Source organism: Nocardioides panzhihuensis (genome assembly GCF_013408335.1).
Taxonomy (GTDB): Bacteria; Actinomycetota; Actinomycetes; order Propionibacteriales; family Nocardioidaceae; genus Nocardioides; species Nocardioides panzhihuensis.
This window is the reverse complement of record NZ_JACBZR010000001.1, coordinates 3,052,207-3,164,376: the sequence shown is the minus strand read 5'-3', so window position 1 is coordinate 3,164,376 and position 112,170 is coordinate 3,052,207. Positions and strand designations below refer to the sequence as shown.

General features: G+C 69.4%; 104 protein-coding genes and 1 pseudogene (2 of these 105 cut by a window edge). 69 read left to right on the top strand and 36 right to left on the bottom strand.

Annotated elements, in window-relative coordinates; genetic code table 11:
- From BJ988_RS14980 to BJ988_RS14965, 4 genes are all read left to right on the top strand, one after another.
- Positions 1-40, top strand: the 3' portion of a protein-coding gene (locus BJ988_RS14980; protein ID WP_179658689.1) for an amidohydrolase family protein. It extends 1,136 nt beyond the left edge of the window; the window shows 40 of its 1,176 coding nt (coding positions 1,137-1,176); the start codon falls outside the window, past its left edge; its stop codon occupies positions 38-40.
- A gap of 140 nt (positions 41-180) precedes the next feature.
- Positions 181-1,092, top strand: coding sequence for a VOC family protein (locus BJ988_RS14975; protein ID WP_179658688.1), 912 nt, complete (start codon positions 181-183; stop codon positions 1,090-1,092).
- 101 nt (positions 1,093-1,193) lie between these two features.
- On the top strand, positions 1,194-1,646 hold the full coding sequence (locus BJ988_RS14970) for a Zn-ribbon domain-containing OB-fold protein (RefSeq protein ID WP_179658687.1): 453 nt from the start codon (positions 1,194-1,196) through the stop codon (positions 1,644-1,646).
- Entirely contained in the window at positions 1,639-2,787 is a 1,149-nt protein-coding gene (locus BJ988_RS14965) for a thiolase family protein (RefSeq protein ID WP_179658686.1), read from the top strand. Before BJ988_RS14970 ends, BJ988_RS14965 begins: the two co-directional genes overlap by 8 nt.
- A 27-nt stretch (positions 2,788-2,814) precedes the next feature.
- Here BJ988_RS14965 and BJ988_RS14960 read toward each other — a convergent pair whose 3' ends face one another.
- Positions 2,815-4,716, bottom strand: coding sequence for a CocE/NonD family hydrolase (locus tag BJ988_RS14960; RefSeq protein WP_179658685.1), 1,902 nt, complete (start codon positions 4,714-4,716; stop codon positions 2,815-2,817).
- A gap of 258 nt (positions 4,717-4,974) precedes the next feature.
- On the opposite strand from BJ988_RS14960, the gene BJ988_RS14955 reads away from it, so the two are divergent.
- Complete coding sequence (locus tag BJ988_RS14955; protein ID WP_179658684.1) at positions 4,975-6,213, top strand: amidohydrolase family protein; 1,239 nt, start codon at positions 4,975-4,977, stop codon at positions 6,211-6,213.
- A gap of 44 nt (positions 6,214-6,257) precedes the next feature.
- Here the strand turns inward: BJ988_RS14955 and BJ988_RS14950 are convergent, their stop codons facing one another.
- Positions 6,258-7,460: a CaiB/BaiF CoA transferase family protein gene (locus BJ988_RS14950; protein WP_179661525.1), complete on the bottom strand. Its 1,203-nt coding sequence runs from the start codon at positions 7,458-7,460 to the stop codon at positions 6,258-6,260.
- A gap of 203 nt (positions 7,461-7,663) precedes the next feature.
- Here BJ988_RS14950 and BJ988_RS14945 point away from each other — a divergent pair, with 203 nt between their 5' ends.
- Both BJ988_RS14945 and BJ988_RS14940 read left to right on the top strand, forming a co-directional pair.
- A complete protein-coding gene (locus BJ988_RS14945) occupies positions 7,664-8,077 on the top strand; it encodes a Zn-ribbon domain-containing OB-fold protein (protein ID WP_246321493.1) in 414 nt (137 codons plus the stop codon).
- Entirely contained in the window at positions 8,074-9,255 is a 1,182-nt protein-coding gene (locus BJ988_RS14940) for a thiolase family protein (protein ID WP_179658683.1), read from the top strand. The genes BJ988_RS14945 and BJ988_RS14940 overlap by 4 nt, the downstream gene beginning before the upstream one ends.
- A 53-nt stretch (positions 9,256-9,308) precedes the next feature.
- Here the strand turns inward: BJ988_RS14940 and BJ988_RS14935 are convergent, their stop codons facing one another.
- Positions 9,309-10,328, bottom strand: coding sequence for an NADPH:quinone oxidoreductase family protein (locus tag BJ988_RS14935; protein ID WP_343051621.1), 1,020 nt, complete (start codon positions 10,326-10,328; stop codon positions 9,309-9,311).
- Between the two features lie 71 nt (positions 10,329-10,399).
- Here BJ988_RS14935 and BJ988_RS14930 point away from each other — a divergent pair, with 71 nt between their 5' ends.
- Positions 10,400-11,413 carry a phosphotransferase family protein gene (locus BJ988_RS14930; protein WP_246321492.1) on the top strand — a complete coding sequence of 338 codons (1,014 nt, stop codon included), beginning with the start codon at positions 10,400-10,402 and terminating at the stop codon, positions 11,411-11,413.
- 15 nt (positions 11,414-11,428) lie between these two features.
- Entirely contained in the window at positions 11,429-12,709 is a 1,281-nt protein-coding gene (locus tag BJ988_RS14925; protein WP_179658682.1) for an acyl-CoA dehydrogenase family protein, read from the top strand.
- A 50-nt stretch (positions 12,710-12,759) separates the two neighbouring features.
- On the opposite strand, the gene BJ988_RS14920 is transcribed toward BJ988_RS14925, so the two are convergent.
- A complete protein-coding gene (locus tag BJ988_RS14920; protein ID WP_246321491.1) occupies positions 12,760-13,569 on the bottom strand; it encodes an SDR family NAD(P)-dependent oxidoreductase in 810 nt (269 codons plus the stop codon).
- A gap of 63 nt (positions 13,570-13,632) precedes the next feature.
- Between BJ988_RS14920 and BJ988_RS14915 the strand changes: the two genes are divergently transcribed.
- The 5 genes from BJ988_RS14915 (at position 13,633) to BJ988_RS14895 (ending at position 17,606) form a co-directional block, all read left to right on the top strand.
- On the top strand, positions 13,633-14,256 hold the full coding sequence (locus BJ988_RS14915; RefSeq protein ID WP_179658681.1) for a TetR/AcrR family transcriptional regulator: 624 nt from the start codon (positions 13,633-13,635) through the stop codon (positions 14,254-14,256).
- Positions 14,253-15,065 carry an SDR family NAD(P)-dependent oxidoreductase gene (locus BJ988_RS14910; RefSeq protein ID WP_179658680.1) on the top strand — a complete coding sequence of 271 codons (813 nt, stop codon included), beginning with the start codon at positions 14,253-14,255 and terminating at the stop codon, positions 15,063-15,065. Before BJ988_RS14915 ends, BJ988_RS14910 begins: the two co-directional genes overlap by 4 nt.
- A gap of 223 nt (positions 15,066-15,288) precedes the next feature.
- Positions 15,289-16,512, top strand: coding sequence for an amidohydrolase family protein (locus BJ988_RS14905; protein WP_179658679.1), 1,224 nt, complete (start codon positions 15,289-15,291; stop codon positions 16,510-16,512).
- Between the two features lie 11 nt (positions 16,513-16,523).
- Positions 16,524-16,763 carry a hypothetical protein gene (locus tag BJ988_RS14900; RefSeq protein ID WP_179658678.1) on the top strand — a complete coding sequence of 80 codons (240 nt, stop codon included), beginning with the start codon at positions 16,524-16,526 and terminating at the stop codon, positions 16,761-16,763.
- Between the two features lie 51 nt (positions 16,764-16,814).
- Complete coding sequence (locus BJ988_RS14895) at positions 16,815-17,606, top strand: SDR family oxidoreductase (RefSeq protein WP_179658677.1); 792 nt, start codon at positions 16,815-16,817, stop codon at positions 17,604-17,606.
- 22 nt (positions 17,607-17,628) lie between these two features.
- On the opposite strand, the gene BJ988_RS14890 is transcribed toward BJ988_RS14895, so the two are convergent.
- The gene (locus BJ988_RS14890) at positions 17,629-18,216 is read right to left on the bottom strand and encodes a TetR/AcrR family transcriptional regulator (RefSeq protein WP_179658676.1); all 588 of its coding nucleotides are present in this window, start codon (positions 18,214-18,216) and stop codon (positions 17,629-17,631) included.
- Positions 18,217-18,639: 423 nt separating this feature from the next.
- Between BJ988_RS14890 and BJ988_RS14885 the strand changes: the two genes are divergently transcribed.
- Complete coding sequence (locus BJ988_RS14885; protein WP_179658675.1) at positions 18,640-20,733, top strand: PKD domain-containing protein; 2,094 nt, start codon at positions 18,640-18,642, stop codon at positions 20,731-20,733.
- A gap of 64 nt (positions 20,734-20,797) precedes the next feature.
- Here BJ988_RS14885 and BJ988_RS14880 read toward each other — a convergent pair whose 3' ends face one another.
- From BJ988_RS14880 to BJ988_RS14870, 3 genes are all read right to left on the bottom strand, one after another.
- Positions 20,798-21,661: a mycofactocin-coupled SDR family oxidoreductase gene (locus BJ988_RS14880; RefSeq protein ID WP_179658674.1), complete on the bottom strand. Its 864-nt coding sequence runs from the start codon at positions 21,659-21,661 to the stop codon at positions 20,798-20,800.
- Between the two features lie 28 nt (positions 21,662-21,689).
- Positions 21,690-23,174 (bottom strand): aldehyde dehydrogenase family protein, encoded by a 1,485-nt coding sequence (locus tag BJ988_RS14875; protein WP_246321490.1) that lies wholly within the window; start codon positions 23,172-23,174, stop codon positions 21,690-21,692.
- Between the two features lie 227 nt (positions 23,175-23,401).
- Positions 23,402-24,073, bottom strand: coding sequence for a cysteine hydrolase family protein (locus tag BJ988_RS14870; RefSeq protein ID WP_246321489.1), 672 nt, complete (start codon positions 24,071-24,073; stop codon positions 23,402-23,404).
- Between the two features lie 152 nt (positions 24,074-24,225).
- Between BJ988_RS14870 and BJ988_RS14865 the strand changes: the two genes are divergently transcribed.
- The 5 genes from BJ988_RS14865 to BJ988_RS14845 are packed head-to-tail and all read left to right on the top strand — an operon-like array spanning position 24,226 to position 29,385.
- On the top strand, positions 24,226-25,473 hold the full coding sequence (locus BJ988_RS14865; RefSeq protein ID WP_179658673.1) for a cytochrome P450: 1,248 nt from the start codon (positions 24,226-24,228) through the stop codon (positions 25,471-25,473).
- Between the two features lie 9 nt (positions 25,474-25,482).
- Positions 25,483-26,313 (top strand): enoyl-CoA hydratase/isomerase family protein, encoded by an 831-nt coding sequence (locus tag BJ988_RS14860; RefSeq protein WP_179658672.1) that lies wholly within the window; start codon positions 25,483-25,485, stop codon positions 26,311-26,313.
- A gap of 10 nt (positions 26,314-26,323) precedes the next feature.
- Positions 26,324-26,743 carry a Zn-ribbon domain-containing OB-fold protein gene (locus tag BJ988_RS14855; RefSeq protein ID WP_179658671.1) on the top strand — a complete coding sequence of 140 codons (420 nt, stop codon included), beginning with the start codon at positions 26,324-26,326 and terminating at the stop codon, positions 26,741-26,743.
- A gap of 37 nt (positions 26,744-26,780) precedes the next feature.
- Entirely contained in the window at positions 26,781-27,704 is a 924-nt protein-coding gene (locus BJ988_RS14850) for an SDR family NAD(P)-dependent oxidoreductase (RefSeq protein ID WP_179658670.1), read from the top strand.
- A gap of 31 nt (positions 27,705-27,735) precedes the next feature.
- Positions 27,736-29,385: a bifunctional 3-(3-hydroxy-phenyl)propionate/3-hydroxycinnamic acid hydroxylase gene (locus BJ988_RS14845; protein ID WP_179658669.1), complete on the top strand. Its 1,650-nt coding sequence runs from the start codon at positions 27,736-27,738 to the stop codon at positions 29,383-29,385.
- On the opposite strand, the gene BJ988_RS14840 is transcribed toward BJ988_RS14845, so the two are convergent.
- The 9 genes from BJ988_RS14840 to BJ988_RS14800 all read right to left on the bottom strand — a co-directional run bounded on the left by BJ988_RS14840 (position 29,377) and on the right by BJ988_RS14800 (position 37,997).
- Positions 29,377-30,279 carry an LLM class flavin-dependent oxidoreductase gene (locus tag BJ988_RS14840; RefSeq protein WP_343051620.1) on the bottom strand — a complete coding sequence of 301 codons (903 nt, stop codon included), beginning with the start codon at positions 30,277-30,279 and terminating at the stop codon, positions 29,377-29,379. The two genes, BJ988_RS14845 and BJ988_RS14840, sit on opposite strands and share 9 nt — an antisense overlap.
- Before the next feature lie 12 nt (positions 30,280-30,291).
- A complete protein-coding gene (locus tag BJ988_RS14835) occupies positions 30,292-30,486 on the bottom strand; it encodes a ferredoxin (protein WP_179658668.1) in 195 nt (64 codons plus the stop codon).
- 5 nt (positions 30,487-30,491) lie between these two features.
- Positions 30,492-32,048, bottom strand: a complete 1,557-nt coding sequence (locus BJ988_RS14830) for a class I adenylate-forming enzyme family protein (protein WP_179658667.1) — start codon at positions 32,046-32,048, stop codon at positions 30,492-30,494.
- Positions 32,045-33,196 (bottom strand): acetyl-CoA acetyltransferase, encoded by a 1,152-nt coding sequence (locus BJ988_RS14825; protein WP_179658666.1) that lies wholly within the window; start codon positions 33,194-33,196, stop codon positions 32,045-32,047. The genes BJ988_RS14830 and BJ988_RS14825 overlap by 4 nt, the downstream gene beginning before the upstream one ends.
- The gene (locus tag BJ988_RS14820; protein ID WP_179658665.1) at positions 33,193-34,221 is read right to left on the bottom strand and encodes an acyl-CoA dehydrogenase family protein; all 1,029 of its coding nucleotides are present in this window, start codon (positions 34,219-34,221) and stop codon (positions 33,193-33,195) included. The genes BJ988_RS14825 and BJ988_RS14820 overlap by 4 nt, the downstream gene beginning before the upstream one ends.
- A 24-nt stretch (positions 34,222-34,245) precedes the next feature.
- Positions 34,246-35,418 carry an acyl-CoA dehydrogenase family protein gene (locus BJ988_RS14815; protein WP_179658664.1) on the bottom strand — a complete coding sequence of 391 codons (1,173 nt, stop codon included), beginning with the start codon at positions 35,416-35,418 and terminating at the stop codon, positions 34,246-34,248.
- Positions 35,419-35,506: 88 nt separating this feature from the next.
- Positions 35,507-36,262 carry an aldolase/citrate lyase family protein gene (locus BJ988_RS14810; protein ID WP_179658663.1) on the bottom strand — a complete coding sequence of 252 codons (756 nt, stop codon included), beginning with the start codon at positions 36,260-36,262 and terminating at the stop codon, positions 35,507-35,509.
- Entirely contained in the window at positions 36,259-37,086 is an 828-nt protein-coding gene (gene hpaH / locus BJ988_RS14805) for a 2-oxo-hept-4-ene-1,7-dioate hydratase (protein ID WP_343051618.1), read from the bottom strand. The genes BJ988_RS14810 and hpaH overlap by 4 nt, the downstream gene beginning before the upstream one ends.
- Positions 37,083-37,997 carry an alpha/beta fold hydrolase gene (locus BJ988_RS14800; protein WP_179658662.1) on the bottom strand — a complete coding sequence of 305 codons (915 nt, stop codon included), beginning with the start codon at positions 37,995-37,997 and terminating at the stop codon, positions 37,083-37,085. The genes hpaH and BJ988_RS14800 overlap by 4 nt, the downstream gene beginning before the upstream one ends.
- Positions 37,998-38,247: 250 nt before the next feature.
- On the opposite strand from BJ988_RS14800, the gene BJ988_RS14795 reads away from it, so the two are divergent.
- The 17 genes from BJ988_RS14795 (at position 38,248) to BJ988_RS14715 (ending at position 56,905) form a co-directional block, all read left to right on the top strand.
- Positions 38,248-38,532: a hypothetical protein gene (locus BJ988_RS14795; RefSeq protein ID WP_179658661.1), complete on the top strand. Its 285-nt coding sequence runs from the start codon at positions 38,248-38,250 to the stop codon at positions 38,530-38,532.
- Complete coding sequence (locus BJ988_RS14790; RefSeq protein ID WP_343051617.1) at positions 38,529-39,686, top strand: thiolase family protein; 1,158 nt, start codon at positions 38,529-38,531, stop codon at positions 39,684-39,686. Before BJ988_RS14795 ends, BJ988_RS14790 begins: the two co-directional genes overlap by 4 nt.
- Entirely contained in the window at positions 39,683-40,129 is a 447-nt protein-coding gene (locus tag BJ988_RS14785) for a Zn-ribbon domain-containing OB-fold protein (RefSeq protein ID WP_179658660.1), read from the top strand. The genes BJ988_RS14790 and BJ988_RS14785 overlap by 4 nt, the downstream gene beginning before the upstream one ends.
- The gene (locus BJ988_RS14780) at positions 40,126-41,427 is read left to right on the top strand and encodes an aromatic ring-hydroxylating oxygenase subunit alpha (protein ID WP_179658659.1); all 1,302 of its coding nucleotides are present in this window, start codon (positions 40,126-40,128) and stop codon (positions 41,425-41,427) included. The genes BJ988_RS14785 and BJ988_RS14780 overlap by 4 nt, the downstream gene beginning before the upstream one ends.
- The gene (locus tag BJ988_RS14775; RefSeq protein ID WP_179658658.1) at positions 41,424-41,957 is read left to right on the top strand and encodes an aromatic-ring-hydroxylating dioxygenase subunit beta; all 534 of its coding nucleotides are present in this window, start codon (positions 41,424-41,426) and stop codon (positions 41,955-41,957) included. The genes BJ988_RS14780 and BJ988_RS14775 overlap by 4 nt, the downstream gene beginning before the upstream one ends.
- Positions 41,958-41,987: 30 nt before the next feature.
- Complete coding sequence (locus BJ988_RS14770) at positions 41,988-43,541, top strand: class I adenylate-forming enzyme family protein (RefSeq protein ID WP_343051616.1); 1,554 nt, start codon at positions 41,988-41,990, stop codon at positions 43,539-43,541.
- A gap of 2 nt (positions 43,542-43,543) precedes the next feature.
- Positions 43,544-45,151: a class I adenylate-forming enzyme family protein gene (locus BJ988_RS14765; RefSeq protein ID WP_179658657.1), complete on the top strand. Its 1,608-nt coding sequence runs from the start codon at positions 43,544-43,546 to the stop codon at positions 45,149-45,151.
- Positions 45,148-45,930 carry an enoyl-CoA hydratase/isomerase family protein gene (locus BJ988_RS14760; protein ID WP_179658656.1) on the top strand — a complete coding sequence of 261 codons (783 nt, stop codon included), beginning with the start codon at positions 45,148-45,150 and terminating at the stop codon, positions 45,928-45,930. The genes BJ988_RS14765 and BJ988_RS14760 overlap by 4 nt, the downstream gene beginning before the upstream one ends.
- Positions 45,931-45,958: 28 nt before the next feature.
- Entirely contained in the window at positions 45,959-47,446 is a 1,488-nt protein-coding gene (locus tag BJ988_RS14755) for an aldehyde dehydrogenase (protein ID WP_179658655.1), read from the top strand.
- Positions 47,447-47,472: 26 nt separating this feature from the next.
- Positions 47,473-48,678, top strand: coding sequence for a thiolase family protein (locus tag BJ988_RS14750; RefSeq protein WP_179658654.1), 1,206 nt, complete (start codon positions 47,473-47,475; stop codon positions 48,676-48,678).
- A gap of 82 nt (positions 48,679-48,760) precedes the next feature.
- Complete coding sequence (locus tag BJ988_RS14745; RefSeq protein WP_179658653.1) at positions 48,761-49,678, top strand: alpha/beta fold hydrolase; 918 nt, start codon at positions 48,761-48,763, stop codon at positions 49,676-49,678.
- Between the two features lie 4 nt (positions 49,679-49,682).
- On the top strand, positions 49,683-50,267 hold the full coding sequence (locus tag BJ988_RS14740; protein ID WP_179658652.1) for a flavin reductase family protein: 585 nt from the start codon (positions 49,683-49,685) through the stop codon (positions 50,265-50,267).
- The gene (locus BJ988_RS14735) at positions 50,267-51,442 is read left to right on the top strand and encodes an acyl-CoA dehydrogenase family protein (protein ID WP_179658651.1); all 1,176 of its coding nucleotides are present in this window, start codon (positions 50,267-50,269) and stop codon (positions 51,440-51,442) included. The genes BJ988_RS14740 and BJ988_RS14735 overlap by 1 nt, the downstream gene beginning before the upstream one ends.
- Before the next feature lie 25 nt (positions 51,443-51,467).
- Positions 51,468-52,382 (top strand): LLM class F420-dependent oxidoreductase, encoded by a 915-nt coding sequence (locus tag BJ988_RS14730; protein WP_179658650.1) that lies wholly within the window; start codon positions 51,468-51,470, stop codon positions 52,380-52,382.
- Positions 52,383-52,597: 215 nt separating this feature from the next.
- Positions 52,598-55,360, top strand: coding sequence for a branched-chain amino acid ABC transporter permease/ATP-binding protein (locus tag BJ988_RS14725; protein ID WP_179658649.1), 2,763 nt, complete (start codon positions 52,598-52,600; stop codon positions 55,358-55,360).
- Positions 55,357-56,103 carry an ABC transporter ATP-binding protein gene (locus BJ988_RS14720; RefSeq protein ID WP_179658648.1) on the top strand — a complete coding sequence of 249 codons (747 nt, stop codon included), beginning with the start codon at positions 55,357-55,359 and terminating at the stop codon, positions 56,101-56,103. The genes BJ988_RS14725 and BJ988_RS14720 overlap by 4 nt, the downstream gene beginning before the upstream one ends.
- Before the next feature lie 46 nt (positions 56,104-56,149).
- On the top strand, positions 56,150-56,905 hold the full coding sequence (locus BJ988_RS14715; protein WP_179658647.1) for an SDR family NAD(P)-dependent oxidoreductase: 756 nt from the start codon (positions 56,150-56,152) through the stop codon (positions 56,903-56,905).
- A 63-nt stretch (positions 56,906-56,968) separates the two neighbouring features.
- Here the strand turns inward: BJ988_RS14715 and BJ988_RS14710 are convergent, their stop codons facing one another.
- The 4 genes from BJ988_RS14710 to BJ988_RS14695 form a co-directional block, all read right to left on the bottom strand.
- Positions 56,969-58,504: an FAD-dependent oxidoreductase gene (locus tag BJ988_RS14710; protein WP_179658646.1), complete on the bottom strand. Its 1,536-nt coding sequence runs from the start codon at positions 58,502-58,504 to the stop codon at positions 56,969-56,971.
- Entirely contained in the window at positions 58,501-59,421 is a 921-nt protein-coding gene (locus tag BJ988_RS14705; RefSeq protein ID WP_218860875.1) for a 3-carboxyethylcatechol 2,3-dioxygenase, read from the bottom strand. The genes BJ988_RS14710 and BJ988_RS14705 overlap by 4 nt, the downstream gene beginning before the upstream one ends.
- 176 nt (positions 59,422-59,597) lie before the next feature.
- The gene (locus BJ988_RS14700) at positions 59,598-60,863 is read right to left on the bottom strand and encodes an ABC transporter substrate-binding protein (protein WP_179658645.1); all 1,266 of its coding nucleotides are present in this window, start codon (positions 60,861-60,863) and stop codon (positions 59,598-59,600) included.
- 251 nt (positions 60,864-61,114) lie between these two features.
- A complete protein-coding gene (locus BJ988_RS14695; protein ID WP_179658644.1) occupies positions 61,115-62,110 on the bottom strand; it encodes a MaoC family dehydratase in 996 nt (331 codons plus the stop codon).
- 136 nt (positions 62,111-62,246) lie between these two features.
- Between BJ988_RS14695 and BJ988_RS14690 the strand changes: the two genes are divergently transcribed.
- Entirely contained in the window at positions 62,247-63,398 is a 1,152-nt protein-coding gene (locus tag BJ988_RS14690; protein WP_179658643.1) for an acyl-CoA dehydrogenase family protein, read from the top strand.
- Positions 63,399-63,458: 60 nt separating this feature from the next.
- Here BJ988_RS14690 and BJ988_RS14685 read toward each other — a convergent pair whose 3' ends face one another.
- A complete protein-coding gene (locus BJ988_RS14685) occupies positions 63,459-64,271 on the bottom strand; it encodes a crotonase/enoyl-CoA hydratase family protein (protein ID WP_179658642.1) in 813 nt (270 codons plus the stop codon).
- 17 nt (positions 64,272-64,288) lie between these two features.
- Complete coding sequence (locus BJ988_RS14680) at positions 64,289-64,594, bottom strand: hypothetical protein (RefSeq protein WP_179658641.1); 306 nt, start codon at positions 64,592-64,594, stop codon at positions 64,289-64,291.
- Positions 64,595-64,824: 230 nt separating this feature from the next.
- On the opposite strand from BJ988_RS14680, the gene BJ988_RS14675 reads away from it, so the two are divergent.
- The 3 genes from BJ988_RS14675 to BJ988_RS14665 all read left to right on the top strand — a co-directional run bounded on the left by BJ988_RS14675 (position 64,825) and on the right by BJ988_RS14665 (position 69,093).
- A complete protein-coding gene (locus BJ988_RS14675) occupies positions 64,825-65,688 on the top strand; it encodes an aldolase/citrate lyase family protein (protein WP_179658640.1) in 864 nt (287 codons plus the stop codon).
- 64 nt (positions 65,689-65,752) lie between these two features.
- Positions 65,753-67,903: an acyl-CoA dehydrogenase family protein gene (locus tag BJ988_RS14670; protein WP_179658639.1), complete on the top strand. Its 2,151-nt coding sequence runs from the start codon at positions 65,753-65,755 to the stop codon at positions 67,901-67,903.
- Positions 67,900-69,093: a CaiB/BaiF CoA transferase family protein gene (locus BJ988_RS14665; RefSeq protein ID WP_343051615.1), complete on the top strand. Its 1,194-nt coding sequence runs from the start codon at positions 67,900-67,902 to the stop codon at positions 69,091-69,093. The genes BJ988_RS14670 and BJ988_RS14665 overlap by 4 nt, the downstream gene beginning before the upstream one ends.
- Positions 69,094-69,167: 74 nt before the next feature.
- On the opposite strand, the gene BJ988_RS14660 is transcribed toward BJ988_RS14665, so the two are convergent.
- From BJ988_RS14660 to BJ988_RS14640, 5 genes are all read right to left on the bottom strand, one after another.
- Entirely contained in the window at positions 69,168-69,938 is a 771-nt protein-coding gene (locus BJ988_RS14660) for an SDR family NAD(P)-dependent oxidoreductase (protein ID WP_179658638.1), read from the bottom strand.
- Positions 69,939-70,082: 144 nt separating this feature from the next.
- Positions 70,083-71,411 (bottom strand): TetR/AcrR family transcriptional regulator, encoded by a 1,329-nt coding sequence (locus tag BJ988_RS14655; RefSeq protein WP_179658637.1) that lies wholly within the window; start codon positions 71,409-71,411, stop codon positions 70,083-70,085.
- Positions 71,412-71,510: 99 nt separating this feature from the next.
- Positions 71,511-71,945 (bottom strand): MaoC/PaaZ C-terminal domain-containing protein, encoded by a 435-nt coding sequence (locus BJ988_RS14650; RefSeq protein ID WP_179658636.1) that lies wholly within the window; start codon positions 71,943-71,945, stop codon positions 71,511-71,513.
- Complete coding sequence (locus tag BJ988_RS14645) at positions 71,942-72,391, bottom strand: FAS1-like dehydratase domain-containing protein (protein ID WP_179658635.1); 450 nt, start codon at positions 72,389-72,391, stop codon at positions 71,942-71,944. The genes BJ988_RS14650 and BJ988_RS14645 overlap by 4 nt, the downstream gene beginning before the upstream one ends.
- Complete coding sequence (locus BJ988_RS14640) at positions 72,391-73,515, bottom strand: phosphotransferase family protein (RefSeq protein WP_179658634.1); 1,125 nt, start codon at positions 73,513-73,515, stop codon at positions 72,391-72,393. The genes BJ988_RS14645 and BJ988_RS14640 overlap by 1 nt, the downstream gene beginning before the upstream one ends.
- An 87-nt stretch (positions 73,516-73,602) precedes the next feature.
- On the opposite strand from BJ988_RS14640, the gene BJ988_RS14635 reads away from it, so the two are divergent.
- The 6 genes from BJ988_RS14635 to BJ988_RS14610 all read left to right on the top strand — a co-directional run bounded on the left by BJ988_RS14635 (position 73,603) and on the right by BJ988_RS14610 (position 81,527).
- Entirely contained in the window at positions 73,603-74,685 is a 1,083-nt protein-coding gene (locus BJ988_RS14635; RefSeq protein WP_246321488.1) for a TIGR03857 family LLM class F420-dependent oxidoreductase, read from the top strand.
- An 82-nt stretch (positions 74,686-74,767) separates the two neighbouring features.
- A complete protein-coding gene (locus tag BJ988_RS14630; protein WP_179658633.1) occupies positions 74,768-76,198 on the top strand; it encodes an aldehyde dehydrogenase family protein in 1,431 nt (476 codons plus the stop codon).
- A 14-nt stretch (positions 76,199-76,212) separates the two neighbouring features.
- The gene (locus tag BJ988_RS14625; RefSeq protein ID WP_179658632.1) at positions 76,213-77,349 is read left to right on the top strand and encodes an NDMA-dependent alcohol dehydrogenase; all 1,137 of its coding nucleotides are present in this window, start codon (positions 76,213-76,215) and stop codon (positions 77,347-77,349) included.
- Between the two features lies 1 nt (position 77,350).
- Positions 77,351-78,529: a CaiB/BaiF CoA transferase family protein gene (locus BJ988_RS14620; RefSeq protein WP_179658631.1), complete on the top strand. Its 1,179-nt coding sequence runs from the start codon at positions 77,351-77,353 to the stop codon at positions 78,527-78,529.
- On the top strand, positions 78,526-80,016 hold the full coding sequence (locus BJ988_RS14615; protein WP_179658630.1) for a class I adenylate-forming enzyme family protein: 1,491 nt from the start codon (positions 78,526-78,528) through the stop codon (positions 80,014-80,016). Before BJ988_RS14620 ends, BJ988_RS14615 begins: the two co-directional genes overlap by 4 nt.
- A complete protein-coding gene (locus BJ988_RS14610) occupies positions 80,016-81,527 on the top strand; it encodes an AMP-binding protein (RefSeq protein ID WP_179658629.1) in 1,512 nt (503 codons plus the stop codon). The genes BJ988_RS14615 and BJ988_RS14610 overlap by 1 nt, the downstream gene beginning before the upstream one ends.
- 1 nt (position 81,528) lies before the next feature.
- On the opposite strand, the gene BJ988_RS14605 is transcribed toward BJ988_RS14610, so the two are convergent.
- The 8 genes and pseudogenes from BJ988_RS14605 to BJ988_RS14575 form a co-directional block, all read right to left on the bottom strand.
- The gene (locus BJ988_RS14605) at positions 81,529-82,554 is read right to left on the bottom strand and encodes an LLM class F420-dependent oxidoreductase (RefSeq protein ID WP_179658628.1); all 1,026 of its coding nucleotides are present in this window, start codon (positions 82,552-82,554) and stop codon (positions 81,529-81,531) included.
- A complete protein-coding gene (locus tag BJ988_RS14600) occupies positions 82,551-83,321 on the bottom strand; it encodes an enoyl-CoA hydratase-related protein (protein WP_179658627.1) in 771 nt (256 codons plus the stop codon). The genes BJ988_RS14605 and BJ988_RS14600 overlap by 4 nt, the downstream gene beginning before the upstream one ends.
- Positions 83,322-83,465: 144 nt before the next feature.
- A complete protein-coding gene (locus tag BJ988_RS14595) occupies positions 83,466-84,854 on the bottom strand; it encodes an amidohydrolase family protein (protein WP_179658626.1) in 1,389 nt (462 codons plus the stop codon).
- The gene (locus BJ988_RS14590) at positions 84,851-85,999 is read right to left on the bottom strand and encodes a CoA transferase (RefSeq protein ID WP_179658625.1); all 1,149 of its coding nucleotides are present in this window, start codon (positions 85,997-85,999) and stop codon (positions 84,851-84,853) included. The genes BJ988_RS14595 and BJ988_RS14590 overlap by 4 nt, the downstream gene beginning before the upstream one ends.
- Positions 85,986-87,023, bottom strand: coding sequence for an enoyl-CoA hydratase/isomerase family protein (locus BJ988_RS14585; RefSeq protein WP_343051614.1), 1,038 nt, complete (start codon positions 87,021-87,023; stop codon positions 85,986-85,988). The genes BJ988_RS14590 and BJ988_RS14585 overlap by 14 nt, the downstream gene beginning before the upstream one ends.
- Positions 87,024-87,076: 53 nt before the next feature.
- The gene (locus tag BJ988_RS31370) at positions 87,077-87,817 is read right to left on the bottom strand and encodes an acyl-CoA dehydrogenase family protein (protein ID WP_343051843.1); all 741 of its coding nucleotides are present in this window, start codon (positions 87,815-87,817) and stop codon (positions 87,077-87,079) included.
- A gap of 114 nt (positions 87,818-87,931) precedes the next feature.
- Positions 87,932-88,218 (bottom strand): annotated as a pseudogene (locus BJ988_RS31365) (acyl-CoA dehydrogenase family protein); the annotation flags it as partial.
- Between the two features lie 36 nt (positions 88,219-88,254).
- Positions 88,255-89,097: a 3-hydroxybutyryl-CoA dehydrogenase gene (locus tag BJ988_RS14575; protein ID WP_179658624.1), complete on the bottom strand. Its 843-nt coding sequence runs from the start codon at positions 89,095-89,097 to the stop codon at positions 88,255-88,257.
- A gap of 285 nt (positions 89,098-89,382) precedes the next feature.
- On the opposite strand from BJ988_RS14575, the gene BJ988_RS14570 reads away from it, so the two are divergent.
- The 22 genes from BJ988_RS14570 to BJ988_RS14465 all read left to right on the top strand — a co-directional run.
- Positions 89,383-90,210: a hypothetical protein gene (locus tag BJ988_RS14570; RefSeq protein ID WP_246321487.1), complete on the top strand. Its 828-nt coding sequence runs from the start codon at positions 89,383-89,385 to the stop codon at positions 90,208-90,210.
- A 167-nt stretch (positions 90,211-90,377) separates the two neighbouring features.
- The gene (locus BJ988_RS14565; RefSeq protein ID WP_179658622.1) at positions 90,378-90,791 is read left to right on the top strand and encodes an SCP2 sterol-binding domain-containing protein; all 414 of its coding nucleotides are present in this window, start codon (positions 90,378-90,380) and stop codon (positions 90,789-90,791) included.
- Positions 90,792-90,838: 47 nt separating this feature from the next.
- Positions 90,839-92,074 (top strand): acyl-CoA dehydrogenase family protein, encoded by a 1,236-nt coding sequence (locus tag BJ988_RS14560; RefSeq protein WP_179658621.1) that lies wholly within the window; start codon positions 90,839-90,841, stop codon positions 92,072-92,074.
- A 236-nt stretch (positions 92,075-92,310) separates the two neighbouring features.
- Positions 92,311-92,772, top strand: a complete 462-nt coding sequence (locus BJ988_RS14555) for a nuclear transport factor 2 family protein (RefSeq protein ID WP_179658620.1) — start codon at positions 92,311-92,313, stop codon at positions 92,770-92,772.
- Between the two features lie 15 nt (positions 92,773-92,787).
- The gene (locus tag BJ988_RS14550; protein WP_179658619.1) at positions 92,788-93,273 is read left to right on the top strand and encodes a nuclear transport factor 2 family protein; all 486 of its coding nucleotides are present in this window, start codon (positions 92,788-92,790) and stop codon (positions 93,271-93,273) included.
- A 245-nt stretch (positions 93,274-93,518) separates the two neighbouring features.
- A complete protein-coding gene (locus BJ988_RS14545) occupies positions 93,519-95,075 on the top strand; it encodes an AMP-binding protein (RefSeq protein ID WP_246321486.1) in 1,557 nt (518 codons plus the stop codon).
- A 27-nt stretch (positions 95,076-95,102) separates the two neighbouring features.
- Positions 95,103-96,608 carry an aldehyde dehydrogenase family protein gene (locus tag BJ988_RS14540; protein ID WP_179658618.1) on the top strand — a complete coding sequence of 502 codons (1,506 nt, stop codon included), beginning with the start codon at positions 95,103-95,105 and terminating at the stop codon, positions 96,606-96,608.
- A gap of 27 nt (positions 96,609-96,635) precedes the next feature.
- Complete coding sequence (ribB, locus tag BJ988_RS14535; protein ID WP_179658617.1) at positions 96,636-97,358, top strand: 3,4-dihydroxy-2-butanone-4-phosphate synthase; 723 nt, start codon at positions 96,636-96,638, stop codon at positions 97,356-97,358.
- Positions 97,355-97,873: a flavin reductase family protein gene (locus BJ988_RS14530; protein ID WP_179658616.1), complete on the top strand. Its 519-nt coding sequence runs from the start codon at positions 97,355-97,357 to the stop codon at positions 97,871-97,873. Before ribB ends, BJ988_RS14530 begins: the two co-directional genes overlap by 4 nt.
- Positions 97,873-98,736 (top strand): MlaE family ABC transporter permease, encoded by an 864-nt coding sequence (locus BJ988_RS14525; protein ID WP_246321485.1) that lies wholly within the window; start codon positions 97,873-97,875, stop codon positions 98,734-98,736. Before BJ988_RS14530 ends, BJ988_RS14525 begins: the two co-directional genes overlap by 1 nt.
- Positions 98,737-98,745: 9 nt before the next feature.
- Positions 98,746-99,609 carry an ABC transporter permease gene (locus BJ988_RS14520; RefSeq protein ID WP_179658615.1) on the top strand — a complete coding sequence of 288 codons (864 nt, stop codon included), beginning with the start codon at positions 98,746-98,748 and terminating at the stop codon, positions 99,607-99,609.
- A gap of 39 nt (positions 99,610-99,648) precedes the next feature.
- Complete coding sequence (locus tag BJ988_RS14515; protein WP_179658614.1) at positions 99,649-100,491, top strand: ABC transporter ATP-binding protein; 843 nt, start codon at positions 99,649-99,651, stop codon at positions 100,489-100,491.
- Positions 100,492-100,542: 51 nt separating this feature from the next.
- The gene (locus BJ988_RS14510; RefSeq protein ID WP_246321484.1) at positions 100,543-101,721 is read left to right on the top strand and encodes an MlaD family protein; all 1,179 of its coding nucleotides are present in this window, start codon (positions 100,543-100,545) and stop codon (positions 101,719-101,721) included.
- The gene (locus tag BJ988_RS14505) at positions 101,718-103,088 is read left to right on the top strand and encodes an MlaD family protein (protein WP_179658612.1); all 1,371 of its coding nucleotides are present in this window, start codon (positions 101,718-101,720) and stop codon (positions 103,086-103,088) included. Before BJ988_RS14510 ends, BJ988_RS14505 begins: the two co-directional genes overlap by 4 nt.
- Positions 103,085-104,386, top strand: coding sequence for an MlaD family protein (locus tag BJ988_RS14500; protein ID WP_179658611.1), 1,302 nt, complete (start codon positions 103,085-103,087; stop codon positions 104,384-104,386). Before BJ988_RS14505 ends, BJ988_RS14500 begins: the two co-directional genes overlap by 4 nt.
- The gene (locus BJ988_RS14495) at positions 104,386-105,834 is read left to right on the top strand and encodes an MlaD family protein (RefSeq protein WP_179658610.1); all 1,449 of its coding nucleotides are present in this window, start codon (positions 104,386-104,388) and stop codon (positions 105,832-105,834) included. Before BJ988_RS14500 ends, BJ988_RS14495 begins: the two co-directional genes overlap by 1 nt.
- Positions 105,831-107,084, top strand: coding sequence for an MlaD family protein (locus BJ988_RS14490; protein WP_179658609.1), 1,254 nt, complete (start codon positions 105,831-105,833; stop codon positions 107,082-107,084). Before BJ988_RS14495 ends, BJ988_RS14490 begins: the two co-directional genes overlap by 4 nt.
- Positions 107,084-108,379 carry an MlaD family protein gene (locus BJ988_RS14485; RefSeq protein ID WP_246321483.1) on the top strand — a complete coding sequence of 432 codons (1,296 nt, stop codon included), beginning with the start codon at positions 107,084-107,086 and terminating at the stop codon, positions 108,377-108,379. The genes BJ988_RS14490 and BJ988_RS14485 overlap by 1 nt, the downstream gene beginning before the upstream one ends.
- A 2-nt stretch (positions 108,380-108,381) precedes the next feature.
- Positions 108,382-110,670: an MMPL family transporter gene (locus BJ988_RS14480; RefSeq protein WP_179658607.1), complete on the top strand. Its 2,289-nt coding sequence runs from the start codon at positions 108,382-108,384 to the stop codon at positions 110,668-110,670.
- Positions 110,667-111,704, top strand: a complete 1,038-nt coding sequence (locus BJ988_RS14475) for a peptidylprolyl isomerase (RefSeq protein WP_179658606.1) — start codon at positions 110,667-110,669, stop codon at positions 111,702-111,704. Before BJ988_RS14480 ends, BJ988_RS14475 begins: the two co-directional genes overlap by 4 nt.
- A complete protein-coding gene (locus BJ988_RS14470) occupies positions 111,701-111,913 on the top strand; it encodes a hypothetical protein (protein ID WP_008357891.1) in 213 nt (70 codons plus the stop codon). The genes BJ988_RS14475 and BJ988_RS14470 overlap by 4 nt, the downstream gene beginning before the upstream one ends.
- Positions 111,913-112,170, top strand: the 5' end (the start) of a protein-coding gene (locus tag BJ988_RS14465; RefSeq protein ID WP_179658605.1) for an enoyl-CoA hydratase/isomerase family protein. 510 nt of this gene lie beyond the right edge of the window; the window shows 258 of its 768 coding nt (coding positions 1-258); it begins with the start codon at positions 111,913-111,915; its stop codon lies off the right edge, out of view. Before BJ988_RS14470 ends, BJ988_RS14465 begins: the two co-directional genes overlap by 1 nt.

The following is a 112,170-nucleotide window of genomic DNA, read 5'->3' as shown; positions in this document are numbered from 1 at the left end:
CAACGCTCGGGACCTGTTCCGGTTCCCGCGGACCAGCTGAACTGCATGCGCACGGAGGGCGTCGCCGACATCGGCGGCGCCCTCCGTGCGTCTTTCCATGGTCGATTCGCGCGCAAAGGGCGGCGCTCGGAGTAGTATCTTGACGAAAGTGTCAACTACTTCCGTCCGAATCGAGGAGCCATGAGCGATCGATCGCAGCCACCGCCCACAACGACCGGCGTGCACGCAGTCCTGCATTGCAACGTCAACACCCGTGACGCTGCCGGGTCCGCGGCCTTCTACGAGCGCTTCGGGTTCACGCTGCGGATGCGCTCGACCAGCGACGACACCGACGGGAGCGCGCTCGGCATCCCGGGACGGACCGTCTCCGACACCTGGTTCGAGTACGACGCCCGCGGCCCGCGCGCGGCGCCGGCCGTGGAGCTCGTCGAATGGCAGGAACCTGCGACCGCACCGCGTCCCGCGCTGTCCGACGGCCATGCGGCGGGCTTCGCCGGCCTCGGCATCCGGGTCGCAGACGTGGCTGACCTTCCGGCCGGGGTGGACGCCGACCCGATCGAGGTCTATGTCCGCGGGCGGTCGCGCAAGGGCGTACTGACCCAAGGTCCTGACGGGGTTCCGGTCGAGATCGTCGAGATCGACCCGGGTGCGGAGCCGCGCGAGGGACGGGATGGCGGCAGGCTCTCTCATGCTCGCCTCGTCAGCACCGACCTGGACCGGACGATCGCCTGGTTCGCGGAGCTCGGCTGGCGGGTGGTCGGTGACGTACGTCCTGACGGGGTCTCGCTCGGCGTGGCCGAGGATCCGACGTTCTCCCTCGAGTTCGATCTCGACGCCGACGCGGTTCCGCACGGCATGCGTGCGAACTCCGAGGGTCTGTATCGAATCGCCCTGGCCGTCGAGGACGTGTCCGGCGCGGTCGAGCGCCTGCGCGGGCTCGGGTGGAGCGTCGCCGAACCGGAGTTCATCCCCATGGTCGACACCCCGACCGGCGGCTTCACGGTGGTCGTGCTGACTGACCCCGACGGCGTGGTCGCCGAGCTGGTGTCCCGTCCCAGGTCAGAGGTGCGCCGTCCCGCCGAGCCGGCCTGACATGCTTGTTGACGAAAGTGTCAACTGCTGCTCTACTTGGTTGTCAGGACGATCCCGATTCCGTCACCGTCACGGGTCCGCGCCCGGGAAGGAAATGCCCCATGAGTCAGGTGCCCATCGCAGAGGACCTGTTCACCTGGCCGACCGACCAGCCCGCTCTGATCGCCGGCCGCTCCTCCGACGGGAAGCTCGTCTTCCCCTACCGCAGCCACCGCCTGATCGGGGGCGTGCGCGAGGAGCTGGAGAAGGTCGAGCTGCCTCGCAGCGGCACGCTGTGGGCCTTCACCACCCAGCGGTTCCGGCCGCCGGCCCCGCCGTATGCAGGTGATGACGACCCCCAGAGCTTCGAGCCGTTCTCGGTCGGATACGTCGAGCTGCCCGGTGCGCTGCGCATCGAGGCCCGGCTCACCGAGCCCGACCCTTCGATGCTGTCGATCGGGCAGCCGATGGAGCTTCGGATCGTGCCCTTCGGCACCGACGCCGCGGGCAACCAGACGATGATCTACGCGTTCGCGCCGGTGGCCGACGCGGGAACGGGAGCAACCGATGACTGAGCCCGAGGTCGCCATCATCGGCGTGGGGCTGCACCCCTTCGGCCGCTACGACGGCAAGTCCGCCCTAGAGATGGGCGAGGACGCCGTGATCGACGCTCTCGCCGACGCCGGCGTCGGCTGGAGCGACGTACAGGCGCTGTGGGCCTCGAGCATGGAGGTCAAGAACCCGGAGGCGATCACCGGCCTGCTCGGGATGACCGGCATCCCCGCTCGGGCGACGTTCACCGGCTGCGCCTCGGGCGCGACCGTGCTGGCCCAGGCGGCGAACGCGATCCGGCTCGGCGACCACGAGCTCACCGTGGCCGTCGGCCTCGACAAGCACCCGCGCGGCGCCTTCTCAGATCACCCCTCGGTCTCCGGCCTGCCCAACTGGTACGGCGAGGCCGGGCTCTTCCTGACCACGCACTTCTTCGGTCTGAAGATCAACCGCTACATGCACGACCACCAGATCAGCCACGAGACCCTGGCCAAGGTGGCGGCGAAGGCCTTCCGCAACGGCGAGCGCACCGCGCACGCCTGGCGGCGTAAACCGATCGCGGAGGAGGAGATCCTCGCCTCGCCGGTGCTCAACTGGCCGCTGCGGCAATACATGTACTGCGGCCCCGACGAGGGCGCGGCGGCCGTGGTGCTCTGCCGCGCCGACATCGCCCACAAGTACACCGACACTCCGATCTACCTGCGCGCCAGCACCCTGTTCTCCCGCCGGGAGGGCGCCTTCGAGCTGCTCAGCCCGTCGCTGCCGCTGGAGTCGGTCCCGAGCCCGACGGTGTACGCCTCGAACGCGGCCTACGAGCAGGCGGGCATCGGTCCCGAGGACGTCGACGTGATCCAGCTGCAGGACACCGACGCAGGCTCGGAGATCATCCACCTGGCCGAGAACGGCTTCTGTGCCGACGGTGAGCAGGAGCAGCTCATCGCTGAAGGTGCCACCGAGATCGGCGGCCGGCTCCCGGTCAACACCGACGGCGGCCTGCTCGCCAACGGCGAGCCGGTCGGTGCCTCCGGGTTGCGGCAGATCTACGAGCTGGCCAACCAGCTGCGTGGCCGTGCCGGTGGCCGCCAGGTCGCGGGCGCAAAGGTCGGCTACGCCCAGCTGTACGGCGCCCCCGGCACGGCCGCGGTCACGATCCTGTCGACCTGAGGATCGCGCCGCCGGCCGTACCAGCCTCTAGTCGACCTCGATCGGCGTGGTCAGGCCGGCCGGGATGACCGGCAGCTTGACCGAGCTCGGGTAGGACGGTCCGTGCATGATGGTCACCTTCGCCGGATGCGTGTTCGGCATGAGCCGGGGCGCGTTCGAGGAGCGGATGGTGAAGGCGATCCGGTGCCCCTTCTTGAACAGGTACGACGTCGGGTAGCCCTCGATGTCGTACCTGACCACCGCTCCCTTCGGGATCGGCGTCAGCTTCTGGTAGCCGGTGAAGGAGCTGCGGAACTGGCCACGGAGGTTTCCCGAGGTGACGAACTTCCAGAAGCCCGGCTGGGCCTCTTTCGCAGGGCTGCTCGGGAAGACATCTGCGATCCGGAACACGAAGTCGGTGTCGGGCGAGCTGGTCTTGGCGAAGAGGCTCGCCGAGATCGGCCCCGTGACCTCGACGTCGCGCGTCAGCGGTGGTGTCAGGTAGCTCACCGTGTCGCTGCCGAGTCCGAGTCGCTGATCGCCGTTGGTGAGATTGTTGAAGACCGCGTTGTCGTTCGTCGCGTTGTTGGGGTCGACCGGGTTCACCAGGTTGTCGGTGAGCTCGGTCGGTCCGGTGGCGAACTGCTTGAGGCCGTCGGCGAGCGTGTAGAGGTAGGTGTCCGAACCGTCTTCGGTCGGTGCCTTGCCGACACTCACGGCGCCGCTCCGGCGCGAGATCCCTGCGTCGCCGTCGAGGTAGTAGTTCGTGTAGTCGGTGCCTGGGATCGGATAGGTCGGTGCGCTCTGCCAGGTCCAGGCCCCGTTGAGGTAGTACTCGAAGCGTCCGCTCCTGACGCGCTCGACGATGCCGTTCTGCTTGCCCTTGAGGAAATGGTCGAACCACTCGATGGCCTGCTTGTGCTGGTCGAAGCCGTCGCCGCCCGCCGGGTCGGGGACCAAGAAGGAGCCTCCGGGCGCCTCGTGGGAGTTCAGCCCCATCGCCAGCATCTTCTGCTGGGAGCCGACGGTGCCGTACAGGTTGGGAATCGCACGGTTGAAGATGTCGTCCCAGCCGCTCCAGGCCCACACGGGGATGGTGACCTTGTCGACCTTCGCCAGGGGACCGCCCCGCCAGAAGGAGTCCCTGGTCCGGTGCTGGTACCAGCCCTGCGTCAGCGGGCAGAAGGGCTTGAGGTTGTTTCCTCTGCGGACCTTCTTCGCATTCGCCTCGAGCAGGTACTTGACCTCGTCGATGGAGACCGCTGGACGCGAGTTGTTGAGCACGGGCACCGGGAGCCCGTTGAGCAGGTTCGTCGCCGCACCCGGGATGCCGCAGGCGAACGCTGCGATCTGGAGGCTCACCATGCCACCGGGCATCAAGGTGTCATAGCTGTCCGCTCCGGATGCCGTCACGATCATCGTCGTCAGGTGTGGTGGCCTCAGCTGGGACGTGAAGATCTGGCTCATCCCGTTGCCCGACTCGCCGACGGTGCCGACCTTTCCGGTCGACCACGGCTGCGTGCCGAGCCACTCGATCGCGTCGTAGTTCTCCCGCTGCCACTTCGGGTCGGCCAGGTTCCACGGGCCTCCCTCGCTCGTGCCACTGCCTGAGACACGCACGGTGGCGGCGACATAGCCGGCTCTCACGAAGTCGGACATCTGACCGTTGGGAAGCGAGAGTCCCTCGGTGTCCACGTCGGTGATGTAGCAGAGGCATGCCACCACCGGGAACCTCCCGGGTGCGGCTCTGCCGTCGATCGCGGGCAGCTCGAGCTCGATGGTGACCCTGTTGCCGTAGCGGGTCGTGACGTGTTCGGTCCTCGTGATCGAGGAGGTGTAACCACCGTCGGTGGGTGTGGGCGATGCAGCACTCGTCGGGGGCGTCGCCAGGGCCGACAGCGCAAGACTGGTCACGGCCACTGCGGCGGCGAAGAGGCGTCGACTGTTCATGTTGGTTCTCCAGGTCCGGTCCGGATGGGAACGCCGCGGACCTCACCGGTGGAGTTCAACGGCAGCACGGAGGCCGGCGGAGCTCGGACCGGCGGTGGCGGTCGGCCTTGTCATTGAACTCCGTAGTTGACGAACAAGTCAACAATGTCGCCCGGCATGTCCAGATGTCGCTCGGGGAACGGGGCTGGACGCTAGTTGACACTTGTGTCAAGTACGCCTAGTCTCAGTCCTACCGGTGTTGACCTCGAAAGGATCGCCATGTCGCAACCCGTTCCCGTCGCGCCCGGCCAGGACGCCGACCAGTTCAAGGACGCGCCGATCTTCGACGCCGACTCGCACATGTACGAGACGCCCGACGCGCTGACCAGGTATCTGCCCGAGAAATACGCCTCGGCCGTCCAGTTCGTGCAGGTCGGCCGGCAGACCCGGATCTCGATCCTCGGTCAGATTCGCGACTACATCCCCAACCCCACCTTCGACCGGGTCGCGGCACCTGGTGCGTGGGAGAAGTTCTTCGCCGCGGAGAACCGCGAGGGCAAGACGCTCACGCAGATGGCCCGCGAGCAGATCATCGAGTCCGCGCCCTCCTTCCGGGCGCCTGCCCCGCGAATCGACGCGCTCGACCGGCAAGGGGTCGACCAGGCGATGGTCTACCCGACCCTGGCCAACCTCGTCGAGCACTCCGCGGCCGATGACCCCGAGCTGTGCGCGGCGATGATCCATGCCCTCAACCAGTGGATGCTGGAGACGTGGGGCTTCACCCACGAGGACCGGCTGTTCATGACGCCGGTGATCAACCTCGGCATCCTGTCCGAGGCGATGAAGGAGCTGGAGTACGTCCTCGCCAACGGCGCCAAGGTCATCTTGATCAAGCCGGCGCCGGTGCGGGACTGGAAGGGCTGGCGCTCGCCTGCGCTCCCGGAGTTCGACCCGTTCTGGCGCGCCGTCGAGGCCGCCGGGCTGCCGGTCGTACTGCACGCCAGCCAGCCACCGCTGGACTCCTACATCAACATGTGGGAGCCGCCGGAGAGCAAGGTCTTCACCGAGATGAGCTCGTTTCGGTGGATCGCTCTGGGCCACCGCGAGATCACCGACATGATCACCAGCCTGATCTGCCACGGAACCCTGACCCGGTTCCCGAAGCTGCGCATCGCCAGCGTGGAGAACGGCAGCGCCTGGCTGCACCCGCTCTTCCATGACTACGAGGACTTCTACAAGAAGATGCCGCAGGCGTTCCCCGAGCATCCCGTCGACGTCTTCCGCCGCAACATCTGGATCAGCCCGTTCTGGGAGGGCTCGGTCGCCGACGTCGTCGAGACGGTCGGCTGGGACCGCGTGATGTTCGGCTCCGACTTCCCGCACCCCGAGGGCCTGACCGAGCCGAAGGGCTTCTGGAAGTACGCCGAGGGCATGGACGTCAAGCGCACCTACGACTTCATGGGTGACAACGCCCGCCGCTTCCTCGGGCTGGAAGTCCGCAACCCCGACGCGGTGTGAGCAACGGCGGGAGGAGGCCAGTCTCCTCCCGCCGTTGATCCGGCTCAGAGGATCGCGCCGCTGACCTTCATCTCGATGATCTCCTCCATCGACAGGCCGATCTCGCCGAGCACCTCGTCGGTGTGCTCGCCGTGCTCGGGGGAGCGGCGGGTCTCGCCCGGCGCGTTGTCGAACTGCACCGGCGATGAGACCAGCTTGAACGGCGTGCCGTTGTAGTCCTCCAGGTCGGCGATGTAGCCGTTCGCGACGATCTGCGGGTCCTCGACCACCTCGATCGGGTGCTGGACCTTGGCCCAGGCGCCGTTGAGCTTCTCCAGGATCGGCTCCCATTCGGCGTACGTCTTCCTCCCGAACGCCGCCGAGAGCTCGGCGATCGCCTCCACGTGGTTCTTCCCGCGCTTGGCATGGGTGTCGAACCGCTCGTCGGTGATCAGCTCAGGCACCCCGAGGGCGGTGGTCAGCTCGGGCCAGAACCGGTCGGACTCCAGCATCACCAGGGTGACGTAGCGGTCGTCGGCGGTGCGGTAGGAGTTGACCAGGGGGTTGGGGGCGCGGTCGGGGGTGTGCTTGGGGTAGACCTTCTGGTTGAAGGCGTGTGCCCCGGCGATCGTGCCGCCCATCGCCCAGGCGCCGGTCGCGAGCAGCGAGCCGTCGACCTCGATGGCCTCCCCGGTTCGCTCACGGTGGAAGAGCGCGGTGCTGACGGCGCCCGCGAGTGCGAGGCCGCCGAGCACGTCACCGAATGCCGGGCCGGGCATGGTCACCGGGAAGCCGAGACTGTCGGGGCTGACGTTGGAGGCGATGCCGGTGCGCGCCCAGAATGAGGTCAGGTCGTAGCCGCCCCGCTCCGCCTCGGGGCCCTGCTGGCCTGCCGCCGAGCCGCGGGCATAGATGATGTTGGGGTTGACCGCGCGCACGTCGTCGACGTCGATGCGCAGCTTCTTGCGCCCCGAGGGGCGGAAGTTGGTCAGGAAGACATCTGCCGTGGCGACGAGCTTCATGAGCAGCTCGTGGCCCTCCTCGGTCTTCAGGTCCAGCGCCACGCTGCGCTTGCCGCGGTTGGGCAGCTCGAACATGTGCGAGACGCCGCCGGCCGGGACCAGGCCCGAGGTCACCAGGCCGCGCTGGGGGTCGCCGACCTCCGGGTGCTCGATCTTCAGTACGTCCGCGCCCCACTCGGTCATCAGGGCTCCGGCCACCGGCACATACGTCCATGCCGCGACCTCGACAACCCGGATTCCGTTCATCACACCGACCACGATGCTTACCTCTCAACGTCTTGGAAGGCGCGTGCCGCACCTCGATTTCTGACTGAGTGTACATATAGATGCTGGGATAGTGTGGCCGTGATCACAACTTTTACGACTGAATGTGTCGGAAGATCGTGGTGGTTCCGTGCTGCCGCGTGGAACATCTGACAGTCAGTACAAATACGACAGGCGGAGGACTCATGACAGAACCACAGGGGCGGATGCTCCCCGAGGTCACGCCCGACTCGCGAGAGTTCTGGACGGGAGGGCTCGAGAACGAGCTTCGCATCAACCGCTGCCAGGAGTGCCGCCAGTGGATCCACCCACCGGTCGGTGCCTGCTGGAAGTGCCGCAGCCGCGATGTGTCCCCCGAGGTCGCCTCCGGGCGCGCTCGGGTGGCGGCGTACTCCATCAACCACCACCCGTGGTTCCCGGCCTTCCCGCCGCCGTACGCCGTGGCGATGGTCGAGCTCGAGGAGCAGGAGGGCCTGCGCCTGACCACCTGTCTGGTGGACGTCGACGTCGATGCGGTCGAGGTCGGCATGCCGGTCGAGGTCGTGTTCGACCAGCAGGGTGACGTCGCCCTCCCGATGTTCCGGCCGGTGACGGCATGAGTTTCGTGGAGAACCGCGCGGTCATCACCGGCGTCGGACAGTCTCAGATCGGCCGCCGGATCGGTCGTACCGGCATCGACCTCGCCCTGGAGGCGGCCGAGCGAGCCGTCGCCCACGCCGGACTCACCTTCGACGACATCGACGGTGTGGCCAGCTACCCCGGTCCGGTCGCCGCCGAGGGCGGCTTCGTCGGCGCGACCACCCATGACGTACGCGACGCCTTCGGGCTCCGCACACGGTGGCACGTCAGCGGAGTGGAGACCTCCGGGCAGATCGGCACCCTGCTCGATGCGGCCGCGGCGGTCGCCTCGGGGCGGGCCACCCACGTGCTCTGCTTCCGCTCGGTCTGGGAGGCGACCGCGCAGGCCGGCGGCCGGGCCGCGGCGCTGACCACCAAGTCGGTGCGCGCCGGGGGCCACTCGGAGTTCCGGGTTCCGTTCGGCGCGGCATCACCGGCGAACTGGATCGGGATGTACGCCCAGCGCTACATGCACGAGTTCGGCCTCACCCGCGAGCAGATCGGCAAGCTCGTCATCAACTCGCGTGCCAACGCCGGGCTCAACCCTGACGCCATCTACCGCACGCCGATGACGATGGAGGACTATCTGGGCGCCCGGATGGTCTCGTGGCCCTTCGGGCTCTACGACTGCGACATCCCGGCCGACGGCGCGACAGCGGTCATCGTGTCGCGGCGCGAGGCGTCCGCGGGGCTCGCCAACCCGGCCATCTCCATCGCGGCGGCCGGTGCGGCGCTCGACGAGCGGCACAGCTGGGACCAGCGTGCGGACCTGACCACGATGGCCGCCCACGACGCCGCCGCTTCGATGTGGGAGACCACCGGGCTCACCCCGGCTGACGTCGACTTCGCGACCCTGTATGACGGTTTCAGCTACCTGTGCACCCAGTGGATCGAGGCGTTCGGCTTCACCGAGCACGGCAAGGTCGGGCCGTTCCTGGACGACGAGGAGAACTACCGCCTCGACGGCCGGCTACCGATCAACCCGCACGGTGGGCAGCTCTCCGCCGGGCGGCTCCACGGCTATGGGTTCGTCCACGAGGCCTGTGCCCAGCTCTGGCGACAGGCGGGGGAGCGGCAGATCGCCAAGGACGTCTCGCTCGCCGCCGTCGGGGTCGGGGGTGGTCCCGAGGCCGGCTGCATGCTCCTCCAGCTGGCCTGAGAGGAGCGGGCATCGTCGGGGTCGGTCCTGTGCGCGGGCCGACCCCGACGTGCTCATCCGGGGCGCACGGTGATGACGGTCTTGCCGACGGCCCGGCGGCCGGCGACGTACGCCAGGGCCTCGCCCGTCCGGTCGAGAGGGAAGGTTGCGCCGACCAGGGCGTGGAACCGTCCGGCGGCCCACAGGTCGGTCAGCTCCGCCCGGTCGCGGGCCGATGCCTCGGGGGCGTGCTCGGGGAACGTACGCACCTCCAGGCCCCTGATGCTCACACCCTTGAGCAGCACCAGGTTGAGCGGGATCCGTGGGATGTCCCCGCTCGCGAAGCCGAGCGTGACGAACCGGCCGCCCCATCGCATCTCGCGCAGCGCCTCCTCGGCGAGGCTGCCGCCGACGGGGTCGAGCACCACGTCGATCCTTCCCTTGCCGACCGCGCCGTGCAGCCCCGGCCGCAGCGCGTCCGCGGTGTAGTCGACGAGATGATCGGCTCCGCGGGAGCGCGCGGCGGCGAGCTTCTCCGGCGAGGAGGCGGCGGCAACCACGGTGGCGCCCAGTACCGAGGCCAGCTCGACCGCGGCGAGCCCCAGTCCGCCGCCCGCGCCGAGCACGAGCGCCGTCTCCCCGGCAGCGACCTCCGCCACCGACCGCAGCGCGTGGTACGCCGTCAGGTGGCAGACCCAGGTCGCGGCCGCCTCCGCGAAACCGACCGAGGTCGGCACCCGCACCGCCGCGGCCGCAGGGGCGGCGACGTACTCAGCGAAGGTGCCGGGGGCCAGGAACGCCACCCGGTCGCCGACCTCCCATCCCGTCACCCCGGCGCCGACCTCGGCGACGACGCCGGCGCACTCGTGACCCGGGGTGAAGGGGAAAGGTGTCTCGGTCTGGTAGCGGCCCTCGATCATGAGTGTGTCGGGGAAGTTCACCGCCGCCGCATGCACGGCGACCAGCAGTTCGCCGGGACCCGCCGCGGGTCGAGGGACGGTGTCCAGCTGCACCGCGTCGGGCGAACCGAGCCGGTGGATGCGAGCGGCGAGCATGGTCGCCGCCGTCGGGGGACTGGCCTGGCTGGGTGGCACGGAGGCTCCTTCGTCTCGTCACGCGGTCTGAGTAATTGTATTCTGCCATGAGGGTAACTACCTTTCCAGGCATGGACATCGAATCACTCAGCAGGTGGATGGATGCCGAGGGCCTGCCCGGCGCCGGCGAGCTGGCGGAGGTCTCGCCCCTCTCGGGCGGCTCCCAGAACGAGCTGTACGCAGTCACCCGAGGCGGCGCGAAGATGGCGCTGCGTCGCCCGTCGGGCCACAAGGTCGAGACCGGGACGAAGGTTCTCCTACGTGAGGCCCTCCTGCTCCAGGCGCTCAGCGGCACCGACGTCCCGCACGCCACCTTCCGCGGCGTCAGCTCCGACCTGGACGTCATCGGCGCGCCGTTCTACCTGATGGACCTGGTCGACGGGTGGAGCCCGATGGGCGGCGGCTGGGCCGCACCCTTCGACACCGACCTGGCGGCACGAGGCGAGCTTGCGATCCAGCTCGCCGACGGCGCCGCCAAGATGGCCAGGGTCGACTGGAAGGCCCAGGGGCTGGAGGGCTTCGGCAAGCCCGACGGCTTCCTGGAGCGGCAGGTCGACCGCTGGCTCTCACACCTGTCGGCGTACAAGTTCCGCGATCTGCCCGGACTGGACGAGGCCGCCGCCTGGCTGCGCGACCACACCCCGAGGACCTTCGAACCGGGCATCATGCACGGTGACTACCAGTTCGCCAACGTGATGTACCGCCACGGTGCCCCGGCCGAGCTGGCGGCGATCATCGACTGGGAGATGGCGACGATCGGCGACCCGCTGCTCGACCTGGGCTGGGTCCTGGTCGGCTGGCCGCCCGAGGGCGACGCGATGAAGTACGCCCGCTACCTCGACTACAGCGGCATGCCGTCTCGCGACGACATGCTCGAGCACTACGCGCGGGTCAGCGGACGCGACGTCTCGCAGATCGACTACTACGTCATCCTGGCCCGCTTCAAGCTCGCGATCGTCCTGGAGGCGAGCGTCGCGCGCCACGTCAACGGCGAGGCCGACGAGCGGGTCGCCCGCTTCGGCGACATCGTCCTGGAGCTCATGGAGTTCGCCGCCTCCCTTTCCCGCACCACCACCCTTCGCTGAAAGCAGGAGTACGTCATGACCTGGGACTTCGAGACCGATCCAGACTTCCAGAAGAAGCTGGACTGGGTCGCCGAGTTCGTGCGCGAGGAGGTCGAGCCGCTCGACCTGGTCTGGCCGCACGACAACTACAAGCCGCTCGACGACGAGCACCGCCGCGTCGTCGACCCGCTCAAACAACAGGTCCGCGACCAGGGCCTGTGGGCCTGCCACCTCGAGCCCGAGCTCGGCGGGCAGGGCTACGGCCAGCTCAGGCTCGCGCTGCTCAACGAGATCCTCGGACGCTCGACCTGGGCTCCGGTCGTCTTCGGCACTCAGGCCCCGGACACCGGCAACGCCGAGATCATCGCCCACTTCGGCACGCCCGAGCAGAAGGCGGCGTACCTGCAGCCGCTGCTGGACGGCGAGATCTTCTCCTGCTACTCGATGACCGAGCCCCAGGGAGGCGCCGACGTCTCCGGCTTCGAGACCACCGCCGTCCGCGACGGGGACGAGTGGGTGATCAACGGCTGGAAGTTCTTCTCCTCCAACGCACGCTACGCGACCTTCTTCATCGTGATGGCCTACACCGACAAGGACGCCGGCCCTCACGAGGGGATGTCGATGTTCCTGGTCCCGGCCGACAACCCTGGCATCACCATCGAGCGCAGCCTCGCGCTCATCCACGAGCCGGCCGCCGAGGGCTCGGAGGGCTACATCCACTATGACAACGTCCGGGTGCCGGCCACCGCGCTCCTGGGCGCGGAGGGCAAGGCCTTCCAGGTCGCCCAGGTGCGATTGGGCGGCGGGCGGGTGCATCACGCGATGCGTACCGTCGGGCTGGCCCAGCGTGCCCTCGACATGATGTGCGAGCGCGCCCTGAGCCGGGTGACCCGCGGCCGCCGGCTCGCCGAGCGCGAGACCGTCCAGACCTACATCGCCGAGTCGTACGCCCAGCTCACCCAGTTCCGGCTCTTCGTCCTGCGGACGGCCTGGCTGATCGACAAGACGCAGGACTACGCGCAGTGCCGCAAGGACATCAGTGCGATCAAGTTCCTCACCCCGAAGGTGCTCCACGACATCGTCCAGCGCGCCATCCAGGTGCACGGAGCCCTGGGGGTCACCCAGGACACGCCGCTGGCCAAGATGTGGGTCACCGCCCCGGTGATGGGCCTGGTCGACGGCCCGACCGAGGTGCACCTGCGCCAGGTCGCCCGTGCCGTCCTCAAGGAGTACGCCGCCGCCGACGGCCTGTGGCCGACCGACCACATCCCCTCGAAGCTGGCCGCCGCCCGCGAGAAGCTGGGCCAGGACGGCTGAGGACCAGAACGCCGAGTCGGCGCGTCATGACGCGCCGGCTCGGCAGGGGTCTACGGGATGCCGCCGTCCGAGCGGACGATCGTTCCTGAGGTGTAGCTGGAGGCGGCACTGGCCAGGAACAGCGCGGCCCCGATGATCTCCGGCGGGTTGCCGACCCGTTCCAGGTGCAACCGAGCGGCCATCTTGTTGGTGTGCTCCATGTCCCAGGCGGCGGCGACGTCGGTGAGGTACTGCCCCGGCATCAGCGTGTTGACCCGGACCTCGGGCCCGAGGAGGTCGGCGAAACCCTCGGTCATCGCGTTGAGGCCGTTCTTCGCCGCGGCGTACGGGATGATCGAGCCCATCGGGCGCAGCGACCCGGTGCTGCTCACGTTGATGATGCTGCCCGAGCCCTGCTCCTTCATCCGCGTCCCGACCAGCTGGGTCAGCCGGAAGGGTCCCTTGAGGTTGAGGTTGAGGACGCTGTCGTACATCCTCTCGGTCACGTCGGTGACCTTGTCGTAGACCGGTGACATGCCGGCGTTGTTGACCAGGACATCGACCCGGCCGAAGCGGTCGTACGCCGTGTCGACCAGCCCTTCGATCTCGTCCCAGCGGCCCAGGTGGCAGCCGTAGGCGAGACCGCGCCGGCCGGTGGTCGAGGTGATCTCGGCGACGACCTCCTCGCAGGCCTCGAGCTTCCGGCTGGTGACGATCACGTCGGCTCCGGCCCGGGCGAAGGCCAGACTCATCTGGCGGCCGAGGCCCCGGCTGCCGCCGGTGACCAGTGCGACCTTCCCCTCGAGGCTGAAGAGGTCGAAGGGCGAGCCCATGGTGGCCTCATGCCTCGGCTCTGTGGTCTCATGGCTTCCGGAAGTCATTGGTCTCCTCAGAACAGAATCGGATTACTCTCAGTGAAGAAAGATATACCACCAACGAGCGTCATGGGGTCGGGCGAGCGTGCTGCCCGGGCCACCGAGCGCCGCCTCGAGAGCCAGCGACGCTCGGCGGCCGAGGAGGTCGACCGGATCCTGGAGATCACGCTCGGGCTGATCGAGCGGTCCGCACCGGTGATGCCGTCGGTCTCGGACATCGTGGCAGCGGCAGGAATCTCCAACCAGACCCTCTACAAGACCTTCGGGAGCAAGGACGAGCTGGTTCTGGCCGTGCTCGAACGGGGGGTGCTCCGGGTCGCCGAGACCGCGCGTGCCCGGATGGGCGAGATCGATGACCCGCGTGACCAGATCCGGGTCTGGGTGCGCATGGTCCTGCGCCAGGTCAGCGCCGTCGATGCTGCCGAGACCAGCCGCTCGGTCCTCGGCTACCTCCACCAGGCGGGTGCTGTCGAGGGCGCGAACCAGGCCGAGCTGCTCGCTCCGATCAGTGCCCTCGTGCTCGACCCGGTCATCTCGCTCGGCGGTGATCAGGTGAGCGCCGACTGTGTCTCGGACCTGGTGCTGGGTGCCATGCGCCGCCAGCTGTGGACGAAGACGGTGCCGACGCGCGAGGAGATCGAGGAGGTGGCGGCGTTCGTGCTGCGCGGCCTCGGCGCGGAGGGGGCGAGATGAGCGGGGCCGAGGGGAGGGAGCCGGGATCCATGGACGGCAGGGTCGCCGTGGTCACCGGCGGCGCCTCAGGCATCGGGTATGCGCTCGCGCGGGCGATGAGTCGCGAGGGCGCTGCGGTGGTGATCGCCGATGTCGAGCAGCCCGCGCTCGATCGCGCCGCGGCCGAGCTCGGAGTCGTGGGCATACTCACCGACGTCAGTCGAGCCGCCGACGTGGAGCGGCTCGCCGGGGAGGTGATCGGTCGGCACGGGCGGGTGGATCTCGTGATCAACAATGCCGGCGTCGCGCGGATCGCGCCCTTCCATGAGCTGAGCGAGGACGACTTCGCCTGGGTGCTGGACGTCAACCTGTGGGGCGTCATCCATGGCATGCGCACCTTCGTCCCACTCCTCGAGAGCACGTCGGCGGACGGCTTCCTGCTCAACACCGCCTCGATCGCCGGCCTGCGCAACGGGCCTGGCCTGGCGGCATACACCGCATCGAAATTCGCGGTCGTGGCCCTCACGGAGACGCTCGACCAGGAACTACGGGCACGGGACTCGAGCCTTGGGGTGGGGGTTCTCCTTCCGGCGATGGTGCGGACCGGCATCACCGACAGCGAGCGCAACCGGCCCGGTGCGGAGGCGCGAGCGGCCGCGTCGACGAACGAGATGCCCGACCGTCCGGGCCTCCTGAGTGCGGAGGCCGTCGCCGAGATCGCCCTGGCCGGAATCGCCCGCCGTGACCTCTATGTGATCACGCATCCTGAGGCGCTCGATTCGGTCAAGGAACGGCACCGCCGCATCGAGGAGGCGTTCGGGCGCAGCTGACGAGATGGCCGCCGAGGAGGTTGAGAAAATTGCACAAGCCGTCAGAGTGGCGGGATCACGACGGTGGAGCGTTCGCGGAAGACGCCTCGATTTTCGGTGAATCAAGCGGCCACCATTGACCGATGTGATTGCGCTCACTAATGTACGAGGTGTCAGAAGCCCCGTGATCTGACGCGTGCGACAGCTGCGCCTGGGGCTGCCCCGACCCTATCGAGGAGGCTCCATGCCGCTCCAGGACCACATGCAACTCATCTCCGTGGACGATCACCTGATCGAGCCCAAGAACCTGTGGAGCGACCGCCTCCCCAAGAAGTTCCTCGATCAGGGCCCTCGCATCGTCGAGATGGACATGTCCAAGAGCGCCGGCGACGAGGGGCTCTCGAAGGCCCTGATCGACGCCTCGCGCAACGGCAAGGATGGAGCGGCGCCGAAGACGCCGCGCCTGGCCGAGGTGTGGAACTACGAGGGCCGCATCTACCCCAACATCGGTCTGAACGCGGTCGCCGGCAAGAAGCCGCAGGACTACGGCATGGAACCGACCCGCTACTCCGACATGCTGCCGGGCTGCTACGACATCAAGGCGCGCGTGGCCGACATGGACATCGACGGCGTCCAGGCCGCGATGTGCTTCCCGTCGTTTCCGCGCTTCGCCGGCACCGTCTTCCTCGAGCACGACGACAGCGAGCTCGCCCTGCTCTCGGTGCAGGCCTGGAACGACTTCCACCTCGACGAGTGGGCCGCGAGCGCGCCCGACCGGATCATCCCGATGATGATCCTGCCTCTGTGGGACCCGCAGCTGGCCGCCAAGGAGATCTACCGTTGCGCCGCGAAGGGCGTCAAGGCGATCACCTTCCCCGAGAACACCGTGAGCCTGGGTCTGCCCTCGTTCTACACCGACCACTGGGACCCTGTCTTCCGCGCGGCCGAGGAGTGCAACCTGCCCCTGTGCATGCACTTCGGCTCCTCGGGCAAGCCGCCGATCACCTCGCCTGAGGCGCCGATGGCGGTCATGATCGCGCTCTTCGGCACGAACTCGATGGACGCGACCGCCGACCTGCTCTTCTCGCCGGTGTTCTACAAGTTCCCCAACCTCAAGGTCGCGCTCTCCGAGGGTGGCATCGGCTGGATGCCCTACCTCCTCGAGCGCATCGACCTGACCTGGGAACGGCACCGCTGGTACCAGAACGTCAACAAGGAGGTCCGCCCCTCTGACCTCTTCCGCGAGCACATGTACGGCTGCTACATCGACGACTTCGAGGGCATCGCGCGCCGCCACCAGATCGGCATCGACAACATCCTGTGGGAGTGCGACTACCCGCACTCGGACTCCAACTGGCCCAACAGCCGGGAGTACGCCGCGAAGCTCCTGCAGGACGTACCCGACGACGAGGCGCACCAGATCGTCGAGCTCAATGCCCGCAAGCTGTACAACTTCCCGCGGGCCTGAGGCGGACCACGATGGCTGAGAAGGACATCGACGCTCCCGACTGGGTCGACCAGGACCTGCTGACGAAGGACGAAGCCGCCGAACGGCTCGACGAGGAGATCGTCCTCGTCCGGGAGCGGCTCGCGCGGCTGGAGGCCGGGTCGGCGGGGCCCGATCCCGAGTCGGCGATCGCGATGGTCCGGCGCCGGCTGGTTGCCATGGAGGAGCTGCGCACCTCCCTGCGCGAGGAGCTCGAGACCGCGGCGCCCTGAGATCGGGCGCCTGACATCACAGCGCACTGGCGATGTACGAGAGGATCTGCAGTGGGTAACAGATTGAATGGCAGGGTCGCGCTGGTCACCGGCTCGACGCGGGGGATCGGGCGTTCGATCGCGGAACACTTCGCCTCCGAGGGGGCGAAGGTCGCGGTCACCGGACGCACCCTCGACAGGGGCAAGAAGGTGGTCGACCGGATCCTGGAGGCGGGCGGCGACGCGGAGTTCTTCGAGCTCGACGTGACCTCCGAGGCCAGCGTGCGGGAGGTCGTCGAGGCGACCGTGGCCAGGTTCGGCGGGCTCAGCACCCTGGTCAACAACGCCGCGCCCACCGGCGCCGTCGCCACGAGCGTGAAGCCGCTGCACGAGTACTCCACCGAGGAATGGGAGGCGATCCTGTCCGGCACACTGACGGGCAACCTCTTCTGGGCCTGCAAGTACGCCTGGCCCCACCTGGCGCAGGCGGACGGCGCCTCGATCGTCAACATCTCCTCGGGCCAGTCGGTGGCCGGTTTCAAAGGCTTCAGCGCGTACGCGGCAGCCAAGGGTGGCGTCAACAGCCTGACCCGCTCGCTCGCCGCCGAGGGCAGCGAGGACGGCATCCGGGCCAACTGCATCCTGGTCGGCCGGGTCGTCGCACTCAAGGGTGACATCGGCGGACACAAGGGCGGTGGGCGGCTGACCAGGATCGGCAACCCGATGGACATCGCCTATACCGCCACCTGGCTCGCCTCGGACGAGGCGGCCTTCGCGACGGGCAGTATGGTCACCGTCGACGGCGGTTTCTCGATCAACGGGGACGCCGCCTCGGGGGCTGAGCAGGAGGCGGCGCTCGCCTGAGCGGCTTCTCGCTACGACCTTTCTACGCCTCCGACGGGCGGGCGCTGCCCGGCTCGTCGGAGGCGTAGCTGCGCAGGATGAAGTCGATCCCGGACACGATCAGCTCCCTCGTGTTGCTCGCTGGATGGGGCGACGTCGGTCGGTTGGCTGCCATCAGCGCACCTGCGGTGTAGAGCGTGAGGATCAGGCCGACCTTCTCGACGTTCGCCTCGCTGTGGCCCGCCTCCACCAGCGACGCCCGGACGGCCGCGGAGAGATCCGGGTCGACGTTGCCGGCGAAGAGCGTGTGGTCGGCCATGCCCGGGTGCGCCCGGAGCAGGTCGTAGAAGTGCATCACCTGGTCGCGTACCCAGGCCAGCGGATCGGATCCCGGAACGCGCTCGAGGAAGCTGCGGGCGCAGAGCCTGCGTCCGCAGAGCACGAGCAACTCGTCCTTGCTGTCGACGTGGCGGTAGGTCGCGCCGAGCGAGACGCCGAGCTCGGCGGAGAGCTGTCGCATCGAAAGGCTGTCGGCGCCATCGCGAGCGATGAGCCGAAGCGCCGTGTCGACGATGAGCTCGGTGCTCAGACCCGGGCGCGGGGCCGGGGCTGCGGTCACGGGATCTCCCATCGCAGCATGATGGACCACCACGCCTGGTCCTGCGCATCCGGGGAGCGATCGACCGACAGTGCTCCGCCGTCGCGGAAGTTATCAGAAGTGTCAGATCAGGTCATGCATGGCGCGGGTTCGGGTCCGAAGCGGCTTGGTGGCGAGTTGGTCGCGCCGAGGTGGTGCCTCCTCGCTCAAAGCTGATCGTAGCGGCGAGATCTTCCCGCAGACGCCGCATGAAGCGGGCGGATTGCATGTGAGCGTAGTCACATATTGGCCTGTGGTCAACAGTGTTCACACGTTTGCGTGATAGCTGGCGAAGGGCCGTTGACAACACCTGACGAAAGCGTCAGAGTCGGTCGGGCAAGCACGTGCTTCAGAGCCGACTCGTGCACCAATTGGCGCATCGCCGGCCGACTCTGCCCTCGCAGGGAAGGACCACCAATGACCACCACCCCCTCTTCGCTGGACATCGCGAGCTACCAGGTCACCGACGGGCACTTCGGTGCTCCGTACATCGACCTCGACGAAGAGCGCGACCTCCCGGTCCCGCACCGTCACATCCACGGCGGCTTCGCCGACTGTGACACCCGATTCACGTTCTACTTCCCGCCCGAGGAGCAGTGGCAGGGCCGCCTGGTCATGCCGATGGAGGGCGCCCACGCCGGCCACGAGGACTTCTTCGGCGGCGCGCTCGGCGAGGCGATGGGCGGCCTGCCGCTCACCACCCGCGTCGGCGGCTACATGGTCGAGACCAACATGGGCCACATCGGCGACGACATCGACCCCGTCGGAGGCGAGGACCCCACCCTCTACGGCTGGCGGGCGGCCGTAGAGGGCGCCCGCTTCTCCAAGTACGTCGCCAAGCAGGTCTACGGCGAGGAGCCGCACCACTCCTATGTGTGGGGTGGCAGCGGCGGCGGACGGCGCTCGCCGCTCGTGCTGGAGAACGCCCCCGACGTCTTCGACGGCGCGATGCCGTTCATGGGTGGTGGCGACGTACGTCCCTTCCCGGCGACCGAGCGGATCAAGGGCGCGCAGGTGATGAGCTTCGCCTGCATGTTCAACGTGCAGCGGCTGCTGCGCGACCCGGCGACCTCGGCCCGGCTGATCGACGCGATGCAGCCTGGTGGCAGCGGCAACCCGTTCGCGGGGCTCGACTCCCACCGGGCCGAGGAGCTGGCCAGCCTCTACCGGCAGGGCTTCCCGCACGGCAACGAGTTCATGATCTTCACCCCGATGGGCCAGATCTGGCTGTGGTCGTCGATCGCCGACCTCCTGGTCGAACAGGACCCGACGTACTTCGAGAACTTCTGGACCGAGCCCGGATACATCGGCCACGACCTGCCCTCCGCGGTCGAGCCCGACATCATCGACGTGGAGACCACGGTCACCCGGATCGTGACCGTCCGCGACCTGCTCACCGACCCCGCCTTCGAGGGGCCCGAGTACGCGATGACCAAGACCATGGCCGGGCTGATGGCCGGCGAGGCCGGCATGGACATGGCGTACGCCCTGGAGATCAAGGGGTTGCCGGACGGCTTCCGGCTCGGCGCCGGCATCAGGCTCACCAGCGGGAAGGCCGCCGGGCGCCAGCTCTACGCGATCAGCACCGTCGGCGACCTGTTCGCCTGCGACGGCCACGGTGACGCCAACCTGCTGCGGTTCGAGGGCGTGGAGGCTGGCGACGGCGTGCACGTCGACAACCGGAAGTTCCTCGCCTTCTGCTACTTCCACCGCCACCACCTGATGGAGGATGCGCAGTTCGACTCGTTGCGTCACGACGGTCAGCCGCTCTACGCCCAGCACCCGGTGCCGTTGATGTCACCGCTGATGGGCGTCTCCTACACCGGCCACTACTCGGGCAAGCTGCTGTGGATGCACCACACCCATGACTCCTCGTTGTGGCCGGGGCAGGGGCTCATCTACCGCGACGCCGTCCTGGCCACCGGGGGTGAGGAGTTCGCCGCGGACCACTACCGGCTGCAGTGGACCCAGAACGCGGAGCACATCCCGCCGTCCTACCTGCCGAACTCCTCGAGCCGGGCCACCGCGACCTGGCTGATCGACTACTTCCCGATCATCGAGCAGGGCCTCGCCGACCTGATCGCCTGGACCGAGGGTGGCGAGGCTCCGCCGAACACCGCCTTCGACTGGGTCGACGGGCAGATCAAGCTTCCCGCCTCGGCCGCCGAGCGCGGCGGGATCCAGCCGGTCATCGCGGTCACCGCGAACGGCGGCGCCCGTGCCGAGGTCGCCGCCGGTGAGGCGGTCGACCTCGTCGTCGAGACCGAGGTGCCCCCGGGCGCCGGCACGATCGTGTCGGTCGAGTGGGACTGGGACGGCTGGGGCTCCTTCCCGTACGCCCACGAGGTCAGCGGTCAGGACACTGCCCTCACCTTCAAGACCACCCACACCTACGACCAGCCCGGCACCTACTTCGTCACCGCCCGCGTACGCTCCCAGCGCGACGGCGACATCACCCAGGTCAACCGGCTGATCACCAACGTCGCCTCCGCTCGAGTCGTCGTCTCCTGAGCAACGATCTGCCGAGTCGGCGCATCATGACGCGCCGACTCGGCATCGGGCTTCGTACGGTCGATCAGGCCGGGCCGCCGGGGAATTTGAGCAGCGAGCCGGCGTCGACGCGGATCTGCTGACCGGTGATGTAACGGGCCTCGTCCGAGGCCAGGAAGAGCACCAGGTTGGAGATGTCGACCGGCTCGACGTAGGGGATCGGCATCGCCTGGAACATGTTGAAGGCCGGCTCGGCATCCTCGCGGGTCGGGTGCTCGAGGTCGGGGCGGAACTGCTGGTAGATGCCGTCGTTGTGGAGCAGGTGGGTGTTGACGTTGGTGGGGTGGACGCAGTTGACCCGGATGAGCTGCGATGCCAGGTGCAGCGCCATCTGCTCGGTGTAGCCGATGAGCGTCTTCTTCGACCAGCCGTAACCGGCGCTGCCCGGGCCCATCGCGGGGTTGTCCGTCGTGTTCGGCAGCATCGCGGCCGTCGATCCGGTGACCACGATCGAGGCGTACGCCTGCAGGTGCGGGATCGCGACGGCGACGGTGTTCATCACGCCGACCAGGTCGACGTCGGTGGCGTCGACGAAGTCGAGCGGGTCGGGGTCGCCCATCGCCATCGGCAGGATGCCGGCGTTGGCCACGACGATGTCGAGGCGGCCGAGCTCGGCGACGCCGGCGTCGAGCACGTCGCGGAGCTGGTCGCGCTCGCGTACGTCTGCCTTGCTGGCGACGATGTTGCGGCCGAGATCCTTGACCAGGCGTACGGTCTCCTCCAGGTCCTCGGCGGTGGCCAGCGGGTAGGGGTTGGACTCGATCTGCTCGCACAGGTCGACGGCGATGATGTCGGCGCCCTCCTCCGCGAGCCGCACCGCATGACTGCGGCCCTGCCCCCGCGCGGCGCCGGTGATGAATGCGACCTTGCCTTCGAGGCGACCGGTCATGGGGTGACTCCTTCTCTGGAGGTGGTGATCAGGGCTGGACGGGGAACGAGACGGCCTTGGTCTCGAGGTACTGCTCGAACCCCTCGATCCCGTTCTGTCGCCCGAGCCCGCTGGTCTTGTAGCCGCCGTAGGGAGAGTCGGCGCCGTACCAGAGGCTGTTGTTGACCGAGAGCGAACCCGTGCGGACCCGACGGGCGACCGACATCGCTCGCTCGGGGGAGCCATGGACCGCTCCGGAGAGGCCGTACCTGCTGTCGTTGGCGATCCGGACCGCGTCGTCGTCATCGTCGTAGGGGATCACCGCGAGCACGGGTCCGAAGATCTCCTCCTGGGCGATCGTCATCGCGTTGTCGACGTCCACGAAGAGGGTCGGCTCGACGAAGAACCCCTTGTCCTGGCCGGCGGGGCGGTCCGGGCCGCCCACGACGAGCTTCGCCCCTTCCTCGATCCCGGTACGGATCAGGCCGGTGACCCGCTCATGCTGGCGAGCGCTGATCAACGGGCCCATGAACATGCTCGGGTCGGTGGGGTCGCCCCACGGAACCTGTCGCATCGCAGCGGTGATCAGCTCCACACCCTCGTCATAGCGTGAGCGGGGGAGCAGCATCCGGGTCTGCATCGCGCATCCTTGGCCCGCGTGCATGCACACGCTCATCCCGGCTGGCACGGTGGAGGCGAAGTCCGCGTCGTCGAGGATGATCGCCGCTGACTTCCCGCCCAGCTCCAGGAACACCCGCTTGAGCGTGGCGGCGCCCTTCTCCATGATCCGCTTCCCGGTGACGGTGGAGCCGGTGAAGGAGATCAGGTCGACCCGCGGGTCGAGGGTGAGGAGCTCGCCGACCAGGTGGTCGGCGGAGGTCACGATGTTGACCACCCCCGGCGGTATGTCGGTCTTCTCCGCAATGAGCCGCCCCACCCTGGTCGCGTTCCACGGAGTGTCGGGGGCGGGCTTGACCACGACCGTGTTGCCCGTGGCCAGGATCGGGCCGAGCTTGCCGATGAGGACTTCGAACGGGTAGTTCCACGGCACGATCGCGCCGACGACGCCGATGGCCTCCTTCCAGACCAGCCGCCGGCTGTTCATCCCGGCCAGGCTGCTCGGCGGGAGCTCGCGTTCCCAGGCGAACTGCTCGATCTGCTTGGCGGGCCACAGCAGGCCGTCGGCCAGTGGCCAGTCGAGCTGGGCCATGTAGGTCACCACCACCGGCGTTCCCGCCTCGGCGACCAGCTCGGCCCGGAACTGCTCGCGCTCCGACTCCAGCGCCTCCTGCAGCTGCTCCAGGCAGCGCTTGCGGAAGGCATGGTTGGTCGACCAGTCGGTCTCGTCGAAGGCTCGCCGGGCAGCCGCGATCGCCCTGTCCATCTCGACCGCCGCCCCGTCGGCCACTTGGCCGATGGTCTCTTCGGTCGCTGGGTTGACGTTGGCGAACGTTCGGCCGGATGTCGCCTCGACAAGCTCTCCGTCGATCAGCATCCTAGTCTCGCCGAGCGTCACATCCTGGGTCACCGACATCGTCTGCTTCTTCGCGCACCGGCTCGGCTCACTGTCGCGAGAGGGTCGCTGCGGTGCTGAATCACGCGCTCATGATCTGCGCTGGTACCCGCAATGTAGTTGGGGTCATATCAGAATGGAAGAAGATGTGGCGTTTTTGTCAACTAGGCTGCTCGCGTTGGTCGACACGCCAAAGTGGGGCGACAGATGCCTTGATGGGCATGGATTCTGACGATATCGTCGGGAGCCTATGGAAGGCGGGCGGCGACGTCGGCGGCGGTGGTGATGCGGGCGAGAAGGGCGAGTTGGTTGCGTACGAAGAACTCGTGGGCCTCGGCCGAGGAGCCGGCGGTGCAGTCCTCGGCGAGGGCGACGTCGTAGCCGCGGTTGACGGCCTCCATCGCGAGTCCGGGCAGCGCGACGTTGGTCGAGACGCCGGTCAGGACCAGGGTGCGGACCCGGCAGTGGCGCAGCATGGCGTCCAGGTCGGTGCCGTAGAAGGCGGTCAGGCCGGTGGCACGGCTGCTGACGATGTCGGAGGGCTTCGGCCCGAGCGCGGCAGGCACGGCCACGTCGCGCGTGCCGGCGGTCATCGTCCTCGACCGAAGCGCCATCGCGCCGAGGTAGGAGTTGGGCAGCATGCCGATCTGGTCGGCGCGGTGCTCGATGAGGCAGTGCACGACCGGGAGGCCGCGTTCGCGGAACCGGTTCGCGAGCGTGCCGATGCGGTCGACGATGCCGCGGGTCTCGGCCTGCTCGGCCAGGCTGCCGGTCACGGATCGGCCCGACTCCAGGATGCCTACCTGGCACTCGCTGATCACCAGGGCAGGGGAGTGGTAGGGATCGGGATTCTGGTCGGTCATCGGGGTATCGGCCTCTCTGGGGCGGAGATCGTCGGCGACCTCCTCTGAAGGTGACATTAGCGCCAGTTTGGTGGCCCGTCGATCGTCGGCAAAAGGGCACATAAAGCCGATCCTGGGCCTTGTCAAAAAGTGACACAACTGCCAGAATCGGAAGTGGCGGCCGCTGATCGGCCGTCCGTCCAACCTCAACCCTGCAGGAGCGTTGCCACATGTCCGGAGCAGAGTCGCTCGCGTCGAGTCCACTCAACGATCTCAGCTGGTGGCACGCCGACGCGGAGGAGCGCGAGCGTACGTTCGCCCGCCACCGTCGCGAGGACCCCCGGCCGTTCGTCCGGGTCAGCGCTCAGAGCGAGTCGGGCTTCTGGGCCCTGACGCGCCACGAGGACATCCTCGAGGTCAGCCGCCGCCCGGAGGACTTCACCTCGGGGGAGGGCGGCACCCAGATCTTCGACCAGCCGGCCGAGCTGCGGGAGTACCGCGGCTCGATCATCGACATGGACAACCCCGAGCACGCTCGGCTGCGCAAGATCGTCTCCCGCGGCTTCACGGTGCGGTCGTTGCAGGCACTGCGCTCCGACATCGAGGACACGGTCCGCGAGATCATCTCCGAGCTGCCCACCGACGGGCGCTGTGACTTCGTCACCGACCTGGCCGCGCCTCTCCCGCTGCGGATCATCAGCAACATGCTCGGCATCCCGCGCGAGCACGAGCAGTTCATCTTCGAGGCCACCAACGTGATCCTCGGTGCCAGCGACGCCGAGTACATCCCCGACCAGACCGGCGCCGGGATCAACAAGGCGGTCACCGCGGCCAGCGTCGGCCTGATCGAGCTGCTCGAGGATCTCGCCAAGGACCGGATCGCGAACCCCACCGGTGACGTGATCAGCCAGCTGGTCGCGGCCGATGACGAGAACCTCACCCCGGCCGAGATGGCGAAGTTCTTCATCCTGCTGGTCGGCGCCGGCAACGAGACCACCCGCAACGCGATCACCCACGGTCTGATCGCGCTCACCGACCACCCCGAGCAGCGCGAGCTGTGGCGCGCCGACTACGACACGTACGCCGTCTCCGCGGTCGAGGAGATCTTCCGGTGGGCGACGCCGGTGATCCACTTCCGGCGCACGGTGGCGCGCGACGGGGTCATGCTCGGTGAACAGGAGCTCACGAAGGGGGAGAAGGTGGTGCTCTTCTACAACTCCGGCAATCGCGACGAGTCCGTCTTCGAGGACCCCTACACCTTCGACGTCACCCGCAACCCCAACCCGCACGTCGCCTTCGGGGCGGCCGGGCCACACTTCTGCCTCGGCGCGCACCTGGCCCGGCTCGAGCTCCAGGTGCTGTTCAAGATCCTCTTCGAGGAGCTGCCCGACCTGGCGGCCGCTGGTGAGCCCGACCTGCTGCGATCCAACTTCCTGCACGGGGTCAAGCACCTGCAGGCGACCTACACGCCCCGCTGAGGAACGCCGATGACCGACCCCGTGATCGACACCGCTGTCGAGCAGGAGGCTGCGGTGCTGCACAGCACCGAGGCAGGCGTGCTCACCATCACGATCAACCGTCCCGACCGGGCGAACGCACTGCGCCCCGAGGACCGCAACACGCTGATCCGGCTGTTCACCGAGGCGCATACCGACCACGACGTACGCGTCGTCGTGCTGCGCGCCAACGGCCGCCACTTCTGCTCCGGTGCGGACGTCGTACGCCTCGCCGACGGCCATGCCAAGAACGTCAAGCGGGCGACCGACCCGATGCGCACCATCATGGGCGGGGCGCAGACGCTGGTCGCCTCCGTCCTCGACTGCAGCAAGCCGGTCCTCGCCGTCGTGCAGGGCGGGGCGGCGGGGATCGGCGCCCACCTGGCGTACGCCGCTGACCTGGTCGTGGCCGCCGAGACGGCCTACTTCGCCGAGGCGTTCGTGAAGCGCGGTCTGGTCATGGACGGCGGCGGTGCGTACCTGCTGGCCCGGCGGATCGGGCCTGCCAAGGCCAAGGAGATGGCGTTCTTCGGGGAGAAGCTGCCCGCTGCGGAAGCGCTGAGTCTGGGCCTGGTCAACCGGGTGGTCCCGGCCGGCGAGCTCGATGCGACGGCCGACGAGCTCATCGCTCGCCTGGCCGGCGGGCCGACCACCGCGATCGGCCTGACCAAGCGGCTGATCAACGACGCCCCGGACACCGACCGGACCGGGGCGTTCGTCGCCGAGGCGATGGCCCAGGAGGTCCAGTCCTACTCGGAGGATGCCAAGGAGGGCGTACGCGCCTTCGTCGAGAAGCGGCCCGCCGACTTCGTCGGCTGGTGAGGAGTTCGCAATGAGTCAGAGTGCCAAACCGCGCGCCGACCTGCCCACCGTCGAGTCGGCGACCCGGCCCTACTGGGAGGCCGCCAAGGCCGGTCGCCTCCTGATCGCGCGGTGTCGTGCTTGCGAGAAGGTGCACCATTATCCGCGGCCGTTCTGCCCGTCGTGCTGGAGCGAGGACGTCGAGGCGATCGAGGCCTCCGGGCGCGGCACGCTCTACACCTACTCGACCGTCTACGTGAACGATCTGCCGCCGTTCAAGGAGAGGCTGCCGTACGTCGCGGCGATGGTCGAGCTCGAGGAGGGCCCTCGGCTGATGACGAACATCGAGGGCTGCGACCCGGAGGCTCTCAGTGTCGGGATGGCCGTCGAGGTCGACTTCCGGGCGCTGAGCGACGAGCTCGACGCGATCGTCTTCCGCCCTGCCAGCTGATCCACCGAACCGTTTCGACCCAAGGAGACATGCACACATGAGCGGACTGCTCGAAGGAAAGGTCGCGCTGGTCACCGGCGCCGGTCACGGCATCGGCCGGGGCCACGCGCTGGAGCTGGCCAAGCAGGGCGCCACGGTCATCGTCAACGACCTCGGCACCTCGCTGGACGGCGAAGGCACCGGCAAGGTCGCCGACGAGGTCGTGCAGATCATCAAGGACCGCGGCGGCAGCGCCGTCCCGGACTTCAGCGACATCGGCGACGAGGCGGCTGTCGAGGAGACGGTCGCGCGGGCGTACGAGCAGCTCGGTCGCCTCGACATCGTGGTCAACAACGCCGGCATCGTGCGCGACAAGGCGATCTGGAACATGAGTGTCGACGACTTCGACCTCGTCATGCGCGTCCACGTACGCGGCACCTGGCTGACCAGCCGCGCGGTCGCGAAGCGCTGGCGCGCGGAGTCGAAGGTCTCCGGCGGTCCCGTCTACGGACGGATCATCAACACCACTTCCGGCGCCGGCCTGCTCGGTCACTTCGGGCAGACCAACTACAGCGCAGCCAAGGCCGCGATCGTCGGTCTGACCCAGACCCTCAGCCTCGAGCTCGCCTCGATCGGCGTCACCGTCAACGCGATCAGCCCCGGCGGCCGCACCCGGATGTCGGCATCGATGCCCGGCTCCGCGCCCGCGATCGAGCCCGGCGAGCTGGCCGAGGACGAGTTCGATCCGAAGGACCCCTCCCTCGGCTCCCCGGTGGTCGCCTGGCTGGCCAGCCCCGAGGCCGGCCATGTCAGCGGCCAGGTCATTCGCGCGGTGGGCGAGAACATCTCCCTGCTCAAGGCCTGGTCCCCGGTCGCCACGGTCTCCAACGGCGGCAAGCGCTGGGACGCCGACAAGCTCGGGATCGTCCTGGGCACCGACATCTTCGGCTCCCGCGCGGCCGGCCTGCGACTCGGCAGCTAGTCGCGGCGCCCGACCGTAGGCGGAGCGGCACATGGAAGCAAGCGCGGTGCAGACGATCGAGCGGGACGTCGTGATCGTCGGCGCCGGGCCGTCCGGCGCGACCCTCGCCAACCTGCTAGCCGGCCATGGCCTCTCGGTGCTGGTGATCGACCGCGAGCCGGATGTGAGCGACGAGCCGCGGGCGGTCGGGATCGATGACGAGGCGATCCGGACCCTGCAGTCGTTCGGGATGGCCGAGGCCGTGCTCGACACCGCGGTACGCAACGCGCCGATCCGCTACTTCGACTCGCGCAAGCGGATCCTGGCTCACGTCGCTCCCAGCGCCCGGCCCTACGGGTGGCCGCGCCGCAACCTGTTCTTCCAGCCGACGCTCGAGACCCTGCTGCGGTGCGGCCTAGAGGCGTACGACAACGTGGAGCTGCGGACTGGCTGTACCGCCCTCGAGCTGCGGCAGGACGCCGAGGGCGTCACGGTCGTCGCCGCCGAGGGCGGTGAGCGGTTCGCGGCACGTGCCCAGTACGCCGTCGGCGCCGACGGCGGGAAGAGCTTCGTCCGGCAGGCCACCTCGGTGGCCCTGCGCGGCGAGACCGCGCCGATGAAGTGGCTGGTGGTCGACGTCGAGGAGGACACCTGGGACGCTCCGTACTCCGCCGTCTACACATCCCCCGAGCGGCCCTCCATGACGATCCCGCTGCCCTTCGGCCACCGCCGTTTCGAGTTCGAGATCCTCGACGGCGAGGACCCGGAGTCGATGGCGGAGGAGGAGGCCGTGGAGCGGCTGATGAAGCCGTTCTACCCGGACTCGCCCGTGCCCCGGATCCTGCGGCGACGGGTCTACTGGCACCACTCGCGTACGGCCGAGACGTTTCAGGCCGGCCGGGTCTTCCTGGTCGGGGACGCGGCCCACCTCCAGCCGCCGTTCTTCGGCCAGGGCATGAACTCCGGCATCCGTGACGTCACGAACCTGGCCTGGAAGCTCGGCTTCGTGCTCACGGGCAGGGCGGGCGCCGGGCTGCTCGCGTCGTACGACGCCGAGCGTCGTGAGGCGGCGCGGGAGATGGTGGACTTCGCGACCGGCATCGGACGCCTCTACCACCCGCGCAGCCGGGCGACGGAGGCGGTGCGCAACGTCCTCTTCCGCGGCGCTCAGCGACTGCCCGGGGCCAGGGACTACATCCTGCAGATGAAGCACAAGCCGGTGCCACGCTACCGCGACGGGTTCGTGGTCACGGCGCCCCGCAGCGACAAGGGCTCGCTCGTGGGTCGCGCGTTCCCGCAGCCCATGGTGCAGCGGCTGGATGGCGCTCGGGTGCGGCTCGACGACGTCCTGGGGAGCCGGCTCGCGCTGGTCGGTCTGGTGCCGGGTGTCGCGGAGGCGCTCGAGCCTCGGCTCGCCGCTCGGTTACGCGCCCACGGTGGCGCGGTCGTGCAGGGACACGTGCCGCCGGCCTATCGGCGGGCGGGGCAGCTCGACCCGGAGACAAGGAGCGGCTCGGCGCCCGGTGGGACGGACGTGATCGACGTGTACGACTTCGACGGCGGGCTCCGCGACCTCCATCTCGCCCGGCCGGCCGACGAGGTCTACGTCGTACGGCCCGACCGCTACGTCGCCGCCGCCTGCTCGCTCGGCGAGCTCGACGACGTCCTCGGCCGGTTGCTCGGCCTGCTCGGGTCAGGATGACCGCTCACGGAGCGGGGAGATGACCTCGGTGCCGAAGCGGCGCAGGGTGTCTGGCGAGCCGAAGTCGTCGAAGCGTACGACGGCGAGCTCGACGCCACGGGCCCGCTCGGTCTCGAAGAGGGAGACGAGCTCGGCGGGGGTGCCGACGAGCGGCTGGCCCCACGCGGCGACCGGCATCCGGCGGGCGATCCGTGCGGCGACAGCGTCACGGTCGGCCTCGTCGTGGACCAGGCCGACCGCGTACTGGGCTGAGATCCGGGCCGTTCCGCGCAGCGGCGCGAGCTCGTCGAGGCGGTCGCGGGCGCTGCCCACGCAGTTCCACCAGTCGGCGTACGCCCTGACCAGCGGCATCGTGAGCTGCTTTCCACCACCGCCGATGTGGACGGGGATGCGGGGCTGGACCGGGCGGGGGAGGCCGTAGGCGCCGGCGAGGGTGAAGTGCTTGCCCGCGAAGTCGAAGGGATCCCCTGCGAACATCAGGTCGAGGATCTGCAGGGTCTCGGCCAGTGCCTCGGAGCGCTCTCGGCGTGAGCCGGGCTCGAAGCCGAAGGCGGTCAGCTCGGACTCGACCGAGCCCCAGCCCAGGCCGAGCTCGAGCCGGCCGCCGCTGACCCGGTCGAACGTGGCCGCCATCTTCGCCAGCAGCGAAGGGTGCCGGAAGGGCGCGCAGCCGACGAGGTGGCCGAGCCGCAGGGTGGAGGTGGAGGTGGCGAGGGCGGTGAGCAGGGTCCAGCTCTCCAGGGTGTCGCAGGGTGGGGCGCCGGGGGCGAGCAGGTGGTCCATCACCCAGAACGAGTCGAAACCGTACGCCTCCGCGGCCTGCGCCGCGGAGATCATGGAGGCGACGTCGGTCTTGAGCTGAGGCTGGAAGAGGCCGAAGCCGAGACCCGTCACGACGTCAGTCCGTCAGTCCGTCAGGACGTCGATGGCGGCCATCGGGCAGCTGGCGGCGCCGCGCTCCGCAGCCTCCTCGGAGCCGCCGGGCACCTCGAAGTCCGCGCGAGCGGCGAAGCCGTCGTCGTCGATCAGGTACAGGTCGGCGGCCTGGAGGTTGCACTGTCCCTGACCGTCGCACTGGTCGATGTCGATGTGGATGCGCAAGGCTCTCACTCCTTCTTGGTGGGACGGGGGCCCGCGGGGTGGGCCTGGAGATGGGCGCGCAGCTGGCCGCGGTCGGTCTTCTGCATCGCGGTCGTGGGGAGCTCCTCGAGGAGCACGAGCCGGTCCGGTGCCTTGTAATCGGCCAGCCGCGCCTTGCTCCACACCCGCAGGTCGTCGAGCGTCGGCGGGGCGGCGGGATCGGCTGGGACGACGAAGGCGACTCCGGTCTCGCCGATCACGGGGGTCGGCTCGCCGACGACCGCCACCTGGCGTACTCGGGGGTGGTCGGCAAGGACGTTCTCGACCTCGAGCGGGTAGACGTTGAACCCGCCGCGGATGTAGAGGTCGCCGGTGCGCCCGACCAGCTGCAGGTTGCCCTCGGGGGTGAACCGGCCGAGGTCGCTGCTGATCAGGTAGTCGTCCTCGTCGAAGGCGGCGGCGGTCAGCTCCGGCTCTCGCCAGTAGCCGCGCATGACGCAGTCGCTGAGCACACGGACCCGGCCGACCTTCCCGACGGGCACGCTGTGTCCGGCCTCGTCGGTGACCCGGACCGCGACCCCGGCCTGGGGCCGGCCGACGGTGCGGAACAGCACGCCAGGTGGGTCGCCGGGCTCGGTGCCGCAGATGGTCGGCGACTCGGTCATCGCATAGCGCACCACCAGCGGTACGCCGATCCGGGCCGCGGTGCGCTCGACCAGCTCGGGTGGCGCCGGGGCGGTCGCGACGATGCCGACGCGCAGGTGGGGGAGGGTCTCGCGGCTCACGCCGGACTGGTCGAGGAGCTTGGACCACTGCGTGGGTACGCCGCCACCGACCGTGATCCGCTCGGCGCGGAGCACCTCGTACATTCGCGCGGCCGACCAGGGTATGGGGGAGGCGACCAGCGTGATGCCCCAGACGAGCTGGTCCCAGAGCTTGGCCATGTAGCCGGCGTGCGCGAACGGGGTCGCGGTCAGCCGCCGGTCGTACGGTGCGCTCATCACCCCCGCGGCGCGGGAGAAGGCGGCCATGTTGTCGCCGTCGAACCAGGCGCCCTTCGGCAGCCCCGTGGTGCCGCTGGTGAAGATGATCGCGACCGGGTCCTGGCGGGTGACCTCGACGTCAGGGACGTACGCCGCAGCATCCGCCCCCGGCAGCGCCGAGCGGGCCAGGACCTCGATGCCGTCGGGCACCGGCGGTAGCCGGGCCGCTTCGTCGCGGACCACGAGCGCGGGCGCGGCCCTGGTCAGGATGGCGGCGACCTCGCGCGGCCCGAGCCGGGGGTTGAGGCCGGTGGTGATCGCGCCGATCATCGCCGCCGCGGCGTAGCAGACGGCGTAGTCGATCCCGGCGGGGAGCATCAGGGCGACCACATCGCCCTTGCCGACGCCGCGGGCATCGAATGCCGCGGCGACGGCGCGTGCCCGACCCGCCCAGGACGCGAAGCTCATCCGCGAGCCGTCGGGCTCGACGTACGCGTCCTGCTCGCCGTAGGCCTTCGCAGCCGCTTCCAGCAGCGACCGGGTGCTGGCGAACTCCGCGACCTCCAGCGGCGCCGCGCTCCGAGCCGGGGCCGTGGTCATGGCCGCTCGGAGCCGAGCAGCACGGTGCCACTGGAGCAGAACCAGCCGCCCGTGCCGCTGACGCACGCGATCTTGGCGTCGGGGACCTGCCGTGGCCCGGACTGGCCGCGCAGCTGGCGGACGGCCTCGACGATCAGGAAGAGCCCGCGCTGACCGGGGTGGCAGGCGGAGAGGCCGCCGCCGTCGGTGTTGGTCGGCAGGCTGCCGCCGAGGCGGAGGTTGCCCTTCTCCACGAACGCGCCGCCCTCGCCCTTCTCGCAGAAACCGAGGTCCTCCATGGTCAGCAGGAGCATGTAGGTGAACGCGTCGTAGATCTCGGCGACGTCGACGTCGGCCGGGGTCAGGCCGGCCCGCTGGAAGGCGAGGGGCCCGGTGACCGAGGCGGGTCCGACGGTCATGTCCTCCCACTGGGAGGTCAGCATGTGCGACGTCGCCTCGCCCGCCCCCAGGAACCAGACCGGGTCCGAGCGCAGGTCGGCGACCCGGTCCTCGGCGACGAGCACGGCCGCGGCGCCGCCGTCGGAGCGGATGCAGCAGTGCAGCTTGGTGAACGGGTCGGCGATCATCGGACCGGAGAGCACGTCCTCGACCGTGATCGGGTCGCGGTACATCGCCTCGGGGTTGTCCTGGGCGTTGAACCGGGCCGAGACGGCGACCTCGGCGAGCTGCTCGATCGTGGTGCCGTACTCGTGCATGTGGCGACGGGCCGCCATCGCGTACTTGGAGATCAGCGTGTGCCCGTACGGCGCTTCCCACTGCAGCGGTCCGCGCGAGCCCCAGTTGATGTTGGCGGTGCGAAGCCCCTTGCGCAGGTCGGCGCGCGCCGTGGAGCCGTACGTCAGCAGCACCACGTCGGCGTGACCGGCCGCGATCGCGTCGGCCGCGTGGGCGAGCATGACCTCCCAGGAGGCGCCGCCGACCGAGGTCGAGTCGATCCAGCGTGGCCGGATGCCGAGGTACTCCGCGACGTCGGTCGGGGGCAGCGTGCCCTGGCTGGTCGAGCCGAGCCCGTCGACCTGGTCGGGGCGCAGCCCGGCCTCGGCCAGGGCCCGGCGGCTGGCCTGCCCCATCAGCTCGTAGGGGTTCTTGTCATCCACTCGGCCGACGTCGGACAGCGCGACACCGGCGATGGCGACTCTGCGGTTCACTGGGGTGCTCCCTGCTCGAGAAGCTCGGCGAGGACATGCGTCGGCTCGCCGAACAGATGGCTGATGACGTGGGCACGCTTGAGGAAGAGATGCGCGTCGTGCTCGTAGGTGTAGCCCATGCCGCCATGCACCTGGATCGTCGCAGCGGCGCTGTCGACGGCCGCTCTGGCGGCGACCGTCTTGGCGGCCAGGGCCTGGAAGAGCGCGTCGGGGCGTCCGGTCTGGACGCAGACGGCGGCGAAGAGGGTCTGCGACATGGCCGCGTCCGATGCCACCGCCATGTCCGCACAGGCGTGCTTGATCGCCTGGTGCACACCGATCGGGCGGCCGAACTGCACGCGCAGCTTCGCGTGCTCGGTGGCCATCGTGGTGACCGCGGAGGCGAGCCCCGACAGCCCGGCAGCGGTCAGCACGACCGCTCGCAGCCAGATCGGGTCGGCCTCGCTCGGCAGCCAGTGGCGTACGGGTGCCGCGGCCGCGTTCGCGGTGGCCAGCCGGATGCCCGGATCGGAGGGGATCAGCTCCTCGATCTCGCCGAGGTCGCCGGTCTCGACGATCGCGGCGCCCTGTTCGGTGACGAGCAGGACCTGGCCGACACCGACGCAGTCGATGAGGTCGAAGGTGCCCTTGATGCCCTCGGGCCCGATCTCGCCGTCTCCGCGGAGCTCGGCGAGCCCGACCATCGCAGAGCCGTCGGCGATCCGCGTGGCCAGCTCCGTGTCGCCGCACCCGGCCGCGACCCGGGCGGCGAGCGTGGAGGCCAGGAACGGTCCGGGCGCCAGATGCTCCGCGAGGGCGGCGAAGAGGAGCGCCTCGTCATCGAGGCCGAGGCCGGAGCCGCCGTGCGCCTCGGCGAGGCCGAGGGTGAGCAGGCCCATCTCGGCGCCTTCGCGCCAGGCCGCGGCGTCGACGGCGGACGGCTGCCCGTCGCGTGTCCGGATGGCCTCGATCGGCATCCGCGACTCCAGGAAGTCGGTGGCCGCGGCGATGAGCTCGCGCTGGTCAACTGATGGGAGGAGGTCCATGTCAGCTCTCTTTCCTAGTGCCGTTCATCGCGGCAGACCGAGGACGCGCTCCCCGATGATGTTGCGCTGGATCTCGGAGGTGCCTCCGCCGATGGACTGCGAGAAGGAGTAGAAGTAGTTGCCCACCCAGCCGTGCTGGTCCCACCGCGACGAGCCGCGCAGCGCGTCGGCCCCGACGATGTCCATCGCCAGCGCGGCGATCTCCTTGCACAGGTCGGCGTAGTAGAGCTTCAGCATCGAGCCGCGCGGGCCTGGGGTGTCGGCCTTCATGGTGTGGCAGATGCCGACGTACGTCATCGCGCGCAGCGACGCGACCGAGGCGCGTGCCCGGGCCAGTCGGCGGGCGATCTCGTCGTCGGCGATCGCCGGCCGGCGCCCGTCGGGTCCGGTGTGGTCGCGGGAGAAGTCGATGAGGTCCTCGACCACCTTCGCGAGCCTGACCTGGTTGGCGGTGAACGCGGTGCCGCGCTCGAAGGAGAGCGTGGACATGGCCACGCTCCACCCGTCGTCGACGTCGCCGACGACGTTGGCCAGCGGGATGCGTACGTCGTCGTAGAAGACCTCGCAGAACTCCGCGCCGCCCTCCATCGTCCTGATCGGGCGGACCTCGATCCCCGGGGTGTGCATGTCGCAGATGACCCAGGTGATGCCCTGGTGCTTCGACCCGGTGCTGTCGGTGCGTACGAGCAGCTCCTGATAGTCGGCGCAGGCGGCCGAGCTGGTCCAGATCTTCTGTCCGTTGACGACCAGGTGGTCGTTGTCGATGACCGCCTTCGTTCGCAGCGCGGCCAGGTCGGAGCCGGCCTCGGGCTCGGAGAAGCCCTGGCACCAGATCACCTCGCCCTTGAGGATGCGAGGGAGGTGGAAGGACTTCTGCTCCTCGTTGCCGCGCAGCATCAGGGTCGGGCCGGCGTGGCTGAGCCCGACGAAGCACGCGTCGATGCCGGGGAACCCCTGGGCGGCGTACTCCTCGTACCAGATCAGCTGCTGGAGCAGGGTGAGCCCGCCACCGCCGTACTCGGTGGGCCAGGCGATGCCCGCCCAGCCGCCCTCCCACTGCGTACGCTGCCAGGCGAGGTCGTACTCGCGTATTCCGGCGTCGTCGCGAGGTCGGGGCTCGCGGGGCTTGTTCTCGGTGAGCCAGGTGCGCACCCGTTCACGGAACTCCACCTGTTCTTTCGTGAAGTCCAAATCCATCGGCAGACCTTCCAGGCAACGGACCCTCTCGGTCCGGGGGACATAGGAACACTCTAAGTGACATTAGCGTCAGATAACAGTCCTGGGGTCAAAGAGATCCATACTGCTTCGCCAGTCCTTCGGCGCCGCGGGCCAGCAGGGTGACGTCAGCTCCGACGAGGACGAAGCGGGCGCCGGCGGCCAGGTAGCGACGGGCGATCGTCTCGTTGAACGCGTTGACCCCGGCAGCCTTGCCTGAGGCGGCGATCGTCGCGATCGTGCGCTCGATCGTGGCGACGACATCGGGATGCTCGGGCTGGCCGAGGCGGCCGAGGGATGCGGCCAGGTCGGCGGGCCCGATGAAGACCCCATCGATCCCGTCGACGTCGAGGATCTGGGGCAGGGCGTCGAGACCGGCGGCCGACTCCACCTGGACGGTGACGCTCAGTGTGGTGGACGCGGTCGTCAGATAGTCGGAGATCCGGTTCCATTGCGAGGCTCGTGCGAGCGCGCTGCCGACCCCGCGGATCCCCTCGGGTGGATAGCGCGTGGCCGCGACCACGGCCCTGGCCTCGTCGGCCGACTCGATCATCGGCACGATCAGGTTGGTCACCCCGAGGTCGAGGAGCTGCTTGATGGCGACCGGGTCGAAGACGGCCGGGCGCACCAGCACCTCGACCGGGTAGGCGGCCACCGCCTGGAGCTGGGCCAGCGTCGAGCGTAGGTCGTTGGGAACGTGCTCCTGGTCGAGCATCAGCCAGTCCAGGCCCGCACCGGCGCAGATCTCCGCGGTGTAGGCGCTTCCCGATGCGATCCACATCCCGGCCTGGGGTCGCTCGCCGAGTCGTTCGAGCCAGCGGTTCATGACAGCTCCTCACGGGCGAAGGCGCACGAGACGGTGCCGAGCGGGCCGTAGTCGGCAACGAACGTGTCGCCAGGCAGGGCGAAGACCGGCTTGGTGAACGAGCCGGCGAGGATCACCTCGCCCGCCTGCAGCGACACCCCGTGGGGCGCGAGCCGATTGGCCAGCCAGGCGACGCCGTTGGCGGGGTGGTTGAGCACCGCGGCGGCGACGCCCGACTCCTCGATGGAGGCGTTGCGCAGCAGCAGGGCGGAGACCCAGCGCAGGTCGACGTCGTGCGGGCGTACGACCCGGCCACCGAGCACGATGCCCGCATCGGCTGCGTTGTCGGCGATGGTGTCGACGATGGTACGCAGGTGGCCCGTCTCCGGGTCGCTCATCTGGACCCGGGCGTCGAGGATCTCCAGTGCCGGGGTGACGTACTCGCTGGCGCGCAGCACGTCGTAGAGCGTGACGCCGGGACCGGTCAGGTCCGCACCGAGCACGAAGGCCAGCTCGACCTCGACCCGCGGCTGGATGAACCGGCCGGCCGGGACCGTGCCGCCGTCGTCGAAGAACATGTCGTCGAAGATGGCCCCGTAGTCGGGCTCGTCGATGGAGACCGCCCGCTGCATGACCTTCGAGGTCAGCCCGATCTTGCGGCCCCGAACGGCCCGGCCGTCGGCGACCTTCAGGTCGACGAGCGCGCGCTGCACGGCGTACGCGTCCTCGATCGTCATCTCGGGGAAGTCCAGCGAGAGCTGACGGATCGGCTTGCGAGCCTGTTCGGCCTCGTAGAGCCGCTGCGCGCACTCGGCGATGGTCTCGGGAAGCATCGGGGCGCTCACTTGGACAGGAAGGCGATCGCGGCCGGGTTGAACGTGGCCGGGTCCTCGAAGTGCGGCCAGTGGGCCACGCCGGGCATCTCGAGCACGTCGGAATCGGGGATGAGCCGAGAGACGGTGCGCGCCGTGCTCATGTATTCGCTGTGGTCCTTGCCCGCCGCGACGACGAGCGTCGGGGTCTGGATCGTCTTCCACGCCTCCTCGGGGATGAGGTTGCGATCGCGAGCCTCGGCGTCCTGCAGGATCAGCAGGCGGTCGATGGTCTCGCGGGTGTCGTCGCGGCGGTAGATCGCCTGGCGCAGCGCGATCAGGTCGGGGAGGCGGTTGGCCTCCTCGGCGATCAGATGGGCGAAGACCTTGTGGATCGAGTCCCAGGTCGGGTTCTGCACCGCGGCGGTGCGCTCGGCCCGGATCCGGGCCATGTTGGAGGCCGTGGCGATCAGCCCGGCCGGCGACATCAGGATCATCCGATCCACTCGGTCCGGGTGGGATACGGCGGTGGCCGCGCAGACCCATGCGCCCAGCGACATTCCGATGAAGTGTGCCTTCTCGATGCCGAAGTGGTCGAGCACGCCGAGGGCCTGGCGGACGTAGACCGGGATCTCGTAGTCGTAGTCGGGCTTCTCGGAGAAGCCGTTGCCGACCATGTCGACGGCGATGCAGTGGAAGTGCTCGGAGAGCGCGGCCAGGTTGGGTGCGAACGTCTCCCAGTGGCCGCCGGTGCCGTGCAGCATGATCACCGCCGGCAGGTCGGGGGAGCCGGCCTCGGCGTACCGGGTGCGGACGCCGCCGACCTCGACGAAGCCCTGCCGGAAGTCGAGCTCACGCAGGAATCCCCAGATGCTGCGGTGGTCCGCGGGCTGATCGGTGGCGGTCTGAGTGGTCGTAGCGGTGCTCAACGTGGTCTCGCTCATCGGTGAACCTTCCGGTATCGGGTGCGTCACGGCCTGTGGCGCGAGTCTCAATCTGACGACTCCGTCTTAATAGTACGTCTCAGTCGTAGTCTGCCGTCGCTCCGCCTGTTTGGCCAGTCTTTGGCGGGCATTGGGACCTCGTCGCGGTCTGTCTCCATTGCTTCACTGGGGGTTGTTTCTGACAGTCGTATGCGATAAAACATGAGAGCCATCGATCCAATGAGTTCCAGTGAGTAGGTCAGCAGACGCAATGACGCAGGAAGAGCGCATCCGCCCGGTCATCCGGCAGGAGCTGGCGACGCTGGCCAACGAGTTCGCCGTCGTCCGCGTCTCGCTGGACACCACGGGCAACGGCCCGCGTCTGCTCGTCGAGGACGTCGAGACGGGCGAGCAGATCTTCCTGTCCCCGCTCGAGCTCGCCTGCCTGACCCAGGCCACCCCGGACGACCGGGTGGAGTGGATGCGCGTCGGCGCCTACCGTGACGAGCGCACCCCGCGTCCTGAACCCACCGGCGAACCCGAAGGCGTGCAGTGACCTCCGCCGATGTGGCCCTGGTCGGGCTCGGCATGACCGAGATGTCGCTGACCCCCGGGCGTACGCCGCAGGGGCTCGCCCGCGAGGCCGTCGGCCTGGCGCTCGCCGACGCCGGGCTGACCCGCGCCGACGTCGACGGGCTGCTGGTCGGCACCTCCCAGGGCGTGCGCCCCGACCGGCTCGGCGTCACCTTCGCCGCCCAGGGCGGCTTCGGCGACCTGCGCCTGCTCGAGCACGTCGAGATCAAGGGCGCCACGACCATCGCGATGATCCAGCGCGCCGCCCTGGCCATCGCGACCGGGGCGGCGAGCACCGTCGTCTGCGTCTTCGCCGACGCGCCGCTGGTGCAGGGCAAGGGCGCCGGCTCGACCTACGCCCACAGCGGCGGCCAGTCCGGCGTACGCGGCCTGGAACGTGCCTCCGGCGTGCTCGGCTCGGTGCCGACCTACGCCCTGCTCGCCCAGCGCTGGATGCACGTCAGCGGCGGCACTCCCGAGGACCTGTGTGCCGTCGCGGTGACCACCCGCGCCTGGGCGCTCGGCAATCCCGCGGCCGTGGTGCGCAAGCCGCTCGACGCCGAGGGCTACCTCGCCGCGCCGATGATCGCCGAGCCGCTGCGCCGGCTCGACTGCGCCCGCCCGGTCAACGGCGCGGTCGCTGTCGTGGTCACCGGCGACCCCGGCCTCGGCAACCCGATCCGGGTGAACGTACGCGGCACCGGCCGCGCGCACCCCGTACGCCACCGCCGAGCGGGCCGAGAGTCCTGGTTCGGCGGCGGTCGCCGGGCGGTCGACGATGCGCTCGACGCCGCCCGGATGACTCGCGGCGACCTCGACGTCGCTGAGCTCTACGACCCGTTCTCCGTGGTCACCCTGATGCTGCTGGAGGAGTACGCGCTCACCGGAGGCGTGCCCGCCGGCAAGTTCGTCGCGTCCGGCGAGACCAGTCGCGGGGGAGCGCTGCCGACCAACACCGGCGGCGGCCAGCTCTCCGGCTTCTACCTCCAGGGCATGACTCCGCTGGCCGAGGCGCTGGTCCAGCTCCGCGGCGAGGGCGGAGAGCGCCAGGTCGACGGCGCCGCCACCGCCCTGGTCGGCGGCATCGGCGGTCGCATCGACCATCACGCGGCCCTCATCCTGGAACGTGCGGCATGACGACCGACTGGCTCCTGAGCGAAACCCTCGCCCCGCAGGTCGAGGGCGACCTGCTCGCCCCGCTGTACGAGGCGGCCGCCCACGGCGTACTCGCCCTGCCGTTCTGCGGCGAGTGCGGCACGCCGCTCGACCTCGACCAGCAGGTCTGTGACGGCTGCGGTGCCGACGAGATCGCCTGGCGCCCGGTCGAGCCGGCCGGGACGGTCCACTCCGCGACCCGCGTCCACCGCCGCGAGCCGGGGCTGGTGGTCGCCGAGGAGCCCTACCCGGTGCTCGACGTCGAGCTCTCCAGCGGACACCGGCTGATCATGACGACCCGCACCGCACCGCCGGGTCTCCCACGCATCGGCGACCCGGTCGCCGTCGTCTTCCGCGAGCTGGGTGGGGTCTCCATCCCAGCAGCAGCACTCACCACCCCATCCACATCGGAGGTCACCCCATGACCACAACGGACCCAGAGGTCCCGACCACCGGGGCGTTCGACGTCTCGACGATCGTCAAGAACCATCGTGTGCACGGGTCGGTCTACACCTCCCCGGAGATCTTTCACCGGGAGATGGAGACGATCTTCCGCACCGGGTGGGTCTACGTCGCCCACGAGAGCGAGGTGGCGGAGGAGGGCGACTACCTGACTCGCCGGATCGGCCGCGACCCGGTGGTCGTCTCGCACGGCAAGGACGGCGTGATCCGGGTGCTGCTCAACCGCTGCAGCCACCGGGCCAACCGGCTGTGCAACGCCGAGTCGGGCAACGCGACCTCCTTCCGCTGCCCCTACCACGGCTGGACCTTCAGCAACGACGGCTCCCTGATGGCGGTGCCGATGCGCGGCGGCTACGGCGAGGAGTTCGCCAAGGTGCGCGAGCAGCTCGGCATGGCCGAGGCCCCCCGGGTCGACAGCTACGGCGGCTTCGTATTCGCGTCGCTCGCTCCCGAGGGCATCTCGCTCAAGGAGCACCTGGGTGCCGCGATGGGCGCGATCGACCGGGTTCTCGACCTCTCGCCCACCGGCAAGATCGACCTCAGCCGGGGCTGGATGAAGCACCACCACCACGCCAACTGGAAGATGGTCGTGGAGAACAACGTCGACGGCTACCACGCGCTCTTCACCCACGCCTCGGTCTACGACGCGATCCGCCCCGCGAAGGTCTCCCACGTCCCGGCGAAGGTCAAGACGGTCGTCCGTGACCTCGGCGGCGGCCACTCCGAGATCGACTACTCCGCGGAGTACCGCAAGCTCGACGAGGAGTTCGTCTGGTACGGCCGGATCCCGCGCGCCAAGCTCCCCGAGTACGTCGAGGCGCTGGAGGCGGCCCACGGTCCAGAGAAGACTCACGATGCTCTCGTCGTCGGCCCCGCGCACACCCTGATCTGGCCCAACCTGTTCCTCGCCGAGATGAACGTCATGTACGTCGAGCCGATCGCCACCGACGAGACGATCGCCTACACCGCCGCCGTCGTCATCCCGGGCCAGGAGAAGCTCAACCAGCGCACCATGCGCCGATCCGAGGGCGCGATGGGCCCGGCCGGCTTCCTCATCGCCGACGACGGCGAGATCGGCATGCGCAACCAGGCGGGCCTGGCAGCTCGCAACCCGGAGTGGCTCGAGCTCTCCCGAGGCCTCGAGACCGACGTCACCGACGAGACCGGGATCGTCAACAGCGACAAGAGCGCCGAGACCCCGCAGCGCGGCTTCTACCGCCAGTGGGCCAGCGTCGTAGGACAGGAGATCCCCGCGTCATGACGATGATCGCAGCTCAGGACCAGCCCGCCTACCCGCGGAATCAGGTGGCCGCCCCCGGGCCGCTGCCGGCACCCGATGCCGACGTCGCCGCATACCTCTTCTATGAGGCCCGGCTCGCCGACGAGGGCCGCTACTCGGAGTGGGAGGAGCTCTGGGAGGACGACGCCCTCTATTGGGTGCCGATGCACCCCGACGACGACCCGAAGATGAAGCTCTCCTACATCTACGACAACCGCAACCGGATCAAGAGCCGCGTCGCCCAACTCAACACCGGCAACCGGCACTCCCAGACGCCGCCCTCGGTGATGCGCCGGCTGCTCAGCAACATGGAGGTCCTCGACGCCGACGAGTCCACCGTCACCGTCGCCTCCAACTTCGCCCTCTTCGAATACCGCTACGAGCAGCGGGTCTGGGCCGGTCGGGTCGTCCACAAGGTCAGGCGTACGCCGGAGGGCCTGCGCCTGGTCAACAAGACGGTCCACCTGGTCAGCGCCGGTGGTCCCGTCAACACCCTGGCCTTCCTGATCTGACCAGCCGGCCAACCCCAAACGAACCAGAATGTGAGGCAGCCCGTGCTGATCGGTCAGATCTCGACCAACAATGCCCGCCGCGTCCCGGACAAGGATGCGATCGTCGTGGACGGTCGCACGCTGACGTGGGCCGATGTCGATGAGCGCGCCCGGCGCTTGGCCAACCACCTGGCCGGGGCCGGCCTCGGCCAGGGCGACCGGGTCCTGGTGATCGCCCGCAACACCGTCGAGTGGCCCGAGATCGTCTTCGCGCTCGCGAAGGCCGGGTTCATCGCGGTGCCGGTCAACATCCGGCTGGCGGCCGACGAGTTGGCCTACGCCCGCGACGACTCCGGCGCGCGGGCCGCGGTGATCCACAGCGATCAGGTGGAGCGGTTCGGCGCGGAGCTGAAGTCGCTCGACGCGGTCGTCCAGATCGGCGGCAGCGAGGTCGGCACCGATTACGAGTCGGCGCTGGCCGGGGCGCCCACGACGGACCCGACCCCTGCCGAGCTGGTGCCCGAGGACCCGCAGTTCATCCTCTACACCAGCGGCACGACCGGGCGCCCCAAGGGCGTGGTCAACACCCACAAGAACATGCTCGCCCAAGTCGTCGACACCACGATCGTCACCGAGGCGAACCGGTCCGACATCTACCTCGCGACCACGCCGTTCTTCACCGCCGGCGGCATGGTGCGCACGCTGTCATGGACCTATCTGGGGCAGACGATGGTGATCCACCACCGATTCGACCCGCAGGCCGTCATCGACGAGATCGAGCGCAGTCGGATCACCTTCACGACCTTCATTCCGACGATGCTCCAACGCACCCTCCGCATCCTGGAGGAGGGGCCAGAGCAGGACATGTCCAGCCTGCGCCGGATCAGCTACGGATCGGCGCCGGTGCCGCCGGGGCTGGCCGAGAAGGCGATGCGGCTGCTCGGTTGCGAGATGCAGCAGCGCTACGGCCTGACCGAGTGCGGGGGGCAGGCGACGATCCTCACCCCGCAGGACCACCACGACATGGTCGCCGGAAAGACGTCGATCCTGACCTCGTGCGGCCAGGAGACGCCGATGTGCTCGATCCGAATCGTCGACGAGGACGGCAACGACCTGCCCACCGGGGAGATCGGCGAGATCGTCATCGTCAGCGACGCCTCCGCGGTCGGCTACTGGAACCTGCCCGAGGCCACTGCGAGGACCTTCCGGCCCGAGGGCCTGTGGTCGGGCGACCTCGGCTTCCTCGACGAGGAGCGCTACGTGCACGTCACCGGACGCAAGACCGACATGATCATCTCCGGCGGCTTCAACGTCTACCCCGGCGAGATCGAGCGGGTCATCGGCCAGCACCCGGCCATCGACCTGGTCGCGGTCGTCGGCGTCCAGGACCCGGAGTGGGGCGAGACCCCGGTCGCGGTCATGGTGCCGCGCGGCGAGATCGACACCGAGGAGCTCGGCACCGAGATCCAGACGCTGTGCCGCGAGAAGCTGGCCGGCTACAAGCAGCCGCGGCGCTTCGAGTTCCGCACCGAGCTCCCGCTCGGCCCGGCAGGCAAGATCCTCAAGCGCGAGATCGCCGCCGAGCTCAGCGCGGTGGGACGGTGACCATGTCCGACAACCTCACCAAGGCGCTGTCCGAGAGCCCGGCGGGCCTCTCCAGCACGACCATCTGGCAGCTCACCCAGGACCGGGCCGAGCTCACCCCCGACGCCGAGTTCGCCGTCGACGAGCATGGCCGACACGTGACCTTCGCGGCGTTCCGAGACCTGGCCGCGGAGGTCGCGGCGGGCCTGATCGAGCGGGGCATACGCCACGGCGACGTCGTCTCCTGGCAGCTCCCGACCAGCGTGGAGTCGATGGCGCTCTCGGTCGCACTCACTCGGATCGGGGCGGTGCAGAACCCGATCATCCCGATGCTGCGCGCGACCGAGGTCGAGTTCATCACCCGTCAGGTGGGCGCCCGGCTGCTGATCGTGCCGAGCAGCTACCGCGGCTTCGACCACGCCGCCATGGCCAAGCAGGTGCAGGACCGTGTCGACAGCCTCGACGTGCTCGTCGTCGACGACGGCGACTGGCCGGTCGGCGACCCCGGGAGCATCCCCGAGCCGCGTACCGACCCCGACGCGGTCGGCTGGATCTTCTACACCTCCGGGTCGACCGCCGCGCCGAAGGGCGTCAAGCACAGCGACGCCGGGCTGATCGCCGCGGCGCGTACGTTCGTTGTCAACCTGGAGCTCACCGAGGCCGACCGGCTCGCGGAGTTCGTCCCCGTCGCTCACGTCGGCGGCATCGCGCACATGCTCGATGCGCTGCTGGTGGGCCACGCGCTGATCATGAGCGCGGTCTTCGACCCGGTGGCCTGCGCCGACCTGCTGATCGAGCACGAGGCCACCCTGATCGGTTCGGGGCTGCCCTTCACCAACGCCTACCTGCAGCTGTCGGCCGAGCGCGGGGTCGCGCCGCTCTTCCCGCACTCCCGGGCGACCCTCGGCGGCGGCTCCGGTCGCCCGCCGGGGCTGAGCGCGGCGACGGCCGAGCGCCTTGGCGGCGTCGGCATCATCTCCGGCTACGGGATGACCGAGTGCCCCTACATCACCTGGGGCACCCCGCACGACACCGCCGAGCAGCACGCGGTCTATGAGGGCATCCCGTCCAGTGGCGGCGAGGTGCGCATCGTCGGGCCCGACGGCCACGTTCTCGGGGTCGGCGAGACCGGCGAGATCCGGGTACGCGGCCCGCAGCTTTTCCACGGCTATGTCGATCCTGCTCTCGACGACGGGGCGCTGGACGAGGACGGGTTCTTCCGCACCGGCGACCTCGGCCACCTCGACGCCGACGGCCGCCTCGGCGTCACCGGGCGGCTCAAGGACGTCATCATCCGCAAGATGGAGAACATCTCGGCCCAGGAGGTCGAGGCCGTGCTCGTCGGCGACCCGGCCATCGCCGACGTCGTCGTGATCGGGCTCCCGGACGAGGTCTCGGGGGAGCGGGTGTGCGCGGTCGTGGTGCCGCAAGACCCGGCCGCGCCCCCGACGCTGGAGTCGGTGCGGGCCCACCTGCGCACGACGACCCTCAACGTACGCAAGTTCCCCGAGCAGATCGAGCTGGTCGACACGCTGGCCCGCAACTCGCTCGGCAAGATCGTCAAGTCGGACCTGCGACAGCGCTTCCTCGCTGCCGAGGGGCTCGACCCGAAGACATCGGAGAAGTCATGACGGATCCTCGCTTCAAGACCATCGAGTACGACGTGACCGACCACGTCGCCACGATCACCCTCGACCGTCCCGAGCGGCTCAACAGCTTCAACCAGACGATGACCGAGGAGATCGCGCAGGTGTGGGCCGAGGTCCGCGACGACGACGACATCCGGGTCGCCGTGCTGCAGGCGAACGGCGAACGGGCCTTCTGCAGCGGCATCGACGTGGAGGAGGGCGCCTGGTGGGCCCACCTGAGCCCGTGGAACCAGGAGGACCCGGGGATGTCGCTGGGCCCCCGCCACCACCGGGTGTGGAAACCGGTCATCTCTGCCGTGCACGGCATGGCGGCGGGCGGCGCGATGTACTTCCTCAACCAGTCCGACATCGTGATCTGCTCCGAGGACGCGACCTTCTTCGACCCGCACGCGAACGCCGGCATCGTCTCCTCGCTCGAGCCGATCGGCATGCTCGCCCGGGGCGTGAACCTCGGTGAGGTGTTGCGGTGGGCGCTGCTGGGCAGCGACGAGCGGATGACCGCGGCGACCGCGCTGCGGGCCGGGATCGTCAGCGAGGTCGTCCCGCCTGACGAGCTGCGCGACCGCGCCCAGCAGCTCGCCGGCGAGATCGCCGGCCGCCGCCCCGAAGGGATCCAGGGCACCGTACGCGCGATCTGGGAGTCGCTGGAGATGGTGCCGGCCACCGCGCTCCGCAACGGCCTGTCCTACACGCAGATCGGCAACGCCGGTAGCGGGCGCAGCGACTCCCGTACCAACAAGCGCCCGCCGCGCTTCCGCTGACCACCCGAGCTCGACGAGGAGACCTCTGATGACCACCGAGACCGAGACCGTGCCGGCGTTCAGCCTGCTGATCGGCGGGACCGAGACGCCTGCGAGCAAGGGGCGGACGTACGAGAGCATCGACCCGTACACCGGTCAGCCGTGGGCGGTCGTGCCCGACGGTGACACGACGGACGTCGACCGGGCGGTCGCTGCGGCGCGCGACGCGCTCAACGGGCCGTGGGGCCGGCTCAGCGCCACCGAGCGTGGCCGCCTGCTCCACCGCCTGGCCGACGTGATCGAACGTGAGGCCGACCAGCTCGCCGACTACGAGGTACGCGACGGCGGCAAGCTGCTGCGTGAGATGTCGGGCCAGATGCGTGGCCTGCCCGACTACTACCGCTACTTCGCCGGGATGGCCGACAAGCTGGAGGGGACGGTGATCCCGACCGGTAAGTCCAACTACCTCGTCTACACCACCCACGAGCCGGTCGGCGTGGTCGGCGCGATCACGCCGTGGAACTCGCCGCTCCTGCTGCTCACCTGGAAGCTCGCCGCCGGGCTGGCCGCAGGCTGTACGTTCGTGGTCAAGCCCAGCGACCACACCCCTGTCTCGACCCTGGCCTTCGCCCGGCTCTTCGAGGAAGCAGGGTTCCCGCCGGGCGTCATCAACGTCGTCACCGGATGGGGACCGGAGACGGGGGCGGCACTGGCCGCGCACCCCGGCGTCGACAAGATCGCCTTCACCGGATCCACCGGCACCGGCATCAAGGTCGGTCAGGCCGCGATCAGCAACATGACCCGCTTCACTCTCGAGCTCGGCGGCAAGTCGGCACAGGTCGTCTTCCCCGACGCCGACCTGGACGCGGCCGCCAACGGTGTCATCTCCGGCATCTTCGCGGCCACCGGCCAGACCTGCCTGGCCGGCTCGCGCCTGCTCGTGCACGAGGACGTCGCCGAGGAGCTGGTGGCCAAGGTCGTCGCCCGCGCCTCGACGATCAAGCTCGGTGACCCGCGCGACCCGGCCACCGAGATGGGCCCGGTCTCCAACGCACCTCAGTACGAGAAGGTGCTCTCCCACTTCGCCTCGGCGCGTGAGGAGGGTGCGACCATCGCGTACGGTGCCGAGCCCGCGGGCGAGCTCGGGGGCTACTTCGTACGCCCGACCGTGCTCACCGACGTCACCCCGCACATGCGTGCGGTCGCCGAGGAGATCTTCGGGCCGGTCCTGGCCGTCTCCACCTTCCATGACGAGGACGAGGCGATCGCCGCTGCCAACGGCACCGACTTCGGCCTGGCCGGCTCGGTTTGGACCAACGACGTCCACCGCGCCCACCGGGTCGCCGCCCGGCTGCGCGCCGGCACGGTCTGGGTCAACGCCTACCGCGCGGTGGCACCCAGCGTCCCCTTCGGCGGCATGGGAGCCAGCGGCGTCGGGCGCGAGAACGGCCTGGAGGCCGTCAAGGACTTCACCGAGACCAAAGCCGTCTGGATCGAGCTCAGCGGGGAGACCCGCGACCCGTTCACCCTCGGCTGACCCCACCACCACGAAGGACCATCACCATGTCAGAGAAGATCGAAGCCGTCATCGTCGCTGGTGCTCGCACAGCCATCGGCACCGCCTTCAAGGGCACCCTGCGCGACACCACCGCCATGGAACTGGCCGAGGTCGTCCTCCGCGAGGTGCAGGAGCGCTCAGGCCTCGACGTCGCCGACGTCGACGACGTCATCCTCGCCGAGTCGAACTACGGCGGCGGCGACATCGCCCGGCACGCCGCGGTCGTCACCGGCATGACCCAGGTGCCTGGCCAGGCGATCAACCGGCACTGCGCGGGCGGCCTGACCGCGATCGGCAACGCCGCGGCCCAGATCCGCTCCGGAGCCGAGCGCGCGATCATCGCCGGTGGCACCCAGTCGACCTCCACCTCGCCGTTGCAGCAGTTCCGTACGCCCGGCACGCTCGACCAGTTCACCGAGCGGTGGATGCCGCCCACGCACCCGGACACGCCCGAGGCCCCCAACATGGACATGTCGATCTCGGTCGGCTGGAACACCGCTAAGGAGGTCGGCCTGACCCGAGAGGAGATGGACGCCTGGGCGTTCCGCTCCCACCAGCGTGCCGTCGCGGCCATCGACGCAGGTGCGTTCAAGGACGAGATCGTGCCGGTCCAGGCCCGCCAAGCCGATGGCACCACCGTCACCTTCGACACCGACGAGCACCCGCGCCGCGGCACCACTCTGGAGAAGCTGGCCTCGCTCAACCCGCTCCACCCCGAGATCGAGGACTTCTCCATCACCGCCGGCAACGCCAGCGGCATGAACGACGCAGCCGCTGCGGTCATGGTGGTCTCCAGCGAGCTCGCCGCCGAGAGGAATCTGGAGGCGCTCGCCGTCGTCCGGGCCTGGGCCGCCACCGCGACCGAACCGGCCCGGATGGGCCTCGCGCCGCTCGACGTCATCCCGAAGGTCCTGGACCGGGCGGGCCTGGCCATCGCCGACATCGACCTGTGGGAGATCAACGAGGCGTTCGCGTCCGTACCGGTCGCGGCCTGCAAGAAGCTCGGCATCGACGAGGAGCGTGTCAACACCGCCAGCAGCGGCTGCAGCCTCGGTCATCCGGTCGCGGCCTCGGGCACCCGCATGGTCATCACCCTGATCAACGAGCTCCGCCGCCGCGGCGGCGGTCTGGCCGTTGCCGCGATGTGCGCGGGCGGCGGTCAGGCAGGAGCGGTCGTCATCGAGGTGCCCGCACCCGCCGAAGGCCAGTGATGAGTGAGCGTCAGCGAGCGACCAATGGATCCGTCAGCGGGCCGCGTCCGTACTCTGGCGCTCGCGCTACGGAGGCGGTCCGATGAGCGGGACGGTCGAGGCGCAGCGGGTCAGCCTTCCGGGGGCCGGGCTCCGGCTCGCGGCGGATCGCTGGGCCACCCGTGAGGCGGGGCCGGACCCCAAGGGGGTCGTCGTGCTGCTGCACGGCGGCGGGCAGACCCGGCATTCGTGGCGTCGTACGGGGGAGCGGCTGGCCGTCGACGGCTGGGTGGCGTACTCGGTCGACCTGCGCGGCCACGGGGACAGCGACTGGTCCGCGGACGGCGACTACGGCATGGAGGTCATGATCGCCGACCTGCGCGAGCTCGTCGCCCACATCCGGAGAGTCGAGCCGCAGGTTCCGTTGACGCTGGTGGGCGCGTCCCTCGGCGGCAAGGTCTCCCTGATCGCGGTCGGTGAGGATCCCGCGCTCGCCGAGGCGCTGGTGCTGGTCGACATCGCCGTCCGGGTCGAGCGGAAGGGCGCGGGCCGGGTCAAGGCCTTCATGCAGGGCGCGCCCGAGGGGTTCGGCTCGCTCGAGGAGGCGGCTGCGGCAGTCTCCGCCTACAACCCGCACCGGAGTCGCACCGGAAGCCTCGACGGGCTGCGGAAGAACCTCCGGCTGCGCGACGGCCGCTGGCACTGGCACTGGGACCCGGCGATGATGCGCCTGGACCGGCCCGCCGACGAGGACGTCGACTCCGCGATGAGCGAGGCGATCTACGCCCGCTCGCGGGCCGCATCCCGGCAGATCCGGCAGCCCGTGCTCCTGGTGCGCGGCGTCCAGTCCGACGTGATCTCGGACGCCGGCGTGGCCGAGATGCGCGAGCTGATCGGGCACATCAGCGTCGTCGACGTACGCGAGGCCGGGCACATGGTCGCCGGCGACGACAACGACATCTTCACCGCCAACCTCCTCACCTACCTCGATGAGGCCCTCCAACCATCCGCGAAGGAATGAGCACATGAGCATCGACACCGACGCCGCCAACAAGGTGCTGGGCGGGCTGCGGCCGTTCCCGGTCGCGGTCACGACCATCGACGGCGGCTTCGCCAACGGGCTGATGTCACTCTCGGCGGGTGCCGCCAGCATCGTCCCCGAGGCACCCCGGGCGACGATCAGCCTGACCAAGTACAACCTGACCCACGACCTGGTGGTGAACTCCGGCATCTTCGTGATGCACCTGCTCAGCGCCGAGGACGACCAGATCGAGGAGTCGCTCGAGATCCTGATGACGCTCGGCGGCAGCTCGGGCCGCGACGGCGACAAGCTGGGCAAGCTGCGTACCAAGACCGGGGTGACCGGCGCTCCGGTGCTGCTCGGTGCGCACAGCTACGTCGAGGCGAAGGTGGTCGGCACCCTCGACGTGCAGGAGAGCTCGATCTTCGTCGGTGACGTGGTCGCCGCGGAGATCCTCAACCCCGGCCACCGGCTCCAGATCGGCGAGGCGTGGGGGAAGCTGCCGAAGGAGTGGATCGAGCAGTACGAGACCAACCACGGCCCACAGCTCGACAACGCCCGCACGCGCCGTTTCGCCGAGGACGGCTGATGTCGACGGTGACCGAGCTGGGCCACACCGGCGCCTGGGAGCTGCCCGAGGAGCTGGTTGCTCTGCGCGACACTGTCCGTCGATTCATGAAGGCCGAGGTGCAGCCGCTGGAGTCGACCCTCCCGCACGACACAGCCGGCCTGCCCCGCGACCTGTTGGTCGACCTGCAGGCGAAGGCTCGCAAGATCGGTCTCTGGTCTCTGCAGACCCCCGAGGAGCACGGCGGAGCGGGGCTGAGCCTGCTGGGCCAGGTGGTCGTCGCCGAGGAGGCCGCCAAGTGCCGGATGGGCGCGTTCTTCCCGGCCCTGGGCGCCTTCGGCGGCAACCCGCCGATCGTCATGTACGGGGCCACGAAGGAGCAGTTCGCGCGCTTCGCGCAGCCGATCCTCGACGGCACCGCCACCAAGGCGTACACCGCGATCAGCGAGCCCGGCGGCGGCTCCGACCCGGCCCGGGCGATCCAGCTCAAGGCGGTGCGGGACGGTGACGCGTACGTCCTCAACGGGTCGAAGATGTGGACCAGCCATGCCGACGGCGCCGACTGGGGCGTCGTCTACGCGCGCACCGGCGATGGCCGCGGCGGCATCTCCTGCTTCATCGTCGAGAAGGACACCCCCGGCCTGAGCATCCGACGGATCGAGGTGATGGCCTCATTCGCACCGTACGAGCTCCACTTCGACGACGTCCGGATCCCGGTGGAGAACCTGATCGGCGAGGAGGGCAAGGGCTTCGCCCAGGCCAGCTCGACGCTGGTCAACGGCCGGATCCTGTACGCCGCCGGCCCGATCGGCATCGCCCAGGAGGCCCTCGACCTGGCCTGCGCCTGGGCCAAGGACCGCGACGTGTTCGGCGGCAAGCTCGCCGACAAGCAGGGCATCCAGTGGATGCTCGTCGACTGCGAGGTCGAGCTGCGCGCCGCGCGGCTGCTCACCTACCAGGCGGCCTGGAACGCCGACCTCGGCAAGGACGTACGCGTCGACGCCTCGGTCGCCAAGATGTACGGCACCGAGGCGGCCTACCGGATCCTCGACCGCTGCATCCAGATCCACGGCGCGCTCGGCCTCGCCGAGGAGCTGCCGCTGGAGCGGTGGTTCCGCGACCTGCGGGTCAAGCGGCTCGGCGAGGGGGCCACCGAGGTCCAGCGCGTCGTCATCGCCCGCGACCTGCTGCGCTGACCCTGGCAACACGACACGAGCGGAGATGGCTGTGAAGACGAACCTGATGTTCCCGATGCGGGCGGTGAAGCGCTTCCCGGAGTGGATCGGCGAGGGCAGCCTCGGTGAGCTGGCCCGTTTCGTGGAGGACGCCGGCTTCGACGGCTTCTCCGTCAGCGAGCACCCCTACCCCGACAAGGCGTGGCTGGCCAACGGCGGGCATCACGCCTTCGACCCGTTCGTCGCGCTCTCCATCGCCGCCGAGGCGACTCGGCGGCTCGAGCTGATCACGTACGTCATGGTCGCCGGCTACCGCAGCCCCTATCTCGCGGCGAAGTCGGCCGCCAGCCTCGACCTGCTCTCCGGCGGCAGACTCACCCTCGGTCTGGCGGCGGGCTACCTGGAGACCGAGTTCGCGGCCCTGGGCGCCGACTTCAAGCGGCGCGGAAAGCTTCTCGACGAGGGTATCGCCGCGATGCGCGCCACTTGGTCGGGGAAGGAGCACGACGGGCCCGAGTTCGGCATCGCCGGGCACGAGTCCCTGCCGTTGCCCGCCCAGCCGGGTGGCCCGCCGATCTGGATCGGGGGCAACAGCAAGGCCGCCCGCCGCCGCGTCGTGGAACTGGCCGACGGCTGGCTGCCGATGGCGCAGTCGGCGCAGACGGCGGCGATCACCCGAACCCCGCCGCTGGAGGACCTCACCACCCTGCGGGCGCTGATCGACGAGCAGAACAAGCGTCGCGCCGACCTCGGCCGAGGGCCGATGGAGGTGAGCTTCGTGCCGTTCGAGAAGGGCCTGCTGCGTACCGGCGCCGCGGAGTTCGCCGCCGCCGTCGCCCCCCGGCTCGAGGAGTATGCCGAGGCCGGGGTCACCTGGCTGACGATAGAGCCGGACAGCCGGTCCTACGCCGATTTCAGGCGCGACGTCGCGGTCATGAGCGAACGCCTGCTCCGCTGTTGACGGCCAAAAACTGACACCCGTGACCACATAGCCCGATGCGTCGACCACGCCTCGGGCCATGTGGTCGTACTGTCTTTTTGGGCGAGTAGGTGGCTCAGTTTTGTCCGCGACGTGATCGGCGACACATTTTTCCCTTCGATCCGTAGCGGTAGGCATCCTTCATGATCTAACGTCAGTGTCACTGATCACACTTCCATTCGAAGGGACTGCCGCCGATGACGCAGCATCTCGTGTTCCTCTTGCTCGGCCTCGGCAACGGAGCCGTCTTCGGGGCGCTGGCCCTCGCCATCGTGCTGACCTACCGAAGCTCCGGAGTGCTCAACTTCGGCAGCGGCGCGATCGCCCTCTATGTCGCCTACGTCTACGCCTTCCTGCGCCAGGGGCAGATCCTCCTGCCGATCCCCGGGCTGCCCAACACTGTCGACTTCGGCCAGCCGCTCGGACTCTGGCCGGCGCTGGTCATCTCGCTCGCCTTCGGGGCGCTGCTCGGCCTGCTGCTCTACGTCGCCGTCTTCCGGCCGCTCCGGACCGCGCCCCCGGTGGCCAAGGCGGTCGCCGCCCTCGGCCTCTCGCTGCTGGTCACCGGCCTGCTCGCCGAGAAGATCGGCACCGACGCGGTCGCCGTCGCGCCGATCTTCCCCGTCGAGCAGTGGCGCAGCGGTGACCTCTTCGTCTCCTCCGACCGCGTCTACTTCGCGCTCACCATGCTCGGGCTCGCGGTCCTTCTCGCACTCGCGTTCCGGTTCACGAAGTTCGGCCTCGCCACCCGAGCCGCGGCCGAGACCGAGCGCGGCGCCTACCTCAGCGGCATCTCGCCGGATCGGATCGCGGCCTACAACTGGATGCTCAGCTCGGCGGTCGCCGGCCTGGCCGGGATCCTGATCGCCCCCATCGTCCCGCTGGTCCCCGTCGCGTACACCCTCTTCATCGTCCCGGCCCTGGCAGCAGCGATCGTCGCGCGCTTCCAGTTCGTCATCTGGGCGGTCGTGGCGGGCATCGCGATCGGTGCGCTCCAGTCCGAGGCGCAATACCTGCAGACCGCCTACCCGTCGCTGCCCTCCTCCGGCCTGCCCGAGCTGATCCCGCTGGTCATCATCCTGCTCGTGCTCGTGGTGCGTGCCCGGTCGCTGCCGGCCCGCGGCGCGATCATCCTGCAGACGCTCGGACGTGCACCGCGCCCGCGTCACGTGCTCACGACCACCCTGATCATGACGGCGGTGTCCGTGCTGGCGCTCGTCCTGCTCCAGGACCGCTGGCGCAACGGCCTGATCACCACCTTCATCATGGCGATCATCGCGCTCTCGATCGTGATCGTGACCGGGTACGCCGGCCAGGTCTCCCTCGCCCAGCTGACCATTGCCGGCGCGAGCGGCTTCCTGATGGCGCCGATCGGCGAGCAGCTGCACATCCCGTTCCCCCTGGCCCCGATCGTCGGGGCGTTGGCGGCGATGGTCCTCGGGGTGGTGATCGGGCTGCCGGCGCTGCGCATCCGCGGGCTCACCGTCGCGGTGGTGACCTTGGCGCTCGCCTTCGCCGTCGAGGCGTTCTGGTTCCGGAACCTCGACTTCGTCGGCACCTCGGGCGTACGCGTCGACCCACCGACACTGTTTGGCTGGGACCTCGGCATCGGCGCCGGCGCCGACTATCCACGCATCCGCTTCGGGCTGCTGTGCCTGCTCGTCCTGGTCGCAGTCGCCGTCGGCGTCGCGCGGCTGCGACGCAGCCAGCTCGGTGCGCAGATGCTCGCCGTACGCGCCAACGAGCGCTCCGCGGCCGCGGCCGGTGTCAACGTGGTCCGGATCAAGATCCTGGCGTTCGCGATCGCCGCTTTCGTCGCGGGGCTCGGCGGGTCGCTCATGGCCTATCAGCAGCAGACGATCAGTGAGACGTCCTTCTCGGCGATGGCCGGGCTGTTCCTGTTCGCCACGGTCTACCTCGCCGGGATCACCTCGGTCTCGGGCGGTCTCCTGGCAGGCGTCACCGCGGCCAACGGCATCTTCTTCATCATGATCGACGAGGTCTTCTCGGCGGGCGGCTGGTACCCCGTCGTCGCCAGCGTGCTCCTGGTGTTCACCGTCATCCTCAACCCCGAGGGCATCGTCGGCCCCGCCCACGCCCTGATCGCAAAGCGTCGGCAGACGGTCGGGCGAGACGCCGTCGTCGGCTCGGGCGCCTCCTTCGACGATTCCGAGAAGACCGAGCACGTCGGCATGGACGCCGAGGCCTCCATCGAGCTGGAGCTGCGCGGCGTCGCGGTCCACTACGGCGGCGTCGTCGCGGTCAAGGATGTCTCGATGACCGCGCCGCGAGGCTCCATCGTCGGGCTGATCGGCCCCAACGGTGCGGGCAAGACGACCCTGATCGACGCGATCAGTGGCTTCGCCCCGCACACCGGCGAGATCGTCCTGGCCGGCGAGCCGCTCCAGGATCTCCTGCCCCATCAGCGGATCCGTGCCGGCTTGGGCCGTACATTCCAGGCGATCGAGCTCTACGAGGACCTGAGCGTGCTGGAGAACGTCAAGGTCGGCCTCACCGCCTCCGGTCATCGGCCGGAGGCCCCGGGAGCGCCGAGGAGCGGCGACACCGAGCGGATCGAGGCGGTCTTCCGGCTCCTCGGTCTCGACGCGGTCCGCGAGCGCCCGGCGGGTGAGCTCTCCCAGGGCCAGCGCCAGCTGGTCTCCATCGCGCGTGCCCTGGCCGGCCACCCCCGAGTGCTCCTGCTCGATGAGCCGGCCGGCGGTCTCGACACCGCCGAGAGCACCTGGCTCGCCGAACGCCTGCGGCGGATCCGCGACAGCGGCGTCACGATCATCGTGGTCGACCACGACATGGGCCTGATGCTGAGCCTGTGCGACCAGATCACGGTCCTCAACTTCGGCGAGGTGATCGCGTCCGGTACGCCGGCCGAGATCCGCGTCGACCCCCGCGTCGCCGAGGCGTACCTCGGCTCCCAAGCAGACAAGGTGGCCACGGCATGACGTCGAAGATCGAAGAGTCGGGCGAGCGCCCCACACCGGTGCTCGAGTGCCGGGGACTGGCTGCCGGGTACGGTGCGGTGACGGTCGTGCGAGATCTGGACGTGAGGCTCTCCGCCGGTCAGGTGCTCGCAGTCCTCGGCCCCAATGGCGCCGGGAAGACGACGGTGATGACGACGCTGGCCGGCCTCCTGCCCCGGATCGAGGGCGAGGTGGTGGTCAACGGCACGCCGTTGCCCAGCGCCCGTCCCGGCGCTGCCAACAAGGCGGGGCTCGTTCTCGTCGCCGACGACCGCGCGCTGTTCACCAGCCTCTCGGTCAGAGAGAACCTCCAGATCGCCCAGAAGAGCGGAGGCCCGAGCCTCGAGGCCACCATGGAGATGTTCCCGGCGCTGAAGAAGCGGCTCAAGGTCTCCGCCGGCTCCATCTCCGGAGGCGAGCAGCAGATGCTCGCCGTCGCGAGGGCACTCGTGCAGCAGCCCAAGGTGCTGCTCATCGACGAGATGAGCATGGGTCTGGCCCCCGTCATCGTCGAGGAGCTGCTTCCCGTCGTACGCCGCATCGCCGACGAGACCGGAGCCGTGGTCGTGCTCGTGGAGCAGCATGTCCACCTCGCCCTCGAGGTCGCCGACGAGGCGCTGGTGCTGGTGCACGGCGACGTACGCCTGCAGGGAAGCGCCGCGGAGCTGGCTGTTCACCCCGAGCGGCTCGAGGCGGCCTACCTGGGCGAGGCCGCCGCGGTCTGAAGCCGGGCCCGAGAACCGCTCGGGCACAGGGAAGGAAGGTAGCGCCATGACACGATCCCTCGAGGGCAAGGTGGCCCTCATCAGCGGGACGGGTGGCGGCATCGGTCGCGCCGGAGCGTTGCGCTTCGCCGAGGCCGGCGCCCGGGTGGTCGGCTGCGACGTCGACGCCGAGAGTGCGGCACAGACGCAGGCGCTGGTCACCGAGGCGGGCGGCACGATGATCGATGTCTCGCCGCTCGACCTCGGCGATCTCGAGGAGTGCCGGCGGTGGGTGGACCGGGCGGTGACCGGGTTCGGCCAGGTGGATGTGCTGTGGAACAACGCCTCCACGGGCGCCTTCGGCACCATCGAGTCGATGACGGCGCAGGAGTGGGACCGCTCGATCCGCAACGAGCTCACCCTGGTCTTCCTTGCCACGAAGGCGGCCTGGTCGCAGCTGGGCGCGGGCGGCGGACTGATCATCAACACCGCCTCGGTCGCCGGGCATGGCGGCAGTGTCGCCGGGATCGCTCACTCCGCGGCCAAGTGGGGCGTACGCGGCATGACCCACGTCATGGCCGCCGAGGGCGCCCCGCGCGGCATCCGGGCGGTCAGCATCAGCCCCGGCGTCGTCGAGACGCCCGGTTCTGCCGAGCAGCTCTCCCCGCCCGGGGTGCTCGACGGGCTGCTGGCGAAGTCGCTGGTGCCGCGACTGGGTCAGCCTGACGACATCGCCAAGCTCGCTGCCTACCTCGCCTCGGACGACGCCTCGTTCGCCACCGGCGCCGACTTCCGCGTCGACGGCGGCCTGGTCAACCACTGATCTCCCACACCACCGCCGAGTCGGCTCGTCCTGACGGACAGGACGAGCCGACTCGGCGGTTTGTCAGCTGCTCAGCAGGGTGCGCTGCTCATCGGGGTCGACGAGCTTGATCCGTGGCCGTCCGGACTCGCGGCCGAGCTGCTTCTCACGGCCGTCGATCTTGGCCCAGGCGTCCATGCCGACGCCGACGGAGGGGATCTCGCCGGTCGGGTCGGGCAGGAGACCGGCCTCGAAGTCGGCCACCAGGGCACCGACGGTCTCCTTCGCGCACCACTTGTTGGCGCCGATCCCGCCGGACGGACCGCGCTTGATCCAGCCGGAGACGTACAGACCGGGAGCGACGCGCCCGTCCTCGTTGGGTACGCGGCCGAGCGCCTCGTCGAACGGTAGACCGGGCACCGGTCGGCCGCGGTAGCCGATGGCGCTGAGCACCAGGCCGGCCTCCAGCTCGTCGCCGTCGTCGAAGCGGACCGCACGTACGGAGGTCTCGCCGAGCAGGTCGGTGGGGCGTAGACCGAAACGGAACTCGAGCCGGTGCTCGGCGTCGTCTCCGGTGAGGCCACGCAGGAGGTCGAGCTTGTGCGCGACGATCGGGTCCTCGCTGGCGACGTCGAGGTCCTCGGGACGTACGGACAGGCCGAGGCCGGCCACCTGGGTCAGGCCGATCAGCTCGCCCGCGGTGAATGCGGCGTGCTCGGGGCCGCGCCGACCGACCAGGACGACCTCGCGGATCTTGCTCTCAGCCAGAGCCTCGAGCGCGTGGGCGGCGATGTCGCTCCTGCGCAACACGTCCGGGGTGGCGAGCAGGATCCGGGCGACGTCGAGGGCGACGTTGCCGTTGCCGATGACGACGGCTCGCTCGGAGGTGAGGTCGAACTCCAACCCGGCCTGGGCCGGATGGCCGTTGTACCAGCCGACGAAGTCGACCGCGGAGTGGGAACCCGGCAGGTCCTCGCCGGGAATGGCGAGCTTGCGGCCCTCGGAGGCACCGGTCGCGACCACGACGGCGTGGTGGCTCGCGGCAAGCTCCTCCAGGGTCACGTCGACGCCGACGTCGACGCCGAGCCGCACTGACACCCCGGGTGCTTTGAGCACCTTCTCGATCGAGGTCCCGGCGTCCTTGGTGGCCAGATGGTCAGGGGCGACGCCGTACCTCACCAGGCCACCCGGGGTGAGAAGCCTGTCGATGACGGTCACCTCGGCCTTGACCCCGCGGACGCCCAGGAGAGACTCGGTGACGTAGCCGCCGGTCGGACCCGTGCCGACAACGGCCACCTTGAGCGGCCCGGGACGCGTGGCGGTGAGGACGGGCTCGCGCGGGGGAGGGGCGTACGAGGACCGCTCGGGAGCCGCGAACCAGGCGGAGTTCAGGGCGAGGAAGGGCTCGTCGATCGGGTCCAGGTCGTAGTCGGCGGTGATCGCGCTGACCGGACAGACGTCGACGCAGGCACCGCAGTCGATGCAGCTGGCGTCGTCGATGTAGAGCATCTCGGCGGTGCCGAAGTCGGGCTCGCCCGGGGCCGGGTGGATGCAGTTGACGGGGCAGACGGGTACGCAGGCCGCGTCGTTGCAGCAGCTTCCGGTGATCACGTGCGTCATGGCTGAACCTGTTCGATCTGGGACGGGGAGGGAAGGGGAGCGGAGGTGGCGCCGGTCGGGGTCGTGGCGACCCCCATCCCGGTGATCCACTCGGGGACCGGCTCGTAGGCGACGGTCTCCATGGGTGTCGCCCCGGCGGCGACGGCGGCGATCCAGGTACGCACCTCATGCGCGCCGACGCCGGCGGGGATGATGTCGGCGTCGGTGAATGTCGCCAGGCTCTCGGGGTCCTCCGCGATGCGGGCGAGGAACGCCTGGTCCCAGTCGGGCACGATCTTCTCCCGGGCCGCGGCGCGACCGGCCTCGTTGACCGCGAGGCGCTCCTCGTCGGAGAGTCCGGCCGCGGCCGCCTCCAGGCTGGGCGGTGAGTGCGAGAGACCCCCGGAGCCGACGTACAGCACGCGCTTGCCGAGACCGGAGAGCTCTTCGCCCACCTGCCGGCCCAGCGCGTAGGCGCGACCGGGCGAGGCCAGCGGGGGAGTGGCGCAGTTGAGGTAGATGGGGATGACCGGCACCGTCGGCAGGTCGCCGATCAGATGGCCGTACGTCTGCCCGAACCCGTGGTCGAGGGCGACCTTGCGCACGACGGTGACGTCGAAGCCCTGGGCGAGCAGCGAGGCGGCGAGCGGCTCGGCGATCTCGGCCGGCACGTCGTAGGAGCCCGTCGGCGAGCCGAGGTCGCCGAGGCCGTCGGCGGCCAGCATCAATGCGACCGCCGGGACGCTGTCCACGAACGCGCGCCGGTGGTCGCTGCCGAAGAAGACAACGAGATCGGGCTCGAAGGCCGTCACCCGGCGCCGGGCCTCGTCGATGCCGGCCCGGAAGTGCGCACCGTGCTCCTCGGTGGCGTCACGGAGCATCCCCGGGCTGTGGGAAGCGCAGACGACCATCGTGTCGCTGGCCGGTCTTCTAGGCATTGGTCGTACTCCTTCTGACGTTCGCGCCAAGTCATACAGTGCGTTGGGCGGGGTAGATGTGACCTACTCTACAGGAAATCTGACAGTAGAGTCACTATAGATCTACTCCCGGGTGGAATGCGGACCGCCCGCCGCCCGGTGGAGTGCGGGCGACGGGCGACGGGCGGTCGGCGGGGTCAGCTCGCGGGGCTGTAGAGCTCCGGGTCGGAGGGGACCAGCTGGTAGTCCTCGAGCTTCCCGTCAGCCGTCGCTGAGGCGATGATGCCGTCGGAGCTGCACACGTTCGGCGAGATCGGCATCTGCTTGCCGTCGCAGGTGAAGGTCGCGCCGGCACCCAGCGGGTAGTTCGTCGCGGGCGCCGACTTCATGGCGGCGGTGACGCCCTTGGCGCTCACGTCGGTGATCTTGGCGGCGTTGAGCGCATTGATCATTCCCAGCATCGGCGAGTAGCCCGAGCCGGTGATGACCGACTCCTTCGCGCCGTCGCCGTACTTGCCGACGACTGCCTGGAAGAGCTTGGTGTCCTCGGCTTCCGGGTCGAGGTCCGAGGTGGTCACCACGTGGACGCCCTCGTAGCCGCCGGGGATGGACTTGGCGCCCGCGGCCGAGAGGCACTGGGCGATCGCCGTGATGGCGGCGTCGGGGTCGACGGCCTTGATGGCCTGAATCGCCGGCGTGCAGAAGCTCTCGTTGCCGAAGACGTGGTAGAGGCCCGGCTCGTCGGCGCTGGCCGCGGTGATCTGCGGCGTCATGTCCGCGGTGCCGGGCGGGATCGCGGAGACCTCGAGGTCGATGCCGGCGTTCTTGTAGAGAAGCGTGCCGACGTCGCGGGCCGGACCCTCGGCGCCGGGGACGCCGACGACGACCATGACGGCCTTGGAGACGCCTTGCTCCTTGCCGTCGGCGGCCGGGACGCCGAAGTAGGAGAGGCTGTTGAACAACGAGAAGTAGCCCGGCGTGGTCAGCGCTGCCTTGGTGCTTCCGCTCGCGGCGATGATCGGGATCCCGGCAGGGGTGAGGACCTCGATCGTCTGGTCGACCTCCGCCAAGGTGCCCTCGACGACGGCGGAGACGCCCGCGGTCACCATCTGGTTGGCGCAGTCGGTGGCCATCGCGGGGTCCTGACGCACCTCGCACACCTTGACCTCGACCTTGTGACCGCCGATCCCGCCGAGATACTCATTGGCGTACGCCGCGGCTGCCTGGGCGCCGCGGAACTCGTCGCTCTGGTCGACGGCCTGGCCCTTGCCTTCGCTGATGACGCCGATGGTGACGGGGGAGCCGGTCGCCTTGTTGGGGGTCCCGAGGGCTGCTGTGTCGAAGGCTGCCGAGCTTGCTTCGCCGGTGCTGTCGCTCGACCCGCACGCGGTGATCGTCAGTGCGAGGGCGACCGGGAGCGTGAGGGCCAAGGATCGGCGGAGGCCGGATCTGGAAACGTGCATTGGAATCTCCTAGGGAGGACTCGACCCACGGATGAAACTGAACATACATGTCAGATCAAGGTCTGGAGTGATCTTGGCATGACGTATGTCACATCGCAAGAGGTGCTGGGCCACGGCCCCGAACTTTTCCATTTCTGGCAGGTCGACGCCCGTGCGCTCCTGCCGCGACCGAGGTGCGTAGCTCGTGGAGGCGATGGACGTGAGGTAGACGCGCCTGTCAGGTAAGCGCGAGCGGGCGTGCTCCTGCGTGGTCAGGCGACGAGGGCCGTGTAGCGCCAGTCGAGCACCTCGCGGGCATCGCCGCCGGGCGCGTGTGCCGTGACGACCGAGCGCAGTCCAACGGCTGTGCCCTGCGTGAGTGCCGTCGAGGAGAGCACCTCGATCCGGCTGGTCACGGTGTCGCCCTCGTGGACCGGGCCGGTGTGGTCGCAGGACTTCCAGCCGAGCACTGTGACCAGGTTTGGCAGCGCCCGGGTGAGCTGCGCGAGGGCGAGTCCGATGGTGTGCCCGCCGTACACAAGCCGTGACCCGCCGACCCGCTCGTCGTGGTGGACGGCGGCGATGTTCAGGGTCAGCCGGGCCAGCTCGGGTGCCGAGGAGACGACGTCGCCCGATGTCATGAACGACTCTCCGACGAGCTCGCCGGTGGTGCGGGGGCTGGGGACGCGTGCGCGGAACTCCCCCAGGTCCCAGCCGTCGGGGGCGAGCCATGCATCGGTCCCGTCGGCGACCCCGATATCGGCGAGGTCTTGGTCATGGATGCGCCTGCCCGCGGCGGGGGCGGGGCTCAGGGGCAGCATGGCGCAGCGGTGGAAGTCGAGCACCGTCGCGCCGCGCTGATCGGTCGTGGTCATGCGCAGCGCTGCGAGCCCGGTCGGCGCCCGGTCGGGCTTCGGCGTGTTCTCGCGCAGGCCGACCACCTCGGTCCGGGTCGCCAGGGTGTCGCCGAGGTGGGGGAAGCGGTGGAACCGCAGACCGCGGTAGAAAAGGTTCGCCTTGACGTGGTGCGTGGCCAGTGTCGACTGCCCGATCGCGACGTCCCAGACCAGGCTCGGGCTGGCGACCGGGCTGGTGGATCCGGTGACCGCACGGGAGAGCTCGTGGTCCAGGGGGAGGCGCAGCCGGTCGCCGAGGATCGCCCGGTGGCTGGTGGCGAGTCCGTCGGTCAGTGTCACCGCCGGCGCGGTCTCGAAGCTCATGCCCACGGCGAGCTCGTCGAAGTAGGGTCCGCCCACGGATCTCGACATCAGGTGCCTTTCGCGTGGCCCGCGTCGTCGTCAGGCCCCGGGTTGTGGTGACGTGAATGTCACATCTCTCTTGGAGTTGCCTATCGTGACGCGAGAAAGCCTTGACCACAAGTGTCAGATCATTCACGATCAAGCCATGAGCAATCTCAGTCCGGAAGAGTCCTATCTGGTGCAGACAGTGCGCGACTTCGTCAACCGCGAGGTGAAGCCGACGGTTCGCGAGGTCGAGCATGCCAACGAGTATCCAGAGAAGTGGATCGATCAGATGAAGCAGATCGGGATCTTCGGGCTGTCGATCGGCGAGGAGTACGGCGGCGGTCCGGTGTCGACGCCGTGCTACGTCCAGGTCACCGAGGAGCTCGCCCGGGGCTGGATGAGCCTGGCCGGCGCGATGGGCGGGCACACGGTCGTCGCCAAGCTGATCGGCCTGTTCGGCACCGAGGAGCAGAAGCGGCGCTACCTCCCGCCGATGGCGACCGGCGAACTGCGCGCCACGATGGCGCTGACCGAGCCGGGCGGGGGTTCCGACCTCCAGGCGATGACGACGACCGCCCGTCGTGACGGTGACGACCTGGTGATCAGCGGCGCCAAGACCTGGATCAGCAACGCGCGCCGTTCCGGGCTGATCGCGCTGCTGTGCAAGACCGACCCGCAGGCGACACCGCGTCACCGGGGCATCTCGATCGTCCTGGTCGAGCACGGGCCCGGGTTGGTCGTCTCGCGCGATCTCCCCAAGCTCGGCTACAAGGGCGTGGAGTCGTGCGAGCTCTCCTTCGACGGCTACCGGATCCCGGCCACCGCCGTGCTCGGCGGGACCGAGGGCAAGGGCTTCGGCCAGATGATGAAGGGCCTGGAGACCGGTCGTATCCAGGTCGCCTCCCGTGCACTCGGCGTCGCTGCGGCGGCCCTCGAGGACTCCTTGGCCTACGCCCAGCAGCGCCAGACTTTCGGCAAGCCGATCCACCAGCACCAGTCGATCGGCAACTACCTCGCCGACATGGCGACCAAGCTGACCGCCGCCCGCCAGCTCACCCGATACGCCGCGGAGCGCGCGGACGCGGGGGAGCGCTGCGACATGGAGGCCGGAATGGCGAAGCTGTTCGCCTCGGAGGTGGCGATGGAGATCGCCCTCACCGCGGTCAGGATCCACGGCGGCTACGGCTACTCGACCGAGTACGACGTCGAGCGCTACTTCCGCGACGCGCCGCTCATGATCGTGGGGGAGGGCACCAACGAGATCCAGCGCAACGTGATCGCCAGCCAGCTTGTGGCACGCGGCGGGCTCTGACGGGAAAGATACGCGGGGTGAGCCGACCATCCGGTCAGGCTCACCCCGCAGTGGGGGATCTCAGCGGCCCTGCCACACCGGCGGGCGCTTCTCGGCGAAGGCGCGTGGGCCCTCTTTGGCGTCCTCGGAGAAGGCGATCATCGGCAGCAGCCGGCTGGTGGCCTCCCAGCCCGCCTGTTCGCCGGGCCGCTCGCCCTCAGGCGTCTGCCGCAGGGCGATCTGCTTATGCGCCTGCACTGCCAGCGGAGCGTTGCCGGCGATGGTCGTGGCCAGCTCCAGCGCGGCGGCGAGGACCTGGTCGGCGGGGACGACCCGGTTGATCAGATGGAGATCGAGGGCCTGCTGGGCGCTGATCGGGTCGCCGGTCAGCAGCAGCTCCATCGCGACGGCCTGCGGCAGCTTCTCGATGAGCCGGAAGGCGCCGCCGGCGCCGGCGATCAGGCCGCGCTTGACCTCCGGCAGGCCGAAGGAGGCGGTCTCGGCCGAGACGGTGAGGTCGCTGGCCAGCACCAGCTCGGTGCCGCCGCCGAGGGCGGGACCGTTGACGGCTGCGATCGTCGGCTTGCTGATCGCGTGGCCGACATAGCCGGCCAGACCCCAGGCCTCGCGGCCCTCGGGGATGATCCGCTCGCCGCGGCTGAGCGCCTTGAGGTCGGCCCCGGCGCAGAACGCCTTGTCGCCCGCTCCGGTGAGCACAACGACCCGGACGGCCGGGTCGTGCTCGGCCTGCGTCAGGGCGTCACCGACCACGAGGCACATCTCCTCGTTGACGGCGTTGCGTGCCTCCGGCCGGTTGAGAGTGATGATCATGATGCCGTCGCGCACCTCGGTCAGGGCCGCGGGCGACGTGGTCTCGGGTGTGGTCGTCGTCATCGTCGAGTCCCTCCGGATCAGTCGCTGGAGGGGAGCGGCTTGGCGCTCTTGATCGTCAGGGCCTCGCCGTCGAGGGCGAGCGAGCCCGTGCCGGGCTTGGTCACCAGCACCTCGATCGTGCCGGCCCCGTCGACGTACCTCTTGCCGATCGCGGTGCCGTCGGCGGCGTCGGCCGCCAGCGTCAGGCCGGGATCGGGTGTCGAGGTGAGCTCGATCACCGGAGATCCCCCGCAGGTGAGCGTGCCGTCGGTGGCGTCGGCCCGTACGACGATCATCTGGGTATCGCAGACCTGGCTTCGCAGGCGTGCACCGGTCTTCAGCATCGGACGTCCTCCATGGCTGCTATTGCTTACGCGTGTGGCATTGAACTGGCTCGACTGTAATCGCATGTCTGACGCTCTGTCTATGTCTGCAGTGGTGGAATCGCGCGAAGATCCACCCCAGCTTAGGAGTAGAATCTGACAGCGATGGTCATATACGCTGTTATCGGCGTCACAACCGTAGCGCCTAGCTGAGGAGCCGAGCCTGTGCCAACCGACCTCGAGGGGGAGCCGTGAGTGCGACCAGCCATCTCTACGTGCCGGGGAGCAAGCCCGAGCGGTTCCACAAGGCCGAGCAGGCGGTGGGCTCCGGTGCGGTGATCTTCGATCTCGAGGACGCGGTGGCGCCGCGTGACAAGGCCGCCGCCCGACAGTACGTCGCAGAGCATCTCTCACGCCCGCGACCGTCGGGACCGGCCGCGCCGCTGGCCTGGGTACGCCTCAACGCCGACGAGCGTCTCGAAGCCGACCTCGAGGCCGTTGTCGGTGCCGGCCTCAGCGGCGTGATCCCGGCCAAGACCTGCTCCCGCGAGGAGCTGGACCGGCTCGACGAGCTGCTGACGGCCGCGGAGGCCGAGCGTGGCCTGGCCCGCGGCCGCACCGCCGTCGCGCCGCTGATCGAGTCCGGGCTCGGGCTGGCCAACGCCGTCGACATCGCTCACGGGCCGCGTGTGACGACCCTGCATCTGGGCGAGATCGACCTCGCCGCGGATCTCGGCCTCGAGCCCGGTCCGGACGAGACCGAACTGCTCTTCGCACGCAGCCAGGTCGTCGTCGCCTGCAGCGCTGCCGGGATCACCAGCCCGGTGGCGCCGGTATCGGCCAACTTCCGGGACCTCGCCGGGTTCACCGCCTCGACGCGCGCCCTGCGCCGCCTCGGGTTCTTCGGCCGAGCCTGTATCCACCCCGACCAGATTCCGCTCGTCGAGCAGGTCTTCAGCCCCAGCGCCGAGCAGGCCCGCGAGGCGGCCGACATCCTGCGCCGACTCGAGGACGCCGGTTCCGGGGTCGCACTCGACGCCGAGGGCCGCATGATCGACGAGGCCGTCGCCCGCCAGGCGCGCCGCGTCCTCGCCCGCCGCCCGTCGACCACCTGAACCGTTGCCCGACCCCAACCACTGCGGCGGCCTCCCGTCGCCCCATCGATGAAAGGTGAGTGCCATGGCTTTGGCGATCACTGAGGATCACGAAGCGCTCGCCGAGGTGGCGAGCTCCTACCTGCAGCGCTCCGAGGCACGCGCCGCCGCGCGGGCCACGCTCGAGTCGCCGGCAGCTCTGCCCGAGTCTTGGAAGGCGGTCGCGGACCTGGGGTGGCTCGGCCTGCATCTCGACGAGGCCCATGGCGGGTCCGGCTATGGCCTGGCCGAGCTGGCCGTCGTCCTGGAGTGCTTCGGTCACGAGCTGGCACCCGGTCCGTTCCTGCCGACCGTCGTGTGCTCGGCGATCATCGCGGCCTCGGCCGAGGAGGACGTACGCACCGACCTCCTGCCCGGCCTCGCCGACGGTAGCCAGGTCGGGGCCGTCGGTCTCGTCACCGGGCTCAGCCTGAGCGCCGACGGCACCCTGACGGGCGAGAGTCGCGCCGTACTCGGCGCACCCACTGCGGACCTGGTGGCGCTCGTCGTCGGTGACGACGTCGTCGTGCTCGACGTGTCCGCGCCGGGCCTGGAGGTCAGTCCCGACGACGCCTTGGACAGCACGCGCGGCATCGGCACGGTGACCGCCGGGTCGGTCGCGGTGCCGCGCGAACGGGTTCTGATCGGCGCAGCCCGCCGTGCGGTGACCGCATTCCGGATCCTCGCCTCCGCCGAGGCCGTCGGCAGCATCAACGCCTGTGTCGAGGAGGCCACCGCCTATGCCAAGGTGCGCGAGCAGTTCGGCCGCCCGATCGGCACCTTCCAGGCGGTCAAGCACCACCTCGCCAACATGCTGGTCGACGCCGAGCAGGCCGTCGCAGCGGCCTGGGACGCGGCCCGCTCCACCGACCTGGACGACGCCTGGTTCGCAGCCGCGGTCGCCGCGGCGCACGCCGCCCGTGCCCAGGTGCAGACCGCGCGGCTGAACATCCAGCTTCACGGCGGCATCGGGTTCACCTGGGAGCACGACTCCCACCTCTACCTGCGTCGCGCCGAGACCGTCGCCGCGCTGCTGCGCGACGGCCGCGACCCGCTGCGCGACGTCGTCGAGGGCTACCGCGGGGGCACCGCCCATGGCGCCTCGTTCGAGCTTCCCGAGGAGTCCGAGACCTACCGCGCCGAGGCCCGGGAGGCGGTCGCCCGGCTACAGAGCCTGCCGGAGTCCGAGCGTCGTGACTTCCTCGTCGACAGCGGTTACCTGGTGCCGCACTGGCGCGCGCCGTGGGGACGCGGCGCTGGCGTGGTCGAGCAGCTCGTCATCGAGGAGGAGTTCACCGGCGTCGAGCTCCCCGACACCGGAATCTCGGGCTGGATCAGCCTGACCATCTCCCAGGAGGGCACCGAGGACCAGCAGTCGCGCTGGATCGACGACGTGCTTCGGGGACGCTCGGACTGGTGCCAGCTCTTCAGCGAGCCCGACGCCGGCTCGGACGCGGCCGCGGTGCGCACCGTCGGCAAGCGGGTCGAGGGTGGTTGGCTGGTCACCGGGCAGAAGGTCTGGACCAGCACCGCGGCATCGTGCCAGTGGGGCCTGGCCACGGTGCGTACCGACTCCAGCGCCGGCAAGCATGCCGGCGTCACGATGATGGCGATCGACATGGGCCACCCCGGTGTGGAGATCCGACCGCTGCGCGAGCTGACCGGCGACGCGCTCTTCAACGAGGTCTTCTTCGACGACGTCTTCGTGCCCGACGCCGACGTCGTCGGCGGGGAGGGGCAGGGCTGGAAGGTGGCCCGCGCCACCCTGGGCAACGAGCGCGTCTCCATCGGCGGCGGCAGCGGATCGATCTCCTTCGGGCCCACCCAGCTGCTCGAGCTGCTCGACGAGGGTCCCGGCCTGCCGGCGTACGCCGAGCACGAGGTCGGTGCGGTGCTGCTGGAGGCGTACACGCTGAAGCTGCTCAACATGCGCCTCGCGAGCCGGGCTCTGGCCGGTGGCCGTCCGGGGCCGGAGGCCAACATCACCAAGCTGCTCAAGGCCGAGCACTCCCAGCGGATCACCAACCTCGGCATGGTGCTCGCCGGCACCGCGGCGGTCACCGGGCGCCGGCCGGAGGTGAGCGACCCTTACCTGTTCGCGCGCTGTTTGACCATCGCCGGCGGCACGTCGGAGATCATGCGCAACACGATCGCGGAGCGGCTGCTCGGCCTGCCGCGCGATCCGCTGGCGCGGTGAGCACCGTGTCGGACCTTCCCCTCGACGGCATCACCGTGGTCAGCCTGGAGCAGGCGGTGGCGGCGCCGTACGCCAGTCGGCAGCTCGCCGACCTGGGCGCCCGGGTGATCAAGATCGAGCGGCCCGGCACCGGCGACTTCGCGCGCGGCTACGACGACACGGTGCACGGTGAGTCCAGCTACTTCGTCTGGTTGAACCGCTCCAAGGAGTCGCTCACGCTCGACCTGAAGACTCCCCAGGGGATGCAGATCCTGTGGGAGCTGCTGACCGAGGCCGACGTCCTGGTGCAGAACCTCGGTCCCGGCGCCAGCGCCCGGATGGGCCTCGGCGCGGCCGCGCTCGCCGAGTCCCACCCGCGTCTGATCGTGTGCGACATCTCCGGCTACGGCGCCGACGGCCCGTGGCAGGACCGGAAGGCGTACGACCTCCTCGTGCAGGCCGAGGCCGGGCTGCTGTCGGTCACCGGCTCGGAGGACGAGGTCGCCAAGGCGGGGATCTCGGTGGCCGACATCGCCGCCGGCTCGTTCGCCTACTCCGGAATCCTGGCCGCGCTCTTCACCCGGGCGACCACCGGCCGGGTCCGCCCGGTCTCGGTCTCGCTGTTCGAGGCGCTTGCCGAGTGGATGGGCTCACCGGCCTACTACACCCGCTACGGCGGTACGAGTCCGCTGCGGACCGGCGCCCGGCACGCCACCATCGCGCCGTACGGTCCGTTCGTCGCCGGTGACGGTGAGGCCGTCCTGCTCGCCGTGCAGAACCACCGCGAGTGGGTACGACTGTGCGAGGAGGTGCTCGAACGGCCCGACCTGGTCGCCGACCCGCGCTTCGCTCGCAACCCCGACCGGGTCGCGCACCGCGACGAGCTGGAGCCGATCATCGCCGAAGGGGTCACCGGGTTCACCAGCGCCGAGCTCGCCGCCCGGCTGGAAGCCGCCGGCATCGCCAACGCTCGGATGAACACCATGGCCGAGCTCTGGGCGCACCCCGTGCTCGCCGAGCGGAAGCGCTGGCGTGAGGTGGCCACTCCGGGGGGACCCGCCGAGGCGCTGGTGCCGCCCGCGTCCCTGGCCGGGATCGAGCCGCGGATGGACCCGGTGCCTGCGGTCGGGGAGCACAGCGAGGCCATCTTGGCCGCCCTGGGTCGTACGCCGGCCGAGGTCGAGGCGCTCCGAGCCGCTGCGATCATCTGAGCGGCGTCGAAAGAGCGGGCGCCCGGCCGGTCGGCCGGGCGCCCGCTCGTTGTCGTACGGGTTTGTGCTCCTGCCTACTTGGGCTGGAAGCGCAGCGCTCCGTCGATGCGGATGACTTCGCCGTTGAGGTAGTCGTTCTCGGCGATGTGCGCGACCAGGGCGGCGTACTCCGACGGGCTGCCCATCCGATTCGGGAACGGCACGGCGGAGCCCCAGAACTTCTCGGCCTCGTCGCGCTCCATCTTGAAGGCGGGCGTGAAGAACGTGCCCGGCGCGATCGCCATCACCCGGATGCCGAGCTTGGACAGGTCGCGTGCCGCGGGGACGGTGAGGCCGACGACGCCGCCCTTGGCGGCGGAGTAGGCGGTCTGGCCGATCTGCCCCTCGAAGGCGGCGATGCTGGCGGTGTTCACCACGACCCCGCGGCAGCCGCCCTCGTCGGGCTCGTTCTTGGCCATCGCGGCCGCGCCCAGGCGCAGCACGTTGAAGGTGCCGTTGAGGAACAGGTTGATGTACCACTGGAACTGGTCCATCGGCGCGGGCGAGCCGTCGCGTCCGACGACGCGTGAGGCGCCGGCTCCGCCGCCGTGGGCATTGACGACGACGCGCAAGGGGGCGAGATCGGCCGCCGCGGCCAGGGCCTCGTTGACGCTCGCCTCGTCGAGCACGTCGGTGCGGACGTACGTCACGTTGCCGCCGACCTCGGCGGCGAGCGACTTGCCGGCCTCATCGTTGAGATCGGCGATCACGACCGCCGTCCCGAGGCTGGCGAGCTTGCGCACCGTGGCCTCTCCCAGGCCACCTGCGCCTCCAGTGACGATGGCCGATGCCTGACTGATGTCCATTGTCCAACTTCCTCTCGAGAGCGTGCGTCGGTCAGGAAACCACCGACCTCGCAAAGATGACACAAACGTCAGATCGAATCAAGAGGTAGCGAGAACTCCAACGGAAGACGGGGCCTTTCCGCGGCGGTGTGGCGAATCGGGGTGTCAGATCGTGTGGCTGAAGAAGCCGCGTCTGATGCACGCGACCAGCAGTTCGATGATCTGGTCGTCGGTGGCGTCGGGCGCCATCTCCCGGAGTGCCTCAGGCAGCCGGGTGATCAGTGCGCGCAGGATCAGCGCGCCGGCCACCGGATCGAACGGATAGGTCCGCTGTGCCGAGGTCAGCGCGGCTTCGAGGGCAAGATCCATCGAAGCCTGGGCGTGTGCGCCGATAGCCGCGATCAGCTCGTCGTCGGTGGTCTGCTCGGTCCAGACGTCGATGGAGCCGCTGTACTTGCCCAGGTAGGCCATGAAGTCGCTCAACCACGTGCGAAGCTCGGTGTCATCGTCTGCGCCGAGGTCGAGGCCGCGCATGCGGTCCGCCAGCTCGAGCGCTCGGCCGGCGGATTCGACGGTCACGGCGAGCAACAGGTCCTGCTTCTCGCTGAAGTACTTGTAGAACGTGCCGCGGGCGAATCCGGCGTCGGCGACGATGTCGTCCACGCTCGTGCGGAAGTACCCCTTGCTCGTGAACTGCGCCGCACCTGCGTCGACAAGGCTGCGTACGGTCGCCGCTGCGCGCTTGCTCAGTGCTTCGGTGCGCTCCTCGACGGAGATCCCAGCGGTCTTGGGCGCGGGAGGGGACTCGATGGGCTCCGACCCGACGATGCGATGGGCCAGACTCCCGAGGACCGTGTCAGACGACTGTGGGAAGACCAGCAGCTGGAGGAACAGCGATAGGTTCGAGATCAGGAGATCGGGATCGGCGTCATAGACCCGATCGGTGTGGATGTAGAGATTGAGTCGGTGGACCAGAGCGCTCACGACAGTTGCGGCGGTCACCGGATCGATGCCGTCGACCTCGGCGTCCTCGAGTCGCTCTGCGAGTCGCTTGTTGTACTTGGTGATGAAGCCCATGACTTCGGGACCGACCTCGGTGTCGACGGAGGCCACCACCGCCCACTGCACGAACATCGTCCGGTACTTCTCGAAGACCCAGCTCCACTCGCCGAGCCACCAGTGCAGGTTGTCGAGACCGATCTCGGTCGGGCCGAGCTGGCCGATCCGGCGGGCGACGCGGATCAACGCGGCGCCGCACTCGTTGAGGAGCTCGACGAAGATCTCGTCCTTGCCCGGGAAGTACTGGTAGAGCGTCGCACGCGAGACACCGGCACCCTTGGCGATCGCGTCGACCGAGGTGTTGAAGAACCCCTGTTCCGCGAAGAGGCGCAACGAGACATCGACGATCTTTCGGCGTGTGTCAGCACCGCGTCGGCCCACCTCGGGGCTGGACGGGCCATAGCTGGACCGGCGGACGATCGTGTTATCTGACATAGGTGACCAGTGTAGGGCCTGGGCGCTTCCGTATGGTGGCACGCCGTGCTTCGGCTGTGTCATGACGTGTGTCCGCCTCCGTTCGTAGTCGTCGGGCGGTCAGGATGCCTGCGGCGCGGGAACCAGGAAGTCGGCGGACCCGCTGATCGCCACCGCACCGGTCTGACGGGTGCAGCTGAGCGACACGGTGACCAGCCGGCTCCCGTCCTCCTGCTCGCTGACCTGGTCGATCCGGCCGGAGCAGGTCAGCACGTCGTCGGGCCACACCTGCTCCCGGAAGCGCACCTGGAAGCGGCGTACGTTCGCGGGGCCCAGCCAGTCGGTGGCGAAGGTCGCGAGCAGGGCTGATTGATGCATGCCCTGGGAGAAGACCGACGGGTTGCCGGCCGCGCGGGCCATGGTGTCGTCGTAGTGCATCGGGTTGAGGTCGCCCGAAGCGCCGGAGTAGCGGACGAACATCTGACGGGTCAGCGGCCCGAACTCGCGCGGTGTCGCGGTGGTGCCGGGGACGAGGGCGATGGTCTGCTCGGTCACGAGGGGTCTCCCTTGGGGGCGGTCTGGATGAAGGTGGCGCGTGCCTCGGCGACCAGGTCGCCGGCCGGCGTACGGAACTCGGTGACCACCACGGCGAAGCTCATCTCCCCACCCCGCTTTCCGGGCTTGGTGTAGCGGTCGGCGACCCGCTCCTGGGCGACCAGGGTGTCGCCGGCGCGGGGGAGCGGTCCGTGGTAGAGGTACTCCTGCTCGCCGTGGAGCAGGCGGCGACGGTCGAACCCGACCACGACCCGGCTTCCCGGCGGCGCCCAGGTGGTCGCGGTGGTGAGGAACGTGGGCGGCACGATCGCGTCCGGTCCCTGGTAGGCGGCGCTGTCGGACTGCATCGCGGCGGCGAACTCGCGGATCTTGCCGCGCTCGACATGCACCTCGAACGGGGTTCCGACTGCGCCGACCGGCGAGGCCTCGGGGGTGGCTGTCGTCATCAGGTGGTGCTCCTTGTGGTGGTGTGCTCGGTGCTGGTGCGCTCGGTGAGGTAGTCCTCGACGAGCGCCAGGGCGGTTGCGGGGTAGCTGCGCGCGGTGGCCTCGTCGAGGCCGTCTGCGATGAGCAGGGTGGCGAGCCGATTGGTGATCAGACTCATCACCACCGCGGCGAGGAGGCGGTAGTAGCCGATGTCGCCGGTGAACTTCCCGCCGAGCTCCTTGTAGCGTCGCAGGATCTCGGCGTCATCGGGCGTGCCGGGCTGGCGGGCGAAGCCGAGGGACTCGCACAGGTAGCGCTCGAACATCAGCCACCAGCCGACGTCGATGTCCGGCGGTCCGGTGGTGGCACCCTCCCAGTCGAAGAGCGCGGCGACGGAGAGATCCTCGGCGAAGCAGATGTTGCCGACGCGGGCATCACCCCAGACGACGCCCTCGGCGCTCGTGGTCGGGCAGGTCGTCACCAGGACGTCGAGGGCGCGTTGGATCAGGTCGGCCCCGACGGCGAGGTCGTCGGCGCACCAGGCGTGCCAGGCGAGCAGGTCGTCGAGGTAGCGCTGGAGGGCCGTCCTGTCGGCGGGGGCCTCGGGTCCCCGCAGGAATGAGAGGTCCTCGGCCGCGTTGACGGCGTGCACCGCGACCAGCGACCTCAGGGCGTTGTCGTAGAACAGCGCCCGCTCGGCCTCGGTGAGCTCGGTCGTCCAGCCACGCTTGTGCCAGCTGGGTACGTCGGAAGGGACCCGGCCGTCGACGCGGCGCATCAGGTAGAACGGCGCCCCCAGTACGGCCGGGTCCGGCTCGGTGAGTACCACCTCGGGGGTCGTCACACCCGGATGGCGGCCGAGCCGGCGCATCACCTCGGCCTGCCTGATCGCGTCGGGCGCCACGAAGACCTGGTGGACCTGGCTCTGCATCCGCAGCACCAGATCGTGCCGGGCCTCGTGCCCGTCGGCGGTCCAGGACGCGGTGAAGAACGCCGTCATGCCCGAGTATCCGGCATCGGGCGCGGTGAGGGAGGAGAGCATGAAGTCCTCGTGCCCAGCCGGCGCCAGGCGCTCGGGCAGCCAGGCGAGCAGGCGCTCGTGAAGGTCGCTCTCCCGTGTCTCTCGGTCGCTCGGACCGGCCATCTCGACTCCTCCTCGCAGGCGCTGCGCCGGTCTCGATCTGGACCGACCTCAGTGGTCATAATTGACCATCACTGTCAGAATAGCGTCATGACAGAGCAAATGAACAGGGCGTCGAGGGCCCATGCACGCGACGTCGGCAGCGCTCCGGCCACGGTGCCTCTGGGTGCGTACGCCCTACCGGGCCGCGTCTCCGACCCGACCCTCGGCATCGAACAGGCACAGGCGGCCGAGCGCCTCGGGTTGGAGACGCTGTGGCTCAGCGAGCGCTGGGGCACCAAGGACTTCGGCGTGCTGGCCGGCGCATTCAGTCAGGCCACCGACCGCATCCGCATCGCGGCCGGGGTCACCCACCTGCAGTCCCGGCACCCGGCGATGCTCGCCTCGATGGCGATGACGGCCCAGGCGCTCTCGGGCGGTCGGCTCGTCCTCGGTGTGGGACGCTCGGTCGACGCGATGTGGTCGGCGGTCGGACTGCCGAAGGCGACCAACGCCTCGATCGTGGACTCGCTCGACATCTTCCGGCGGCTGTGCCGTGGCGAGAAGGTGAAGTACGACGGTCCGGCGGGAACCTTTCCCTCGCTCCGCCTCAACGACCTCCCTGACCAGCCGGTTCCGCCAGTGGTCTTCGCCGCGATCGGCCCGAAGGGGCTCGCCTTGGCGGGCCGGCACTTCGATGGCGTACTCCTGCATCCGTTCCTGACGCCGGAAGCGGTCGGTCGCTCGGTCGCCACGGTGCGGGAGGCCGCCGACCAGGCGGGGCGTGACCCCGACGCGGTGCGCGTCTACGCCACCGTGGTGGCGGCCTCGGGCCTGCCGCCCGAGGAGGAGGCGGCGGTCGTCGGCGCCCGGGCGGTCACCTACTACCAGATCCCCGGCTTCGGAGAGCAGCTCGCGCGGGTCAACGGCTGGGACGTCCGCGACCTGGAACGGCTGCGCGCGCACCCGACCCTGGCGGGCATCAGGGGCGCCGCCGACTCGGTGCGTACGCGGGCTGAGCTGACCGGGGTCGCGCAGGCACTCCCGGCCCCGTGGGTCGAGGACGCCGCGGCCCTCGGGTCGCGGGACGAGTGCCTGGCGACCTTCGAGCGCTATCGCGCGGCTGGTGCCGACGAGCTGGTGCTCCACGGCAGCACACCCGACCAGCTCGGCTGGCTTCGGAGGGATCTCTGACAGGCCTTGCGCAGAAGTGACATTACTGCCAGAATCACGCAGTGTGGGCGGCGTCACATGCCGTCTTTCGGAGAGGAATCGCATGTACGACTACCTGGGCAGCTACATCGCCGGGTCCTGGGTCCCCAGTGCAGGAGACCCGCTCGCGGTGACGTCGCCGGCGAGCCTCGAGACGATCGGTCATGTCAGCGTCGCCACTCGTGACGACGTTGACGCCGCCGTGCGAGCCGCCCGGGCCGCGCTGGCCGACGAGAAGTGGGCGAGCACCACACCGGTCGAGCGCGGTGCGCTGATCGGCCGGCTCGCGGACGCGCTGGAGAAACGCGCCGCCGACTTCGGCAACCTGGTCTCCGCTGAGGTGGGGTCACCGCGCAAGTGGGCGACCATGGGCCAGATCGGCACCGCCCTCGGCGTGCTGCGCACCTACGAGAAGCTCACGGGCGAGCACACCTTCGAGGAGACCCGCCGCTCGATGCTGGGTGGCGAGGTGGTTGTCCGTCAGCTGCCCGTCGGCGTGGTCGGCGCGATCGTGCCGTGGAACGCTCCGTTGTTCACCGCCCTGCTCAAGCTCGCCCCCGCCCTGGCCGCCGGCTGCACCGTCGTGCTCAAGCCGTCGCCGGAGGCGCCGCTGACGGTCTGCAAGCTCACCGAGCTCTTCGACGAGATCGGCCTCCCGCCCGGCGTGGTCAACATCGTCCCCGGTGACGTCGCGACGGGGGAGGCCCTGGTGGCCAACCCCGGCGTCGACAAGATCAGCTTCACCGGCTCCACCGCCGCGGGCAAGCGGATCGGTGCGGCCTGTGCGGCAGACGTACGCCGGGTCTCGCTCGAGCTCGGCGGCAAGTCGGCCGCGATCCTGCTCGACGACCTCGACCTCGACCGCCGCACCGTCACCGGCATCGTGAACGGCGTGATGGGCAACGCCGGGCAGATCTGCGTCGCCCAGACCCGCATCCTCGCGCCCCGTTCGCGCTACGACGAGGTGGTCACGGCGCTCGCCGAGGCCACCGACGCACTCGTGCTCGGCGACCCCGCCGACCCGGCCACGCAGATCGGCCCGGTGATCTCCGAGGACGCGCGCGACCGGGTCCGGCGCCACGTACGGGAGGCCGCCGAGGCGGGCGCCCGGGTCGCGACCGCGGTCGGCGACGAGCCCGGCCCGGGATGGTATCTCCGTCCGGTCGTGCTCGCCGACGTCACCAACGACATGGCCGTCGCCCGCCAGGAGATCTTCGGCCCGGTCGCGGTCGTCATCGGCTACGACACCGTCGAGGAGGCCGTCGCCGTGGCGAACGACTCCGACTACGGGCTCGCGGGCGCGGTCTGGTCGGGCGACCGCGAGCGTGCCTATGAGGTCGCCGCCCAGCTGAGGGTCGGCTCCGTCTCGGTCAACGCCGCGTCGCCGATGGACCTCGGCAGCCCGTTCGGCGGCTTCAAGCAGTCCGGCATCGGCCGGGAGGGCGGCCCGGAGGCGATCAGCGCCTTCCTCGAGCCCCAGACCATCATCCGCTGAGAGGAACCAGACACGTGGAGACCCAGGCCGCAGTCCTGTGGGAGCGCAACGCTCCCTGGTCCATCGAGACCATCGAGCTCGACCCGCCCAAGGCCGAGGAGGTGCTGGTCGAGCTGCACGCCTCGGGCATGTGCCACTCGGACGAGCACATCGTCACCGGCGACATGCCGTTCAGCCTGCCCTGCATCGGTGGGCACGAGGGCGCCGGTGTCGTCCTCGAGGTCGGCGAGCACGTCTCCTGGCTCAAGCCCGGTGACCACGTCGTCTTCGGCTTCATGCCCTCGTGCGGCCGCTGCCCCTCGTGCGCGAGCGGCCACCAGAGCCTGTGCGACCTCGGCGCCAAGATCTACAGCGGACGCCAGATCTTCGATGACACCGCCCGCCACCACGTACGCGGCCAGGACCTGGCGCTGGCCTGTGGCGTCGGCTCGTTCTCCCACCACACCGTGGTCCACGAGGCCAGCTGCATCAAGATCGAGCCGCATCATGCGCTCGACCGGGCCTGCCTGCTCGGCTGTGGTTTCGTGACCGGCTGGGGCTCGGCGGTCTACGCCGCGGACGTACGTCCCGGGGACACGGTCGTCGTCGCCGGCGTCGGCGGCATCGGTGCCGCCGCCGTCCAGGGCGCCCGGCTCGCCGGCGCCCGCACGATCACCGCGATCGACCCCTCGGAGTTCAAGCGCGAGCAGGCGGTCAAGATGGGGGCGACCCATGTGGCGGCCTCCTGGGAGGAGGCCCGCGAGGTCGTCGCCGAGGCGACCTGGCACCGTGGGGCCGACAAGTTCATCTGCGCGATGGGCGTCGGGCAGGGCGACCTGATCGGGCAGGCACTGGCGATGACGGCCAAGCGTGGCCGAGTCGTCGTCACCAACATCCACCCGATGACCGAGCGGTCGATCTCCGCGAACCTGATGGATCTCACCCTGATGGAGAAGCAGATCGTCGGCACCCTCTACGGCTCCGCCAACCCGCGCTACGACATCCCGCGCCTGCTCGAGCTCACCAGCGCGGGCGACGTCGACCTGGACGCGATGGTCACCCGCACCTACCCGCTGGCCGGCATCAACGACGGCTACGACGACATGCGGGCAGGCCGCAACGTACGGGGCGTGCTGCGCTACCCGGCCGCCGACCGTCAGCCGAGCGCCTGAGATGAGCTCGCCGACCCCCGCCGGCCCGCTCGCCGGACTGCGCGTGCTCGAGCTCGCCGGCATCGGCCCGGCGCCGTACGCCTGCCTGCTCCTGGCCGAGCTGGGGGCCGAGGTCATCCGGATCGACCGGGCTTCGAGCGTGGGCAAGCGGCCGACACCGCTGCAGCGCAGCCGTGCGAACCTTGCCGTCGACCTCAAGACCGAGGCGGGCCGAGGCCTCGTGCTGCGGATGGTGCGCGACGCCGATGTCCTCGTCGAGGGGTTGCGGCCGGGCGCGACCGAGCGGCTCGGCCTGGGCCCCGATGACTGTCTCGCCGTCAATCCGAGCCTGGTCTACGGCCGGATGACCGGCTGGGGACAGGACGGGCCGCTGGCCCGGACCGCGGGCCACGACATCACCTACGCAGCACTCACCGGTGCGCTCCACGTCACCGGTGGCGCCGACAAGCCGCGGCAGGCGGCCAACCTGGTTGCCGACTTCGGCGGCGGCGCGATGTTCCTGGTGACCGGCATCCTGGCGGCGCTGCACGAGCGCACCACCAGCGGGCGTGGCCAGGTCGTCGACGCGGCGATGGTCGACGGGGTCAGCTCGCTGATGACCGTCATCTACGGCCAGCACGCGCTCGGGCAGTGGCGCGACGAGCGCGAGGCCAACCTGCTCGACGGCGGGCGGCCCTACTACGACACCTACCGGTGCGCCGACGGCCGTTTCGTCGCGGTCGGCGCGATCGAGCCGGACTTCTTCGCCGCATTGATGAAGGGCACCGGTCTCGACTTCGACCAGCACGACCGCGACGCGTGGCCGGCGATGCGGGCCGCGCTCGAGGAGACGTTCGCGAGCCGCACCCGCGACGAGTGGGCGGAGGTCTTCGGCGACACCGACGCCTGCGTGGCGCCGGTGCTCAGTCTCGCCGAGGCGCCCGAGCACCCGCACCTGCGCGCCCGCGGCGTCTTCGAGCCCGACGCCGACGGCTCCCGGCCTCGGGTCGCGCCGCGCTTCTCGCGCACGCCCGGCCTTCCTCCCGGCGATCCGCACGTCGCCGGCCAGGACAGCCGGACCGTCCTGACAGCCTCCGGCCTCGCCGAGCACGAGATCGATGACCTGGTCGCCGCAGGCGTGGTCCGTCAGGCGAGCGATCGCCCCACCCCAACGTACGAACTGATGGAGACCCGGCAATGAACCTGACCATGCTGCTGGAGATGGCCGCCGACGGATTCGGCGACCGCGTCGTGATCGGACGCCGCGAGGACGGCCTGACGGCCACCGGCCTTCGTGAGGCGGCCCTGCGCGGCGCCGCGGAGATCGAGGCCCACGGCGCCGACGCCGTCGTCTACCTGGCCGCCAACGGACCTGCCTTCCCCGTCGCGATGTTCGCGGCCGCGTATGCCGGAGTGCCGCTGGTGCCGCTCAACTTCCGGCTGGGCGTCGAACAGCTCGAAGGGCTGCTCGAGAAGCACCCCGGCGCGCTCGGCATCGGCGACACCACGGCGCTCCCGATCCTGGCGCGTAGCGGCATCGTCGCGCTCGGGGTCGAGGAGTGGCTCGTCCGGACCACCTTCGGTGGGGAGGTGGACGAGCGGTTCGTCGACAACGACGTCCCGGCGGTGGTCATCTACACCTCCGGCACCACCTCGGCGCCCAAGGGCGTGCTGCTGCGGCACGGCAACCTCACCTCATACGTCCTCAGCACCGTGGAGTACGCAGGGGCCGGGGATGACGAGGCGGCGCTGGTCAGCGTTCCGCCTTACCACATCGCCGCGGTGGCGAACGTGATCACGAACCTGTACGCCGGTCGCCGGGCGATCGTGCTCGAGCGGTTCACCCCTGAGGAGTGGCTCGACCTCGTTCGCGACCAGGGCATCACCAACGCGCTCGTCGTGCCGACGATGCTCAGCCGGATCGTGGACTGCACCGCCGACAAGTCGGTGCCCACGCTGCGTACGCTCGCCTACGGCGGTGCCCCGATGCCGGGCGCGGTGATCAACCGGGCGCTGGCGCTGTGGCCGCACATCGACTTCGTCAACGCCTACGGCCTGACCGAGACCAGCTCGACCGTCGCCGTCCTCACCCCCGAGGACCACCGCGAGGCACAGGCCGCCGACACCCCCGACGGCCGGGCTCGGCTCTCCTCGGTCGGTCGCCCCGTCCCCGGCGTCGAGATCCAGATTCGCGGCATCGACGACGACGTTCTGCTCCCCGGCCAGCCGGGCCGGATCTGCGTACGCGGCGAGCAGGTCTCTGCCGAGTACGCCGGCATCGGCCGTCTCGTCGACGACGACGGCTGGTTCGACACCCGCGACGAGGGCTACCTCGACGAGGAGGGCTACCTCTTCATCGGCGGGCGCAGCGACGACACCATCATCCGCGGTGCGGAGAACATCGCCCCGGCCGAGATCGAGGACGTCCTCTTCCGGCACCCGGCAGTTGCCGACGCCGCCGTGGTCGGCATCCCCGACGAGGAGTGGGGTCACCGGATCACCGCGGTGGTCGTGCTGCGCGTGGGGGCCGAGGCCGACGCCGAGGAGCTGCGCGAATTCGTCCGCGAGCGGCTGCGGTCGAGCAAGACCCCCGACGAGATCGCCTTCTGGAGCGAGATGCCGCGCACCGAGACCGGCAAGCTGGTACGCCGCCACGTCGTCGCGCAGTTCTCGGCGGAGCGTGTCTGATGGACCTATCCGTGTGGGCGGGCGAGCAGCCCGACAAGGCGGCGGTGATCGACGCCGCCGGTGCAGTGATCGCGTACGCCGAGCTCGAAGCGGCCTCCAACCGGATCGCCCACCTCTTCCGTGAGCTCGGGCTGAGCCGCGGTGACCACATCGCGATCCTCTCCGAGAACCGGCTCGACCTGTTCCCGGTGCTGTGGGCCGCACAGCGCACCGGCCTCTACTACACGCCGGTGAACTGGCACCTGACCGCAGGGGAGGCTGCCTACGTCGTCGAGAACTGCGGCGCCCGGCTGGTCGTCGCGAGCGCGACGCTGGCCGACCTGGCCGCCGAGCTGCCCGAGGTCGAGCACCGGTTCTCGCTCGGCGGTGCGGTGCCCGGCCACGAGCCGCTGGAGCCGCGGGTCGAGTTGCTGCCCGCGACGCCGGTCGAGGACCAGTCCGAGGGCTGCTACATGCTCTACAGCTCGGGCACCACCGGGCGTCCCAAGGGCATCCTGCCGATGATGCCGGATGCGCCCTTCGGCACCGGCATGCCGTTCGACCACCTGATGCAGTCCGCCTTCGGCTTCTCGCCGGAGACCATCTATCTCAGCCCGGGACCGCTCTACCACGCTGCACCGCTGGGCTGGAGCCTCGGCGCGATCCGCGCCGGCGGCACGACGGTGATCATGGACCGCTTCGACCCTGAGATCGTGCTCCGGCTGATCGAGCGCGACAAGGTCACGCATGCGCAGTTCGTGCCGACCATGTTCGTCCGGATGCTCAAGCTGCCCGACGACGTACGCTCCACGTACGCCTTGGACTCCCTGCGCCTGGTCATCCACGCGGCCGCGCCATGCCCGGTCGAGGTCAAGCGGGCGATGATCGAGTGGCTCGGCCCGATCCTGGTCGAGTTCTACGCCGGCAGCGAGGGCAACTGCTTCTTCAGCATCGACAGTCCCACCTGGTTGGACCACCCCGGCTCGGTGGGCCGCTCGGTGCTGGGCGTCGTGCACGTCTGCGACGAGAGCGGCCGCGAGCTGCCGACGGGCGAGGTCGGCCAGCTCTGGTTCAGCGACGCGTCCCCGTTCGAGTACCACGGTGACCCGGAGAAGACGGCGGCAGCGTTCGACGCGCGCGGTTGGTCGACGCTCGGGGACCTGGGCCGGGTCGACGAGGACGGCTTCCTCTACCTGGCCGACCGGCGCACCGACCTGATCATCTCCGGCGGCGTGAACATCTACCCCCGCGAGATCGAGGAGGCGCTGATCCTGCACCCCTCGGTCGCCGACGTCGCGGTCCTCGGCGTGCCGGACGAGGAGTTCGGCCACCGTGTCCACGCCGTCGTATCGCCCGCCGACGGGATCGTGCCCGGTCCCGAGCTCGAGGCCGAGCTCACCGCGTACGTCCGCCAGCAGGTCGCCGGCTTCAAGATCCCGCGCTCGTGGGCCTTCGAGGACGTGCCGAGGCTGCCGAGCGGGAAGATCCTGCGCCGGGTGCTGCTGGAGCGCTTCCGCTCGGAGGCGGTCTGACCTACAGCACCAGCTCGGCCATCGTCCTCAGCAGCGGCAGGTCGCCGGACACCAGCAGAGTGGTGGCCGGAGACTCCTGCCAGGCCGCGAGGTCGTCGCGGATCTTCTCCTTCGGTCCGACCAGGCACATCTCCTCGACCATCGCGGTGGTGACCGCAGCGACCGCCTCGCCCTTGCTGCCGGCCAGGAAGAGGTCCTGGATGCGGGTGGCCTCGCGCTCGTAGCCGAGCCGGCAGAACTTCTCGAAGTGGAAGTTGGCGCTCTTGGCGCCCATCCCACCGACGTACAGGGCGATGGCTGGGCGCAGCCGGTCGGCGGCGGCCTCGACGTCGTCGTCGATGGCCACGCTGACCATCGGCAGAATCTCGAAGTCCTCGGGCTTGCGTCGCGCGCCCGGCCTCGACCACCCCCGGCGCAGCTGGTCGAGCGCGTCGTCGACCTGCGTGGGGGAGAACAGGATCGGCAGCCAGCCGTCGGCGATCTCCGCAGCCAGCTCGACGTTGCGGGGCCCCTCGGCGGCGAGCAGGATCGGCGGCCCCGGCTTGCGCGGGTGGGTGATCAGCCGCAGCGGCTTGCCGAGACCGGTTCCGCCGGGGTGCGGCAGCGGGTAGTGAGGGCCGGCGCTGGCGACCGGGTCCTCGCGGGCCAGGGTCTGCCGGACGACGTCGACGTACTCACGGGTCCGGGCGAGGGGGCGCGGGAACGGGGCGCCGTACCAGCCCTCGACGATCTGCGGGCCGGAGACTCCCAGGCCGAGGGCGAAGCGGCCTTCGCTGAGGTGGTCGAGGGTCATCGCCGCCATCGCGGTTGCCGTCGGCGTACGCGCCGAGAGCTGGGCGATGCTGGTGCCCAGGCGCAGCCGGGTCGTGACGCTGCCGAACCACGCCAGCGGCGTCAGCGCGTCGGACCCGTACGCCTCCGAGGTCCACGCCGAGTCGTAGCCCATCGCCTCCACGGCGGCGAGAGTGGCGGGTATGTCGTGGGGCGGCGTCGCGCCCCAGTAGCCCAGGTGCCAGCCCAGCTTCATCGCATGTGCCGGTCATCGGCGTGGGCGCGCCGGAGGACCTGGTCGCGGCGCTCGGTGATCGTGGATGCGACGGCGCCGTGGAATCCGCCGCGGGCGGCATGCTCGTAGTGCTGCTCCAGGGCCTCGTCGGCGGGCAGGCCATCGTTTTCGCGCCAGTCCTGGCGTAGGGCCGCGACCATCGCCGGGTCCTGGTCTGCGATGGCGACAGCGAGGCTTCCGGCGACATCGAGCAGCTCGGCGGACGACACCACATGGTTGACCAGGCCGATCCGGAGAGCGGTCGCGGCGTCGACGAAGTTGCCGGTCAAGGACATCTCGCGGGCCCAGGCCGAGCCGACCCGCCGGGGCAGCTGCACCGCGACAGGGCCGGGGTAGACGCCCACGCGAAGGTGGGTGTCGGCGAAGCGGGCGCGCTCGGAGGCGACGATGAAGTCACATGCCAGCGCAAGCTCGAGCCCGCCGGCCACGGCGGGGCCGTTGACCGCGGCGACGACCGGCACCCGTGAGGCGGCCGTGGTGGCGATGAACGGCGGGATGTCGGTGATCCGCTCGACCCCTGGGTCGCGCAGGTCGAGACCTGCGCAGAAGGCCGGGCCGGCGCCGGTCAGCACGATCGCCCGGGCATCCTGGGCGGCCTCGATCGCCGCACAGGTCGCGGAGGCAAGGGCGGCGTTCATCGCGTTGCGACGTGTGGGCCGGTCGAGGGTGATGACCACGACGTCGGCGTCGCGCTCGATCCGGACCAGATGGTCCTCGCTGACAGTCATGGCGACTCCTTGATTTGGCTACTTCTGACACTAGCGCCATATGCGATCGGTGTCAGCAGAGGCATTACGAGGGGAGCGAGTGGTCGCGGAGGCGTCCGTCAGATTGTCGAATCTGACACTGGCCTCCACTCCGCGCGCATAGGCCTACGCGGCTGGCTCTCCGGCGATCCACACCGCCCGGACGTGGTCGCGGGTCGGGTCGGCGAGTGCGGTGGCGAGCGGTCTGTCGAGAAGCACGAGGTCGGCGGGCAGGCCGGGTGCGATCCGGCGTGGTGCGCCGCCGGGGTCGTCGGCCGGGCTGAGGTAGCCGGCGAGCGCCGTCGCGGCGCTGACCCTCTCGGCGGCGCCGACGGTCCGGCCCAGGGAGGTGGCGCGGCTGGTTGCCGACCGGATGACGCGCCACGGGTCGGGGTCGCCGTACGGGGCGTCGCTGGAGCAGGCGACCCGGACACCGTCGGAGAGCAGCCCGGCGTACGGATAGAGATGAGGTAGGTCGGCGGGGTCGACGTCACGGAGGTAGTCCTCCCCGCGGGTGCGCAGGAAGTCCGGCTGGGTCACGACCGCCACGCCGAGCCGCGCCAGGCCGGCACCGAGGCCGTCGGGAACCACGGCGGCGTGTTCCACCCGGTCGCCTGCGAGCGCTCCGACCTCCTCGAGCGCGACCACGGTGAGCACCAGCGACTCGCGGGTGACACAGTGCACGGCGACCGGGCGTCCTGCTCGGTGGCTGTGGGCGATCTCCGCGGCCAGGTCGTCGAAGTCGGGCAGGTCGTGATCGCGCAGCAGCAGCTTGCGCGGGCCGCCGGTGAGGCCGGCGGGCAGCGCGGCGCCGGTGGGCGCGCCGAGCAGGGTGAGCCGCTGCGGGACCGCGCCGCTGTCGGCGGCGACGGCGAGCAGGTCGACCGCCGCGGGGTCGAGATCGGGGGTGGCGTCGGTGAGCCCGGTGATGCCGTAGGACGCCAGCCGCCGGGCCGTGGCGGCCAGGTCCGGGGGTGAGTGGGGGAGAGCCGGCCGGAGCCGGTCGTCGTAGCGCCACAGGCGTCCGGTGGGGTTCCCGTCGCCGTCGCGCTCGACATCGGCGGTGTCGTCCAGTACGTGCTGGACCCGATCGAGCGCGGCGCTGTTGAGCATCCACAGTGCGCCGCTGCGGTGCTGGACCCGCACCGGTACGTCGCTCCTGATCCGGTCCAGCGTGTGCCGGTCGAGCGGGCCGGAGATCGACTCGTGGTAGCCCACCCCGCGCACCCAGCCGGCCTGTGCGGGCGCTCGGCGGAGTGCGTACACGAGGCCGGACGTGTCGTGCGCGGCGGCGGGGGAGCAGTCGACGGATTCGGCGGCCCGGGCCAGGGCGAACAGGTGGATGTGGTGGTCGTGCAGGCCCGGCAGCAGCGCGCCGCCGTCTCCGCCGACCACCTGGGCGATGCTCTTGCGGTGGATCTGTGGGGGCTGCAACCCGGTGACTCGCCCGTGGGCCAGGTGGACGTCGCAGCGCCTGCCATCCACCTCGACGTCGGCTATGACGAGGGGCGTCATCCGTCCGCCTGCCGGGGCATCGGCGGTGCGACCGGGACCGCACCCTCCGCGTACTCGACCCACCAGCCATCCCGCCGCCGGACGACCTGATGCTCGGGTGTGCCGCCCGTGGCGGCCTCGCTGGCCACATGGAGCATGGAGACGTCGATCAGCATGGCCTCCTCCCCGGTCAGGGCCGCCTGTGCCGCGACGGCGGCGGCCACGCCGGCGAGCGGGTCGGCGAGCGCGTCGCCTGCTGGAAGCAGGTCGCCGCCGTCGGGAACCACGAGGCCGGCCGCGGCGGCCACGTCATCACCGAAGCCGACGGCGTCGGAGTCCCGCCCGCGAGCGGTGATGCTGATCCAGCACGTGCCGCCCGCGACGATGTCGGCGGCGTCGAGGCCGAGCTGGCGCAGCGCACGTGGCCGGGAGGCCTCGAGGACCAGGTCCGCGGAGGCGACGAGGTCACGCAATTGGTCGCGCTCGGTGGTGAAGTCGAGCCGGACCGCCTCATGGCCGGCATGGAGGAGCTCGAAGAACGCGGGTGGGCCCGAGCGGGCGCCGTCGGGGCGGGCCGTGCTCTCCACCTTGATGACCCGAGCGCCGAGGCGACCGAGGAGATGGGCGCACAGCGGCCCGGCCCACAGACTGGTGAGGTCGACCACGAGCGGCTGCTCGCGCACCGCCCGGTCGCCGATCGTCGTGACGACGACGCCAGGCCGGTCGGCCGGAGGGTTCGTGGGTACGACGCCCCCGGGCAGGCCGAGCAGCTGGATCCGTTCCTCGGCTTCCGCCGCCGTCGTAGCGCGCAGCCAGCCTGCCACGGCAGACCAGGGGTCCTCCGCCGGTCGGCTGTCGCTCTCGGCGACCAAGGCGGGGACCAGGTCGACATCAGATTCCCGTGCCAGCGACAACCCGACGTACCCATCCTCCGCCGGCAGCACTCGAAACGCTCCGCCGCACGACCACGGCCCGTTGCGGCCCAGCCCGGCGTACGCCGCCCGCTCGCCGAGCAATCCGGGGATCTCGAACCCCAGCCCGGCGAGCTGCTCGCGGACCTGCAGGGCCGCGCGACCGGGGGCAAGCAGCGGAGGGCCACTCGGGCGGCCGGTCAGCGCCATTGCGCCGGAGGCCGCCCACGCTGCCACCGGGTCAGAGCCGGCCATCGACCAGCCCCCACTCCAGTGCCGTCCCCACCCCGATCCAGTCCCCGGTCAGGGCCAGGAACGCCGTACGCCACGGTCCGATCCGCTGCGTCAACGAGACCGTCCCACCCGCGCCCGGGATGAGGCCCATCGCGAGCTCGGGCAGCTGGAAGAACGCATCGTCGCGCGCCACCACCTCGGCTGCGAACGACGGCACCTCCACCCCCGCACCGATGCACGCCCCATGGACCTCGACCCGGACCCGGTCTCCCAGTTCGTGCATCAGTCGTCCAGCGCTGCGTCCGAGGCGTACGAGATGGGCGGCGGCGGGATCCGCGGCGGTCCCGAACTCGGCGAGGTCGCCGCCGGAGCAGAAGGAGCGGCCTGCCCCGCGGAGCACGACGCTGCTCAGGCTGTCGTCGGCCAGGGCCAGCTCCAGACCCTCGATGAGCCCGTCGCGGACCGCCCGGCCGAACGCGTTATGACGCTCGGGTCGGTTGAGGGTGATGGTGAGAATGTCGCCGTCTCGGTCGAGCAGGACCGGCCGGCTGTCGTCGGGCACGGGGGCGGTCGGTGTACGGGCTCGCCAGGCCCGGAACTCGGATCCGGCGAGAAGGGTCGAGTAGGCCAGAGACTCCAACTGGAGGTGATCGGCCACCGTTCCTCGAGGGGCCATGCGCAGGAGATTCGCAAGGGTCAGCGCCGCGGTAGGCGCTGTCCGAACGGTTGCGCTGATGCGCTCGAGTGCGTCAGTGTCGGCAGGCACCCAGGCGTGACCCGGGCCAGCCGGGGCCAGAGTTGTCGTGAGGGCCTCGAGCAGCGGCGCGAGGCTCGGCGAGACTGGTTCCGTGGCGATGCCGACCGTCACTACGGTGGGCTTGGACTGCTCGCTGCAGGCGCGGGAGACCAGCTCGGGAGGCGCGTCGCGGGCGGCGTCGAGATCGACGACGGCGAGCGGACTCTGGTCAGGGTCACCGGTCAGCACCGCCGCACCGTGTGCCAGCGCGCCCAGGTCGGTGACTCCGCTCGTGTTCGTGATGCCCACGACGACGGATCTTGCCACCGTTCACCCGGTTCCGTGTAGGGCAGGCCGGAATCTCAGCGTGCGAGCAACGCGCGTGCCATGACCAGTCGCTGAATCTGATTGGTGCCCTCGTAGATCTGTGTGATCTTGGCGTCACGCATCATGCGCTCGAGGGGGAAGTCGCGCGTGTAGCCGCATCCTCCGAGGAGCTGAACGGCATCGGTGGTGACCTGCATCGCGACGTCGGAGGCGAAGCACTTCGCAGCCGCTCCGAAGAACGACAGGTCGGGGTCGCTGCGCTCCGACTTCGCCGCGGCGACGTACACCATGATGCGTGCCGCCTCGAGCTTCATCCCCATGTCGGCGAGCATGAACTGCAGGCCCTGGAAGTCGCCGATCCTCTTGCCGAACTGCTTGCGTTCGCGCACGTAGTCGAGCGCATGGTCAAGGGCACCCTGGGCGATGCCGACGGCCTGTGCGCCGATGGTCACGCGCGTGTGGTCCAGGGTCTGCAGGGCAAGCTTCAGTCCCTCACCCTCCCGGCCGACCATCCGATCCTCCGGGATCCGTACGTCGTCGAATCGGAGCTCTCGGGTCGGGGACCCCTTGATGCCCAGCTTCCGCTCCGGAGCGCCGAACGTGAAGCCCTCGTCGTTGCGTTCCACCACGAACGCGGTGACGTTCGCGCCTCGGCGCCCGTCGGGGTCGGTGACGGCGAGGACGGTGTAGTACTCGGCCGCGCCGGCGTTCGTGATCCACGACTTCTGGCCGTTGAGGACCCAGTCGTCGCCTGCCCGGGTGGCGCGGCACTTCATGGACGCCGTGTCGCTGCCGGCTTCGCGTTCGGAGAGCCCGTAGGCGAACAGCGCATCGCCGCGCGCGACGGGAGGGAGGTAGGTGGCCTTCAGTTCCTCCGACGCCCCCAGCAGCAGCGGCATCGTCCCCAGCTTGTTCACCGCGGGGATCAGCGAGGAGGAGGCACACGCGCGGGCCACCTCCTCGATGACGATGCAGGTCGCGAGCGCGTCGGCGCCGGCGCCTCCGTACTGCTCAGGAATATGGGGGCGTGGAAGTCCCCGGCACGTAGCGCGTCGTACGCGGCCTGGGGGAAGGTGCTGTTCTCGTCGACCTGAGCCGCCTCGGGCGCGATCTTGCTCTCGGCAAGCGCACGCACCGCCTCCCGGAGATAGCCGTGCTCCTCGCTGATCCGGAACATGTCGAAATCGGACGTACTCGTCATGGTCTGCCTGCCTCAGTAGTTGTAGAAGCCGCGGCCGGCCTTGCGGCCGAGGAGACCGGCGTCGACCATGCGGAGCAGCAGCGGAGGAGCGGCGTACAGGGGCTCCTTGAACTCCTCGTAGAGGGAGTCCGCGACTGCCTTGGTGGTGTCGAGCCCGATCAGGTCCGCCAGGGCCAGCGGGCCCTGCGGGTGGGCCGCCCCGAGCACGAGTCCGCGGTCGATGTCCTCAGCATCTGCGAACCCCGACTCGAGCATGCGGATCGCCGAGAGGACGAACGGGATCAGCAGTGCGTTGACCACGAAGCCGGCGCGGTCGGGGCAGTCGATCGCCTCCTTGCCGAGGACATCCTGGACGAACCTACGCGACCTCTCGGTGACGTCGGGCGAGGTGATCAGGGACGGGACGAGCTCGACGAGCTTGAGCACCGGGACAGGGTTGAAGAAGTGGATGCCGATCACGTTCTCAGGACGCGTGGTGGCGACGCCGAGCTTCATGATCGGGATCGATGAGGTGTTGGAGGCGAGGATCGCGTCTGGCGACTCGACGATCTTGTCGAGCTGAGTGAACAGGTCGGTCTTGGCCTGCTCGTCCTCGACGATCGCCTCGACCACGACCTCGCGGTCGGCCAGCGCGTCGAGCGAGATCTCGAGCCGGATCCGTTCCAGCACCGCGGCGGCCGAGCCGATCTTGCCCTTGTCCTCTGCGCGCTTCAGCGACTTCGTCAGACGTGCCTGTCCGGCCTCGGCCGCCGGCGCGCTCGACTCCACGACGACCACCTCCATCCCGGCTCGTGCCGAGACCTCCGCGATGCCCGCGCCCATCAGGCCGCAACCGACTACGCCGATCCTGTTCACTGTTCTGCTCTCTGTTGATCGAAGCGGGGATGGTCACACACGGGCAGCGGATCAGGACTTGCAGTGACTCACTTGCCTCTTGGACATCTCCCAGGACGTCCGACCAATAGAGCGGACCTGTCTGACGAGGTCAATGAAGTCCGCCATGACTCCACTCCGAGGGATGGCGAGTTCACCCCTGTGGAGGGAAGGTCACGCCCAGGCAACACATCTAGCGTCAGGACGCGTGACGCGGCCCGTCCGGTCGCGTCGACAGCCTGTGACAGGAGCGAAACGATGGGTCGAATGCCAGATGATGTCATCAACCACGAGCTGAGCCTGGTGTGGCAACAGATCTTCACCTGGGCGAGCTGGGCGATCGTGGCGGTGATGCTCGCCATCGCCGTGACGATGTGGGTGCGACAGCGCACGCCGTTCTACCTGATCGCGTGTCTCGCTGCGGGCGTTGCCGCCTACGCCGAGCCCCTCTACGACGTGGCCTTCGACCTCTGGTTCTACGACGCCCACAACGGGGAGCCCGGCGCGATGTGGTCGCACTTCACGGCGTTCGGTGTGGTGCAGCCGAACTGGTCGCACAGCGGCTACGTCATCCTCTACGCCAGCGCCTGCCTCTATGCCGGCCGTCGGATCTACCAAGGCAGGCTGGGTGGCAAGGGGCTGTTCGTCATCTGGGCCGCCGAGATCGCCGCCTCGTGCGTCTTCGAGGTCATCGGCACCGGCACCGACGTCTACACCTACTACGGCCCGTACGAGCTTCGGATCTGGAACTACCCCCTGGTGATCGGCGTCCTCGAGGGCACCCAGGTCGTGCTCTTCACGATCGTCGCGGTGCACATCTGGCGCCGGGTCGAGTCCGCGTGGGGGCTCACCAGCCTGTTCATCGTCTTCCCGATGACCTTCTTCGCGGCCAACTTCGGGATCGGTGCGCCGATCATCATCGCGCTGCACCTCGATGGGGCCGAGTTCTCGCGCGGCCTCGTCTGGGCCGCCACGTTCCTGACCATCGCGATGTGCGCGGCGGTCGTGAACGGCCTGACGAGGTTCCTGCCCGACCCGATCGGCTCCGGCGAGCCGGAGGTCGCTCCGGAGCCGGCATCGTCGGTGCGGGCCTGACCCGGGCCTGACGCACGATTCTGCAGGTCACGGCGAGCAAGAACACCCCGTCGGACGGTCAACCCCCCACTACGGGAGGACGCCCCGGAGGGCGGCGGAACCTACGTTTGAACGAGGCCGGTATCCGGCCCCCGTCCGCCCAGTGGGCCCGATCAGGAGGTACACAGTTGAGTACGTTCAAGGATGCTGACGAGGTCTACGCCTTCATCGGCAAGGCCATGGAGGCTTGCGTCGTCGAGCCGAAGTTCGTCGAAGCCACCAAGGACGGCAATCTCGTCGTCCTGATCCAGCAGACCGACCCCGAGGCCCATGTCCTGGTCGACTTCCCGGGGCAGAAGGTCCTGACCGGGGATGCGGCGAAGGCGGCAGCCTCCACGGTCCAGCTCCGGATGAGCTCCGACAACGCCAACAAGTTCTGGCAGGGCAGGCTCAACTTCACCCTCGCCATGGCGCAGCGCAAGGTCAGGCTCGAGGGCAAACGGACCACGGCGCTCGCGCTGCTTCCGCTGACCGACCCGATCTTCGAGACGTACAAGGCCATCCTCGCCGAGGCCGGCCGCACCGACCTGCTCGTCGACTGACGGCCGGTCCTTCCACCCTCCCGGCAATGACACGAGCAGGAGCCAACATGACTGACAAGATGACCGAGGACGAGTTCGAGGGCGCCTTCGCCAAGGCGCAGGAGCTCTCGCAGTTCTTCCGTGAGATCGGCCCGAAGTACGACGAGGAGAACACGTTCGCATTCCCCTCGATCGCGGCCTTCAAGAAGAGCGGGCTAGGAGCGCTGTCCGTTCCGAAGGAGTACGGCGGCCTGGGCGGCGACCTGCTCGACACGTCGCGCGTGGTGAGCGAGCTCTCCCGGGGCGACTCGGCCATCACCCTCTCCTACAACATGCACTACATCATGGTCGGCATCACCATGAGCCTGATGAGCGAGACCCAGAAGAAGCACTGGCTGGGACGCGTGGTCGACGGCGACATCATGTTCGGCCCGTTCTCCGAGCAGCGCGCCGGCTTCAGCGGCCTCGCTGACATGAAGGCTGTCCCGCAGCCCGAGGGTGGCTGGAAGCTCTACGGCAAGAAGGTGTGGGGCACGCTCTGCGAAGCCTCCGACATCGTGACGACCAACGCGACGATCACCGACGCCGAGGGCAACCTGCCCGAGGACTTCGAGGAGCGGGTCAACGCCGAGTCGTTCTTCATCGGCGACTTCAAGGTCGACGAGAACGGCCAGGGCGATGGCGTCCGTATCGAGAAGACCTGGAACGCGCTGGGCATGCATGCCACCGGCACCCAGACCATCGTCTTCGACGGCTACTACGTGCCCGAGGACGGTTTCATCTGCGAATGGCGTTCGGGTGCCTTCGGCGTCCTCGAGTGGGCGTCGCTGATGTTCGCCAGCATCTACCTGGGCATGCAGGCGCGCATCCTCGAGGAGTCGCGTGCGGTCCTCTCCAAGAAGACCCTGGGCGCCGTGTTCGGCGCGGTCGTCGCATCGGACGTCAAGGTCTCCGGTGTGGGACACATCATCGACGGCATCGGCGACATGGCCTCACGCTACGAACTCTCCCGTCGTGTGCTCTACCGCACCTGCACCGAGGTCTCGGAGGGTTATGACGACAACTGGCCGATCGAGCTACGCTTCCCGTACATCGGTCTGGCCAAGACGTTCATCGCCGAGAATGTCATGCACATGAGCAAGCACGCGATGAGTATGGTCGGCGGGTCGTCGTTCAAGAAGGGTGCCATCTTCGAGCGCCTCTACCGCGACTCGGCCGCCTCGATGTTCCAGCCGCTGAACGCAGACCAGTCCCGCACCTACATCGGGGAGAACCTGCTCGCCCCGGAGGAGCTCGACGACTGATCTCACCGCACAGCCGACGTCGGCCTGCCCCTGTCCGGGGGCGGGCCGACGTCGATTTCGGGTCTCCGAAGCAGCTTTCAGATCGGCACCGTGACCCCAGCTGTCCACTCCTACGGGCAGTGCTGATCATCCCGTGGTGTGAGGCGTACGTCACTCCCTGCTCATACCTTCATAAGTGGGGTTGCGGCGCGCAGAATGTCGAACCTCTTCGAGAAGTCCCAATGGAGGAGAGATCAATGAACTACGCGTTCGCCATCAAGTGGCTGAAGGCATTCCGCGAGAGCTCTGAGGTGATCACCGCGCTGTACGCGGACGACTTCGTCTTCGAGGACCCGATCCTCGACCAGTTCGGGATCACTGACAAGGGCGACCTCGGGCGGATCTTCGACCTGTACGCCAACAAGGACCGCACCAACGGCCTGGGCGTGCACAACTTCCGGATCCGCGGCTACTGGGGTGACCACAAGAGCGGTCTCATCCGTTGGGAGTGGGGCCCGGAGGACTGCACGAACTTCATCGGCCTTGACGTCGCCAACAAGCCGTTCGTGTGCCAGGGCCACACCTTCCACCAGTACAACGATGACGGTCTGATCGTCCGCGAGTCGTCCTGGTGGGAGATCTCGACAATCCTCGAGCAGATCGGGTACCCCGGCGCCGACAACCCCCGCCCGCTCGGTAAGACCGCCGTCCCGGCCTGATTTAGGAGAACAGACATGACCGACATCGAATACGCGAAGCGCTGGGCGGAGACCCGCACCACCGACCTGGACGCGCACCGCGAGCTGTACGCCGCCTCGAGGCACTTCGCCATCGACAGCCGTAAGGTCGAGGACCACGAGCTCGACACCATCACGACCGACGCTGAGTTCGCGGAGGGCATGGCGCGATACGTGAACAGCGACGAGACGAGTGGTGCCGGGGTCCACAAGTTCACGGTCACGGACGTACTCCCGGGCAACGGCCACATGCTCATCCACTTCGACTGGGAACTCAAGGGCGCCGACAGCTACTGCGGCCTGCCGACCAACGGCAAGACGCTCCGGACCAAGGGATCGGCGTTCCTCGACTTCGACGCGAACGGGAAGATCGAGATGGAGTCCAGTTTCGTCGCTGAGGTGCCCGTCTTCCAGGAGCTCGGCGTCGCGCTGATCACGCCGCACTACTGGGAGGAAGGGTTCGACCCGGCTTCGCTGGGCTGACCTACGCGCGACCCCCACGTGGCCGGAGACCGACAGGTCTCCGGCCACGAGTCATTTTTCCGCTCTGTGAAGTGGGTCACCCCATGGGAGGGGCCTGTTCCTCCCCTGAGGTGTCGCCCACGTCACACCGCCAGATCTAGGTTCGGAGGACCGCGGTGGTGGCCGGCAAAGAGCACCTGGTCACCACCGCGCGACCAACACCAGTAGCGACAATGCAGCAGAGAGCAGGGGCCATGTGGGGCACGATGCCAGACGTCCTGGACAGGGCATGCGGGTACTACACGAACTCCGTCGCCGTCGTCGACGGAGACCGGCGGATCACCTACGGCGAGCTGCGCGACTGGTCCAACCAGATCGCCAACGCACTGGTCTCCCTCGGCGTGCGGAAGGGTGAGCGCGTCGGGCTGCTGCTCCCCAACACGTTGGAGTTCATCCCGAGCCAGCACGGCATCTGGAAGGCCGGCGCGGTCCTCGTGCAGATGCCCGGTCGGGCGGCAGCCGCCGTCCACCGCGCCAACCTCGACCAGACCGAGGCCACCACGCTGATCTACCACTCCTCGTTCGACGCCGTGGTCGAGGAGATGCGGGCCGAGCTGCCGAAGCTTGGTCGCTTCATCCGCGTCGGCGGCGACGTCGAATCCTCCGCTGACCACGCGTTCGAGGCCCTGGTCTCCGGCCAGCCGACCGAGCGGCCTGACGTCGCGCTGGACGAGCACGACGAGGCGTACGTGCTCTTCACCTCCGGCAGCACCGGCGAGCCCAAGGGCGTCGTCCAGTCCCACTTCACCTGGTGTCACTACAGCATCACCGCCGGCCTCGAGATCGGTGACATCCAGCAGGGGGAGGTCTTCGCGCACGGCGCCCCGCTGACCCACTTCACCCAGATCTTCGTCCACCCGACGTTCCTGCGGGGAGGCACCAACGTGATGCTGCCGGGGCTCGAGGTCGAGACGCTCCTCTCCGCCGTCGAGCGCGAGAAGGTCACGGCGACCGCGGTCGTTCCGACGATCATCTACATGCTGGTGGACCACCCGAAGCGTGACTCCTACGACCTCTCCTCGCTGCAGACGATGATCTACGCGGGTTCGCCCATCGCCCCCGACCGCCTCAAGGACGCGCTCGAGGTCTTCGGCCCGATCTTCATCCAGACCTACGCCGGCACCGAGCCCGGATACGTGTCCTGCCTGCGCAAGACCGACCACCGGGTCGACACCGACGAGGACGTCAGGCGACTGGCATCCGGCGGCCGTCCGCTGCCGTTCACCCAGGTCACCATCCAGGACGAGGAGGACAACGTCCTCCCGGTCGGCGAGATCGGCGAGATCTGCTCCAAGCAGCTCGGCCAGATGCTCGGGTACGTCGACGCGTCGCGCAACGCCGAGGCGCTCCGTGGCGGCTGGGTGCACACAGGCGACATCGGCCGGCTCGACGACGACGGCTTCCTCTACCTGGTCGACCGCAAGAAGGACATGGTCGTCAGCGGCGGGTTCAACGTCTTCCCGCGCCAGGTCGAGGACGTGCTCCTCGAGGACGCCGACGTCGCACAGGTCGCCGTCGTCGGCATCCCGCACGAAAAGTGGGGCGAGGCGGTGCACGCCTTCGTCGTCGTCAAGGACCGCAGCACCGCCGGCGACGAGCTGGTGGCGCGGCTGAAGGCTCGGGTGAAGGCGGCCCTGGGGCCGGTCTCGGCGCCCAAGACCGTCGACTTCCTCGACGAGCTGCCCGTCAACCCCGCCGGCAAGGTCGACAAGAAGACCCTGCGGGCTCCCTTCTGGCAGGGCCGCGACCGCCAGGTCGGCTGAGACAACCACCACCAACAGGAGTATCCGATGAGCGTTCCGCACTACCCCCTCCAGATCAACGGCGACATCGTCGAGACCGACGAGACCCTCGAGGTGCGCAGCCCCGCGACGGGCGAGCTCGTGGCCACCGTGGCGAAGGGTGGCGCTGCCGAGATCGACGCGGCGGTCGCCGCGGCGAAGGCCGCCGACAAGAGCGGTGTCTGGCGCAACACGCCGCCGGCCGAGCGTGCCGCGATCATCAACACGGTCGCCGCAAGCCTGGCCGGTCGCATCGAGGAGCTGGCCGCCCTGCAGAGCAGAGAGAACGGCGCGACCATCCGCGTCACCGGCGCGCTGCATGTCGGCCTCTCGATCGCCAACATGCAGTCCGTCGCCGCCCAGACCCTCGAGTACGAGTTCGAGAAGGCCGGCCCGGAGATCGGCCCGGTCCCGGCTGAGGGCATCCTCCGCCGCGAGCCGCTCGGCGTCGTCGGCGCGATCGTGCCCTGGAACATCCCGCTGCTGACGATCGTCTGGAAGGTCACCCCAGCGCTGGCCGCCGGCAACACCGTGGTCCTCAAACCGGACGAGCACGCGCCGTTGCTCGCGCTCGAGCTCATGAAGGAGTTCGAGGTCGCAGGCCTGCCGAAGGGCGTCCTCACCGTGGTGGTCGGCGACGGCCACGACGCCGGCGCCCGCCTCAGCCAGCACCCCGACGTCCGCAAGGTCGGCTTCACCGGCTCCACCGAGGTCGGCAAGAGCATCCTCGGCGCCTCCGCCGACAACATGAAGCGGGTCACCCTCGAGCTCGGTGGCAAGGGCCCGAACATCCTGCTCGACGACGCCGACCTCGATGTTGCCATCGACGGCGCCATCTACGCCTGCATGGCGAACAACGGTGAAGCCTGCGAGGCCGGCACCCGACTGCTCGTCCCGAGCGAGCGCAAGGACGAGATCGTCGAGCGGCTGGTCGCCCGGGTGGCCACGATGAAGATCGGCGACCCGCTCGAGCTCGCCACCGACATCGGTCCGCTGATCACCGCCGAGCAGCGTGACCGGGTGCTCGCACACATCGCCAAGGCCCAGACGCAGGGCGCCAAGGTCGCCATCGGCGGGTCCGCCCCGGCTGGCGACGAGTTCGCCAACGGCTACTTCGTCGAGCCGACCATCCTCACCGACGTCACTCCCGAGATGACGGTCGCCTGCGAGGAGGTCTTCGGACCGGTCCTCAGTGTTCTCAGCTACGAGACCGTCGAGGAGGCCGTGGCGATCGCCAACGACACCGAGTACGGCCTGTCCGCGGGTGTCTGGGGCACCGACGAGGCGCGCGTCCTCGACGTTGCCCGCCAGCTGGAGGCCGGCATGGTCTACGTCAACGACTGGCATGTCCTCCACCCGGCGTACCCCTTCGGCGGCTACAAGCAGAGCGGCCTCGGTCGCGAGGGTGGCCCCAACGCCCTGGACCAGTACACGGAGCAGAAGTACATCTCCGTCGACCGCTCGGGCGGCGTCGAGAACAAGGCGTACGGCCTCGTCCTCGGCACCCCCGCCTGACCGCGCAACTCTGACCGAGGAGCAGTCATGCGCCAGCACGTGTCAGCGAGCAGCAAAGACCTCGTCGAGGCGGCTTGCCGTGAGCTGCTTCTCGGTCGGGGGGTCGTCGTCTTCGATGACGAGGACCGCGAGAACGAGGGCGACCTGATCTTCGCCGCCGAGCACATGACGGCGGAGTCGATGGCCTTCGTGATCCGTCACACCAGTGGCCTGGTGTGCGTCGGCATGGCCGGCAGCCGGCTCGATCAGCTCGGCCTGCCGGCCATGGTCGAGGCCGCGAGCGACCCACGCGGGACCGCGTTCACGGTATCCGTGGACCTTGCGAACCCGGCCTCGACGGGCATCTCCGCCCTGGACCGGGCGGCCACCGCGCGCGCCCTTGCCGACTCCCGGTTCGGGGGCGATCTGTTCACCAGGCCGGGACATGTGTTCCCGCTTCGGGCGCGTCCCGGGGGAGTCCTCCAGCGGGCAGGGCACACGGAGGCCGCGGTCGACCTGTGCCGGCTCGCAGACCTGCAGCCGGCCGGAGTCCTCGCCGAGATCACCAACGACGACGGCACCATGGCGCGGATGCCGGACCTGGTGCGCTTCGCGGGCGACCACGGCCTGGTGCTTCTCTCGGTCGCCGACGTCGTGCGGGTTCGCATGTCGACCCTGCACGGCGAGTTCCACGCCGTGACCAACCGCTCAGGATCCCGACTCGACCATGACCTCGGCGCCAACTGCGCGCCGGAACGGAGAGCATCATGACCAGCACCGTGACCCCCCCGACGAACGTCGATCAGAAGTTCCGTGCGGCCATGTCGGCCTTTCCCAGCGGCGTCACCATGATGACGACGGCCGGCCCGGACGGCGAGCCGCGCGGATTCGCGGCGAGCTCGTTCTGCTCCGTCTCGCTCGACCCGCCCTTGGTGCTGGTCTGCCTCGCCAAGACCGCGCAGTGCCACGACGCCTTCATCGACAACGACCAGTGGTCGATCCAGGTCGCGGGTGCTGTCCACGTCGACCTCGTGACCCGGTTCGCGACCAAGGGGGTGGACAAGTTCGCCGGCGGCGAGTTCGTGCCCGACCACCGCGGTGTTCCCGTACTGGTCGATGCAGCCGTGCTCATCGAGTGCGAGGCACACCAGCGGTACGACGGAGGTGACCACACCATCCTCGTCGCCAAGGTGCTCGACATCGATGTGGATGACCGGCCGGCCCTCCTCTACTTCCAGCGTGAGTTCCGGCACCTGGACCACTTTCCGATGCAGGGGGCCTTCTGATGGCCCTCGACACCCAGCCGCCCCCGGCGGCTGAGCAACCACAGCGGCCGCTGACGCCATCGGGCCGGATGATGCACCGAGCCCCGGCGGGCGTGCAACGCATCCTCGTCGACATGGGCGAGGCGGGCAGGCTGCTCGGCTATCTCGTGAAGACCGCGGTCAAGGAGCCCCGGGGCTACTGGACCGCGACCCGCGACGAGATGTTCTACATGCTGCAGTTCTGCTGGCTCCCGGTCACGCTGGCCGTGGGCGGATTCTCGTTCCTGATCGCCAACTACGCCTACGACCTGGTCGGCCTCCTCGGCGCCGGCAACCGGCTCGGGACCTACTTCGTCTTCGCCAGCCTCCGTGAGATCTCGCCCTTCGCGACCGGCATGGCCGTCGCGGGCGTCATGGGCACTGCGATGACGGCCGACCTCGGCGCCCGGAAGATCCGCGAAGAGCTCGACGCCTTCACCGTCCTCGGCATCGACGCCATCCGCACCCTGGTGCTGCCGCGCGTCATCGCGATCACCGTGATGATGGTCGCCTTCAACATCGTCGGCAGCCTCCTCGGCATGAGCATGGCGATGATCTCCGCGACCTGGCTCGGCACCACGTCTCCCGGCGCCTTCCTGGGCAACCTGCTGGGCTCCATGACGGTGCCCGAGCTCGTCGGCACCACGGTCAAGTGCACGCTGATCGGCCTCTTCATCGGCGTGGTCTCCGCGCAGAAGGGGCTCAACGCCAAGGGTGGGGCCGAGGGCGTCGGCCGAGCGGTCAACGAGGCGGTCGTCCTCTCGTTCGCCGCCGTCTGGGTCGTCAACTTCATCGTCAACGCCACCATGCTCGGGCTCAACCCCGAGATGCTGATCAGCAGGTAGGGGAAGAACATGACCACGACGCACGTCACGAACCCCACCACCGATGAGGACGAGGGCCCAGAGCTCAGCGTCAACAGCTCGGGTGGCATGGGTGGCTACAGCGACGGAAGCTCGCTGATCGCCGATCTCGGTGGCATCGCGCTGTTCGGCATCCAGATCGTCAAGTCGATGCCGGACGTCCGGCACTACGGCACGGAGGTGCTGCGCCAGGCCGGGATCATCATCCTCAAGAGCACGTTCATCATCTGGTTCATGATGTGCATGCTCGCCGCGGAGATCGCCTTGGAGGCGCACTACCTGCTCGCCCAGCTCGGCGCTGGCGGCTACACCGCCGTGTTCAGTTCGACCGGCGACTACACCGTCGCTCCGGAGATGTGGGGGTGGATCCTCTCGGCCAAGGTCGCGTGCGGCCTGGTCGCGGAGCTCGGCTCCATGCGGATCAGCGAAGAGATCGACGCCCTCGACGTCATGGGACTCGACTCCCGGGCGTATCTCGTCAACACTCGGGTGCTCGCGATGATCATCGTCACGCCGTTCATGTTCGTCACCGGCACCGGCCTGATGTACATCCTGGGCTACTACATGAACGTCTACCTGTTCCACAGCGTTTCTGGTGGCGGCTATCTGTCGGTGTTCTGGTCGTTCACGACCCAGCAGGACCTCCTGCTCTCACTGCTTCAGGGCACGATCATGGGCCTCCTCATCGTCCTGGTCGGTTGCTACTACGGCTTCAACGCGAGCGGCGGCCCCGTGGGGGTCGGCAAGGCCACCGCAAAGTCGATGGTGATCAACCTCGTCATCGTCAGCGTGCTCGGCGCGGTCTTCCAACAGCTCTTCTTCGGCGCCTTGACACGAGCACCGATCAGCTTCTGACGGCACGTCTGGTTCGGACTCCACCGAAAGGAAACCCGCATGTCCTCTCACACCGCCAGCCTCGACGAGGACCGCTCGTACGAGGAGATCTACTCTCAGGGCGTCATCGTCGACCACGACCCCAACCTGGACCACAGCGTCCGGATCAAGGAGGTCAAGAAGTCGTTCGGCTCCTTCGACGTCCTCACCGGGCTCAACCTGAACTTCGTCGACGACGCGATCACCACGGTTCTGGGTCCCTCGGGCACGGGCAAGAGCGTGCTGCTCAAGCACATCGTCGGCCTGCTCGAGCCTGACTCCGGGGTGGTGGAGGTGCTGGGGCAGGACATGTGGAGCATCAACGCGAAGGAGCGGCAGGAGATCCGCAAGCGGATGGGAATCCTGTTCCAGGACGGCGCGCTCTTCGGCTCCATGAACATCTACGACAACGTCGCGTTCCCGCTGCGCAAGCACACCACCAAGCGCGAGTCGGAGATCCGCAAGATCGTGATGGGTCACCTGGACGAGGTGGGACTCGCCCGGGCAGTCACGAAGTTCCCCGGCGAGGTGTCTGGCGGAATGAAGAAGCGTGCCGGCTTCGCACGCGCCCTGGTCCTCAACCCGAGTGTCGTGATGTTCGACGAGCCCGACTCCGGCCTCGACCCGGTGCGCACCAGCCTGCTCAACGACCTGATCCTCAAGATGCACGCCGAGCACGGTGGAACCTACGTGCTCGTGACCCACGACATCCGGACCGCCCGCAAGGTCAGTGACTACGTGGGCGTGGTCTGGCAAGGAAAGCTCATTCACTACGGCGAGACGGAGGAGGCCTTCAACTCGGACATGCCCTTCGTGCGGCAGTTCCTGTCCGGAGACTCCGTCGGCCCCCTCGGAATGGACTGAACGACGATGCGACGAATGCGATGGCTGGCCCTGGCAGGTGTAGGGGCAGTCTTGGTTGGCGGCCTGGCCACGATGGGTGGGGACGACTACGAGGTCGACCTGGTGATGCCCTCGGCGGCTCAGCTGTCCGAGCGGAGCTCCGTGTGGATCAACGGGCATGACGCCGGGAAGATCACCGCCCTGGACGTCAAGAACGGGAAGGCGATCGTCACGGTGTCCGTCGACGAGGACTTCGCGCCGCTCCATGACGGGAGCACCACTCGGGTCGAGTGGGTCTCGGCGGTGGGCGAGCGAGTCCTGACGATCTATCCCGGACCGACGAAGAATGCCGCGCTCCCGGAAGGAGCTCTCGTCGAGGGCACCTCGCGACAGGTCGAGGTCGACCAGGTGCTGCAGGCGCTCGACGAACCGACCAGGAAGCGCCTCACGACGCTCATCGGTCAGCTTAACGACACCGCGGGCGGTCGAGAGGACGAGACGCGTGACACGATCCGGGGCGCCTCGGCAGCCGTCGGCGCGCTCGGGGAGGTGCTCCAGGCAGTCGGCCAGGACGGCCCCGCCATCCGGGCCCTCGTCACACAGCTCAGCGAGCTCACCGGCGCGGCCGCCTCACGCAAGGACGGCATCGCGAACACGGTGCAGCAGCTCAACGAGATCTCCGAGGCGACCGCGCGCGAGGAGAAGGAGCTCAACGAGACCCTGGGGCGCCTTCCACGAGTCCTCCAGACTGCGCAGGGCACCCTCCGCAAGGTGCCCGGCGCGACCGAGCCGACCGTGGACCTGCTCGAGGACCTGCGTCCCTCCACGCAGCTGCTTCCGAGCGTCAGCGCAAACCTGGCACCGACGCTGGTCGACCTGCGGCCGACGGTGGCCGAGCTGCGCCCGTTGCTCTCGGATGCAGACGAGCTTCTCGCGCAGACCCCAGGGTTGCTCGATACGAGTCACCAGGTCGTGCCCACCCTCAACAACTTCGTGGACGACGTCGGACCTGCGATCGCGTTCCTGCGTCCCTACACCCCAGAAGGCGTCGGTGGCGTCGGCAACTGGGGCCAGGCATTCGCCCCGTACGACGGGGCGGGGCACACATGGGCAGGCCTGCTCGGCCCAGGCACCAACTTGGTCAACGAGAGCCCCGTGCCCTTGCCGACGGCCCGCCAGAACCCCGCCCCGCCGCCGGGGCAGCCCGAGGGCCAGCCCTGGACCGACGCGAATGGGAGTGAGATCAAATGACGAAGAAGACCTTGATCGCCGTGATCACGGCGCTGGGCCTGGTCGCCGTTCTCGGGTTCGTACTGATGGGCCGAGGCGGAAATGATGACCAGGCCGAGCTGGTCGCCGTGTTCGACGATGCCAGTCCGCTTGTGCCGGGCAACGTCGTCAAGGCCTCCGGCGTGGACGTCGGAAAGATCACCGATGTCGAGCTCCGCGACGGGAAGGCTCAGGTCAAGATGCGCATCGACCGCAGCGTCCTGCCGCTCCACGAGGACGCCAAGGCGACCATCACCACCCAGGACCTGCTTGGAGAGCGGTTCATCCGGCTCCACCGAGGCAGCCCGGACGCACCGTTGATGTCGGCGATGACGATCCCCACGAAGAACACGGACCGGGTGGTCGATCTCCAGGATGTGCTCAACGCCGTGGACACGCCGACATCGGTGGCCCTCTCGGCGCTGCTCACCGAAACGGGCGAAGGTCTGCAGGGTCGTGGGAAGCAGGCAGACGAGGCGCTTGCGGCCCTCGCCCCCGCGATGAAGCAGACGAGCGACCTGGCGGAGATCCTCGAGGACCAGAATGACCTGCTGACCCGACTGGTGGACAACACCCAGCCGGTCGCGTCCTCCGTGGCTGCCGACGAAGGCCGTCAGCTGGACCAGCTCGTCGACTCGGCCACCCAGTCCCTCGAGATCGTCGCCTCGGAACGGGCCGCCCTCCAGGCTGCGCTGGCCCGGTTGCCGCAGACCTTGCGCAGCGCCCGAGCGGCCCTCGCCGAGCTCGCCGGCACAGCCGAGCCGACACGTCGCACCCTGAAGTCCCTGCGGCCGATCACCGACGACCTCGATGACGTCAGCGGCGAGCTGCAGAAGTTCGCCGACGCAGCAGACCCGGCACTCGGATCGCTTCCGCCCGTGCTGGAGCGCGCCGACCAGCTGCTTGCCGAGGCAGCACCCGTCGTGTCCGCACTGCGCCCCGCCGGCAAGGACCTCGTCCCGACCTCACGATCGGGAGCCCAGCTCATGGGCACCGCGCTGAGCGGTAAGAGCCTGACCGACCTCATGGAGTTTGCCGAGGGCTGGTCGCTGGCAACGAGCGACTACGACGCGATCAGTCACTACTTCAAGGCGATGGTGCCGCTCTCGCCCAACTCGATCGGTGACACGGCTGCGGGGATCGCGCCGGTCGTCCCCGATGACACCGCGCACGGCCTGCCGGTGCCGACGGCGCCGGAGATCGAGCAGAAACCGCGCGAGGGCGCGGCCGAGGACGATGCGATCGGCGGGCTGCTCGGCGGTGCCGCAACCGATGACGACAGTGCCACCGGCCTCTCCTCGAAACAGGAGAGCAGCCTCGTGGAGCAGTTCCTGGGAGGTCTGCAGTGAGCATCAAGGTGACTCCGGAGTTCCGGACACGTGCCCTCGCCTTCAAGGCCGGACTGATTGTCCTGGTCGTGCTGGCCGGCATCCTGTTCGTGACGTTCAAGGCTCAGACTGGGATGCCATTCGCCAAGACCACCGAGGTCCAGGCACTGGTCTCCAACGTGCACTCGCTTCGTGCCAATGACGCTGTGCGTCAGTTCAGCAAGCGGATCGGCCGGGTGAGCTCGATCGACTACCAGGACGGCGCCGCCCTGGTGACCATGGAACTCGACGGCGACGTCGACGTATACCGCGACGCCCACGTCGAGCTGTGGGACCTGTCCGCGCTGGCCACCAAGTTCGTCGCGCTCGATCCGGGCACGCCCGAGGCGGGAGAGATCGGTGACGAGCCGATCCCGGCCAGCCAGACGGATGACTCCGCAGACGTCTATCAGCTGCTCGATGTGCTCGATCCGAAGACGCGGAGCGCGGCGACCTCGACCCTGCGTGCGCTCGGCGGCGGAGTCGCCGGGCATGCCAAGGACATCCAGCATCTCCTCGCGGCTGCCCCCGATCTCCTGGGCGACCTCGGCGCCGTATCTGCCGCCCTCGCTGCCCCCGAGACAGATCTGGTCGGGCTCCTGGACAACGTGGAAACCGTCTCCGGTCGGCTTCGTGGCCGGGAGTCGGAGATGCGCCAGCTGATGGACCGCAGCCAGGAGACACTCGCCGCCGTGAGCGTCGACTCGGGAGAGCCGCTCCGCCGCACGGTGGACCAGCTGCCGCAGACGCTCGAGCACACCGAGCGTGCGATGAGCAGCCTCCAGACCCCGCTGGCGGACACGGGGCACGCGATGAGGTCCCTGCGTCCCGGAGCCGACGCACTAGGCCGCTCGGAACGCGACCTCCGCGGCTTCCTGCGTGAGTCGGTGCCCGTGGCGAAACAGGTCCCACCGGTCGCGAAGACGGCGATCCCGGCGGTCGAGGACCTCACCCAGACGGTCGCGGATGCGCGCCCGCTGGCCCCGATGGTGCGCCAGGCTTTGGCCGACCTCAAGGTGCCGCTGGGTGTGCTTGCCCCGTACGCCCCCGAGATGGCCACGCTGTTCCTCCGTGGCCGGAGCTTCGTCTCACAAGGACCGCAGCCCGGTGTCCGCTACGCACGGCTCGGACTGACGCCAGGGGTCAACACCGTCACCGGCGGACTGATCGCATCCGGCGACGCCAGCCTGCCGCAGAACATGTACCCGCGCCCGGGCGAGGCGCAGAACGACCGTGCCGAAGGCCTCACGCCTCCCGGCCTGCCCTTGGGAGTGAACTGATGACAACGTCTCGTCCGAAGTTGGTCCTGTCATCGCCGAAGACTGTCGGCGTGATCGTCATGGCGGTGCTCCTGGCCTTCTCGCTGTTCGCCTTCAACCGGGCGAAGGTGCAGACGACGCTCGCCTCGGGGGAGCCGCTCAGCGCGGAGTTCCGGCAGGACTACAAGCTGGTTCCGCATGAGAGTGTGGTCAAGCTCGCCGGCGTCGAGGTCGGCAAGGTGACCGGCGTCGAGCAGGCCGACGGTAATGCCGCGAAGGTCGTCATGAAGCTCGACGACGGCACCCTCGACAAGCTGGGCACGCAGCCGAAGGCCAACATCCGGCCCACGCTGGTGCTCGGCGGCAAGTACTACGTCGAGCTGGTCCAGGGTGGCAAGGACGGAGCTGCCGCGGAAGGCGCCACCATCCCGGCGAAGCGGACCACCGTCCCCGTAGAGCTCGACAAGGTCCTCTCGGCCGTGACTCCGGAGGCCACAGAGTCGGTGCGAGGCACGGTCGGCAGCCTGGAGAAGACCCTCGACCGCGGCGGCCAACGCGAGGTCGGGGAGCTGCTCGACAGCGCTCCTGCCGCCTTGGAACCCACCTCCCAGGTTCTCGGAGCGCTGCGAGGCAACCAGCCCTCAACGGATCTGACGCGTCTGGTCACTGGGCTCAACGCCACCGCGACGGAGTTGACCCGCGAGCGAGGTCAGCTCGTCACGATCATCGACGACCTCTCGGTGACGACAACTGCGCTCGCAGACCACCGCAAGGCGATCTCCGGCACCCTGGACCAGGCGCCTGAGACGCTACGCGTGACCGAGACCGGCCTTGCCGATCTCGACGGGACGCTCGACCGGTTGCGGACCACGGCAGAGGACTTCAGGCCCGCCGCGCGCGAGCTCGAGCCGACCCTCCGCGAGCTGGACGGCGTGCTGGTCACGGCTCGGCCGGTGATCGCGGACGCGCGCGTCGTGGCCCACGACGCTCGCCCCCTCGTCGAGGACCTGCGGCCCGGAGTCAGTCGCGCCACCTCCGTCCTCGAAGACATCGAGGGACCGGTGGTCGAGCGTCTCGACGGGCCGCTGAAGAAGGCCGTCCTGTCTCCATGGCACGGGACCGGCGTCTACGAGGGGGGTGGCAACGACCACCCGCTCTACAAGGAGGTCGGCTACCTCCTCTCCGACACCGCCGACGTGTTCAAGTACCACGACAAGAACGGTGCTCACGGTCGCCTGATGGCCGGCGTCGGACTGAGCACTCCTGGCGGCATCATCGGCCACTCGATCGAGCAGTATCTCGAGCTGCTGGGGTACCAGCTCCCCGCCGGCCCGCAGGAGGGCGCCAACCAGGGAGAGCCGGCGCCTCCGCTCGGTTCCTCGCCGTCACACAGCGACGGTGCCTTGGGGTCAGCGCCCGAAGGCCCGTCCGAACTGACCCTTCCACTGGTTCCCAGGAGTGAGCGATGAACGAGCAAGGCAGGCTGGCCGCGTACTGGGAGCGGATCAAGACCGTTCCCGGCCTCGGCCGAGACGTGACGGCCCTGGCTGTCCTGATGGTGCTGGGCGTGGTGGCAGCCGCGATCATCAAGTCGTATCTGGGCGGCACCACGCCGTGGAGCGACAGCACGCTCGTCAAGGCCGAGTTCGCCGAGGTCCCTGGGCTGAACCCGAGCGCTCAGACCTCCGTCACCATGGCGGGCGTGCGGGTCGGCAAGGTGACCACAGCGAAGGCCAGCGACGACGGATCTGCCGTGGTCACGATGAAGCTGGAGGGCGAGTACGACGTCTACCGTGACGCCCGTGCTGTGCTGCGGCCCAACAACCCGCTCAACGAGATGCAGGTCGAGATCAACCCGGGTTCGCCCTCGGCCGGCAGGCTCCAGGACGGCGAGGCCATCCCGGTCAGCCAGACCGCGCGTCCGGTGCAGGCCGACGAGATCCTCGAGCACCTCGACGAGCGGTCACAGCTGGCGCTGACCGATCTGCTGGTGGAATCCGATGTGGCGCTGGCCCGGGCGCCCCAGAACCTGCCGCAGGGCCTCGGCGCCACCAACGACACCCTTCAGGCCGTGCAGCCGGTCGCCGAGGCGCTGCGGACCCGCCGCGAGAAGATCGCGGCGTTGGTCAGCGCGCTCTCGGACATCTCCGCGGCGGTCGGCCGCAACGATGAGCGGATCGGACGCCTCGCCGACGCGACGCAGGCGACGCTCGCGGTGCTCGCTGACAGCGATCAAGCCCTGCGGGCAAGCCTCAAGGAGTTGCCTGGCCTCACAGGCGACCTCCGCGCGGCGTTGAACAGCACCCAGGCTCTGACGGAGGAGCTCGACCCGACGCTCGACAACCTGCGCAGCGCTTCGGACACGCTTCCGGGCTCGCTGAAGCGCTTCCGATCGACGGTGGGGAACCTCGGCAAGACGCTCGACGCCGCCAAGCCGGTGCTCGAGAAGGCACGTCCGGTCGTGGCCGATCTTCGGCCGCTGGTGGCAGACGTGACCACGTCGCTGGACGACATCGAGAAGATCACCTCGCCGCTGCGTCACGACACCCGCACAGTGATGAGCTACCTGACCGCGCTGAAGGCATTCGTCTACAACACCTCCTCGGTCTTCGGCGCAGGCGATGCCAACGGCGGCCTCATCCGTGGCCACCTGATCGTGCCGCTGCCGGGTGCCGGCGTACTGCCCAATTCACCTGACCAGGGAAGAGGAGAAGGATGATGAAGACCCTCCTGCTTCAGCGCACGGGCCGCATGGTGACGCTCGCGGTGTTCTTCGGTGTCTGCGCGATCATCATGTTCATCCTGTACAGCGGTACGGGCGCCAAGCGACCGGTCATCGACAGTGAGGAGTACACCGCCACGGTCGTGATCCCCGACGTCGACAACCTCGTCCAGGCCTCACAGGTGCAGGTCGCCGGTGTGAAGGTCGGCCAGGTGCGTTCGGTGGAGGTGAGCGACAAGGGGGCCGAGGTCGTCTTCGCGCTCGACGACGAGTACGCCCCCTTGCACGAGGGAGCCGAGCTCCGGGTCGCCGAACGCTCGCTCGTGGGCGAGTCCTACCTCGCCCTGACCCCCGGCAAGGGCACCGAGATCCCGTCCGGCGCCGAGCTCCCCGCCGGCATGGTGAGGCCCAGCGTGCAGCTGCGTGACGTCCTCGCCAGCCTGGACGAGGAATCGCGCGGCGACATGAGGGAGCTGCTCCGCTCGCTGGGCGCTGGAACGTCCGGCGCGGAGGGTGACCTCGACACGCTGATGACCGGACTGGGCGATCTCGGCCGTGAGGGCCACACCGCTCTGGACGCGATCGCTGCCCAGTCCGAGGACCTCGACAAGCTCGCGCGGCAGACCTCGCAGGTGTTGCAGGCACTCGACACCGGCGAGGGCCAGATCGCCGACCTCGTCGACAACGCCAACCAGGTCACGGGTGCGACTGCGGGTCAGCGCGGGGCGATCGAGGCCACCCTCCGCGAGGCGCCGGAGACGCTGGCTGCCACGCAGACCGCGAGCGACTCGCTCGTGAGCCTGTCGGTCGCGCTCGGTCCGGTCGCGAAGGACCTGCGTGCCGCAGGACCAGGCCTCACCACAGCACTGGGCGAGCTCCCCGCCACCACCAAGGACCTGCGCGGGATGCTGGAACCCCTTTCGGGCGTCCTCGACCAGGCGCCCGCGACGCTCGACCGGGTGCCCACGTTCTCCAACGACGTCCGGGCGACCATCCCGACCGCACAGGCGACGCTGGCGGACGTCAACCCGATGCTCTCCTACATCAAGCCCTACGGACCGGAGTTGGCCGCGTACTTCGCCAACTTCAACGCGGTGCTCAACTATCGCGACGAGAACGGTTCCTACTACCTGCGGCTGACCCCGCTGGTGAACACCCACTCGCCGCAGCTGCCGCTCTCGACCAACAACCTGCTGGGCAACTACACCAACGCCTACCCGGCGCCGGGTTCCGGCGCGAGGCCCGGGCCCTTCAAGGGTGATTACCCGCGCGTCGAGAGGCAGGTTCGGTAACCATGGGGAAGGTGCGGCTCCTGGGTGGGGGCATCCTGATGGCCGTCGTGGTAGCGGTGGTGGTGGCGGGCCTCGCCCAGGTCCGCACCGACACGACCACGCAGTCGCTGCTGCCTGTGGAAGACCCGGGTCTGGAGGCTTCCCTGGAGGCTGCCCGCTCGTTCGGTGGCGACCCCGTCGTCATCCTGGCCGAGACCGACGAACCGCGGTCGTTGCTGCAGGGCGACCAGATCGAGCGCCTCGTCGGCCTCGAGGGCCGATTGGCGCAACTTCCCGACGTGGCCGTCGTCTACGGCCCCGGCACGGTGCTCAACCAGGTGGCGGGCCAAGCGCAGAACATGATGGCCGCGATCGCCGGCCGGCGGAACGCGTTGCGCGCGGGTGCCGAGCAGCGCGCCGAGAAGGCTGGGCTGTCGCCCGCGAAGGTCAAGCAGGCCGGGGAGCAGGCCATCAAGGCGTACGACGTTCGCTACGGCAGCCTTCTGGTCAAGGCCCTTCCGGCGGGGCTGCCGACCCTTCGCAACCCACGGTTCGTCCAGGCAGTCGTGTTCGACGAGGACGGTCGTTCACGGCAGCAGTGGCGGTTCGTCGTGCCCAGCGCGGACGCCGTCGCGATCATCGTCCGCCCCCGCGAAAGCCTGGACCAGGCCGCGACCGAGCGCCTCGTCGAAGAGGTCGAAGAGTCGGTCGACAAGGCCGGGCTCGAGACGAGTCGGGTGACCGTGACCGGCATGCCGGTTGTCGCGGCAGGACTCGGCGACGTGCTGACGCGGGAGATACCGCTGCTCGGAGGCATCGGCCTGGTCCTGATCCTCGCCTGCTACCTGCTCCTGCCGTGGCTGTCGCCTCGACGTGCGCGACTTCTGCCCCTGGTAGCTACCACAGTGGCGGTTGCCGGCGTCCTGGCTGCCTTCGGCTGGCTCGACCACCCACTGTCCCTCGGTGTCGTGGCGTTCCTGCCGATCGTGCTGGGCACAGGCAGCGACTTCCCCGCATACTTGGTCCGAGGGGCCAACCGCCGTCAGGTGGTGGTCACTGCTCTGGCGGCCGCCGCGGGGTTCGGCGCCCTGGCCGTCTCCTCTGTGCCCTTCGTACGCGACCTCGGCCTCGCGCTGGCCTCGGGGGTCGTGGCAGCCACAGGTGTCGGCCTGATCCTGGCCCGCAGGGCCAAACCTCTGTCTCCGGACGACGCCCCGTCGCCGGGGGGCGATGCTGGCGAACCCGTGAGGAAACCCTCCGGTCGCAACGGCTTTGCGACCAGGGTCGGGATCGTCGGTGCAGCCATCGCGTGTGCCCTCGGAGGCTGGATCGCGCTGCCCGGTCTCGACGTGGAGTCGCAGCCCGACCAGTTGGCTGCGGGCCTTCCCGCACTCGAGGACGTACGCCATGCCGAGGAGCTCGTGGGGTCGGCCGGCGAGGTGCAGGTGCTGGTCCGGGGCAGTGACGTGACGTCCCCGGAGTCGCTGGCATGGATGCGGGAGGTGCAGGAGGTGGTCGTACGCCGGTTCAGTGACAGGCTGCACCCGATCGTGAGCCTCCCGAGCCTGCTGAGCTTCCTGGGTGACGATCCGACCCCCGCGCAGATCCGGGCGGGGCTCGAGCAGCTGCCGCCGTACCTGCGTGGTTCGGTGATGCGCAGCGACGGCCGGCAGGCGGTGCTCAGCTTCGGGATCGAGCTGGAGGACGTCGAGGCCCAACGTACGCTGCTCGCCGACCTCCGCTCGGCCATCCCCGACCCTCCTTCGGGAGTCGAGGCAGACCTCGCGGGACTGCCCGTGGTGACGTCTCGCAGCTACGAGCTGGTGTCCGGGAACCGTTACCTCGACGCGCTGGCGGGGATCGCCGCCGCCGGGCTCGTCCTCCTGGTGGGGCTGCGGCGGCGTTCCGACGCTCTCCGCGCGGTCGTGGCCGCCGGTCTCGCCACGGGCTGGGGCTTTGCTGGTGCATGGCTGCTGGGCGTCCCACTGACTCCGCTCACCGTGGCGCTCGGGTCCTTGGCCACGGCCACGGCGTGCGAGTTTACCATTCTCCTCGGCGCCGCGAAGGCGTCGCGCACCGTCCTGCTCGGGCGGTCCGTCATGGTGGCAGCGGTCGCGGCCGCCTGCGGATACCTCGCGCTGGCGTTCTCGGGACTTGCGGTCATCCGTGACTTCGGTCTGTTCCTCGCAGCGACCGTTGCCCTGTCCTTCGTCGCGGCCCACGTCGTCCGAATGCTCCCCTCAGCCCCGGGGCCGGAACAGAGCCTGCCCGCCAACGAACCCACGAAATCCCCTGAAGAGGTGCTCGTATGAAACTGCCCGTATTCCTCACCCAGCGGCCACTCGGCACCAAGACCGTCGGAGTCGTACTCGTCCTGGCCGTGCTGGTCGCGGGAGCCGTTCTCGGCGTGCGCGAGCTCCGCGACCTCCCGGACGACGCGGCCTTCGAGTACGACGGCACCGTCGTCACCAAGGATGACCTCGATGAGCGTGTGGAGGTGCTCGGAGCGCTCTACGGCATCAAGGAACCCGGTAAGAAGGACGGCCGAGCTGCCTTCCGGCGCGACACCGCCAAGGCAGTCGCGGTCAGCATGGTGCTCGACGACGCGGCGCGTGACAAGGGCGTCGCGGTCTCTGACAAGCGTGCCCGCGACACCCTCGACCAGATGGTGGCGTCGCAACTGGGCGCGGATCCGCGTGAGGCGTTCACCGAGCTGCTCGCGGACTTCGGGGTGACCGAGGCGGCGGTGCTCGACGAGGTGAAGCGCCAGCAGGCCGTCGCGCTGCTGTTCGAGAAGATCACCAAGGATGCGGCCGCGGACGTGACGGCCGCCGACGCCCGCGACTACTACGAGGCACACCCGGACCGGTTCATGACCCCCGAAGGCAGGGAGTTGCGCAACATCGTGGTCCGGACCGACAAGGACGCGCAGGCGGTGGTGCAGCGGGCTCGGAAGGGCGAGGACTTCGCGGCCTTGGCCCGTGCCAACAGCCTGGACGACGCCACCAGGGACCAGGGTGGAGCACTGGGCGTGGTCCCCGCGAGGTCGCTGGCCGGAGACTACGCGAAGGCGGCCTTCGGAGCCCGGAGCGGAGCGGTCTTCGGTCCGGTACGTACGCAGTTCGGGTGGAATGTCGGCCAGGTCGTCCGCATCGTGCCCGGCAAGGAGCCGACGTTCGACCAGGTCGAGGACCAAGCCCTCGATGTCGTGCGGTCCGAGCGCGCCCTCGAGGCCTGGCGCGACTGGCTCGAGGGCCGCATCAAGAAGGCCGACGTCGAGTACGCCGACTCCTACCGCCCCGAGGACCCGAACGAGCCACCGGCAGTGGCCACGGAGCAGCCATGAGCACGACGCTCGTGAGTGGAGCCATCGCCCTGATCTCCCTCGCGCTCGGGCTGTGGGGATCCAACAACCCGGCCCGCCTGGTCCCCCCAGGACTCTCAGAGGAGCGCCGTGCGCGCGATGAGCGCCGGATCCGCCGGGGTGCGAGGTCGATGCTGGTGATGGCTGGGGTGTTCGCGGTCCTCGCTGTCGTCCCTCTGGCGGCACGCTGATGGCGACGACCGTCGACGTGGTGGACGACGGCTGCGTGCGGACCCTCGTGATGAACGGGCCGATGTCCCTCAACTCACTGGCAGAGTCGACGGCTAACGCACTGCACGACCAGATCCAGATGGCGGAGCGCGACGAGAACATCCATGCCATCGTCCTGACCGGGGCGGGGGAGCACTTCTCCGCGGGAGGCGACGCGGAAGGGGTGCTGAGCGCCCACGGGCCGTCGGACGACGACGCGATCCTGCGGTTCATGCGG

What these genes read in the sequence shown, in the direction of transcription:
- BJ988_RS14975 (WP_179658688.1), top strand. Translation starts at nt 181, where the DNA reads ATGAGCGATCGATCGCAGCCACCGCCCACAACGACCGGCGTGCACGCA.
- BJ988_RS14970 (WP_179658687.1), top strand. Translation starts at nt 1,194, where the DNA reads ATGAGTCAGGTGCCCATCGCAGAGGACCTGTTCACCTGGCCGACCGAC.
- BJ988_RS14965 (WP_179658686.1), top strand. Translation starts at nt 1,639, where the DNA reads ATGACTGAGCCCGAGGTCGCCATCATCGGCGTGGGGCTGCACCCCTTC.
- BJ988_RS14960 (WP_179658685.1), bottom strand. Translation starts at nt 4,716, where the DNA reads ATGAACAGTCGACGCCTCTTCGCCGCCGCAGTGGCCGTGACCAGTCTT.
- BJ988_RS14955 (WP_179658684.1), top strand. Translation starts at nt 4,975, where the DNA reads ATGTCGCAACCCGTTCCCGTCGCGCCCGGCCAGGACGCCGACCAGTTC.
- BJ988_RS14950 (WP_179661525.1), bottom strand. Translation starts at nt 7,460, where the DNA reads ATGAACGGAATCCGGGTTGTCGAGGTCGCGGCATGGACGTATGTGCCG.
- BJ988_RS14945 (WP_246321493.1), top strand. Translation starts at nt 7,664, where the DNA reads ATGACAGAACCACAGGGGCGGATGCTCCCCGAGGTCACGCCCGACTCG.
- BJ988_RS14940 (WP_179658683.1), top strand. Translation starts at nt 8,074, where the DNA reads ATGAGTTTCGTGGAGAACCGCGCGGTCATCACCGGCGTCGGACAGTCT.
- BJ988_RS14930 (WP_246321492.1), top strand. Translation starts at nt 10,400, where the DNA reads ATGGACATCGAATCACTCAGCAGGTGGATGGATGCCGAGGGCCTGCCC.
- BJ988_RS14925 (WP_179658682.1), top strand. Translation starts at nt 11,429, where the DNA reads ATGACCTGGGACTTCGAGACCGATCCAGACTTCCAGAAGAAGCTGGAC.
- BJ988_RS14920 (WP_246321491.1), bottom strand. Translation starts at nt 13,569, where the DNA reads ATGACTTCCGGAAGCCATGAGACCACAGAGCCGAGGCATGAGGCCACC.
- BJ988_RS14915 (WP_179658681.1), top strand. Translation starts at nt 13,633, where the DNA reads ATGGGGTCGGGCGAGCGTGCTGCCCGGGCCACCGAGCGCCGCCTCGAG.
- BJ988_RS14910 (WP_179658680.1), top strand. Translation starts at nt 14,253, where the DNA reads ATGAGCGGGGCCGAGGGGAGGGAGCCGGGATCCATGGACGGCAGGGTC.
- BJ988_RS14905 (WP_179658679.1), top strand. Translation starts at nt 15,289, where the DNA reads ATGCCGCTCCAGGACCACATGCAACTCATCTCCGTGGACGATCACCTG.
- BJ988_RS14900 (WP_179658678.1), top strand. Translation starts at nt 16,524, where the DNA reads ATGGCTGAGAAGGACATCGACGCTCCCGACTGGGTCGACCAGGACCTG.
- BJ988_RS14890 (WP_179658676.1), bottom strand. Translation starts at nt 18,216, where the DNA reads ATGGGAGATCCCGTGACCGCAGCCCCGGCCCCGCGCCCGGGTCTGAGC.
- BJ988_RS14885 (WP_179658675.1), top strand. Translation starts at nt 18,640, where the DNA reads ATGACCACCACCCCCTCTTCGCTGGACATCGCGAGCTACCAGGTCACC.
- BJ988_RS14880 (WP_179658674.1), bottom strand. Translation starts at nt 21,661, where the DNA reads ATGACCGGTCGCCTCGAAGGCAAGGTCGCATTCATCACCGGCGCCGCG.
- BJ988_RS14875 (WP_246321490.1), bottom strand. Translation starts at nt 23,174, where the DNA reads ATGTCGGTGACCCAGGATGTGACGCTCGGCGAGACTAGGATGCTGATC.
- BJ988_RS14870 (WP_246321489.1), bottom strand. Translation starts at nt 24,073, where the DNA reads ATGTCACCTTCAGAGGAGGTCGCCGACGATCTCCGCCCCAGAGAGGCC.
- BJ988_RS14865 (WP_179658673.1), top strand. Translation starts at nt 24,226, where the DNA reads ATGTCCGGAGCAGAGTCGCTCGCGTCGAGTCCACTCAACGATCTCAGC.
- BJ988_RS14860 (WP_179658672.1), top strand. Translation starts at nt 25,483, where the DNA reads ATGACCGACCCCGTGATCGACACCGCTGTCGAGCAGGAGGCTGCGGTG.
- BJ988_RS14855 (WP_179658671.1), top strand. Translation starts at nt 26,324, where the DNA reads ATGAGTCAGAGTGCCAAACCGCGCGCCGACCTGCCCACCGTCGAGTCG.
- BJ988_RS14850 (WP_179658670.1), top strand. Translation starts at nt 26,781, where the DNA reads ATGAGCGGACTGCTCGAAGGAAAGGTCGCGCTGGTCACCGGCGCCGGT.
- BJ988_RS14845 (WP_179658669.1), top strand. Translation starts at nt 27,736, where the DNA reads ATGGAAGCAAGCGCGGTGCAGACGATCGAGCGGGACGTCGTGATCGTC.
- BJ988_RS14830 (WP_179658667.1), bottom strand. Translation starts at nt 32,048, where the DNA reads ATGACCACGGCCCCGGCTCGGAGCGCGGCGCCGCTGGAGGTCGCGGAG.
- BJ988_RS14820 (WP_179658665.1), bottom strand. Translation starts at nt 34,221, where the DNA reads ATGGACCTCCTCCCATCAGTTGACCAGCGCGAGCTCATCGCCGCGGCC.
- BJ988_RS14815 (WP_179658664.1), bottom strand. Translation starts at nt 35,418, where the DNA reads ATGGATTTGGACTTCACGAAAGAACAGGTGGAGTTCCGTGAACGGGTG.
- BJ988_RS14810 (WP_179658663.1), bottom strand. Translation starts at nt 36,262, where the DNA reads ATGAACCGCTGGCTCGAACGACTCGGCGAGCGACCCCAGGCCGGGATG.
- BJ988_RS14800 (WP_179658662.1), bottom strand. Translation starts at nt 37,997, where the DNA reads ATGAGCGAGACCACGTTGAGCACCGCTACGACCACTCAGACCGCCACC.
- BJ988_RS14795 (WP_179658661.1), top strand. Translation starts at nt 38,248, where the DNA reads ATGACGCAGGAAGAGCGCATCCGCCCGGTCATCCGGCAGGAGCTGGCG.
- BJ988_RS14785 (WP_179658660.1), top strand. Translation starts at nt 39,683, where the DNA reads ATGACGACCGACTGGCTCCTGAGCGAAACCCTCGCCCCGCAGGTCGAG.
- BJ988_RS14780 (WP_179658659.1), top strand. Translation starts at nt 40,126, where the DNA reads ATGACCACAACGGACCCAGAGGTCCCGACCACCGGGGCGTTCGACGTC.
- BJ988_RS14775 (WP_179658658.1), top strand. Translation starts at nt 41,424, where the DNA reads ATGACGATGATCGCAGCTCAGGACCAGCCCGCCTACCCGCGGAATCAG.
- BJ988_RS14765 (WP_179658657.1), top strand. Translation starts at nt 43,544, where the DNA reads ATGTCCGACAACCTCACCAAGGCGCTGTCCGAGAGCCCGGCGGGCCTC.
- BJ988_RS14760 (WP_179658656.1), top strand. Translation starts at nt 45,148, where the DNA reads ATGACGGATCCTCGCTTCAAGACCATCGAGTACGACGTGACCGACCAC.
- BJ988_RS14755 (WP_179658655.1), top strand. Translation starts at nt 45,959, where the DNA reads ATGACCACCGAGACCGAGACCGTGCCGGCGTTCAGCCTGCTGATCGGC.
- BJ988_RS14750 (WP_179658654.1), top strand. Translation starts at nt 47,473, where the DNA reads ATGTCAGAGAAGATCGAAGCCGTCATCGTCGCTGGTGCTCGCACAGCC.
- BJ988_RS14745 (WP_179658653.1), top strand. Translation starts at nt 48,761, where the DNA reads ATGAGCGGGACGGTCGAGGCGCAGCGGGTCAGCCTTCCGGGGGCCGGG.
- BJ988_RS14740 (WP_179658652.1), top strand. Translation starts at nt 49,683, where the DNA reads ATGAGCATCGACACCGACGCCGCCAACAAGGTGCTGGGCGGGCTGCGG.
- BJ988_RS14735 (WP_179658651.1), top strand. Translation starts at nt 50,267, where the DNA reads ATGTCGACGGTGACCGAGCTGGGCCACACCGGCGCCTGGGAGCTGCCC.
- BJ988_RS14730 (WP_179658650.1), top strand. Translation starts at nt 51,468, where the DNA reads ATGGCTGTGAAGACGAACCTGATGTTCCCGATGCGGGCGGTGAAGCGC.
- BJ988_RS14725 (WP_179658649.1), top strand. Translation starts at nt 52,598, where the DNA reads ATGACGCAGCATCTCGTGTTCCTCTTGCTCGGCCTCGGCAACGGAGCC.
- BJ988_RS14720 (WP_179658648.1), top strand. Translation starts at nt 55,357, where the DNA reads ATGACGTCGAAGATCGAAGAGTCGGGCGAGCGCCCCACACCGGTGCTC.
- BJ988_RS14715 (WP_179658647.1), top strand. Translation starts at nt 56,150, where the DNA reads ATGACACGATCCCTCGAGGGCAAGGTGGCCCTCATCAGCGGGACGGGT.
- BJ988_RS14710 (WP_179658646.1), bottom strand. Translation starts at nt 58,504, where the DNA reads ATGACGCACGTGATCACCGGAAGCTGCTGCAACGACGCGGCCTGCGTA.
- BJ988_RS14705 (WP_218860875.1), bottom strand. Translation starts at nt 59,421, where the DNA reads ATGCCTAGAAGACCGGCCAGCGACACGATGGTCGTCTGCGCTTCCCAC.
- BJ988_RS14700 (WP_179658645.1), bottom strand. Translation starts at nt 60,863, where the DNA reads ATGCACGTTTCCAGATCCGGCCTCCGCCGATCCTTGGCCCTCACGCTC.
- BJ988_RS14695 (WP_179658644.1), bottom strand. Translation starts at nt 62,110, where the DNA reads ATGTCGAGATCCGTGGGCGGACCCTACTTCGACGAGCTCGCCGTGGGC.
- BJ988_RS14690 (WP_179658643.1), top strand. Translation starts at nt 62,247, where the DNA reads ATGAGCAATCTCAGTCCGGAAGAGTCCTATCTGGTGCAGACAGTGCGC.
- BJ988_RS14685 (WP_179658642.1), bottom strand. Translation starts at nt 64,271, where the DNA reads ATGACGACGACCACACCCGAGACCACGTCGCCCGCGGCCCTGACCGAG.
- BJ988_RS14680 (WP_179658641.1), bottom strand. Translation starts at nt 64,594, where the DNA reads ATGCTGAAGACCGGTGCACGCCTGCGAAGCCAGGTCTGCGATACCCAG.
- BJ988_RS14670 (WP_179658639.1), top strand. Translation starts at nt 65,753, where the DNA reads ATGGCTTTGGCGATCACTGAGGATCACGAAGCGCTCGCCGAGGTGGCG.
- BJ988_RS14660 (WP_179658638.1), bottom strand. Translation starts at nt 69,938, where the DNA reads ATGGACATCAGTCAGGCATCGGCCATCGTCACTGGAGGCGCAGGTGGC.
- BJ988_RS14655 (WP_179658637.1), bottom strand. Translation starts at nt 71,411, where the DNA reads ATGTCAGATAACACGATCGTCCGCCGGTCCAGCTATGGCCCGTCCAGC.
- BJ988_RS14645 (WP_179658635.1), bottom strand. Translation starts at nt 72,391, where the DNA reads ATGACGACAGCCACCCCCGAGGCCTCGCCGGTCGGCGCAGTCGGAACC.
- BJ988_RS14640 (WP_179658634.1), bottom strand. Translation starts at nt 73,515, where the DNA reads ATGGCCGGTCCGAGCGACCGAGAGACACGGGAGAGCGACCTTCACGAG.
- BJ988_RS14635 (WP_246321488.1), top strand. Translation starts at nt 73,603, where the DNA reads ATGACAGAGCAAATGAACAGGGCGTCGAGGGCCCATGCACGCGACGTC.
- BJ988_RS14630 (WP_179658633.1), top strand. Translation starts at nt 74,768, where the DNA reads ATGTACGACTACCTGGGCAGCTACATCGCCGGGTCCTGGGTCCCCAGT.
- BJ988_RS14620 (WP_179658631.1), top strand. Translation starts at nt 77,351, where the DNA reads ATGAGCTCGCCGACCCCCGCCGGCCCGCTCGCCGGACTGCGCGTGCTC.
- BJ988_RS14615 (WP_179658630.1), top strand. Translation starts at nt 78,526, where the DNA reads ATGAACCTGACCATGCTGCTGGAGATGGCCGCCGACGGATTCGGCGAC.
- BJ988_RS14610 (WP_179658629.1), top strand. Translation starts at nt 80,016, where the DNA reads ATGGACCTATCCGTGTGGGCGGGCGAGCAGCCCGACAAGGCGGCGGTG.
- BJ988_RS14605 (WP_179658628.1), bottom strand. Translation starts at nt 82,554, where the DNA reads ATGAAGCTGGGCTGGCACCTGGGCTACTGGGGCGCGACGCCGCCCCAC.
- BJ988_RS14600 (WP_179658627.1), bottom strand. Translation starts at nt 83,321, where the DNA reads ATGACTGTCAGCGAGGACCATCTGGTCCGGATCGAGCGCGACGCCGAC.
- BJ988_RS14595 (WP_179658626.1), bottom strand. Translation starts at nt 84,854, where the DNA reads ATGACGCCCCTCGTCATAGCCGACGTCGAGGTGGATGGCAGGCGCTGC.
- BJ988_RS14590 (WP_179658625.1), bottom strand. Translation starts at nt 85,999, where the DNA reads ATGGCCGGCTCTGACCCGGTGGCAGCGTGGGCGGCCTCCGGCGCAATG.
- BJ988_RS31370 (WP_343051843.1), bottom strand. Translation starts at nt 87,817, where the DNA reads ATGAAGTGCCGCGCCACCCGGGCAGGCGACGACTGGGTCCTCAACGGC.
- BJ988_RS14570 (WP_246321487.1), top strand. Translation starts at nt 89,383, where the DNA reads ATGCCAGATGATGTCATCAACCACGAGCTGAGCCTGGTGTGGCAACAG.
- BJ988_RS14560 (WP_179658621.1), top strand. Translation starts at nt 90,839, where the DNA reads ATGACTGACAAGATGACCGAGGACGAGTTCGAGGGCGCCTTCGCCAAG.
- BJ988_RS14555 (WP_179658620.1), top strand. Translation starts at nt 92,311, where the DNA reads ATGAACTACGCGTTCGCCATCAAGTGGCTGAAGGCATTCCGCGAGAGC.
- BJ988_RS14550 (WP_179658619.1), top strand. Translation starts at nt 92,788, where the DNA reads ATGACCGACATCGAATACGCGAAGCGCTGGGCGGAGACCCGCACCACC.
- BJ988_RS14545 (WP_246321486.1), top strand. Translation starts at nt 93,519, where the DNA reads ATGCCAGACGTCCTGGACAGGGCATGCGGGTACTACACGAACTCCGTC.
- BJ988_RS14540 (WP_179658618.1), top strand. Translation starts at nt 95,103, where the DNA reads ATGAGCGTTCCGCACTACCCCCTCCAGATCAACGGCGACATCGTCGAG.
- ribB (WP_179658617.1), top strand. Translation starts at nt 96,636, where the DNA reads ATGCGCCAGCACGTGTCAGCGAGCAGCAAAGACCTCGTCGAGGCGGCT.
- BJ988_RS14530 (WP_179658616.1), top strand. Translation starts at nt 97,355, where the DNA reads ATGACCAGCACCGTGACCCCCCCGACGAACGTCGATCAGAAGTTCCGT.
- BJ988_RS14525 (WP_246321485.1), top strand. Translation starts at nt 97,873, where the DNA reads ATGGCCCTCGACACCCAGCCGCCCCCGGCGGCTGAGCAACCACAGCGG.
- BJ988_RS14520 (WP_179658615.1), top strand. Translation starts at nt 98,746, where the DNA reads ATGACCACGACGCACGTCACGAACCCCACCACCGATGAGGACGAGGGC.
- BJ988_RS14515 (WP_179658614.1), top strand. Translation starts at nt 99,649, where the DNA reads ATGTCCTCTCACACCGCCAGCCTCGACGAGGACCGCTCGTACGAGGAG.
- BJ988_RS14505 (WP_179658612.1), top strand. Translation starts at nt 101,718, where the DNA reads ATGACGAAGAAGACCTTGATCGCCGTGATCACGGCGCTGGGCCTGGTC.
- BJ988_RS14495 (WP_179658610.1), top strand. Translation starts at nt 104,386, where the DNA reads ATGACAACGTCTCGTCCGAAGTTGGTCCTGTCATCGCCGAAGACTGTC.
- BJ988_RS14490 (WP_179658609.1), top strand. Translation starts at nt 105,831, where the DNA reads ATGAACGAGCAAGGCAGGCTGGCCGCGTACTGGGAGCGGATCAAGACC.
- BJ988_RS14485 (WP_246321483.1), top strand. Translation starts at nt 107,084, where the DNA reads ATGAAGACCCTCCTGCTTCAGCGCACGGGCCGCATGGTGACGCTCGCG.
- BJ988_RS14480 (WP_179658607.1), top strand. Translation starts at nt 108,382, where the DNA reads ATGGGGAAGGTGCGGCTCCTGGGTGGGGGCATCCTGATGGCCGTCGTG.
- BJ988_RS14475 (WP_179658606.1), top strand. Translation starts at nt 110,667, where the DNA reads ATGAAACTGCCCGTATTCCTCACCCAGCGGCCACTCGGCACCAAGACC.
- BJ988_RS14470 (WP_008357891.1), top strand. Translation starts at nt 111,701, where the DNA reads ATGAGCACGACGCTCGTGAGTGGAGCCATCGCCCTGATCTCCCTCGCG.